Here is a 107,975-nt window from a genome sequence, read left to right as displayed (position 1 = left end):
CATCAACGGCAAGGAAAGCCGCGCCAAGGATGTGCAGCTGCTGTTTGCCGACGCCTCCACCGGCGCGCGTTCGCCCTCGATGGTCGGGCAGGGGCGCATCGGCGAGCTGATCCAGGCCAAGCCGCAGGCCCGCCGCCAGCTGCTGGAAGAGGCGGCCGGCATATCGGGCCTGCATTCCCGCCGCCACGAGGCCGAACTGCGGCTGCGCGCCGCCGAAGGCAATCTCGAGCGCCTCGACGATGTCACCTCGCAGCTCGAAAGCCAGATCGAGAGCCTGAAGCGCCAGGCCCGTCAGGCAAACCGCTTCAAGACGCTGTCTGCCGATATCCGCGCCCGCGAGGCGATGCTCTTGCATATCCGCTGGGTGCAGGCGAAGGAAGCCGAAGCCGAGGCCGACAGCGCGCTGAACCAGGCGACATCAGTCGTCGCCGAAAAGGCGCAGCTGCAGATGGAGGCGGCGAAGAACCAGGGCATCGCCAGCCTGAAGCTGCCGGAGCTGCGCGAGGGCGAGGCCCGTGCTGCCGCCGCGCTGCAGCGCCTGCAGATCGCCAGAAGCCAGCTCGAGGAAGATGCCGGCCGTATCCTGCGCCGCCGCGACGAGCTGACCCGCCGTCTTGCCCAGCTTGCCGAAGATATTCGCCGCGAGGAGCGGCTGGTGGCCGACAATGCCGTCATCCTGGCCAAGCTCGACGCCGAAGAGGCGGAGATTGCGGAAATCCTCGCCGATTCTGGCCGTTATGCCGAGGAGACCCGCGAAGCATTCGAGGGCGCGGCGGCCAAACTGGCCGATAGCGAGCGCATCTTCACCCAGCTGACGGCCGAGCGCGCGGAAGCCGCTGCCGGCCGCAACCAGCTGGAACGCGCCATCCGCGATCTCACCGACCGGCGGATGCGTCTCGAACGGCAGATGGACGAGGCAAGCCACGAACTCTCCGCCATCGGCGAGAAGATATCAGGCCTGCCCGACCCGGACGAAAAACGCGCCATCGTCGAGGCCGGCGAAATTGCCGTCGCCGACGCCGAAGCCGCCGTCCAGGTGGTCGAACAGGCGCTGGCATCAGCCCGCCAGACCGAGGCGCTGTCGCGCGCGCCGGTCGAGCAGGCCCGCTCGGCGCTGAATGCGCTGGAGACCGAGGCGCGGACCATTTCCCGCATGCTCGCCGCTGGTGCGGCCGCCGGCAAATTTCCGCCGGTTGCCGATGAGCTGAAGGTCGATCGCGGCTTCGAAACGGCGCTGGGTGCTGCGCTTGGCGACGATCTGGAATCGCCGCTCGATGCCGAGGCCCCGGCCCATTGGTCGGTCAATGGCGACGGCGCCGCCGATCCCGCGCTTCCCACCGGCGTAACACCGCTGCTCGACCATGTCCGCGCGCCCGCGGCACTCACCCGCCGCCTGCGCCAGATCGGTCTTGTCGCGGGAGCGGAAGCGCAGTCGCTGATGGCGGCGCTGAAAACAGGCCAGCGGCTGGTAACCAAAGAGGGCGCCGTCTATCGTTGGGATGGCCATGTCACCGGCGCCGATGCCCCGAGTGCCGCCGCCCTTCGCCTTGCCCAGAAGAACCGCCTGGCCGAACTCGAAGGCGAAGCGACCCTTGCCCGTGACGTGCTTGCCGAAGCCGAGGAGCGGCAGGCGGCGGCCGCTGAGGCGATCCGCGCCGAGGAGCGCCGGCTTGCCGAGGCCCGCGACATGAGCCGTCTGTCGGCGCGCCATCTCGCCGAAGCCCGCGATGCGCTTGCCGCCGCCGAGCGTGCCTCCGGCGATCTCATCCGCCGCCGCGACGTCGTCAGCGAGGCCGCCAGCCAGCTTCGCGCGCAGCTGGAGGAGATCGCCGTCCAGGAAGAGAATGCCCGCATCGAGCTGGAGGACGCGCCTGATCTCACCGCGATTGACGAGCGGCTGCGCTTCCAGCAGGCCGAAGTTGCGACCGATCGCGGCGCGCTCGCCGAAAGCCGCGCCCGCCATGAAAGCCTGGCTAGGGAAAACGAGGCCCGCCAGCGCCGCATCATGGCGATCGGCCAGGAGCGCGAGACCTGGCGCCAGCGGGCGGCAAGCGGCGAAGACCATGTCGCCACGCTGCGCGAGCGCGAGGAAGAGGCGCGCGAAGAGGCAGCCGAGCTGGAATTGGCGCCGGACGAATTCGACGACAAGCGCCGCGCTCTGCTCAGCGAATTGCAGAAGGCCGAGGAGGCGCGCCGCCAGGCCAGCGACCTGCTGGCTGAGGCAGAACGCATCCAGCGCGAGGCTGATCAAAAGGCGACGACGGCATTGTCGGAACTTGCCGAATGCCGTGAACGCCGCGGCCGCGCCGAGGAGCGCCTCGTCTCTGCCCGCGAGAAGCGGCAGGAAAGCGAAGGCCGCATCCGCGAGGTCCTGAACGTCGCCCCCCACGAGGCGCTGCAGCTGACCGGCCGCCCGGCCATGCAGGCACTTCCCGATCCGCGCGAGGTCGAGCGCGAGCTGGAGCGTCTGAGGATCGAGCGCGAGCGGCTCGGCGCCGTCAACCTGCGCGCCGACGAGGAGCAGAAGGAACTGAGCGAGAAGCTCGAAGCGCTGATCAAGGAGCGCGACGACGTCATCGATGCGATCCGCAAGCTGCGCGGCGCCATCCAGAGCCTCAACCGCGAGGGCCGCGAGCGGCTGATCGCCGCCTTCGACATCGTCAACGCCCAGTTCCAGCGGCTGTTCACCCATCTGTTCGGCGGCGGCACCGCAGAGCTGCAGCTGATCGAATCCGACGATCCGCTCGAAGCCGGCCTGGAAATCCTCGCCCGACCGCCCGGCAAGAAGCCGCAGACCATGACGCTGCTATCGGGCGGCGAACAGGCGCTGACGGCGATGGCGCTGATCTTCGCCGTCTTCCTCACCAATCCGGCGCCGATCTGCGTGCTCGACGAAGTGGACGCGCCGCTCGACGACCACAATGTCGAGCGCTACTGCAACCTGATGGACGAAATGGCGGCCTCCACCGAGACCCGCTTCGTCATCATCACCCACAACCCGATCACCATGGCCCGCATGAACCGCCTCTTCGGCGTCACCATGGCCGAGCAGGGCGTCTCCCAGCTCGTCTCCGTCGACCTGCAGACGGCCGAGCGCCTGCGCGAGATCGCCTGAGGGTTTGTCAGGAGAGCCTTTGCGGTGTCTGTGGCCTTGGGGAAGGGCGACATTTCTTATTTTCACAGGCGGGCAGTGCTTGCGGTGTGGATCCTCGGGTCAAGCCCTGGGATGACGAAGTGTGGGGTTGGACCAAGACCATGCTCCGGTCGTCTCCTCTCTTGCCGTCGCGTCCTCCGTCTCCGTCATGCTCGGGCTTGACCCGAGCATCCATGCAGCCGCCGGCCCAGACGCAATTTCAGCAAAGGTATGGTGCGGTTTTGCGCCCAGAAATTGCGTAAAATCAAATGGAAGGAAATAAACACCAAAAAAGGTCGGCTTCCCAGCGTCCCGTACCCCATTTGGGTGATGCTCTTTTCGCTGACTTGCATTAGAAGTTGTTTCAACGCAACCTAATTACTTTGCTGCAAAGCGAGCGATCAAAGGTTGTGAGTTGTCGAATTTACGTGCGGTTTTCCGGGCGAGGGCAAGAACCGGAAACCGTTGGAGCAATTCCAGGAGAAGCAGCGATCTGTTTTCCCCGGAATTGCGTAAAACGAAGGTCAGAACGGTTCTCTTTACAAAAAGTTGAACCGTTCCTGGGTTGAGGGACCCCCCGTCCGGTTTTCCTGGCCGGACGGAAACAAGGCTTTGCGGGACATTGTTGCAGTCCCGCAAAGCTTTTTTTATGCCTTCTCTTATGTCCGGGGCGATGTTTCAATCGTTTCGCCTCTGGCGGCAGCCAAGATTTATTGTGCAACGCAACATTTTGCCGCATTTGTCGATTTTCATTTCAACTCCAAGGCATTAAGCTGATAACTCAGACTGATGACACTGCCTGCCTGCTTCTCTTTCGTCACGCTCGGGCTCGTGCCCCGGCATCTGCAACCGATCTACGCAGCAGATCCTCGGCACAAGGCCTGGGATGACGCCGAGAAAAGAGCGAGCTTTGTCAACAAACTGAGGGATTGAGCTGATCCCGGTTTGGTGTTGGGGGGAAGATGACCAAGTGGGTCTATAGGTTCGGCGACGGGCAGGCTGAGGGCCGGGCGCGCGATCACGAGATTCTGGGCGGCAAGGGCGCCAATCTCGCGGAGATGTGCAGCCTCGGGCTGCCGGTGCCGCCGGGGCTGACGATCGTCAGCGATGCCTGCAACACCTATTACAAGAACGGCCGCCGCATCGAGGAGGCCGTGAAGGCCGAGGTCCGCGCCGGCATTGCCGAGATAGAGGCGATCACCGGCCGCCATTTCGGTTCCGTCAGCCAGCCGCTGCTCTTGTCGGTGCGCTCCGGCGCCCGCGTCTCGATGCCGGGCATGATGGACACGGTGCTCAATCTCGGCCTCAACGACGAGACGGTGCAGGCGCTCGGCCATGATGCCGGCGATGCGCGTTTTGCCTGGGACAGCTACCGCCGCTTCATCCAGATGTATGCCGATGTCGTCATGGGTCTCGGCAACGACGCCTTCGAGGAGATCCTGGAAGACGAGAAGGCCAAGCTCGGCCATGAATTCGATACCGAACTCAGCGCCTCGGAATGGCAGCATATCGTCTCGCTCTACAAGAAGCTGATCGAGGAGGAGCTGCAGCAGGAATTCCCGCAGGATCCCGAAGTCCAGCTCTGGGGTGCGGTCGGCGCGGTCTTTTCCAGCTGGATGAGTGCGCGCGCCGTCACCTACCGCCAGCTTCACAATATTCCGGAAGGCTGGGGCACGGCGATCAACATCCAGGCGATGGTCTTCGGCAATCTCGGCAATTCTTCCGCCACCGGCGTTGCCTTCACCCGCAATCCCTCGACCGGCGAGAAGGCGCTTTACGGCGAATTCCTGGTCAATGCCCAGGGCGAGGATGTCGTGGCCGGCATCCGCACGCCGCAAAGCATCACCGAGGAGGGGCGGATTTCCTCCGGCTCCGAAAAGCCCTCGATGGAAAAGCTGATGCCGGAGGCTTTTCGCGAGCTCTGCCGTATCTGCACCGAGCTCGAGATCCATTACCGCGACATGCAGGATATCGAATTCACCATCGAGCGCGGCAGGCTGTGGATGCTGCAGACCCGTTCGGGCAAACGCTCGACGCGGGCGGCGATGAAGATCGCCGTCGACATGGTCGATGAGGGCGTGATCACCGAGGACGAAGCGGTGCTGCGCATCGAGCCATCCAGCCTCGACCAGCTGCTGCATCCGACGATCGATCCGCGCGTCACCCGCCAGGTGATCGGTACCGGGCTGCCGGCCTCGCCCGGCGCTGCCACCGGCGCCATCGTCTTCACCGCCGAAGAGGCCGTCGAGGCGGACGCCGAAGGCCGCAAGGTCATCCTGCTCAGGGTCGAGACCAGCCCCGAGGATATTCACGGCATGCATGCCGCCGAAGGCATCCTGACGACGCGCGGCGGCATGACCAGCCATGCGGCGGTGGTTGCCCGCGGCATGGGCATCCCCTGCGTCGTCGGCGCCGGCACCATGCGCATCGATCAGCGCAACGAGCGGCTGCTCGGCGTCGGCGTGACGCTGAAGAAGGGCGACATCATCACCATCGACGGTTCGGCCGGCCAAGTGCTGAAGGGCGAGGTGCCGATGACCCAGCCGGAACTGTCGGGCGATTTCGGCCGCATCATGGGCTGGGCCGACCGCGCCCGGCGCATGACGGTGCGCACCAATGCCGATACGCCGGCCGATGCGCGCGCCGCCCGCTCCTTCGGCGCCGAAGGCATCGGCCTTTGCCGCACCGAGCACATGTTCTTCGAGGGCGAGCGCATCCATGTGATGCGCGAGATGATCCTGGCCGTCGATGAGAAGGGCAGGCGGGTGGCGCTCGACAAGCTCTTGCCGATGCAGCGGCTGGATTTCACCGGCCTGTTCACCGTCATGCACGGCCTGCCGGTGACGATCCGCCTGCTCGATCCGCCGCTGCACGAATTCCTGCCGAAGACCGATGACGAGGTCGCCGAAGTCGCCTTCGCCATGGGCATGGAGGCGACCGTGCTGCGCCAGCGCGTCGATGCGCTGCACGAATTCAACCCGATGCTCGGCCATCGCGGCTGCCGGCTGGCGATCTCCTATCCCGAAATCGTCGAGATGCAGGCCCGCGCCATCTTCGAGGCGGCGATTGCCGCAGCCCAGGAGACGGGGGCCGCCGTCGTGCCGGAGATCATGGTGCCGCTGGTCGGCCTGCGCTCCGAACTCGATTACGTCAAGGCGTGTATCGACGCGGTGGCCGGCAATGTGATGAGCGAGGCCGGCATGAAGATCGATTATCTCGTCGGCACGATGATCGAGCTGCCGCGTGCGGCCCTTCGCGCCCATGTGATTGCCGAAGCCGCCGAATTCTTCTCCTTCGGCACCAACGACCTGACGCAGACCACCTTCGGCATCTCGCGCGACGACGCCTCGGCCTTCATCCCCACCTATCAGCGCAAGGGCATCATCGAGCACGATCCCTTCATCTCGCTCGATTTCGACGGGGTCGGCGAATTGATCAGCATCGCCGCCGAACGCGGTCGGCGCACCCGCAACGACATGAAGCTCGGCATCTGCGGCGAACATGGTGGCGACCCGGCCTCGATTCGCTTCTGCGAAACGATCGGCCTCGATTATGTCTCCTGCTCGCCGTTCCGCGTGCCGATCGCCAGACTGGCGGCGGCGCAGGCGGTGATCTCAGGTGGTCTGGAAGAGATCCGGCGGGGTCCGAAAGACCTGCGGGGAAGCTTGTAAGACAGTCGGTGGCGCGTAAAAAAAGATAGTGCGGTTCTGCGCTTCCGTTAAAAGCGGAACCGCGGGGCAGGGGTGTCCGCGGCATTCAGTGATGATGCCGCCAGTGATCGCGGTAGATATACGGCCCGTTCAGATCCCAGGCCATGCTCTGCATCAGCTCGGCGCTCTGCGCCCGCGATTCGGCCCGCCGGTCGAGTTCGATGCGCTGCAGGCAGGTGGCAAAACCATCCGTGCCGCGCCGGAAGCCGTAGCCGAGGCAGCGCTGCTCATCCGCCGCCCGCCGCTCCTCCGGCGTCATCGTCTGGCAGGCGGAGAGCCCGGCGATGATGGTGGCCAGGGCGGTGATGAGAAGGGGATAGCGCATGGGTTTATTCCTTGGAATGCATTTCCCAGAGGAAAGTCCTTTCAGCCGATGCCGTCAAGCCGCCCTTCATCCGCCTGCCGGCACCGACCGGGGTCGAGACGAGTGGCTCGGCGATGTCTACGCCGCCCCGGCCGGATCCCCGATCGGCAGCAGCGCCGGATTGAGCGGCGGATCCTGCGGGTTCTTCGTATCGGCCGGGTCCTGCGCCGGCGTCAGCGGCGGTTTTTGCTGGATGGGGTCGGGAATGCCGGGGGTCGGCGTCGGGCCGCGCGGCGTATCGGCATTGGGTGTCGGGATCGGGTCTTTGTTGGGCATGAGTGCCTCCTTTTCGAAAAAGGAACGGCATCGTCCGCATATGGTTCCACTTTCGCCACCGGACATTCCTCTGTATGAGGGGACTGGAAAACACTGGAACGAGCATGGCCATTCGCGATCGATTTTCGAAAAAACTGAGCTGCCCGCAATGCGGCAATGAGGGCTTTGCCGAGGCCTCGGAAGTTGATGATCCCAAGCGCAAGCACCCGGATTTCAAGGTCGATCAGCTACCGCGCGGTTTTGGCGTGCAACGGCCTGCCAATCAGCAGGAAAATTTCGTGATCAAGTGCGAATGCGGGCGCAAGTTTCCCTTCCGCAGCGTTGCGGAAGCCGCGGCCGAGCGTCGCTAAAATGTTGATCTAGAACCTAGATCCGCTCCAGCAGTTCGATGAAGGCATCGGCGAAACGCACCAGCGGCGCGGTGTCTTCATCCGGCGCCTGCATGCGGATCTCCGTGCCGTGATCATCGAGTAGCGCCAGCACGACACGCATCGCCTGGCCGTCGCCTGGAATGCGCAGCACGGCGATGCGGCGGCAATCCTGCACGAGGCCTGCGGCCGGCAGGTCGAACAGCAGTTCGCCGCCGGAGCGTTCGGCTGCCCGGCGCACCGCCTCGCAGAAGCCAGCCTCGCCGCCGGTATAACCTTCGAGCGAAAGTTCGAGCTCGAGCAGCTCCATCGGCAGCGTCGGCTCGGACTGGTGGTCGATCCCGCCAAGCGCAGACGCCTGCGGCCTTGCTGCTATCTCGGGTGAAATCATCCCGTCTCTCCTGTCTCTCTATCGGAGATGAAACCGCGGCAGAATGGCCTTTTTTTGGCATATCAGCAAGGGCTTATGAAGCGGCCCCCGTTTCGTCATGGCCTTCGCCGTGGATTCAAACGCAATGCTTCAGACAATGGTTTCAATTTAGCCGAATCTTGCCCCAGATCCGGATGATTTTAGGCCGGGCCGGCCAAAAATCTGAATCCGGATCTAAATCAAAGAATAGAGCATGATGTCGTCCGAAAACCGCTTCACACTTTTCGGCATCTTGCTCTAAACAGGGGTGAGGCGATTTGCGTGGTCGAACCCGCGGGCGCTGACGAGCAACCGGTAAGTTTGATGGCCATCCGCTTCGACCGTCCCGTTTCCAGCGCCGCCCGCTTTTCGCGGCTGCTCGGGGCGTTTTCCCTGGTGCTGGCGCTGGCGGTGATCATCGCCCACCGCTTCGGCGGTCTGGCCACACCCTATCTGGTGCTGCTCTTGATTGCCGCCGCCGGCTGCGCGCTGCTCGCCGCGCTGCTCGCCGCCCTCGGGCTGCGCAGCCTCTGGATGACGGGGGCCGAAGGCGGGCTGGCGGCGCTGGCAGCACTGATCTATGCCGCCTTTCCATTGGGCCTCGGCGCCTTTGCCACCGAGCACTATCTGACGCTGCCTGATATTTACGACGTCTCCACCGATCCGGTCTCCGCACCCGACTGGCTGTCGCCGCCGCACTCCGACCAGATCTGGCTGAAGCGCAATCCGGAGGTGACGCCGGACGATCGCGAAAAGCAGCTCACCGCCTATCCCGAACTCACCGGCCGGCGTTATGAGGGCGCACTCGACCGCGTGCTGGAAGCGGTGCGCAAGGTCGCCAAGATGAGCGGCATTACCATCACCAGGAGCAATGGCGACACCGAGCCGGGCCGCGATCCCGAGGACATGCCGGTCAAGCCGCCGCAGCCGAACGACGATGCCGTGGCCGATGCGCCCGATATCATCCCCGTGCCGACGCCGCGCCCCTATGACGACGATGTCGCCAAGCTGATCCGCGGCGCCAACGGCGTGACGCTGCAGGGCACCACCCGCACGCTGATCCTCGGCCTGCGCTTCGATATTCTCATTCGGCTGCGCGAAGAGGCCGAAACCACCTTCGTCGACATCCGCGTCGCCTCCCGCTACGGCCAACACGACCTCGGCTTCAGCGCCGAAATCGCCGGCGATTATCTGAAGGCGCTGGATGCCGAGCTCTTGGGGATTGCGGGTGGGTGAGCAACGGTGGCGCAAAGCGCCAGCAATCGATCCAGTGAATCGATTGCAGTTGCGAACGCCCTGAGCCCAAGCGAAGGGCCGGGATAGGGTGCGGCGGACTCGACGCCCTGCGAGCCGCAGCCTCTCGATTCCCTCTTCTCCCCGAGAGGAGAAGAGATTTGCGGCAATCTCTCCGTTCCTCGCTCGCTCTCGCAGGGTTCGACCTCACTAAGGTTAGGGTGAGGGGCAGCTATCCGCGCAAACCGACAGGCACATCACCGTCACCCCTCCACCACCAACCACCCGGTATACCGCACCACCAACCCCGTCAGCCGCCCACCGATCTCCACATGAAAGTGGAACCGCCCATCCCGCTCCTCCTCATAGGTATCCCCACCCGGCGCCAGAAACAGCGGCAGCGGAATCCCGCAAAACCGCCAGCCGCGCACCACGAGCCGCAGCTTCTCCCCATCCGGCACCGGCGCCATCAGCACCCGGAACGGCCCGAACACCTCGGCGAGCAGATGCCGGTCGCGGCCCTTGCCTTCGGCCTGCCAGCTGCGGAACACCTTGCCGCCGAAATCCCGCGTCCAGATCTCCCTGTCGCCATCACTTGCGAACCGCACCGTGACCGGCACATCCTCGCCCGCTGGGGGAAAGCCGATGACGCCTGCGACGATCCGCGCCAGCAGCCCGCCGCCGCGTTCGATCCGCGCCCGGCCGGAGGCGACGCGGGCGCCGCCGGCATGCAGGGCTGATAGGGCGGGCGGCAGCCGCTCCCAGGCGCTGCCGAGAATCCTGTGGTAGAGCGGCAGGGGTGCGGCCTCGTTTTCCATCCGGATGCCGGATGTGATCTGAAAACGCCGGAAGGCCGCTTCGAAATCCGCCAGCTGCAATTCCCCCGCCGCCGGCCGGGCGCCATTCTCCGGCCGCACGCCGGTCAGCAGCCGGCGCACCAGCGCGTCGACGCCGATGATCGGAATGAACGGCCCGTCATCACCCTCGGCAATCAGATGCCAGCCTGATGTCAGCCGCTTTCCCGCATGATCGACGCCGCCGACGCGGACGAACATGCCGCCACGATGTTCGCCGATCGCGAAAGCATGGCTGGCGCGCTGCAGCAGCCGAGCAAACGGCAGCAGCGATGGCAGCAGCCGGAGGTGGACGAGCCGTGCCGCAAGGCTGAGCAAGTGCTGCAGTGGTTGCGGCTCTGTTCCGACCCCGGTGAAGCTGGATTTGAGATCGGCAAAGCGCCCCGGCAGCAGCGCCAGGTCAGGCGCATCCACCAGCAGGAATTTCCGGCTGCGCAGCGGCGGAACCCCCGGCGGCGCCACCGTCACCCGCATCGCATCGATCAGCCCGCGCCCGGCGGCCGGCCGCCCATGGCGCAGCACCGTGACCTTCCTGCCGGCATAGGTGGCGATTGCTCTCACGACATTGAGCCCGATCCGCACATGCGGCGAGGGGGCAATGCCGGCGGCGACACTGTCGATCCGCGAGAAATGCGGCGCCATCGCATCGAGTGCCGCGAAGGAGAGGGCGGGCAGGCTGCTGAGCCCCGAGAGCGCGAAGGTGCCCTTGGCCCTGGCCGCCGCATCGAGCCCATCGATGCCGGCGACGAAACCGGTGCTGTCGGCGATATCGGCATAATCGATGCTCAGATCGATGCAGGCCTCGACCACCTTATAGGCATCCTTCCCGAAGGTCTGGAACGGCCCCGAGGCATCGACGACGAGATGCGGCCTTAGCCGCGTCAGCTGTTCGGCGAGATCGCCGTCGCGGTCGAAGCTGACGGCCTGCACCATCGCACCGAGATTGTTGCTTCCCAGGCCCTCGGCTCCATCTTTCGGCGTCCGCAGATCTGCAACGAAATCGTCAGCCTTTTCAAGCGAGCGCCCGGCAACCAAGAGCCTCAGCCTGGGTTGGTCGCCAAGCAGCCGGGCAAGCCGCCCGCCGAAAGTGCCGTAACCGCCGATGATGAGCAGCGAAAACCGGTCCTCGCTCATGTGATGAAGCGGCTTCGCTGCTCCGGCGTCGGCACCATGCAGCTCTGCCGGCCGGCAATCTTCAGCCTGTTGCGGGCGATGAATTCATAGAGCGCATCGGCCGCCGGCCGCGGCAGCAGCCGGAAGATCTTGACCAGCGAATAGGGAAAGCCGAGGCCCGCCACCATACGGATCGAGCCGTCGGACTTGAAGAAGGCGCGGCCGTTTTCGATCAGGATATTGGTCTCATAATCGCGCGCGTGGAGCCCGTAATGCCGGTAGAGCGCCTCGCCGAGCGGCGTCTGTGCCGCGAGGAAACGGTATCGCCGCTGCTTGTCATGTTTCAGCGCGAATTTCACCCAGCCGGAGCAGAACACGCATTCGCCGTCGAAGACGATCAACGGCCGGTCATCGGCAAAGGCGGGCACGTCGGCATCGTCGCGATAGCTGTAATCGGCTCGGGGCGTCATCCCTATCTCCCTGTTGCCGGCCGGTAGGTAGCGGCAAGCGAAGGCGGCCCATCCGCCGCAATCTCGCCGCGCTCCAAAAGGTCCTCGATATGGGCGAGCACGGAAAGGGCGGCTGCCCCATGCAGCTTCGCATCGGTGTCGCGATAGATCACCTTCACCATCTCGGATATCCGCCCGTCGCCCGCCTGGACGCGCGCCAGCACCGCCTGCTCGCGCTTCAGCCGGTGCGCCTTCAGCGCCCGCAGGAATCCGGCCGGCTCCGTCACCGGCCCGCCATGGCCGGGCAGCAGCAGTCGGTCGTCGCGCGCAATCAGCCGGTCGAGCGAAGCCATGTAATCCGCCATCGAACCATCCGGGGGTGCGACGATCGAGGTCGACCAGGCCATGACATGATCGCCGGAGAAGAGGATGTCACGGCCCTCAAGCGCGAAGGCGGCATGATTGGCCGTGTGCCCCGGCGTCAGCACCGCAGTCAGCGCCCAGCCATCGCCCGATAGGGTCTGACCGTCACCGAGCACTATATCGGGCACGAATGATAGATCCGAGCTTTCGGAAAAGGGATTGATCTCGCCCTCGCGCAACGGCCGCGCCGGCCGGTGCGGCCCTTGCCCCACCGTCACCGCCCCCGTTGCCGCCTGCAGGCGCTTGGCCAGCGGCGAGTGGTCGCGGTGCGTGTGGCTGACGAAGATATGCGTCACCTCGCGGCCGGCAAGGGCTGCCATCAGCGCTTGATAATGCGCCTCGTCCTCCGGGCCGGGATCGATGACCGCGACGGAGGCCGCGCCGACGATATAGCTGTTGGTGCCGAAAAAGGTGAAAGGGCCGGGATTGTTCGCTGTAACCCGCTCGACACCTGAAACAACCGGCACGGCCTGGCCATAGGCCGGCTCGAAAGCGAGGTCGAATGCGGGACTGTCCATGAAGGAATGATCTCGGGCCGATGACGTCGCCAATTCCTAGCACGACGGCGGGTGCTGCGCAGCGCATAAATCTGCGCCGGGTTAAACTTAGTCATTGTGACAGGCGAAGAGCTTTGCTAATCAGGCGTCGATTTGAGCAAGCGGTTTCCGCTCAAGCTCTGGTGGGGCGTCGCCAAGCGGTAAGGCAACGGTTTTTGGTACCGTCATCCCTGGTTCGAATCCAGGCGCCCCAGCCATTTTTATTATGTCGATAAAACAATTACTTGGCGACATGTTGCCGCGGCGGTACACCTAGCCGGTACATCGTCAATGGACAACTGAAGCTTGCCTTTCGTCCTTTACACAGCCTGCTTCGCTGCTATCGTCGGCGCGATTATTGGGAGTGTACGCGTGGCAAAAGAGAATAATGGTGACCTCGGCTTCACGGCCGAGCTTTTTAAGGCTGCGGATAAGCTTAGGGGCAATCTGGAGCCCTCGGAATACAAGCATGTGGCGCTCGGCCTCATCTTCTTGAAATACATTTCCGATGCTTTCGAGGGACTACACGCTAAGCTGAAGGCGGACGAATATGCCGATGCGGAAGACCCGGAGGAATACCTCGCCGAAAACGTCTTCTGGGTGCCGACGGAGGCGCGGTGGCCCTATCTGCAGGCCAATGCCAAGCGGCCCGAGATCGGCAAGCTGATCGATGAGGCGATGGAATCGATCGAGCGCTTCCCGTCGAACGAGGGCTTGAAGGGGGTTCTACCGAAGAACTATGCCCGCCCCACGCTGAACAAGACCATGCTCGGCGAGTTGATCGACCTGTTCTCCAACATCGGCCTGCATGATAGCAAGGACACAGCAAAGGATCTGCTTGGCCGCGTCTACGAGTACTTCCTTTCCGGCTTCGCCGGCTCTGAAGGCAAGCGCGGTGGCGAATTCTTCACACCGCGTTCGGTGGTGCGCACCCTGGTCGAGATGCTGGAGCCCTATAAGGGCCGCGTCTACGATCCCTGCTGCGGTTCGGGCGGCATGTTCGTGCAGTCGGAAAAGTTCATCGAGGAGCATGGCGGTCGGCGCAACGACATCGCCGTCTATGGCCAGGAGATCAACCACACGACCTGGCGTCTGGCCAAGATGAACCTTGCTGTCCAGGGCATTGATGCCGATATCCGCTGGAACAACGAGGGTAGTTTCCACCGCGATGAGTTGCCAGACCTGAAGGCCGATTTCATCCTCGCCAACCCGCCCTTCAACATTTCCGATTGGGGCGGCGAGCGGCTAGCGGAAGACACTCGCTGGAAGTTCGGCAAGCCGCCGAATGGCAATGCTAACTTCGGCTGGCTGCAGCACATCATCCACCACCTTGCCCCGCGCGGCACGGCAGGCGTGGTGCTGGCCAATGGCTCCATGTCGTCCCAGCAGTCCGGCGAAGGCGAGATCCGCGAGGCGATGATCGAAGCGGACCAGATTGATTGCATGGTCGCCCTGCCGGGCCAGCTCTTCTATTCCACCCAGATTCCCGCCTGCCTCTGGATCTTGGCACGCGATAAAAGCGCCAATGGCCACCGTGACCGGCGTGGGGAAATCCTCTTCATAGATGCCCGCAAGCTCGGCTTCATGGTGGACCGTGTGCGCCGCGAGTTCACGGCAGAGGACATCGAGAGGATCAGCGGTGCCTATCACCGCTGGCGCTCAAAACCGGAAACACGGGCGAAGAACGGCTGGGCGGAGTATGCGGACGAGCCGGGCTTCTGCAAATCGGCCAGTCTCGTCGAGGTGCGGAGCCATGGCCATGTGCTGACGCCGGGCCGTTATGTTGGCGCGGCAGACATTGAAGACGATGGGGTGTCGTTCGCGGAGAAGTTTGAAGGCCTGAGGGACACGTTACTCGCGCAGTTTACAGAAGCTAACGACTTACAACATCGAATAGCCAATGTACTGCAGGGGATCGAGAATCGATGAAGCGGCGCTTCAGAGTGAAGGAACTGCTTGATAAAGGCGTTCTCTGGGTAGAAGACGGAAATCACGGCGAAAACAGGCCACTTCAGAACGAGTTTTCTAGCGTCGGGACTCCCTTCATTCGTCCACCTGATTTGATAGGTGGCTTTGTAAACTTTGTTGATTGCGACCGGATCAATGAGAAAGCACGGTCTCGGGTGCGGAAGGGCATGGGGAGGGCTGGAGACATTCTTTTCACCCATCGCGCGACAGTTGGGCGAATAGCCCTAGCTCCAAAAAACGCCCCAGAGTTTGTAGCGAATCCGGGTGTAACCGTTTGGCGCTCCCTGAATCATGATGTCTTGGATACCCGCTATCTTTACTACTGGATGCAGACATCGCACTTCATGGACCAAGTTTGGTCGGTTGCAGGCAGCACCGATACATTTCCCTACATCAGTCTTACGCAGCAACGGGAACTTCAGCTCGAGGTTCCGTTAATCGAAGATCAACGAAGTATCGGGAGAATACTAGGTTCCCTCGACGAAAATATCGAACTAAACCGACGGATGAACGAGACGCTGGAGGCAATGGCGCAAGCGATCTTCCGCGATTGGTTCGTGGATTTCGGCCCCACCCGCCGCAAGCTGGAGGGCGCAACCGACCCAGTGGAGATCATGGGCGGCCTCGTGCAGGATGCCGAGCGGGCACAAGCCATAGCAGATCTCTCTCCCGCCGTGTTCGGTGACAACGGGCTGCCGGAGGGGTGGAAAAGCAAATCGCTTTTGGATCAGGCGAATTGGATCAATGGTGCCGCGTACAAGAACATGCATTTCAGCGATGCTCCGGACGCGCTTCCGGTCGTGAAGATCGCCGAACTCAAAAATGGTGTCACGAGCAATACTAAGCGTACGAACACAGCATTGGGGGAGAGGTATCGGATCTCTGACGGGGAGCTACTGTTTTCGTGGTCGGGCAATCCAGATACATCTATTGATGCTTTCGTTTGGATTGGTGGAGACGCGTGGCTCAACCAACATATTTTCGCGGTGCGTGAAAATGGCGTCCGCTCAAAAGCAGCGCTTTATGTTCTGCTCAAAGCTCTGATGCCGCAATTTGCCGAACTGGCCCGTAACAAGCAGACCACTGGGCTCGGGCACGTCACTAAAGAAGATATGAGGCGCCTGGAAATAGCTGTTGCGCCGAAGCCTGTGGAGGCGGCCTTCGAGGCACTTGTCACCCCAATTATAGATCTGCTCGTGAGCAAACTCGTCGAAAACCGTACCCTCGCCGCCACTCGTGACCTCCTCCTGCCCAAACTCATGTCAGGCGAAATCCGCTTGGCCGAGGGAGATGAATTGATGGAGGCGAGCCAATGATGCCTTCGCAGCAAAGAGACCCAGACGCTCTCCGTCGGCATTTGGATTTCCTACCTCTGTGGCCTCATTTTCAGCAAGACACGTCGAGCATTGATGGACTGGTTCCCTCTTGCCGGGTTGAAAGCTGGGAAAAGTTTATCGAGGTAATGCGCGATCCCGATCATCGTCGGGCATCAAGGGAAATGATTTATCGTGGTCAACGCGGTTGTGACTGGCCGTTAGCGTCCACCCTTGCTCGCCAGTTTAATGGTGGTGCAATTCCGGTGGCGAAACGCCAATGGTTGCTCGAACAGTTCGAGTTGTCGATGCGCGGGCGCGGATATGACCTCAGCATCTTTGGCGACGAACACGCGGAAATCGAAAAATGGGCCATTGGACAGCATTATGGGCTATATACCCCTCTGCTAGACTGGACGCGATCGCCGTTTGTAGCCCTGTATTTTGCCTTCAATCGCGTTGACGATCCAGATATTAATCCATCCCGAGCAGTCTTCTGCCTCAACATGACAGCTCTGAAAGATGAGTTTGCGGATGACAGGCTATTCCGTGAGCCACGGGGGCATAACAACACACGCTTGGTGAACCAGGCTGGGCTATTCACTCTGACGCCAAGAGGCGAGGACAATCTCGCTGCCTTCATCATTGATCGTCTTATGGATGAAGAGATCATTGTGTCGGAGCCTGTTACTCGCACTCTCGAAGGAGTTGATGCCTCAACCGAGGAAAAGGTGCGGGAATACGAGGTGTCGGATGATCTCGCTAATCAGATCAAGCAATACATTTGCAAGATTCACATCCCAAACGTCGACCGCTTGGGATGCCTGGATATGCTGCGCAAGATGAACATTCACAACGGCAGCCTCTTTCCCGACGCTCAGGGGGCATCGCTTTACTGCAATGACTGGCTGGAAAGGCTACTGGAGGAAGAGAAACGAGAGAGCCGGGAGCGAGAGCAGCACAAAACGGCGTATGTAATCGCGCCAATCAATCCGACTCCAGTCGAGAGCGACGCCGACCGTGTTAGCCGCGTCAAGAATATCTTGGATCAGCTTTTGCCAGAATATGATGACACCATGCGGCAGAACGCGGCAGAAAAACTCGATTATCGCTTTGAGAATGAAGCCTCAATAGACTGGCAAAAGTCTCCATCGAGAAGCGCCAGGGTTCGAACGAGGCTTCGCCAAATCATGGCAGCAATTGAGATTCCTGAGGACCGGCGTGATCAGGTGCTGAGGGAGCTTATGAATTTCTATTCCTCAATTTAGCGTTGGAGGGTTGGATGTTTGATATTAGGGGTCGAGGGAATGGGCGACTACGATTTTGTGCAGAATGTCAGTAGTGGCGGCTTCTCCGAAGGGCTGGTTGAAGAGGTCGTTCTCGCGACCTTTCAGGAACTCGGCTACCTTTATCAGCCTTCGCAGGTCATCTCGCCGGACGGCAGCACTCCAGCCCGTCTAGCTTATGGCGACGTTCTTCTGTCCGGCATTCTCGCGGCAGCCGTTGACCGTCTGAACCCGTTGATCCCAGCGGATGCTCGTGAACAGGCGATCCGCCAGCTTTCCATCACCGAAACCCCGTCTCTGGTCGAGGAGAACCGCCGCATCCACCGGCTTATCACCGAAGGCGTCGATGTGGAATTCGGCATTGGCGCTGGTGAGGTGAAAGGCGATAAGGTCTGGCTGATCGATTTCGAGCATCCGGAGAATAACGAATTTCTCGTCACCAACCAGTTCATCGTTGCCGAAGGCAAGCATACGCGGCGGCCTGACGTGATGGTTTTCGTCAACGGTTTGCCGCTCGGCATCATCGAGCTGAAGAATGCGGCAAGCAAGAACGCCACCATCGATCAGGCTTACCAGCAACTTCAGACCTACAAGGAGCAGGTCCCCTCGCTCTTCCGTGCCAATGCCGTCATGGTCGCCTCTGACGGAATGCTGGCGCGGATCGGTTCGCTGACGGCAGATGAGGAGCGCTTCATGCCCTGGCGTTCTGTGACAGGAGCCGACGGCGATTTCACGCCGCATGGTCCCTATGAGATGGATACGCTGCTGCGCGGCGTGTTCGATAAGGAGCGCCTTCTTGCCCTGATCCGGGACTTCACGGTGTTTGGCGATCGCGGCGAAGGCCCGCTCAAGATCATTGCCGGTTACCATCAGTTCCACGGTGCCCGCAAAGCCATCACCAGCGCCATCGAGGCGGTGAAGCCGGATGGTGATCGGAAGATCGGCGTCATCTGGCACACGCAGGGTTCGGGCAAGAGCCTGCTCATGGCCTTCCTCGGCGGGCTGATCGTGCGATCCCGTGAGCTGGAAAACCCCACCCTGATCGTGTTGACCGACCGCAACGATCTGGACGACCAGCTCTTCGGCACCTTCAGCCTGTGCAAGGACCTCATCCGCCAGACGCCGGAGCAGGCCGAGAGTCGCGAAGATCTGCGCAAGCTGCTGAATCGCGCTTCCGGTGGCGTCATCTTTACAACGGTGCAGAAGTTCACGCCCGAAAAGGGCGAGGAGGTGTTTCCCGTTCTGACCGAGCGCCGAAACGTCATCGTCATGGCGGATGAAGCGCACCGCAGCCAATACGGCTTTGACGCCAAGCTGAACCAGGAGACCGGTGAGCGCCGTTATGGCTATGCCCACTATATCCGTCAGGCGCTGCCGAATGCCTCCTTCATGGGTTTCACGGGTACCCCCATCGAGGCGACCGATGTGAACACGCCGGCCATTTTCGGCGAATACATCGACATCTATGATATCAGCCGGGCAGTGGAAGACGGCGCGACGGTGCCGATCTATTATGAGAGCCGCCTTGCCCGGATAGAGCTGGATGAGGATGAAAAGCCGAAGATTGACGCCGCAATTGAGGCGATGCTTGAAGATGAGACGCTGACCGAGCAGGAAAAGCAGAAGTCTCAGTGGACCACGGTTGAACGGCTGGTGGGCGCGGAAAAACGCCTCAAGCAGATTGCCGCCGATCTTGTTGCACATCTGGAAAAGCGGATCGAAGGCCTGCCGGGCAAGGCCATGGCCGTTTGCATGAGCCGCCGCATATGCGTTGATCTCTACAAGGAAATCGTCGCCCTTCGTCCAGAATGGCATTCCGATGATGATGACAAAGGCGCCATCAAGATCGTCATGACCGGCTCGGCCTCCGATCCTCTCGAATGGCAGCCGCATATCGGAAACAAAAGGCGGCGCGACGAACTCGCCAAGCGCGCCAGGAAAGTCGAGGATCCGTTGAAACTCGTCATCGTGCGCGACATGTGGCTGACTGGGTTCGATGCGCCCTGTATGCACACCATGTATATCGACAAGCCGATGCGCGGCCACGGGCTCATGCAGGCGATCGCCCGCGTCAATCGCGTGTTCAAGGAGAAGCCCGGCGGCCTCGTCGTGGATTACATCGGTATCGCCACCAACCTGAAAAAGGCACTCGCCCAGTATTCCCAGTCCGACCGCGAAAAGACAGGGATCGATGAGGAAGAGGCTGTCGCACTCCTTCTGGAAAAATACGAGATCGTACGGAGCATGTTTGCCGGTCACGACTACAGTCTCGGCATATCGGGTAAGCCCTTCGAGCGCCTCAGAGCACTCGCAGATGGAATTGACTGGATTCTGAAGTGGCAGCAGGCGGAAGCCGCGAAGGTCGAAGGTCAGGACGCCAAGAAACAGGCCCACCGTCGATATCAGGATGCCGTTCTGGAACTCAGCAAGGCCTATGCCCTTGCCTCTGCCAGCGATGATGCCGCCGAGATCAGGGATGAAGTGGGGTTTTTCCAAGCCGTCAGGGCAGCACTCGTCAAGACGACGGCCACTGGCAAGATCTCTGACAGGGCGAAATCGCTGGCCGTTGAGCAGCTTCTCAATCAGGCTGTGGCCAATGCAGAGATTGTCGATATACTGAAAGCTGCGGGCCTCGACAGTCCAGATATCTCCGTCCTTTCCGACCAATTTCTCGCCGACGTCCAGAAGATGGACAAGAAGAACCTTGCTCTGGAAGCGCTGAAAAAACTGCTGAATGGCGAGATCAAGAGCCGCTCGAAATCCAACGTGGTCGAGGCGAAAACCTTCTCTCGGAGACTTGAGGAAGCCGTTGCCCGGTACCATGCCAATGCCATCTCCACTGTGGAGATGATCCAGGAATTGATCGCCTTGGCAAAGGAGATGCAGGCCGCCTCTGCCCGTGGCGAAGAGCTTGGACTGACACCGGAGGAGATCGCCTTTTATGACGCGCTAGCGGGCAACGAGAGCGCTGTTGAAGCGATGGGCATCGAGCAACTCCGCGTGATTGCCCATGAGCTCGTTGAGCAGATGCGCGGCTCGGTCACGGTCGACTGGCAGCACAAGGCAAGTGCCAGAGCGAAGATGCGTATTCTGGTGAAGCGTATTCTGAAGCGGTTCGGCTATCCGCCGGACTTGGAACAGGAGGCCGTGCAGACCGTTCTGGCTCAGGCCGAACTGCTGCTAAGGGAAATTGCTTTTCATTGAAGTCCGCGGCTTCGACAACCTAAAACGGCGGCCGCCAATATCTGATGGTGTCCACGCAAACCAGACTGGTGCCCATACTGAGGTCGAGGCGCACAAATAGTTATGCAGCTTCAGTTGTTTGACATTCCGCCAATGGCTCCCGCTGTAGTAGTGTGCAGTAGCACTTGCTAGCCCGGTCGACACAAGAGCCATGCCATCATAGCGCTACCCTCATCAATGATGAAGGGCGTAATTTGTCCTAATATCCGTAACGAGAGGCTGTAAATCGGCCATAGTGTAGAAGTGGACTTTGTGCTGCTCCATTTGAGAACTAAGGAGCGATATAAAACTCTCGTCATGGACCTCGGCATCGTCGGCCACTACTACGAGACGTTTCTCTTGCAGCGTCTGACTGAATAGCAAACTCCCCTCAATCATTGCTGGGCTTGCTTTGCTAAGCGCCTTGTCTGGATCGTCACCCAGCGATAGACCTTGGAGGAGATTGAATGACCCGTTCTGGTAACCGAACGGCGCTTCAATTTTGATCCCTCCTTCTAGGAATACAGGTTCTGGCCTTTCAAGAAGGGCATCGACACCAAACTCTTTCAGTTTGCTAGCGAGCTTGGCGTTCGCGCGCTGCTTGCGAGGCTTAGAAGATATATCGCCTACAAGTTCGGAAAATATCCTGTTCAAGTCAACTCTGGCATCGCTGACGAGAACCGAGCGCAACGGAAACAGTCTTATTTTGCCAGACCGTTGCGAGATGAACCTCTCGATATCTTCTCTTCTCCAGCCATTTCCAAATTCAGAAAAAAGCCTGCTATACAGCGAGTTCTGAAGAAGCTCGAAATGAACACCGGGGTTTACGTTGAACGCCGATTTGATCCGCTTTGGACGCTCACCGAACTTGCAAAAAACACACGGTGCCTCTGCCGCGAACAAGACCACACCAATGTTGATGTATTCTGCGCGTTCAGGATGCTCCGAATACTGGATAATTGAGAAGTATCCTTGCTTTTCTTTCATCGCTCAAAATCCCGGCAACGGCGGTTCGTCTATCAGTTTTGGCGCCAAGGTGTCTACAACGAACGTGGCGCGGGCGCAGATGAAGTCGATCAATCCCACACGAGCTAACGGCCCCAACTCCCAAGCTAGTGGCACAGAGTTAACAACTTCAGCCACGAAGTTTCGATCCAACGTCTTCAGCTTGTCGAGCGTTCCCGTAATGCCATCGGCGGTGATAAAGTCATCAAACTCGGGAAACTTGCCATAGACGCCGGCGTCTTCAATCCAATGGTTTGGCGCGGGACCATCGGGAAATGTTGGATCGCCGCCGATAAAGCAGTTCGAATGGTCGATCGGCACCAGATCATACTTATGCACGGAGGCCTGCGAGTACAACAGGTTATCCGAATTTGCGTCCTCGCCGTAGTAACGGTCCCAGTTTCTAATCCAAGTATCGAAAACGATGAGTCTTGATACGCTGTCCTTATCTCGAAGACGTCGCAGGAACACATCAGTTCCATCCCTTGGTGTCCCCTCAACTGCTGAGGAGAAAAACAGCGGGGCGACCATCGGCCTCCCGTTCTTGCGCATAATGATCTCGATATCGCATTGATGAACAACCGCGAATGGAGGTACGGCTAGTCCAAACCAAACTGCCAACTCTGCCGCGACCAACTCCGAGATCAGAGCAGCATTTCCCATAGGGTTTCCCAGCGATTTGATGAACCCATCGCCTACGTCTGTGGCAACACGCGCAGGGCTGGTACTTGAGGTGAAATGTTGTATTTCTCGCGTGATCTCTGTTGGGCAGACTAGATTGCCGCAGGCTAGCACTTATTACCCCGATTTTCGATCTTTGATTTCGATCACTTTACCGTTGCAAGCGGCGAGTGCAACCATGCTGAAGAGAATTGAAAGCTGCCTTCTGCTTGAGCCGCTTCTCGTCCTCGGGACGCCCTTATAGCGGTCATTGGCCTTGGCCACGTAGTTTGTGTTCACTCAGTTGCCAAACTTCGAGCGGGAACGCGGAAACGCCCACTAACCCGGTCTGCACCTTACCCGCCCTTTGCGAACAGGCGGACACCACTCAACTCCATCAGCCTCCCCACTAGCGCATCCTGAAACCCACGATCGGTAACATCCCGCGAAGCCTCCCGCCGTTGCCGATGGTACCAGTACCCACCGCTGACCTTCGCAGCCCCACCATCGCCTGCCGCAAGCCATGTCTGCGTAAGATGCCCCATCTCCAGGTCATCCGGCGCGCCGGCGCCGCCCATCTTCGTCGGCACCCAGCCGGGATCCACCGCGTTGCTGAGCACATCCGGCCAGTGGCGGGCGACGGCGGCGGCGAGGGTGGCGATGTAGAGCTTGCTTTCCGAATAGGCCTGGCTGGCGTTCCACGGCCGCTTCTTCCAGTCGATATCGTCAAGGGCGCTGCTGCCGCTGCGGTGCATGCCGCTGGTGAGGTAGACCAGGCGACCGGGGTGGGTGATCCATGCGGTGAGCAGATAGGGGGCAAGCACATTCACCGCCAGCGTCTTGGCGTGACCATCCGGCGTTTCGCCGCGGCTCCGCTCGAGGTAGATGCCGGCATTGTGGATGACGGCGTCCATGCGGCCGATGGCGTTGACCTGCTTTGCGATTGACCGCGTTTCGGTGGCGCTGGCGAGATCGCCGATGACGATGCCGAGGGCGGCGGGCGAAATCTCGGCGAGGGCGGCGGCGCGCTCGCGGGAGCGGGCGTGCAGCACGACCTCGTGACCCTCCTTCATCAGGGTGCGGGCGGCGGCGAGGCCGAGGCCATCGGTGGAACCGGTGATGAAGATGCGGCTCATGGGGTTTCCCTTCGCGGTGGCGTGGAGGGCAGAGAGTGCTTGGGTAGGGGTGCTTGGGTCAAGGTGGGATGGTGGACAAGTCCGCCAGCGAGTGGGTGCGGTTTTGCAGATTGGTTCCCACCTATTCCGTCATCCTCGGGCTTGACCCGAGGATCCATACGCAGCACTCGACATACATGAGTTCACGCATAGGATGCCCCTGCCGCTCCGTCTGTCGACGGCGAGCACAATGCTCGGGGCATGGATCCTCGGGTCAAGCCCGAGGATGACGGAGGAGGTGGTGGGGCTCGTCGAAAAACGGCGGCGCCATGGATCCCAGGCTCAAGGCCTGGGATGACGGAGTGTGTGGTGATGCGGCGGCCAAACCACGGTTTGTTGCCTCCGCCCCTCACTCCGCCCAACGCCACCTCACATACTCTCCCGCCGCCGCTCCGCTCCCGCCGCAATCGTCTGCACCAGCTCATCCACCTCCCGCGCCAGCCGCTCCAGCGGCAGGCCGACGAAGCGGCCTTCGAGGCTGATGCTGACGACGCCGTGGACGGCGCCGAAGAGGGTGCGGGCGCGGATGGCGCGGTCTTCGGGGGGCATGTCGGGTTGGAGTTCGGCCAGCGGTTCGGCGATCACGTCCATCAGGAAGAGGTGTTCGTCGAGATGCCATTGCGGCGTCGGGCTCGATTCCGGCGGGAAGTGGTCGAACAGCGCCTTCCAGAGGTTCCGGTGCTCGACGGCGAAGTTCAAGTAGCCCTGCGCCAGGTTGCGCAGCCGGTCGGTCGGCGGCCGGTCCTTGGTTTCATCAAGGGTGAGCCTTGCCTCCAGCGCCTTCAGCGTTCCCGAATTGACGTGGATGACGAGTTCGGCGAGGTCTGAAAAGACCGTGTAGAGGCCGCCGAGCGCGCAGCCGGCATCCTGGGTGATGTCGCGGGCCCGGAGATTGGTGAGCCCGTCCCTGGCGATCCGCTCGCGCGCCGCCTCGATCAGCCGGGCCTTCAGGTCTTCGCGTTTTTCTTCTCGTCTGCCGGCCATTAACCATTCCACTTCGATTTTTTGAACGACGTTCAAAATTTATCTTGAACGACGTTCATGATTCTGGCATAACGCCTCTTGTGAACAACGTTCATAAACCGGAGGAAGCAAATGTTCAAACTGATTTCCATTTTGTTGCGGGGCAGGGCGCATGATGCCGAACAGGCTTTCGCCGACTGCCACGCCGTGCCGCTGCTTTCCCAGCAGATCCGCGATGCCGCCCAATCGATCCAGTCGGCCCGCCGCAGCGTCGCGGTCGCCATCGCCCAGAACGAGCAGGAGAGGGGGCAGCACGCAACGATCGTTGCCCGCATCGCCGATCTGGAGACCCGCGCCACCGCGGCCCTTGCCAAGGGCAATGAGGGCCTGGCCCGCGAGGCGGCCGAGGCGATCGCCTATCTCGACGCCGAGCGCGATGCATCTGAGAAGGCGCAAGCCCAGTTCACCCAGGCGATCGACAAGCTGAAGGGCATCGTGCGCGCCTCCGAGGCGCGGCTGCAGGAGCTGCAGCGCGGCGAGCGGTTGGCGCGGGCGACGCAGGAGGCGCAGAAGCTCGATGTCGCGGTCGCCGGTCCGGGCTTTGCCACGCTTGACGATGCCGAGGAGACCCTGGCGCGGCTTCGCCTGCGCCAGAGCCAGAATGAGCTGACGGCCGCGGCGCTGAAGGACATGGAAGGCGCCATCCGCCCGGCCGGCATCATCGAAAAGCTTGCCAATGCCGGCTTCGGCGCGCCGCTGCGCTCATCCGCCGATGATGTGCTGGCGCGGCTGAAGAGCCGCATCACGCCTGCTGCCTGAAATTGCATCCATCCAATCATTCATCCATCGAACCATAGGGACCACTGATATGAACGACAGTTTCCAGAAACATTCCGCCAGCTGGGTCAGCTTCTCCTACATCTCCTTCGGCTCGGCCGCCTTCATGCTGGCGCTCGGCCTCTACATGATGCCGCTCGATCTCTGGGGCAAAGGCTATCTCGCCATGGGCATTCTGATGCTGGTACAGACCACGGTGAATATCACCAAGACGCTGCGCGACAATGCCGAATCCGAGAAGCTGATCCGCAAGGTCGAGGACGCCCGCACCGAGAAACTCCTGGTCAAGTTCAATCGTAACGATGAAGATTGATCTTGGTTAACCACAGCGCAGAGTTGTTATCGCATTCAACTTTTGCGTAACAACTCTGTGGCCTTCTCTGCCAGTCGAAAGAGGGACCCGCCGTGCAACACAATCTGATGACCTCCAGGAAATTCGCGCCGCTGTTCTGGACCCAGTTCCTGACGGCTTTCAACGACAATTTCCTCAAGAACACCCTGGTGTTCCTCATTCTCTTCAAGATGTCGGCCAGCGAAGGCGCTGCCCTGGTGACGCTTGCCGGCGTCATCCTCATCGTGCCCTTCCTGCTGCTCTCGGCACTCGGCGGCGAACTGGCCGACAAACACGACAAGGCCAAAATCGCCGAGCTGCTGAAACGCTGCGAGATCGCGGTCGCCGCCCTGGCCGTCGTTGGCCTCGCCTTTTCCTCCATCTTCGTGCTGATGGCGGCGCTGTTCGGCTTCGGCATCGTTTCGGCGCTGTTCGGGCCGATCAAATACGGCATCCTGCCTGATCACCTCGAACGCCGCGACCTGCCGAAGGCCAATGCCTGGATCGAAGGCGGCACCTTCATCGCCATCCTCGCCGGCACGATCATCGCCGCGCTCGCCTTCTCCGGCGGTGAAAACGTGCTGATCTTCGGCACGATGATGATGGGGCTTTCGGTGCTCTGCTGGCTGGCCAGCCGGATGATCCCGCCGACCGGCTCCAAGGCGCCGGATCTCGAAATCGACCGCAATGTCATCCGCTCCAGCTACACCCTCGTCAAGGAAATCCGCGAGGATAAACGGCTGTGGCGTTCGGCGCTGATGAACTGCTGGTTCTGGCTGGTCGGCGCCTTCGTGCTCTCCATCCTGCCGACCATGGTGACCGAGCTGCTCGGCGGCTCCGAGCTCGTCGTGCCGGCCTATCTCACCGTCTTTGCCATCGCCGTCGCCGTCGGCTCGGCCATTGCCGCCTGGATGTCGTCCGGCCGCATCGTGCTGCTGCCGGCCCCGGTCGGCACCGCGCTGCTTGGCCTCTTCAGCCTCGATCTCGCCTGGAACCTCTGGGGCCTGGTTTCCACAAGCCACGCGACGACGATCGTCGGTTTCTTTGCCGGCCAGAATACCATCCGCGTCGCCATCGATCTCGCCGGCATGGCCATATCAGGCGCCTTCATCGCCGTGCCCACCTTCGCCGCCCTGCAGACCTGGGCGCATGAGGACCGCCGCGCCCGCGTCATCGGCGCCGCCAATGTGCTCTCGGCCCTGTTCATCACCGTCGGCCTCGGCCTGGTTGCCGCCATCCAGGCGCTCGGCGCCTCCATTCCTGAGATCCTGATCGGCCTCGGCATCATCAATTTCGCCGTCGCCTGGCTGATGCTGAAGACGCTGCCGACCAATCCCTTCCGCGATTTCATCTCGATCCTGTTCCGCGCCTTCATGCGGCTGGAGGTCGAAGGCCTTGAAAATATCAAGAAGGCCGGCCGCGCGCCGATCATTGCGCTCAACCATGTCAGCCTGCTCGATGGCGCCCTGGCGCTTGCGATCACCGAGGAAGAGCCCACCTTTGCCGTCGATTACAAGATCGCCCAGGCCTGGTGGGTGCGCCCCTTCCTGAAGATGTGCAAATTCCTGCCGCTCGACCCGACCAAGCCGATGGCGACGCGGTCGCTAATCAAGGTGGTGCAGGATGGCAACCCGATCGGCATCTTCCCCGAAGGCCGCCTGACGGTGACCGGCACGCTGATGAAGGTCTATGATGGCGCCGCCATGGTCGCCGACAAAACAGGCTCGATGGTCGTGCCGGTGAAGATCGACGGGCTGGAGAAGAGCTATCTCTCCTATCTCGACAACGGCAAGATCCGCCGCCGGCTGTTCCCCAAGGTCAAGGTCACCATTCTCGAACCGGTGAAGCTGGAAGTGCCGCCGGAGCTGAAGGGCCGCAAGCGCCGCACGGCGGCCGGCGCCGCCCTCTATCAGGTGATGTCGAACCTGTTGTTCCAGACCGCCGATACCTCGTCGACCGTGCTCGACCGCGTCATTCAGGCAGGTGGCGAATTCGGCATGGGCAAGCTCGCCGTCGAGGATCCGGTCACCGGCCGGCTGACCTATGGCAAGCTCTTGACCGGGGCTGCCGTGCTCGGCGCCAAGTTCCGCGCCCGTTTCCCGGAAACCAATCTCGGCGTCATGCTGCCGAATGCCAATGGCGCCGCCGCCACCCTGCTCGGCGTGATGACGGCGGGCAAGGTGCCGGCGATGCTGAACTTTACCGCGGGTGCTGCCAATATCCTCTCCGCCTGCAAGGCCGCCGAAGTCAGGCATGTGCTGACCTCGCGCGCCTTCGTCACCCAGGCCAAGCTCGGACCTGTCATCGAGGAGATGGAAAAGCAGGTGACGATCGTCTGGCTCGATGATCTCCGGGCGGAAATCGGCCTCAAGGACAAGATCCTGGGGTATCTGCGCAAGGCGCGGCCGCTGGTGAAGCGCAAGGCGGATGATCCGGCCGTCATCCTCTTCACCTCCGGCTCCGAAGGCACGCCGAAGGGCGTGGTGCTGACCCACCGCAACATCCTGTCGAATGCCGCCCAGGCCGCCGCCCGCATCGATTTCCACAGCGGCGACAAGGTGTTCAACATCCTGCCGGTGTTCCACTCCTTCGGGCTGACGGCCGGCACGGTGCTGCCGCTGATTTCGGGCGTGCCGGTCTATTTCTATCCGTCGCCGCTGCATTACCGCATCGTGCCGGAGCTGATCTATGTCTCCAACGCCACGATCATCTTCGGCACCGATACCTTCCTCAACGGCTATTCCAGGACGGCGCATCCCTACGATTTCCGCTCGATCCGCTATATCTTCTCCGGCGCCGAACCGGTGAAGGCCGCAACCCGCCAGACCTATATGGAAAAATTCGGCCTGCGCATCCTGGAAGGCTACGGCGTCACCGAGACGGCGCCGGTCATTTCCATCAACACGCCGATGTACAACAAGTCGGGCACGGTCGGCAAAATCCTGCCGGGCATGGAATGGAAGCTCGAACCGGTGCCCGGCATCGATGAGGGCGGCCGGCTGCATGTGCGCGGCGCCAATGTCATGGCCGGCTACCTCCGTGCCGAAAAGCCCGGCGTGCTCGAGCCGCTCGCCGACGGCTGGCACGACACCGGCGACATCGTCACCATCGACGAGGACGGTTTCGTCAAGATCCGCGGCCGCGCCAAACGCTTCGCCAAGATCGGCGGCGAAATGATCTCGCTCGCCGCCGTCGAGACGCTGGCCGCCGAGCTCTGGCCCGGCGCGCTGTCGGTCGTCTCCTCGCTGCCCGACGCCAAGAAAGGCGAGCGCCTGGTGCTCCTCACCGACGCCCCCACCGCCACCCGCGCCGAATTCCTCGCCTTCGCCAAATCCAAGGGCGCCATGGACATGATGGTCCCGGCCGAGGTCAATATCGGCAAGGTGCCGGTGCTCGGCTCCGGCAAGGTGGATTTCGTCGCGGCGCGGAAGCTGGCGGAAAGCGCGGTGCAGGCGGGGGAGGCGGCGTGAGGGTGTAGGGTTCGGGGGTCTCGCGTGGCCCCCGCTGGCCTGCCGGCCCCCGTGGCTCGACCCTGGGCTTGGCAGGGCAGAGGGGTATTCAAGCACCGCCTCCCTCCGTCCTCCCAGGGCTTGACCCTGGGATCCATGCGGCACGCGGCGCGGGCGGTGGCCTATGGCGTCGGCCCGCTTGCCGCGGTCGGCGTCGGATTCTTCAGCCTGAGAGCAAGAATGAGCGGCACGGCCAGCGCATAGACGGCGACGACCGAGAGCCAGATCGCGCCCGGCCATGCCTGGCGGACGAGGAAATAGACGCTGGAGAAGCCAAGCGGCGCCACGATCGAGGCGAGGCTGACGACCGAGGCCAGCACGCCCTGGAACTGCCCCTGCCGGTTTTCATCGACCTGCCGGGTGGCGAGCGACTGCAGCGCCGGCACGCCGATGCCGCCGAGCGTGAAGACCGGCATGATCGAAAAGATCATCCAGCCCTGGCCGGCAAAGGCCATGACGGTCAGCGCCATCGCGGCGCCGGCGATGCCGGTCAGGATTGCCCCGCGTTCGCCGAGCAATTTGACTGCCGGTCCCGGAAGGAGGGCCTGGGTCAGCGTCTGGCAGATGCCGAAGGCGCCGAGGGAAAGGCCGATCGAAAGCCCGCTCCAATGGAAGGCGTCGCTGCCCCAGAGCGCCCAGCAGGTGCCGTAGGCCTCGCCGGTGGCGCTGAAGATGAAGAAGAGGATGACGACAGGCAGCAGGCTTTTGACCTCCAGCACCGCGTGCAGCGGCTTCAGCGGATTGAGCGCCGAAAGCGCGATCTTCTCCCGGCTGCCGGGGCGCGATTCCGGCAGGACGAAGAAGGCGAGCAGCAGGTTCAAGCCATTGAGCACGGCGGCCGCCATGAAGGGCAACCGCAGCCAATGATCACCGAGGACGCCGCCGGCGACCGGGCCGATGATGAAGCCGAGGCCGAACATGGCGTTGAAAAGTCCGAAGCGGCGGGCGCGCTTCGCCTCGGGCGAAATGTCGGTGATATAGGCGGTTGCCACCGACACGTTGGCGCTCGTCAGGCCGGCGATGGCGCGGCCGAGAAACAGCATCGGCAGATTGGCCGCAAAGGCGAGGAAGAGATAGTTGACGGCAGCGCCGGCGAGCGAAATCAACAGCACCGGCCGGCGGCCGATCCGGTCGCTGAGGGCCCCGAGCACCGGCGCGAAAATGAACTGCATGACCGCATAGAGCGCGGTCAGCGTGCCGATATAGGCTGCGACGTTTTCGGCATGGGTGATATGGCGCAGCAGCGCGGGGAGGATGGGGAAGATCAGGCCGATGCCGACGGCATCGAGGACAATGGCGGTGAAAATGACGATAAGGGATCTGGTCATGGCGCGTTCCGGGTCGACGCAAGCGCACGAGCGCCGTTCGAGCGCCAATGGACTCACGATGAGGCCTGAGCTGATCAGGCGTTTGGTTTCTGGGAGGTGCTGGCCGATCCATGCTGCAAAGGCATGAATGGCGTGTGCTCGACCACCTGGACGACCATTCGTCCACCTGTTTACTCCGCCACTGAGCGGATCAAGGGAGGCAGCCGCTTTTCGCGACGGGCAATAGATACGCCGGAGGGCTGAATGCGACAAGCCCCTTTTTGCGCCGGATTTGGTTGCGGGCTGTCGGGATATTGAGAGCGGGGTCGATGGGCCATCCGCTGCAACGGCGGACCTGGCGGAATCTGCTCTTCGTGCAGAAGCCGGCTTGCGGCGGAAGCAGCAGCCGCGAACGAAAACAGGCGGCACTCGGGCCGCCTGTGAGCTGCTTCGGACGAAGCGTCCGTTACTTCTGTTCGGGCGCCAGGAACTCGGCGCAATAGGACGGGCCGTTGACGCCAGGGATGTCGGCGACGGTGCGGATGTCGCGGATGGTGTAATCGGAGCTGGTGGTGATTTCCGCCTGGCAGCGCAGATAGGCGGTGCGGGCGGACGAAATCTGCTTGCCGCGCTTGCCGTCGGCGCCTTCGGCGTATTTCGCCGGAATGCGCACGGTCTTGTAGCCGCCACGCCAGGTATAGACGGTGGTCGAGCCTTGCTCGCTGTCACTGATCGGCGGCCCGTAGGCGGCAAAGAAGATGCCGGCCGATTTGCCGACCCAGCGGGCCTCGATCGGATTGCCGGCGGAAGGAATGGTCGTGCATCCGGCAAGCGCAATTGCAAGCCCGGCCGCGGTCATGGTGCGGAAATTCATCGTGTCGTCCTGATCTCTAGCGCATTGGCTGCGAAGCCCGCCCTCGTGAGCGGTTTCGCCTGTCCCGTCTGCCCTTTAGCGCGGAACCCGGCAAAAGAAAATTGCCCGTTTGAGACTTCCGTTCGATTTGCGGGAAGTGTGGCTTTTTGCTGCAGCCGCCTGCGCCCACGCCTGTTGCAACCCCGTCAAAAATTCCGCCGGTTTTTTGGAATTTGGTGCTTGTGCAACCAGATAGGCTGTTCTATAGAAGCGCCGCTGGTCACGGAGTGTAGCGCAGTCTGGTAGCGCACCACGTTCGGGACGTGGGGGTCGAGTGTTCGAATCACTCCACTCCGACCAGCTAGAAACCCCGCTTCGGCGGGGTTTTTCGTTTGTACGAATCTCAGCCAAAATTCCCCCGGATTCACCGGAGCGAGTTCAATCGCCCGAAATCCCGTCCTTCTCCGGTTATAATCTGCAGGAAAGGTATAACCGAAGCGCGGCTGGCGGAAGCTCGGTGCATCGGCAACGCAAGAATCGAAGTTCGAGCCGATCCCAGGTTTTGAGCTGCGTCTCCATCCAGGTGCCCCAAGCGCAATTTGCGGGCCGCACGAGCGCCGCTCTGGATTTCGGACTCATCTATGCTAGCATCGAGGTCTGCGTGACTGGCGATGAAGGTGGATACCACCGGGGAGCGTGGGAATTTGGCCGCTCGCCTGGGCATCTGGATCATTTTTGCGAAGGTGCCCCATGTCGTCCCGCATCGAAAGTGAACGGCTTGCGAATTGTCTAGCCGAACTTGATCAACTCACGAATTGGGAACGCCGCCCGCGCGGCGATATGCGGGTCGATCTGGAGCCGATGCGCGATCTCGCTCACCGGCTTGGCGATCCCCAGAACAGCTTCCGTATCGTCCATGTGGCCGGCACCAAGGGCAAAGGCTCGACTTGCGCCCTGGTCGAGGCGGGTCTTGCGCAGGCGGGCTTCTCCGTCGGGCGGTATGCCTCGCCGCATGTCATGCACATCACCGAGCGCGTCAGCATTGATGGCCGTCCGGTCGGCGAGGAGCGCCTGGCGGACGCGCTTGGGGCAGCGCTGGCGGCATTCAAAGACGCAAGGCGAGAGGCGACAGCCGCGCAGGGAGCAACCTGGTTCGATATCCTGACGGTTTCGGCCTTGCTGATCTTCAGCATGGAAGGCGTGGAGTGGGCCGTTCTCGAAACCGGACTTGGAGGGCGGTGGGACTCGACCAATATCGTTCAAAGCGATGTCGCCGTTATCACCAACATCGATCTCGAGCACACCGAAATCCTCGGCAAAACCCGCGCGGCCATTGCCTTCGAGAAGGCGGGAATCATAAAGCCCGGCACAACGGTCGTCACACTCCTGCCGGAGGCGGATGAGGCAGGCGCCGTCGTATCCGCCCGGGCAGCAGAACTCGGCTGTGCCGTGCGACGCCCCATGGTGCCGGCCGACGCAACGATTGAGCAGCGGAATGTTGCCGTGGCGGGAGCGGTTCTGGATGTCCTCGGAAAAATGGGCGTCATGACAAAGGGCGCAAGCGCGATGTCGGAGCCTCTTGGAGAACAGCTCCTCGATCCCTCGACGATCGAAGCTGCCCGCCTGCCGGGACGGCTCGAAAAAATCGCCGTCGTCACCAGCCACGGCGATAAGGTCAACGTGGTGCTGGACGGCGCGCATGTTCCCTTCAACCTTGCTGCGGTTCTGAGCGACCTCTCGCAGGAAGAAAAGTACCGCGCTCAGTGCATTGCCGTCGTGTCAATCGCGGAAGACAAGGACGCGGCAGGCTTGCTATCGACGATGACGCGCCACGACATGTCGATCATCTTCACCACCGTCGGCGCCAGATCGCGTTCGCCGGAACAGCTGAAGACGATTGCAGACAGCCTCGGGCTGCTGAGCATCGTCGTGCCGGACCCGCTCGAGGCCTATCAGGAGGCACTGGCCGGCGCCGCGGAATCGGGCGCATGGGTTCTCGTCACGGGATCGCTCTATCTCGTCGGCATTATCCGTGCGGCGTGAGCCCGAGCGGGTGTGAATGACTCCGACCGGAACGCGGTGGAGAAGAAGCCGCCGCCGCTGGAACGTGCGGCGCTGTGCTGCGATCTCAGCCGCCGACTGTGATTTCACCATCCGCAACACGTTTGACAAATATCTTCAAACCTTCATGCCTCAGTTTCTTCCAACCGCCGTCGGAAACCATTGATTTAGCCAGATCGGCAAACCCGGTCGTGAGGTAGGGAACCTGCGATGCCGGTCGTTTGCCGAGCGCTTGAATCAAGCAGTCAGTTCTTGGTGGGGACGAGAATGAGTTTCCTGAACGTTTCATGCCGATCTCCAAATGATCTGTGCCGTCTGGAAATCTGATCGTCCCATAGCCGCACTTGGCCGCGGCATTCACTTCGGCCTTGGAGAGATTGTCTTGGAGAAGAAATGACAGCTGGCTGAAAGTGTTGTCGGTGTAGTCGAACTGACCCAGTACGATGAAGTCCAGCTCGTTCTGCCCCTTCTTGGCGCCTTTGATCTTGCCATAGAAGTTGGAATTCACCTTGGTGTCCTTGCCTGTCTTCATGGCAAGCATTTCGCCCAGCTTGATATAGGTCCTCGGTTTTGACGAAACGTTTTCGGTACCAGCCGCGGCGTTGCCTGAAGGCAGACTGGCGGTCTCCGGCTTGGCATAGGCGTCAGCGAAGGCTCGCAGTGTCGTGAGATTGAGCGCTTGGGGAAGCGAACCGCTCTCGAACTTGCGGCAAGAGAGAGCGGCTTGCCGTGTTGCCTTGTCAGGCTTGCCCTCAACATTCCCTGGCTTGCAGCCCAAATGAGCCAGTTGCTGCTGCAACGTCTTGAGCAAAACTGCTTGTTCGGCGGAATAGGCGCTGACGCCGCGGGTCACACTGACATTGCGGACATCGATGCCGATACCATCCGGCTGCACCACGTCAAACTGGGACGTATGATGGTCATAGTTCTTCCATTCATTGCCCCAACCCATCATCACCGGGCCGAGAATGAAGTTGAATGATTTTGGGTCGCGGTTTGATTGCGGCTCGCACTCGTTCGATTCCCAGCAATGCGGAGCCTGGTTGGTTGCTTCGCCTTCGGCGGCGTAGATCACCTTGTTGTCGCAGCTTGCCGTAGCCCATCCGCTGTCATCGTTTGCCCATCGGATTTTCAGCGAGAATGTCGCCCATTTGCCGAAATCTTCCGGTTTTTGGCACTGGCGGGCGAGAAAGTTCACGCCGTTGCGCGTGTCGGCCTTCAGCATGTAGATGAAATTGTGGATTGCCGGTCCTTCCCAGGACGCGAAACGCAAATGGCTGTCCCAGCCATCGGGATAAAAGCCATTTGCGGAGTTGTTGTGCCAGCCTTTGTAGGCAAAAGTCGGATCGAGCCGGAAATCAAACTTGTATTCGACGCTTTCGCCAACCCTCATGTCTCGCGTATAGCGAATCGTGGAGCGGACGTTGCCATTGCGGCAATCATTTTCGCCGCGTCCATTTCCATAGTCGACATTGGAACGCTGACGGTCGAATATCTCAAACCGGGTCACGCCGTCCTTGACCTCCGGTCTGACCGATCCGTTGAACTTGTGGCGCTCAAAACCTTTGGGGAGCGGATCGGCAGTCGCTGCCGCGTGGGTCGCAAAAACCATGAGCGCGCCAACCACCAGTCCAACGATAGGATTTTTCAGCATAGCCCCCTCTCCAAATTGGACTCCAACCATATCACGATCTCTTTTGGAGGGTCGGGTTTAGATCAGGTTCAGATCGGTGCGTGAGGTGCTGCGGCCATGAGCAGGCGCCGCGGTCAAAGCTGTGCTTCCAAGCAGCTGCGGCGGGCGTTTATAACGGCAGCCAGAGCGAGCGACATCAAGTGACGGCTCGTCATCGGCGATGGTGCCGATCATTCCGACCGGAACGCGGCGGGAAGATCGACGGCGACGTCAAGCGGCTGGAAATGCCGCAGGTTTTCCGTAATGACGGTGAGGTCATAGGCGTGCGCGGTCGCAGCGATGATGAGGTCGCCAAGCCCCGGATGACAGCCGTGGCTTGCGGCTTCATCCTCCAGAGCGCCAACGATGCGCGCGACAACGGTATCCATGGGCAAGATCCGATCCCCGAAACTGTCGGTGATGGAGTCCAGCCATGTCGAAAGGCGCTTTGCCCGCTCGATGCCGCCGCGCCGGTGAAGGCTGCGCATTCCCTTCTCGATCTCCGCGACCGATAGAGCCGACAGAAAGAGAGCATCGGCTTCGCCTTGCTCATGAAACCATGCCCGCACCGGATCGGACGGCGGCGCCTTGCCCGGCGCGAACTTCGAAATGATGTTCGTGTCGAGAAGGTAGGCGGTCAAAGATCGATATCCCGCATTTTCGATGGGTTCCGCTCCAGCTCGACCCCCCCGGGAAACGTCAACAGGAAATCCCCGAAATTCGGCCGTGGCTTCTGCAAAGCCCTTTTCGCCGCCTCGGCCGCCTCGACCGACACAAGCACGGCAGCCGGCTTTCCGTGCCGCGTGATCGTCACAAATTCCCCGTTTGCCGCTTCATCGACCAGACCTGCGAAACCCGCCTTCGCCTCTGCCACGCTGATTGTCGACATTGCGGCCTCCTGTCTTAAATGACCATATATGGTCAAAATAGGCATTAGCGCCGACGGAATCAAGCGGAGGAATTTTCCGAGGGTGCATCGTAACCGGTGTTCCGATCCCACATTGTCCTCGCCGCCCTGATCTGTGATCGCCTTTCCATGGACGAGCAACGGGAGTTTCTCCATGGAGAATACATTGGAGGTTCTCACGACCAGGAAGTCTGGACGTGAGGTTCACCGGCAGTGGCCGGACGAGGTCAAGGCTCAGATCGTTTCGGAGAGCCTTCGGCCCGGCGCGATGGTGAATGAGGTCGCAGAGCGCCATGGCTTGAAGCCGAACCACCTTTCCACCTGGCGGACGATGGCGCGGCAGGGGAAATTGGTTCTGCCTGCACCTGAGGATGCGGTGGAATTCGCAGCAGTGATCGTCGATCCGCCCGTATCGGAACCGCCGACCAAAACGGTCAGTCGCCCCGAGGTCATCGTTGGCTCCGTCACTATCCGTCTGGAAGAGGGAGCGTCTGTTGACCGCATCGCCGCTGTCGCGCGTGCCTGCGCGGTTCCGGCATGATCTTTCCATCGAACCGAGTACGGATAATGGTGGCGACCAAGCCTGTCGACTTCCGCAAGGGCCACGATGGGTTGGCGGCGCTAGTCAAAAACGAGCTGCACAAGGACCCTTTTACAGGGACGGTCTTCGTCTTCCGGTCCCGGAAAACAGATCGATTAAAGCTGATCTACTGGGACGGCAGCGGTCTGGTGATGGCCTACAAGCGGCTGGAGGAACACACGTTCACCTGGCCGGGCATCAATGATGGTCTAATGACACTGGGCCACGCACAGTTCGAAGCGCTGTTTGCGGGCCTCGACTGGCGTCGGGTCCGTTCCGTGGAGACGAGAGCGCCGGATGCCATCGAATAGATGCGGCACGATGACTCGGGTGGCAAATTCCAACGGCGAAGCGACGTCGGTTTTGATAGACTTTCACCATGTTGGACGCCGCCGATCTTCCCGACGATATTGCTGCTCTGAAGGCGATGCTGATCGCGGCGCAAGCGCGTGAAGTTCGCAAGGATGAGCGGATCGAGCGGCTGGAGAAGTTGGTCGCTGCTTTCAAGCAGGCAGCCTTCGGTCGTAAATCCGAGAAGTCCGATCCCGAGCAATTCGATCTCGCGCTGGAAGACCTGGAAACGGCCATCGCCGCCGTCCATGCCGAAGACGAGGCCGATAGCCCTTCGGGTGAACCGTACCCCAAACCACGCGCTACCAATCGCGGCTCTCTTCCCGCCCACCTTCCTCGCGTCGAGGAGATCATCGAGCCGGAAAGCCTAATCTGCGCCTGCGGCGGAGGCCTGCATTGCATCGGCGAGGACGTATCCGAGCGGCTGGATGTCATTCCTGCACAGTTCCGTGTCATCGTCACCTGACGTCCCAAATATGCCTGCCGTGCCTGCACTGACTGCGTATCTCAGGCTCCAGCACCCGCCCGGCTGATCCACGCCGGGTTGCCGACAGAGGCGGCCATCGCTCATGTGCTGGTATCCAAGTATGCCGATCACCTACCGCTCTATCGGCAGGCCCAGATTATGAGCCGCCAGGGTATCGATCTCGACCGCTCAACACTCGCCGATTGGGTTGGCCGGGCGGCATTCGAGTTGCGCCCGGTCTTCAACGCTTTGATTGCCGATCTAAAGCGGTCGACAAAACTGTTCATGGACGAGACCCGTGCGCCGGTCCTCGATCCTGGCTCCCGCAAAACCAAGACCGGATACTTCTGGGCGCTGGCGCGTGATGACCGACCTTGGGGAGGAGGTGCGCCACCAGGTGTCACCTTCACCTATGCTCCCGGTCGCGGCGGCTTACATGCCGAGCGGATACTGCAAGGATTCACCGGCATCCTGCAGGTGGACGGCTATGCCGGATATAATCGGCTGATCGCACCGGATCGTGTCGGCCCGAACATTCAGCTCGCCTATTGTTGGGCCCATGCTCGACGCAAGCTGGTCGAGATCACCCGCACTGGCTCAGCGCCTATTGCTGAGGAAGGCGTGAATCGGATCGGTGAACTCTATCGCATCGAGGCTGAGTTACGTGGTCTTTCCGCTGAAGCTCGCTTCGCCGGGCGGCAGGAACGATCAGCGCCGTTGATTGCGGACATGCGAACCTGGCTCACTCAGCATCGTGCCCGTGTCGCTGGCAAATCGCCGCTCGGCGAAGCGCTCGCTTACATCGCCAAATATTGGGAGGGCCTCTGCATCTTCCTGACCGACGGTCGGATCGAGATCGACAACAACAGCGTCGAGAGAACTATTCGGCCGATAGCACTTAATCGAAAGAATGCTCTTTTCGCCGGGCATGACGTGGGCGCGGAGAATTGGGCTACCATTGCCTCGCTGATCGAGACCTGCAAGCTCAATGCCATCGATCCATTCGCATATCTGGCCAGCACACTCACCGCCATCGTCAACGGTCACAAACAGCGCCGGATCAATGAGCTCTTGCCTTGGAGCTTCAGTAGCAAGCACACCCCGTGATGCTCAGGGGCCATTGCGAAAGCCCGTCATGCGTGCCAGATATTTTCCCATGTGTTCAGTCGTATTGATTTGAGATTGGTACCATGATCGTTACGGAAGAGGTGTTTTCGCGCTTTCGCGATAAAGGAAGGGTGCCGGTACGCAGTCTGCCGTCGAGCCTCTTTTCGCAGACAGGCGATCTCTTTTTCAAGAATGACGCCGCCCCGCTGTCCCAATTTCCGAGCGAGGTCCGCGAGGTTATACACGTGGTGCCCGTCTTAGCATTCTTGCAGACCGTCCCTCCACTTTCGGATGAACGTGAATGGATCGCGTTGCACCATCAATGTGGCGGATATCACTGTTTGGAGGTCGCGATGGTTGCGACAATTCTCACACCGAATGTGACGATCAAAGACAAGCTCGACCAAATCGGAAAGCAGTTCTACTTCGCACAACACGGAAACCTTGAGCCAGGCAACATGTTGGCGTCCTCTATTTCAGCATATTCGACAGCACTAAGCGCAATCGGCCTTGATTGCGAGTGCACATGGCGAAGGCTTTCAGAAGGGCTCTACCCTATCGATTGCACTCAGGAAAATCTCAACAAGGTCGCTTCCGATGCGCCCTCCCTAGATATGCTGGCAGATTGGCAGGGATTTACCCGGGTGCGGTACAGCACGGACCCAATCATCCTATTGCTGGCAAGCAATAGCGACTGATTGGCCGTCTCACGCGCTAGTGTGAACAGCACACCGCTCACGGTGCATCTGCGTCGCATGACTCAAGTTCGATGCGTTGCCTGTTGGGGTGGGTGAATGGAAGCGGCAGGGCTTCGATCATATGTCACCCAAAGTCGGTCAAATCATATGGGCTCAGATGAAGAGGGTGATGGGAAGCCTGAAGGGCGCTTAGGCTTCCGTCAGTTCTCCACCGGCAGGGGACGATCGCCGGCCGCGGCCGCCCGCTCAACAGTTGAAGCCTACGTACGCCGCGCCAACCGCTTCACCGGTCATGAAAACAAAAGATTCCTATAATTACCAGCGTACCACATTTCGGTTTAACTGGTTTATCAGATCTTCACGAAGCTTTTTGACTTCAGCCTTACCCATTGAGGTCCGCACTACGGCGTGGGAAGTGAAGCCAACCTTGCCATCATCAAGAACAGCCGCTCCGTTCTTCATTAGCCAGTCTACCAAAACTGTAGCGTGGCCAAACACTTCACGAGGTACGCCACTATTTTTCGGGCGCGCTGCTATCTGGCCTATTGTGCTCTTGAGCTCATCTACGGAAGAAATCCCAATAAGCCTTGCTACCGATAGTCCGCTAGAATCTCCGCACAAGTCGACATGAGCTTGAGCTTTGAGCACATCAGTTTTGAGAGCTTCCTTGGTTATCTTTCCCGTAGTCTTGTCGATCAGATCAGGGGAATACAAACCTAGTGCAATGAACTCAGAAGATTGAACTGGCCCAGGAGACAAGGGACAGCGACGTCCATCATCAACCGTTGTCATCCTCGACACCAAGGACTTTAAGAAGCTGATGATTTTTACTGATATCGCTCTTATCGAAAGGCTCGTCAGAAAAAATCTCCTTGTGTGCATCACGATGAAACCAACTGATCATACCGTCTCCGCTGAAGCCGACCTCTGTGAAGCGTTTCGCGGCTCGCCACTCGAAATTGATCTCACCGTCACCTGGCGAATAGGTGCTTTGGGGCAAACAGCCAGAATTACTCAAGAAGGCAAGAAATAACTTTGCCTCCGAGACCGCCTCAGCATTAGGGGCCACCCCATCGTCGCCGTCCCAATCCACGGCACGCTGAGAGAATCGATCGATTTCTTTCACAAGACCCTTGAGCGACCTCAGATGAGCGATGTGCAGTACATTTGCGCGTGTAGGGATGTCTAAAAAATCTTCTATGGAGGACTCCGATAAAGCAGGAGCCGACCAGCCATATCGATCTTCGCGCATAGCCAATGCTGTCGGAGCCTCCGTCAGGAAACCCCAGAACGAGGCGTCATCACCTTGGCTGACTGCGGCTCCAAAATAGTCCGAATGAACGGCGGCAGTTACCGGCTTCATCTTACGAAGTTCTCTGCTGAGAGTTTAATTTCGGATGCGAGTTGCGAATTGATGATATTTCCTAGCATCGCTTTGAGTTCATCATGAGCTAGATCTGCTGCGGCAATACACTCATCTGCTTCCCCGAAATAGGGAGAGGGATGGGCTGTAACCAAGCAAAGAGTATAGATTCGACAAAGAGATTCTACACTTGGCGGGATCAATGGTCCTCCATCATTATTAACGAAGTCTGAAATAGACATAATATCGACGTTAGCGTTCAGCAACATCCTTTTGTTTCCGGAATTCTTGAAGAAGCCAACATGCGAATGCCAAGACCCGTCCGCTCCAGCGAACAGCGGAGGTATAAGGAGGGAGTTACCAGACAGGAAGTCGGAGCCATCCGCTTCTTTCCGAACAAACCGATCCCAATACTCAAATCGAACACCCTGCACGCTCGAAACATCTTCGTGAACGAAGCGGATGGCCTCCTGAAGACAAGTTTTCAGGCGAAGAAATATTTCTGCCCAACTGTCATAAATCCTGACATCGAAAGCTAAGTGGTCAGACGCACAAATTGCTGCATATTCGACACTGCCATTTTCAGAAAGCTTTCTAAAAGATTTGGCGGCATTGGACGGCTGCTCGGGCACAAATTGCGTGCCCCCATCAGGCGTAGCGAGTATCCGAACTTGAGGAGTTTGAATGCTGACGATATCGGTCATGCCGAGGCTCTCGGCTGCCGAGCGGATAATTTCGGAAGCTCGATGATGCGCCTTTGCTGGAAGCGTTTCGAACTCGAATTTGATGTGCGCCCTGTCTATAGCGTGATCTGGATTGGCTGGCGTCCAGGGCATCTAATGGGATCCTGCGAGGGTAGTGCTCATGACTCACCGTAATGTGGTAGTTAGTTGGATCATGTCAACTGGCAAGGTGAATAGCTAGACATCTCAAGTGCTCGCTAGCGTAATGATCGTGACGTTGACGGTAGGCGAGCCAAGATGAGGCTTGATCGCTCGGCTACTTTGCCGGTGAGCAGGTATTCTCTGATCAACAAATAACACGCACGGCATGTCCCTCAACCGGAACGAGTCCCGCGGTGATTCGTTGAGTCGCGTATTTCCAGCGTGAGGGGATGCATCATGAGCAGGCGACGACGGTTCAAGCCGGTGAAGATCACCATCAATGGCAAGGTGAGGACGGTCTATAATGTTGTTCAGGCCGGTAACACCTTGCTGAATGACTGGCCCGAGCAGACGCCGGCGGCGAAGGCGGCCGAACGTCTTGTGCTTGACGTGTTCAACGATGCCGCCGGGCCCGAGCAGGTGCGGCGCGCATTCATTACCGCGGCGAAGGCGAGCGACATCAAGTTCAGCTCCTGACCGGCGGTGTCGGCAAGAGCCCTGGCTCACTTCCATGACACCTGTTCCTGGTATCGCAGATCCCGGGTTTTGAACTGTGTCTCCATCCAGCCGGCCGAGATGATCGCCGCGAGGAAACCGAAGGCGAGGCAGGCGATCGCCTGGGTCCGCCACGAGACGAAGCTGAGCGGCGCCGGGGTGACGGGCTTTTGCGCGCAGTCGCCGGGCGGGCAGGCGCAGCCGGAAAAGGCCTTGATCAGGCAATCGCTCATGATGCGCCGCCTTTCACCGTATCGATGGCGGCGAGGATTTTCTGGTGAAGCGGGCAGCCGTGATCGTCGCTGCCGTCGAAAAAGCGTTCGGCCTCCACCAGCGCCTCCAGGAGATCGGGCGCCCCGGCGGTGAAACGGGCCGTGGCGCCGGTCTTTTCGGTTGCTCCGGCCCGTCGGGCGGCGGGACGGGAAGGGCGCTCGGTCGATGGTTCGGATGTGGGATTGGCGGCAGACATCTCCGTTCCCCTCAGGCGTAAAGCTGATCGGTGTCGGTGATGCCCATGATCTCGCGGGCATAGCGGTAGTGTTCCTCGACGCTGGCCGCAGCGCCGCGCAGCCAGGATGGGCCGCGGATCGAATGTTCGGGACGGCGCAGGAAGGCAAAGCCGAGGGCGCCCATGCGCTGGGCCTCGTTGGCCATATAGGCGCGGCAGTCGCCCATCGTGCGCGCCGCATTCCAGCGGGCGTCCCGCTTGCTTTCCTCGGTCTCGATCTTGCGAATGTGCTGCATCGCCTGTCCTCTCGCGCCTCTGGTCGGCTTCTGAGATTAAGGTATTTATTATACCCGATCGCGTCAACGGAAAAAGGTATAAAAAATACCTATTGGATTGACGAGGTACGAATCGTAGGCGTATGTGTGTCGCCAGTGATTGGGCGACCGGGTGCAACTCCCGAGCTGACGAAGCCCAGCGGCGCGGGAAGCGAAAGTCCTTAAGTGCGCTGTCAGAAAATCAGGACGAGGGCGAAGCGAATGGCCCCTCTGGCACGTGTCCCATCCCGGCTCCGGCCTTCAGGACTTGGCCAATGCTCTCCCGGCTTCATGGGCTTTGCTCATGGGGTAGGGGGAAGCTTTGGCCGGAACCCTCCCTCACCAGCCTTCAGGAACCTTCTCCTCCTAAGCTGAAGAGAGAGGAATGAGAACTGAAGTTGGAGTATGAAGCTACGAGAAAAAAGAGGCGGGCCACGCGCAGCGAAATCGAAATCACCGACGAGGTGATCGAGGCAGGCCTGGCATCACCGAATTCTACGATCCGTGGGAGGAGACGCTGCCGAAGGACATGTTTCCCGCCGCCATCCGGTCCATCCTGGTGGCGGTGTCGCGGGTGGTGCGTAAACGGCATCCGGAGCTTCCGCAATTTGTGCTTTCGGAGGATGCATCGGTCCGATATCCCTCGTGATCACAGCTGGGGATCGGCGGGCTTCGGAGCGAAATCCTACAGGCCGTACATCTCCCGCGCGCGCTGTATGCCAGGAGAAACACCGCCGCCGTGACGATGTAGAACCAGATTCTGCCGGCGCGAGATGAAGGACGGATCGTTCTGTTTTTCCTATTGAATTTGATTGCTTCGCGGCATCGTTTCCGCGCCTTGCGCTCTCATCCCTACATCTCGATGATCGATCGGCGGACGCGGCCGACGATGGTGACGGCGCCCTGGAATTCCGGCGGCGGCACGTCCTCGTAGGAGGCGGGCTGGAAGGGCGGGTTGTCGTTCGGGCGATAGCGCTTGTAGGTCGCGGCGCCCGTTTCGTCGGCGACGACATAAAGCGCGTTCGGCGCCAGGCGCTTGTCGCGCAGATTGACGAAGATGATCGAGCCCGGCGGCGAGATCTTGTTCATCGAATTGCCCTCGACCTCGAGCGCGATCCATTCGCCATCGGGCAGATCGAGGGCGGCGACCGTCGGGAATTCCGAGAAGTCGGTGATCGGCGCCTGCTCGCTGAGCTGGCCGGCGCTGACCCAGGAGATCTTCGGCACATCGGCGACGGAGACCGGCAGCTCATCCGGATCGAGCGCATTGCCGGTGCCGAACTGCAGCCAGTTGAGATTGACCTTGAAAGCGCGGGCATACTTCTTCGCATCGGCGATGCCGAAGCCGTTGCGGCCGGATTCATGCGCCTTGTAGACATTCGCATTCCAGCCGAACCGATCGACGATCGCCTTCGGCCCGGCAAAGCCAGCATTCTTCCTGGCCATGACGAGGCGCTTTGCGCGTTCTTCGCGTTCAAATTGTTCCTGATCTTTCAACATGATATAAAAAATACCCTAAATTAAGGTACATGTCATGCCCTAATGTGCTTGACATATCGGGTATTAATTGTACCCTAATCGCCATGACAAACACCGACATCATCAACAACGTTTCAGCCTTTCGGACTGGAGGGGCGCCATGAGGTTCACCATTTCCTCGGAGGATAGGCTCGCCATGGACGTCGTGCCGACCGGCGTCGTCATTCACCGGCCGCAGGGGCCAAGGGGAGGGCGGATGTCCGCGATACCAGTTCGCAACGAGGATATCCCCTTCCTCGCCAAGGCCCTGCAGCAGGTGCTGAACGCCAACCGGGAGGTGGAGTCGCTGTGACCATCTCCACCCCGCCCGCCCGCTACACCGGCTGCCCGAATTGCGGCAAGGCGCTGTCGATCGCCGAGGTGATCGAGCGCCACTGCGAGACTTGCAGCCGGCCGACCAGCCCGAAAGAGCTGCGGGAGATCGCCCCCGGCGCTCTTCCGATCCCCGATCCCGACAGCCTCACTCCTCCCTGACGGCTATCGGTGGCTGGCGTCGTTGCCCTCCCTCGGCGACGCCGGCATCCCGGGCGCGACGATGTCGTGCCCGCCGGGCGCGCTCGTGCCCGACCCAGGCGGCGGCCTGGCAGACGACCGGAGCTTTTGCTCCGCAACAGAGCCGGGCTCCGGTCGTCATCCGTGAAAAATCAAAGACGTTGGCAGCACCCGCTTCGGCGGGAACGGCGAACCGCGTTCGAAAGAAGGATCAAGCGATGAGCTTCCAGCTCAAGGCCGCCCCGGCGCAGCAAGGCACCCACATGAACGCGCTCGAGCTCTTCCGCTCCGGCCGGGACTATATCGAAATCGCTGCCATCCTCGGCACGGCGGTGCCGTCTGTCGAAACCGAGATCCACACGCTTCGAAGCGCCGAGAAGGGCGACACCACGCAGCAGGACCATGCCGGCGCGGAGATTCGCCGCCTTCCCCGCCGCCCCCTCAAGCCGGGCACGCCGGTCAATTTCGCCGGCGGCCGACGGCGGCTGCGGGTTTGAGGCCGGCCATCTCAATCGGGAAAGGACATCGCATGGCGAAGGACACAATGAACCAGGAGATCATGGACATCCTCAGCCCGGTGCTGGGGGAGGAGCTGGCAGCGGCGATCATCGAGCATCGCAAACGCACGCTGAAGAAGCCGCTGACGGTTTATGCGGCGAGGATGCAGGCGCGGGAATATCTGGCGACCGGCGACCCGGTCGGCGCCGCCGAGATGCAGATCTTCCGCGGCTGGCAGGCGATCAAATGCGACTGGTACCTCAAGGAGAAGGCGAGGGAAGCCGGGTCGATCAACAGCAGTACGAGAAGGACGACAGTGGATGCCGCAAGAGATTTCCTCTCCGGTGAAGATCATAGCTGGGATGCTTTCGGGTTTCCCGGCATCCGCAGGCACTGATCCCGACATGCAGATCCGCGCCTATCTCGTCGCGATCGAGGGCATTCCGCTGGAGGCGGTCTGGCAGGCGGCCAAACTCTTCATCTGCGGAAAGGTCCGGGATCATAACCGCGCCTTCGCTCCGAGCTGCGCCAGTTTCGCCGAGCAATGCCGCCATCAGCAGGCGGCGATCGAGGCGGAGAGCCGCCCGCGCATGGAGGCCGAGCCGGAGAGGCCGCAGCCGAAGGTCGCCGCCTACAAGATGCAGCTGCTGCGCGACGCCGCCAATGGCAGCCGCAACGCCAAGCGGGAGCTCGCCAGGATGTTCCCCGACAACCCGATCATTGCAAGGGCCGCACGACATGAGGAGGCATTGAGGTGACCATCACATTCTGGACGGAAGACAAGATCGTCAAGGCGGAAAAACTCTGGAAGGAAGGGCTGTCGGCCAGAGAAATCGCCGTCATGTTCGGCTCGAAGAAGAACACCGTCATCAACATGGCATCCCGCAACCGCGACAGGTTTCCCTCCCGGCAGGACGCCTGGCATCCGCAGCCGAAGGCGGGCCCGCCCGTCCAGCCGATCCGCCACCCCGACCGCGTGACGCGGGTGACCATATCAGGCGCCCATGTGACGATGCCGCGCGTGCCCTGCATCGATGGCTATGCAGAGCCATGAGCAAGGTCACCCCACGCGAAACCGAAATCATCCGCTGGATGGCGGCGGGCAAGACGGCAGCCGAGATCGGCACCATTCTCGGCATCTCCCACATCACGGTGAATACGCACATATCAAACGCCAAGGCGCGGCTCGGCGTCTTCAAGGATACGGCGCTGGTCGCCGCGGCACTCAGAAACGGCATCATTCGATAGAAGGACGATCAGCATGGGCGGCAAAGCCACCAAGGTGAAGACAGGACGGGTCAACAAGGGCGCCGGCCGGCCGCGCAAGGAGAATGTCGAGCGTTTTCCCTGCGGCAAGATCAAGCCCTTCGAAACCGAGAAGGAGAATATCAGCGTGGCGATATCGGCCCGCCGCCGCATCCACGGCTTTGACAGGACGGTGGCCGACGAGACGGTCAAGAGCCCCTTTGCCGGCTATACCCTCGGCCGCATCTTCCTCGACGGCCTGATCACCGCCGAACAGCGCCAGGCCGGCGACGACTATGCCGAGGCAATCGCCCGCTACCACAAGACCACAGGCATCCCGGCCCCCAGCCCGAGGGCGCAATCGCTCTTTGCCGTCAAGGGCCACGAAGGCGAGGTGACCGACACCCACGCCGACCGCGCCCGCAAGGCCAGCAACCGCATGATGGCCCTGCAGGGCATCCTGCTGCGCTGCCCTGATGGACCGCAGGTCAGGAGCACGGTCTATAATGTCACGGTGATGGACTACGACCATTTGCGGCAGATGCCGCCGCAGCAGCTGCTGTGGTTGCGGCGGGGGTTGACGGCGTTGCGCGGGGCGAGGGTTATGTGAGCTAGGAATTTACCGGGTACCGTGTGATATTTGGCAAATGGCTAGCAGGGACGAATTCGAGATAAAACTGACTTGTCCTCAATGCGGAAATTCCGGAACTGCGCTCGTTTCCGAGAACGACTACGCATTCATGCGCCATCCCGGCTTCATGATCGATAGTTTTCCAGAGGGAATGTCGCTAGAAAAATATTCAAATTATCGGCAGGAAACGCTCGTCAGATGCAAATGCGGCGAGGTGTTTCATGCCTAGCCATCCTAAACGCCCTCGCGACCCGAACCAGTTAGCCAAGGTCATTGTGGATTTGGCAACGGGAGAAGCCCAAGATAAGGAGCCACTTGCCAGCGCGAGAAAACGTGGCTTGAAGGGCGGGGCGTCGCGGGCGAAATCTCTAACGCCTGTGCAAAGGTCAGAAATCGCTCGAATAGCAGCATCCGCTAGATGGAAGAAGAGCTAAGCGACTTTCTTTTCATCCCAATTGCGACGCTCTTCTACGTCATCCCGGAAATCAAGCAGCATCGGAATTGGGGGCTGATCAGCCTTCATCGCATTATATGCCTCGACGTCCGTGGCCAATTGCACGCAGTCACCGACGATTTGCTCGCGTCTTTGTATGAACGCTTTCTGCATGTGCCCGCGTGGGGCATCTGTCATCATCGCCCAGAACGTGTATTGAACTCCTGCCTTGGAGACACGCACCGCGTGATTTACGCGGAAGCGCCGGCCCTCGGCATCGGTTGCATACTCTTCGCGAAGGGCATCCGCCATATCAGCAGACAATTTTGCAAACGGGTCCACTTCAGGCATGGAGATCATTCCCCGCTCCACGCCCCACTGTACGGCCTCCCTGGTCGTGGCAGGGAGCGAGCCGTGCTCCTTCTCATACGCATGCCATGCTTTTTGCAGCTGTTCTTTGTAACTGGCCATAGTGCCTTCCTCAAAGTGATACGCTTGCGGGAACACCCCAGCCGTCTGTGACGGCGCTATCCATGATGTGATGACGGACCTTCACTTTATACTTGGTGAGCCAGTCATACCGATTCATTTTGCGTTGTAGATGGCCAACGACGATCCCAGGATGTCGCTGTATTCGCCTTGCAAATCCCAACATGTCTTTTTCGGAGATGTAGGGGAACTTTCTAATATAGAACGACTCAAGCTGGTCTTGTGGAACGCAGGTCTCGGCGGCTGCTATATTGGCAACCCGCTCGACCTTTGGTAGGTCATCGCCAGTGCCACCTTTTTCACCATCGAGATCATCAACACTTTGATCTTCCAGATTTCCTTGGCCGTCTCGGTTTAATACGTGTTCACATTCATGCCGCAAGACGAACCAAAAATTATCAATTCTATCATGTCTGATCGTCATCCCTATCGTAGGAGACTTCTCGTCCAACCAGAAACAAACCCCATCGATGTTTGCCTTTGGGAGGGTTTCGACCACCGCAAATCGGATTCCACAATCTGCCAAAAGCCTAGGCACATGTCGGGCCTCTTCAGGATCGACCATTAGGCGCGGCATGAGAGCAACAAAGTCGCGAAGCTTATTCTCGGAGTAAGATGCTACAATCATTTCCGACGCAATCTGACGGACCCGAAATAGCCACGCGATCTGTTCCGGTGTAGTGGTCGTATAGTCAGTATTCTTTCTCGCCGCATGCGCCATATAGGGAACGTCAGACAGGGAATTCTTGCCAAAGAACCGCAGCATCTGGGCTTCTAGAAGCCCAATGTCAGTATCAGCCAGCCAACCTCTCTTTATCATTTCGCGCACAGGGTAAGAGCTTTGCAGAAGGGCTCTCTTCTCGATGGCCGGGTCAGGTTCACGTGCGTTCGACATTTCAAACGCCTTCTGCAAATTAGCGAAGTACTCGGCAGAAACATCGAATGCCTTCCCCAGCGCTTTCGCCATTTCAGGGCTAATCCCGCGCTTTCCAGACGTGATCAGATTTACGGCCTGTTCATGAATGCCCAAAATATATGCCAGATCGCGCTGCGACCAGCTACGCGCCTCTAGCTCTTCGCGAATGAACTCTCCGGGATGGGGCACATCGGATAGACTTGAAGCAAAATTCATGTGTCGTGCCCTCCTTTAATGGGTGTCGCCGATTTCAGTGATAGTAATGACTGGAGGCTTCTCATCCCCCGACAAGCTGAAGACGATCCGGTACTGATCGTTGATACGGATCTGCCTCAAATCTTCTTTGTCACCTTGCAGTTTCTTGTAGTTCAAGCTCTTGAGGTTCCTCAGATCGCGTTCGTCAGTTGCGGCTTCCAATTGAATAATCCTGTTCCTTGCCGTCTTTATCACGGCAAATGGAAGCCCTAGCTTGTGGGCTTCATCTGTGCAGATGCGCATGAGGCTTTTGTCCGCGAACTCTATCTTCATGCGGAATCATACTAAATCACCTCCCAGATGATGTAAATAGTCGACTGAACGCAATGCGTTAAACTGACACTTATGCTTGGATAAAATCAGGAGTTTGATATATTCAGGTCATGAACAAGCTCGATAAGAAAACCCGCTCTCAAATCCTTGACATGCTGTGTGAAGGGCAGTCGATCCGCGGGATCACACGTGTCATGGGGATGAGTAAAAATACGATTGCCAAGCTCTTGGTTGATGCAGGCAAAGTGTGTGCTGAGTACCACGATCAGACTATACGAGGTATCCATACGAGCCGCATTCAATGCGATGAAATCTGGTCGTTCGCTTACAGCAAGGAAAAGAATGTGAAGGATGCCGAGTCGGCGCTGGAATGGGCTGGCGACACATGGACTTGGACGGCGCTTGATGTTGATAGCAAGCTGATCGTGTCCTATCTCGTCGGTGGCCGCGATGCTGAGTATGGCGCGGCTTTCATGGAAGATCTTGTTTCCCGCATCGCCAATCGAATCCAACTTACGACCGATGGCCACAAGGCCTATCTTGAAGCTGTCGAAGCAGCCTTTGGCGCCGATATCGACTACACGATGTTGGTCAAGATTTATGGCCCGCCCCCGAAGCATGGCGTGAGCGTTCGTCCATCCTTCGATGAATGCATTGGCGCAAAGAAGATACTGATCATCGGCAATCCCGACCAGACGTTTGCAAACAAGTCTTCCGTCGAGCGCCAGAGCCTAACCATGCATATGCGTCGGTCAAAGCGCTTCCCCAATGCCTTTTCAAAGAAAGTTGAAAACCACGCCTATGCGGTCGCTTTGCATTTCATGCATTACAATTTCGTCCGCATTCATAAATCGCTGCGGATGACGCCTGCGATGGCCGCCGGTATTACTGACAAGCTATGGGAAGTTAGCGACATTGTTGCGCTGATCGAAGCAAATGAAGCGCGGCGCGCGACCCTCTCAAGAAGTGGAGCGCCTAATGCCATGTGAAGCGGCCCCTGTGGCCGCAGTCGGCGGGTCGGCTGCGCGTCGATCCCCGCTTCCGCAGAAAAGTCGGGCTAATCCGTTGAAGCCACCATATCCCATCCGCCATCGCTGTTTTTGCTCCAAAGCTCACCCCACCCTCCGTCGTCCTCGGGCTTGACCCGAGGATCCACGCTCGGCCTCCATCAGCAGCGGCGTGGAGACACGGATGGGAGCGGGGCGGGGGGCATGCTGCGACATCTCGATTCCCTCTTCTCCCCAGCGGGGGTCCGAAGGACGAGTTGAGACCGGTGGCTCGACCCAGGCAAAGGTGCCCGTAGGGCGGATGAGGGGACCGGCGAAGCCGGTCTTTCAACAACGTCCATGCGGGCTTCGGCCGCGACGGCATTGTCTCGACCGTGTTCAGGGTGCTGGGGCACGGCGTCGCAGGACAGGTTGTTTTGGGAGGGTGTGCTATGTGGCCCCCTCATCCGCCTGCCGGCACCTTCTCCCCGAGGGGAGAAGAGACTTGCGGCAGCCTCTCCGTTCCCATCGGCCTCACGACGGTAGAGACCAGTGGCTCGATCCCGGTAAGGCTAGAGCAGATCCTGCGATCGATGAATCGATTGTGAGTGACAGCGCTGATTCAAGATCCACTTTGGAGAGATGGATGATGGCACGCGTCTTGAGCGATGATCTTTGATTGCGGGTGTTGAAACATGGGAGCCAGGTACCTCGACGTGACCTTCCGCGTCCGACGCCAATGCGTGGTGTCGGGCCCCACGGAGGGTGATTACAGCCGTCTGCCTTGATGGGAAGGCTTCACGAGGCTGAGAATGTCACCATGACACCGCGCTGCCGAAAGTAGGCCTGCATTCGCTTCCTGCCAGACCGGTTATTCTGCACGAGCCTGGCCGGGTCGAATACGGCCTCTTTTAAACCCGCCCGCGTCAACGCCGCCTTGAGAGTGGCGATATGCGCGTCGATTTCGGCGTTATCAGCCTGGAGCGACTCATAAATGCGGTTTGTTGCATCGGCTACGGTCGGTTCGCTCACTTTGCACTCCTGTTGTCTGTCTGGCTGGCCTGACCGTATTGGGGTGAAACCGGTTCACGTCAATGGGTGATAGTGAATTGGAAGATCTCGTCCGCTTTCGAAGATGAAGCACAGAAGCAGCCCTGCCATCGGGGTTTGCCGTCGAAGCGTCACGGCAACAAAGCGCCAAAAGCCGCCATTCCGCCCCAGCGGGTGATCAGATCACGAATTCCTCCTGGTACGTCTGTGGCTCGGGAACGACCGTAACCTCCACCGGAATGATCCAATTGGCCGCGTAGCTCTCGCAGTCGGAACGCTGGAGCTCGGGCTGCACGCTCCCCGCCCCATCGACAGCGCGACATCGCAGTGTATATCGCCCCACTTCTTCAGGGGTCCACATGTACTCCCACAAGCGCCATGCAAAGGGACGTTCTGTTTCGAGGAGCCTTCCCTCGCGCCAGCCCCTGCCATCTCCGGTGCAGACCTGCACCTGCCGGATAGGAGCCTCTCCGCTCCAGGCGGCTCCAAAAATCCGGTACGGTTGGCCGGCGATGAGCTGCGCCCCCTGGACCGGACGCGCGATCTGCGCTTTGACCTCCATCTCCGCAAGGGGGACCAGCCTGGGTTCCCCGAGGTTGCGCTCCCAGCGGAAATAGTCGCGCGCCTGCCAGTAGCCAAGGAACGGTTGCTCCACAACCGTGATATCCGTGATCCACTTGACCCAAGCCATGCCGAACCAGCCACCCGCGACCGCGCGCAGCGGGTAGCCGTGATCGCGCGTCAACGGCGCCTCGTTCATCGAATAGGCAAGGATCGTGCTGTCAGCGATGGCCTTCTCAAGCGGTAAACTGCGCGCAAAAGCGATGGGGCCGGGAGAAGCCGTTTTCTTGTTCGTGTCGACGACGCCGCTGTCGGCGCCTGCGAGCAGAACCTCACATGCGGTTGGCTTAACGCCCGCCATTTCCAAAATCTCGCGCAGAAGAACACCTGTCCACGCGGCATTGCCGACGGCTCCGTTCTGCCACTGCAACCCCTCCTTCGGCGGCTCATAATAGACGCGCCCGTTCCCTGCACACTCGACGACGGCTGATAAAGTCGTGCTCCGCATCGCCTTGATGCTGTCGAGGTCAAGTTCGATCGGCCGCTCCACCGCCCCGCCAACGCGCAATCTCCAGTCTCGCGCATCGAGGTCCGGCGACGGGAAATGGTTTCGCACGAAGAACTGCTCGGTCGGGATCAGCCAATCGGAGAGCGACGCAAACGGAAACTCGATATTCGGTGGGGATTTCTGTCGAACTATCAGACTGGGTTGCTGTGGTGTCGGCATCGTCCTCGTCTCCCCTTTGAACGTCGGCTCTCGGTCGCGCAAATTCGGGTGCGATCACACCGCCCCTCGCAGTGCGTCTGTCGCATTCCGCCTTCGGGCCGCATCCTAACACATAGCACGTTCCTTGGATCGACCTCGAACGGCAGCAAAGGGCGGTAAAGCAGCCTTATCCTTCGATACGCAAGCCGCCGTCTGGCGGTGCTATTTCAAAGGCAGGGATAGCTCCGCGACCTCGGAACACCACGCCCGAGAGAGTCAACAGACCCCGGTACCAGCGCCCGTCGTCACGCTTTCACCACCGAGAAGAACAGGAACCGCGGCTTGGTCGTCAGGCTCTGGTAGGCCTGCGGAAAAAGCGTGCGGGCTTGCGGGTCGGGCTGGGGCTCGCTGACGATGTCGATCTGAAATCCGGCCGACTTCAGCGCCTCGAACATGGCGTGCAGCGGCCGATGCCAGAAGCGCATGGCGATCTCCCTTCCGCCGCGCTGCCAGGTCTCATCGAAGCTGTAGGTCTCGAAATAATTGTCGCGGCCGGTCGAGGCGTGATCCATGAAGGGATGGTGCGTGGAAAAAACCAGGCGACCGCCTGCCGCGAGCAGCCGGTTGAATTCCGAAAGCGGCCTCGACCAGTCGGGCAGATAATGCAGGACGAGCGAGGCAAGGATCAGGTCGAAAGCCTTGTCCCCGAATGGCAAGGGCTCGTTGAGATCAGCGGTCAGCAGGCGCGCGCGCCCTTCCAGGCGACGTTGCGCGATATCAAGCATGCCGGCACTTGCGTCGATCCCGGTCACAACAGCCCCGCGTTCGATCAGCGCTGCCGCATGCGCCCCGCCGCCGCATCCGGCATCGAGCACGGAAAGCCCGGCGACGTCGCCAACCAGGGCAAGAATAGCCGGCCGCTCGTAATAGGCATTCCAGGCATTGACCTCGTTATCGGCGTCATAAGCCGCCGCGAACGCATCATAATCATTCTCGGCCAAGATTTTCCCCTTTTCAGAGACTGTTCGAGGATGCCTGAGGGGCAGGAGTTTGCCCGATCGAGCTGTATAGTCAGAGTTCGCTGCGTCGGCAAAGTTTGAACTCAGGTCTCGGCCTCGGTGCATTAGCCTGGGAGCGCCACCGGCCTGCCATGAGGCGTGCTGAGATAGGCTTGACGCCATGCGCTCTCGCGCCGATCCACTTCCGAATAAGACGCTATTCCGGTACGATCGAGAACAAGTTCGAGGGCCGCCTTGAACGCCCCGTAATAGGTCGCATCGTCGTCGGTCTCGCCAGCGCGTGCGCGCTTTTCGAGCTCCGCGCCCAGGGTTTGCGACCAGTCCTCCGGGTCCAGTTTTCCCGAAGCGAGCAGCAGTTCGACAATCGCGACGACTTGCGCATGCCATTGCTCCTGGAAGGCGGGATTTCGGTCGCGAGATCGAAGAGAAGCACGGGAAATCTCAGGCCGGGTCAAGGTAGCTCTCCCACATGTCGATCAGCAGCACGTCGCGGCTGTCAGCCGCTTCGGGCCAAAGCTCCTTCATATCGAAGCGAACCGCGTAGGTCTGCTCGATGGAAATTCTGCCGGTCGCGGAAAGATCCGGCAGAGGCTGCGGCCCTGTCACGCTTTCGACGATACCGCGGCGCCCTCGCACGTAGGATGGCAAACGGGTGTGCATCGAACCGCTGTCTCGCTTGGCGAGGACCTTGTCGCCGGGTTTGAAGGAATCAATGGTTTTCGCGCTCTCTGCCTGCGGCGGCATATGGCGCAACTGCATCGTCGCAGACCTTGCATGCCCGTCCACGAATTCCTGGACATCTGCAATGCCTTCATCGATCGCCGTGACCATCATTGCCAGCATCCACTTTTCGAAATAGTCGAAGCGGAGATAGAGGTCGGGCGGCAACCGTTCCAGAACGTGGCGATACCAGTCGAGCGTCCATCCGGTTTCTTCCTGGCTGAGTTTCGACATCGACATCATCGCAATCGCCCAGACACGTGCTTTCCATTCTTCAGGAAACATGCGCTGGTCATCATCGAACTGGTGTAAAACCGGCCCAAATCCCTGTCTGCCGCCGAGATCGTGGATAGTATCCATCAACTGGCCCTCGGTGCGAGATCCCTGGCCGTGCCGATCATCGAGTTGCGGGTGACGAGCGTGGCAAGCTGCTGTTCCGACCAGCCTTCGGTCCCGTCGGGCCGCTGCGGAATGACCATGTAACGACGATCGGATGTTGAATCCCATACCCTGATTTCTACGGATTCCGGCAACACGATGCCGAACTCCTGCAGGACGCCACGAGGATTGCGGACGGCACGCGCCCTGTACTCGGTCGATTTATACCAGGAAGGCGACATGCCGAGGATGCCGAGCGGATAGCAGGAGCACAGGGTGCAGACGATCAGGTTGTGAACATCCGGCGTGTTGAAGACTGCGCGCAGATTGTAGTCCGGCTCGACGCTTGGCACCACCTCTGCAAAAGCAGAGATCGCATTCCCCGCCAGCCGATCGGCGAAGGCTTGATCCGTCCAGGCATGTGCAATCACCTTGGCGCCGTTCATCGGCCCGACATTCTCTGAATAGTTGTCGAGCCACATGTCGACAGCATCGGCACCGAGAAAGCCCTTTTCGGTCAGAACCGTTTCCAGGGCCTTCAGACGCAACGCCGGTGCCGGCGGAAGGTGGCTATGCAATTCGCGATGAAGTTTGGCGGCCTTGTCAGAGTCATACGAGGTCATGGCGCTCCCCCTGGCTGACAATCATTTCCGGCGTCAAGTAGTAGCGCAAAAAGCGCGTTTTGTCATGTCTGCGGCAGGCCGTCCGCCATCAGAGGCCTGCAAATCGGACGGGCCGCGCCAAGAGGGAATCGCTATGCCGGCGAATGAGGCGGGAGCGGTTCCTTCATCGTCCGGCGCTGGCCTTTCCTGCGGTTCGCTGCTCGGCGGCGAGAGCTGTTCGCCGCCGAGCGGGCAGTCGCACGCCCTACGGCGTAACCGTCAGCCTGGCTTGCATCCCGGCTTCGTAGTGGCCCTTCATGTTGCAGAAGAGCAGGTAGGTCCCCGGCGTCAGCCTGGCGTTCAGCTTGCCGCTGGCGCCTGGTTTCAGATCGGAAACCTCGCCCAGGCTTTTCAGCTTCGATTCATCGATGCGATTCTTGGTGGCGTTGACCGGGATGGGCAGGTCCGGAGATTTCAGGCGAACGACGACCATTTCATGCTGCTCGGTCATCGCATCGTTGTGGACTGCGAAGGTCGCGGGGCCGGCTTTCACCGTTGGCGGGTCGAGCTTCAGCGACATCGCCCCGCCGCCCTCTCCATCTTCCGTGACATTGATCACGGTGGCGGCAAAGCTTGTTCCGGCCGAGCAGGCGAGAATGGCAGCTCCGGCAAGCAGGGGCAGCAATCTGGCACGTGGTTTCATCGTTGGTCTCCGTCTGTGGTGGGTGAGGGCGCTGAGCGGCGTGCTCAAGCCAAGGATCATCCGGTGCGGCACGCAGTGGGTCGCTATCGTCATCGAAGGCGCGTTGGTTGCATTCTGATCGGGGGAAGGGAAGGGCCCGCTGCGTGTCGCAAGAGAGCTGGTAGCGCGGCATTCTTACGCGTCCTTTGCCGGGACTATACCAATCCGTAAGAATGCAGGCCTGGGCACTCTGCCGGCCACTTTACGAAAATGTATAGCTGGGGCGAGGTCCCCGTGAGGATTGGAGCGCAGCTTGGCGCCGTCATTGCCAAGTCGAGGTAGCTCTCTCATGAATATGCGCGCCGCACCTGCCGCCCTTATGCCGGCCATTCATCCGGTCAGCCTGCGGGTCAACACCTACCTGATCAATCTCGACCGTGCGCCATTGCGCAGATTTCGAATGGAGCGCCTGCTGGCAAGCGTCGGCCTTGCCTTCGAGCGCGTGGCCGCGGTCGATGGCGCGGGCCTAAGCCTGCCGCATCCGGGCTTCGACGAAGCGGCCTATCTCAGCCGGCACGGCCGCCGGCCGAACCCTTTCGAGATCGGCTGCTATCTCAGCCATGTCGAATGCGCCAGGCGCTTCCTCGCCAGCAATGCCGAGTTCGCGCTCATTCTGGAAGACGATCTCGATTTCGATGACGATCTGGCCGAGCTGCTCGATGCCGCCCTCGAGCACCAGGCGCGCTGGGACATCCTGCGTCTGTCCACCGTCAGCTCCGGGAAAAAGCACAAGGTGGAGCCGCTGACCGCGTCGCGCTCGCTTGCCATCGCGCTCACCCGCGAGAAGGGGTCCGGCGCCTATCTGATCAATCGCAACGCGGCCGGGTGGATTGCTGGCGCGCTTCTGCCCATGTGCCTGCCCTATGATCTCGCCTTCGATCTGGAGTTCGATGAGGGGCTGAGCGCCTGCTTCGTTGAGCCGGCGCCGGTGAGCCAAAGGGCGGATCCCTGTTCCCAGATACAGGCAGGGCTTTCGGCATACCGGCTTGGCCGCCGCCGGCCATGGAGCGTCCTGCCCTATCGCACGGCCGCTGAGGTGCGCCGGTTTGCGCGCCGCTTGCGCCGTCTCGCGGCTTGGAGGGTGAGCGGCTAGAACCGCTCCCCTGGGGATGAGCGGCTAGAACCGCTCCCCCGGGGATGAGCGGCTAGAACCGCTCCCCTGGGGATGAGCGGCTAGAACCGCTCCCCTGGGGATGAGCGGTTAGAACCGCTCCCCCGGGGATGAGCGGTTAGAACCGCTCCCCCGGCATCAGCGGGAAGCTGACCGAAACGATGAGACCGGGATGATTGTCCGCCATGGTGATGTCAGCCGAATGCAGCTCGGCGATGGCCTTGACGAGGCTGAGTCCGAGGCCGCTTCCCGGTGTCGTGCGGCTCTTGTCGAGCCGGTAGAGACGCCGGAAGACCTTGTCCCTTTCGCCGGCGGGAATGCCGGGGCCGCTATCGGCGACCGAGAGGACGGCGCGGCCGCCCTGGCGGCGGAGCGAAACCGTGATGTCGGTTCCGGCCGGGCAGTGGTTGATCGCGTTTTCCACCAGGTTGGCGATCATCTGCGTCAACAGATCGCGGTCGCCCCAAATGAGCGCGGGACAGCGCTCCGCGATCGTCAAGGACTGGCGCGCATCTTCCGCGACATCGACATAGACTTCGGAAATCACGGCCAGCACGGCATCGATGTCGGTCGCCTGGAAACGCTCCTTGCGGGCGCCGGCCTCGATCTGGGAAATGCGCAGCAGCGCCTCGAAGGTGGCGTTGATCCGGTCGCTCTCGTGTCTCGCATCGTCCAGCAGAGCCGAAACATCCGCCTGCCGGTCATTTCCAGCCACCGCGGCATCCAGCGTCAGGCGCAGCCGGTTGAGAGGCGTCTTCAGATCGTGGGCGATGTCGGCGCTCACCTGCCGCATGCTCTCGACCAGTCTCTGCAGCCGCTCCAGCGCCGCATTGATCTGGAGCGCCACCATATCGAGATCGTCGCCGTTGCCGCTGATGGCAATGCGGGCGTCGAGCGCGCCGTGCGAGACGTCGTTCATCGTGTGGGCGACGCTGTCCAGCCGCGCCTGGGCACGAACGGCAAGAAAGACGCCGCCGCCGATCGCCGTCGCCACGACGATCGCGGCGGCCCATTCGAAGCTCACCAGCACGATCCTCAGCATCTCGTCGACATCGTTGAAGTTTTCCGCCACCACCAGGCTGTAGGGGCCGACGGTCGACACCTGCATCCGATAGCGTTCATGCCCTTTCAGCCCGACATCGCCTGAGGTGACGGTATAGACGCCGTTCGGGATGCGGGGTGCGGCGAAATTGCCGGCAAGTTTGCGCCCGCCTGCATCGGTCAGCGAATAAAGCCCGTCGGAGGTCGATTGGAAGCTCGCATAATTGTTCAGCGTGTTGACCAGATCCTCGGTGTCATTGGGTTCGTAGGTCGAGACGATCAGCGAATTCATCTCGCCCAGCGACTGTTCGAGATCGCGCGCAAGGCCGAGGCGCAGCATGTGATAGATGATCGTGCCGCTCAAGATGAAGGCGACGACGAAGAGCACGCCGAAGGTGACGGCAAGCCGGAACGGCGTGCTCCTGCGCAGGCTGGAGCATGATGCCGAAAAGTGTGCGCGGTTTTCGGACGACATCATGCTCTTGCTCTTTAGATTGCGAACAGGATTTGAGATTTTCACGCCGATGGGCCTGAAATCATCCTGTTCGAGGCGCATGCAGGCTGTATCCGGTGTTGCGGACGGTGTGCAGAAGCTGGGCCTCGAACGGCTTGTCGACCTTGGCTCTCAGCCGGCTGATATGGGTCTCGACGACGCTGGTCTTCGGATCGAAGTGGAAATCCCAGACCCGTTCCAGCAGCATCGTCTTGGTGATGACCCGGCCTTCGCCGCGCATCAGCACCTCGAGCAGGGTGAATTCGCGCGGCTGCAGCTCGATCATCTGCCCGGCGCGGCGGGCCTCCCGGCGGATCAGATCGAGCTCGAGATCGGCAACCTTCAACACCGTCCTCTGCTCCTGCACCGGCGGGCGGCGGCCAAGTGCATTGACGCGCGCCAGGAGCTCGGAGAAGGCGAAGGGTTTGACCAGATAATCGTCGCCGCCCGCCTCCAGCCCCTCGACCCGATCGTCGACGCCGCCGATCGACGTCAGGAACAGCGCCGGTGTGCCGACCTTGGCAGCCCTAAGTGAACGCACGATCGCCAACCCGTCGAGGCCCGGAAGCATGCGATCGACGACGATAACGTCATAGGCCTCGCGCTGCGCCTGAAACAGCCCGTCGCGGCCGTCGTCGAAGACGTCACAGACATGCCCTGCCTCGGAGAAGCCCTTGGCGATATAATCGGACGTCTTCGTATCGTCCTCGATAAGCAGGATTCGCATCAGCCCGATCCCCGGCATGCCTGGATGGCGAGATTTAGCCGAGAGCACGGCTTGGCCACAACTTACCGATTGGTAAGGTGATGGGGGAGGAGCGGCTACAGGCGCACCGGGCGCCAATGGTTTCCCGCCTTTCTCTGGACGACGGCGACAAGCCGCGCCACGGGCCGAAGCGTCCGCAAGAAAGCGGGATGAATGACGATCGTCGACGCCGCCGATCGATGTCAGGAACAGCGGCGATGTGCAACGAAACGCCAGGCGGAAGCCGCCGCCCGGCTATCAACGGCGGTGGGAACTGTCGGACAGAGGAGGAGAAGGTCATGAGCAAAAATAACTGGAAAGTCGGGCTTCGCGCCAAGCTGGCGCATCTCGTCGACGACTGCGTTGAGGCCGGGGCCAGGCAGCAGGACGTCTTCGATGCGATCATCAAGGAGATCGGCAATCTGCGCGCAGCCCTTGAGCGCGACCTCGATCCCGTGGACGACGAGGTGATAGAGGAACCTTCCAACGATTGGCCCGCGGCCGACAAATGACGGATCAGATCGCGAGGCGCACATGACCGCTGGGGGCGGGGGCTTATGGAACCAACTGGCGCCGCCGAAGGTTATAGTCTTGTCGCTTGGTAATCGGTTTAGCTCGACCTGCGAGACGCGATAGCCGGCGTATTTCACAATGGGGAATTGCTATGGAAAATGCAGGTATCGGCTGGATCGCCGCAATCATCATCGGCGGCATTGCCGGCTGGCTCGCCGAATTGCTGATGAAGAGCAACATGGGCGTGCTCATGAACATCATTCTCGGTATTGTCGGCGCCATCGTCGCCAACTTTATCCTGTCGCTCTTCGGCGTCGTCCTGGGCGGCTGGCTGGGTTATCTGATCGCGGGCTTCATCGGAGCCTGCATCCTGATCGCCGTTGCCAGAATGGTCAGACGTACGGCCTGATGGAGCCGAGGCGGCCCGCCCGGCCGCCTTCAGCAAGCTCTCGGGTCGCGCTCACGCGCGGCTTGAGGCGCGGCAGTTCCGTGTCATAGCGCGCGCCGCGAATTGCGTCGTAGCGACCAGCCGTGACTGAATTCAGAAGAGACGATCGACAAATTGCTCGGTCTCCCACGTCCTGAGGAAATTCCTGAGGAAATGCGCTTCCCCCGGCCAAAGGATATATGCGCCCACAAAAACACCGACAGGTCGTGGGCGAGAGCTACGATCGACTTTGCGGTTCGCGCGGTGATGTTTTCAACATCGCTGCGGACTTCGGCGTCTTCGACAACGCGCCCACAATGGCTTGTGGGGGAGAAAACACTTAATTTATCCACTCATCATTCCCGATCGACAGCAGATGGGCCATTGCGTCGGTAATCACGTGGTTGTCGTAGGGTTTGGAGAAAAACCGGCTGCCGGTGGGGAGACTGCTCTCTTCGAGGATGGCTTCGCCGGATGCAACAATCAACCTGACGGGCGGCCACCGATCCCTGATGTAATGAGATAGCTTGATGCCATCCATCGTGCCGGGCATCTGAACATCGGTGAAGACCAGATCGACATCGTCTCGCGACTCAAGAATGCGAATTGCCTCGTCCGCATCACACGCCTCCAGCGCTTCGTATCCCGCAGAGAGCACCAGATCGACGGCACCCATCCGAATGATCGTGCTGTCTTCGACGACCAGGACGACGGCCTTGCCATTTTTCATCGCTCACTCGGCCAAATTGGAGTGTGAACCTCATGGGGCTCCGCTAGTGTAGCGCTTGGGAAGCCAATCGGTTCCTACGCGGCCGCAGAAATGTCGGTTTGCAAACCGGCGCTTTCCCGGTGGCTGATTGTGACGGCCGTGCCGGGGACGGTCCCGAGGCCAGCCTTTGGGGTCTGGCAAAGCTGAGCGAAGCCGGTACGAAGTTTGACTTTACCGCCGTAGGAGGTCGAGAGTTGCCGTTGCAGGCCCGCAATCGACATGACCCGGTGATGGGTGCCTGCGCGCTTCCGCCGACTGGATCCGGCGGTGATGATGACGAATGCTCATTGTCTCGGAGCCAGGCCGTCGAGCAGGAAATCGAGGCCTTTGCGGAAGGCGCCGTCCCAATCATTGTCGAGCAGCAGGCGGGAACGTTCGATTGTCGGATAGTGTTGACTGAGATCCGTCAGGCGCTTCTGCGCGGCGGCCCTGTCGTCGTCCGAGAGCTCGAAGTTCGCCCGGGTGATGGTGGCGCCGATCACATAGTTCCAGAGCGACCATATCGCGACGTTCAAATCCGCGTCGGCGACACCGGCTTTGGACAGGGTCTTGCCCAGCAGTTCCAGGCGGCTGAGGATGTTCGGGCCGAGCGCCCGGCGTGGCAACAGCGATGCCGACCAGGGATGGCGCAGCATGCCGGCGCGCCAGTCTTCGAGCATATGGATGATTTCCCCGCGCCAGTCCTGGGGCGCGACGATCTCAGGCGGCCGGCGATATTCGAGCACCGCGTCGAGCGCCAGATCGAAGACCGCCTCCTTGTTGCCGACGTGCCAATAGAGGCTCATCGCGCCCGCGCCGAGGCGATCGGCGAGCCGGCGCATCTTCAAGCCGTCGAGGCCTTCGGCATCCAGCAGTTCCACCGCGCTCGCCACGATCCGTTCCAGCGAGAGGGGCGCTTCGCCGCGCGGCGCCTGCCCGGGCCGGGGTGAGGCGACCGTCCGTCGAGACTGTTTGCTCTCAGCGCCGCTGCGTTTGGCTGCCATCCGTGTTCCCTAGTGATCAGAACGCCGATCTAAACCGACAATGCCAGGAATGTCGATCCTGACCGATTGACTCGTACAGCGTACGATGACATTGGATCGTACATTGTACGAGTCATTCAATCCTGCCGGCCGCGAGGGTCGTTCCTCGCAATCCCCAGATCCCGAAAGAAAAATCATGTCACGCGCAATCAATCATCTGCTTATCGGAGGGCTCATCATCATGACCATGGCAATTCCCACTGCGACGACAGCCAATGCGAAGGATCTCAAGCTTGAGATCGTCAATCCGAAAAACCTCTACGACCCGACGCCGAATGGCTACAGCACGGCGGTGATCGTGCCCCGCGAGGCCAGGCTCGCTTATATCTCCGGGCAGGGCGGCCAGGACGGGACGGGGGCCTTATCGCCCGACTTCGCCGTCCAGGTGAAGCAGGCTTACGCAAATCTGCGCACCGCTCTCGAGGGGCTCGGCGCCAGGCCGGATCAGGTCGCCAAGCTCACGGTTTTCGTGGTCGATCACGACATGTCCAAGCTTGAGGTGTTGACCAGGAACGTCAAGGACATGTTCGGCGAAACCCTGCCGGCGCAAACGCTGATCCCCGTTCCCAAGCTGGCGATCGACCCCATGCTCTTCGAGGTTGAAGCCGTCGTCATTCTGGAATAGCGGCGGGGCGCAGGTGTGAACGACACGGACGTTCACCCCGCGCTCTGTCTTCCCAGGGCCTGTCCCGAGGATGGACTCTGGCCGCCATCGGCCGCGGGCATGACGGCTCAGGCCCGCTTCCGCCGCATCTGCGTGACGCTCCGCCAGACGGCCGAAACCAGGAAGTAGAAGGCGCCGAGGCCGGCATATCCGGCGATATTGGCAATGGACGGCGGTTCCGGCATGCGTGCCTGGGCGATGAAGAAGGCCCCCGCCACCGCGGATTGACCGCCGCTGAGGACCATGGCCCACTGGCCGCCATCGGTCTTCCAGCGCCGGATCGCGGTTGTAAGCTGCAGCAGCCCGGAAAAGATGGCCCACAGGCCAAAGACGCCGAGAACCCAGTTCATGCTCATCGTCAGCGCGACGATCACGGCAGCTGTCGTCACCGCGCTGACGATGACGTTGACCGCCTGGCTGCGGTTGTTTGCCAGGCCGCCATTGCGGGCTGCGTCGACCAGGTTGGCGGCGGCATCCCAGGCCGGATAGAGGATCAGCAAACCCGCCGCGAGGGCAGGCGACTGGCGCCCGACCGTCAAAGCCGCCGCCACCCAGATTGCGGAAAAGGCTGCGCGCGAGACATAGTAGCGCGTCAGCCACTGTTCCCGATCGCCAGATGCGATGGTGGTTTGATCATTGGCGGGGAGAATAGCTCTGGTCATTTTGTCTTCCTACTAGTTGGTAGTTTCACTGGTCATAGGAGTCGCTCCGGGCTTATGTCGCCGGAGATCTTATCGAGTGGCGGTCGGAGACAGGCGCTGCAAGGTGGGCGCCAGAATGGTGGCGAAGATCTCCGGAGCCCCATAAGCCCGGGCTGACAGCATGGCGCCATGGACGGAGGCCATGAAGGCCTCAGCCTCGACGCGCGGTTCGCTCGACAGTCTCAAGCTCCCGTCCTTCAAACCTCGTTCCATCACCGAGGTCAGCCATGTCGAAGCAAAGCGGAAAAACGCCTTGACCTCGGCCGCGACCTCCGGCGGCAGCGCCGGCAGTTCGCTCGCCAGCAGGGCGCAGACGCAAAAAGGCCTGCTGGCGTCCTCGATGCACTGGGCCCAGTGGCCGGCATAGGCCTGGAGAAGCGCCAGCGGATCCCGCACCTGCTGCTCGAGGCCGGCGATACCCGCTTCGGCATCTTCGCGATATCGCACGACAAGCGTGCGCACCAGGTCGGTTTTGCTCGGAAAATGGTGATGGATGCTGGCCTTGCGAATCCCGACGACGGCAGCGATATCGGCATAGCTGAAGCCGTTATAGCCTCCGGTCATGATCAGTGCGCGGGCGGAAGCCAGGATCTCGTCGGACGTCGTCAAAAGGTTGCTCATGGCTTTTGATCTACCTTCCAGTAGGAAGGCTGTCAAGCCAAATGCGGAATTTCTCCATCCCCTTGGTCGGAGCTTGACGGACTTCGCCTTGATACGGGCGAAAAGCGTTGGCGGCGTCGGTTGTAGCGACCGGCCTTGACTCGCCTCCAATACCCAGAACATAATCAGAACATCTAATATGCGGAATGGAGTTCTGGATGTGCGGCCGCGTCTACATCAAGACATCGCTTGAGGAACTGGTGCGCAATTTCGCCTTCGCAGAGCGCGGCGCGATCGATGCGCTCGGGAACCGATTTCCGCGCTATAACGGCGCGCCGACGCTGGATTATCCGATCATCATTCGCGACATGGTCCGCGAGCCGGATGTCATGGGGCCGGTGTTCGCCTCGGCACGCTGGGGGCTGATGCCGGCATGGATGAAGCCGGGTGGCCGGCCGCCGCCGATCAATGCGCGCTGCGAGGGCATTGCCACCAATGGCCTGTTCCGCTCGGCTTACAGATCGCGGCGATGTCTGGTGCCGATCAACGGTTTCTTCGAATGGAAGGATATCTTCGGCACGGGCAAGAACAAGCAGCCCTATGCGATCGCCATGGCCGACGGCTCGCCCTTCGCGCTCGCCGGCATCTGGGAGATATGGAAAGATCCTGCCGGCATCGAGATCCGGAACTTTGCGATCGTGACCTGTGAGCCGAATGCGATGATGGCGCAGATCCATGACCGCATGCCGGTCGTCCTGCACCGCGAGGATTACGAGCGCTGGCTGTCGCCGGAGCCTGACCCGAACGACCTGATGAAACCGTTCCCGGCGGAGCTGATGACCATGTGGCCGATCGGCCGCAATGTGGGTTCGCCCAAGAATGACACGGCTGACATCATCGATCCGATCGACCCCGATCCGGAACCGACGCTGATCTGAATTCACCGGCTCGGGCGGGAGCCATCCATCAACGATGCGGTCAAAGAGATACCTCGCGAGAGGACAGGACGACGCATGCCAGAACAAATCACATGGAAATCGTGGGAACATGTCAGTGGCCGAGAAATCAAGTACAAATGGCGGCACGCCTGGAAGGAGAAAGCCGGCGACGATTACGTCGCTTTTGACGGCGATACCCAGATCGGAAGGATATTCCGGTCACAGGCAGGCGGAGGGATCGATAATCGCTGGTTCTGGATCGTGGCGGCTGACGGCAGCCATCGATTGGATTGGCCATCGGCCGGATACGAGGACAGCGCCTATGTCGCCTCGAGGCGGCTGGAAATGATCTATGAGAGCATCAAGAGCGGGAAATCAAGGATGGCGCAGCCATGAGCATTGAAGGCCATTCGAGCGCGCCCGGCGCCAATGTGATCGTCGAGCATTATTGCGAGCACCGGCTTGCCGACGGCACACGCTGCAAGGAATGGGGAGGCTGGGGCCACAGCCCATCCCCGGCCGTGCCGACGCGCTGGTGGTGTTGGGAACACTTCCCGCACAAGACATTCGAACAGGAACAGGCGTTCAGGCGGAAGCTGGAGGCGGCCGGGAAAATCATCCACTGAAGCTGGCTGATGATCCCGCGTTGAAGCGGAAAGCAAAGCCTCTGCCCTCAGCCGTCGGTCGAGACGGTGACGGATTTCCACGCCTCGATCTCCTGCTGCAGGCGAGCGATCCTGTCCGACACGTGGCTGAGGGCGTCGCTGCCGAGCAGAAGCTGCGGCGGCGGATTATCGGATTCGACCAGCTCCAGCACCGCCGCCGCCAGTTTGGCGGGGTCGCCGAGCTGCTTGCCGCTGACGGCCTGTCGCGCCTGGCGTATCGGATCGAAAAGGGCGTCATAGTCGGCGATGGACCGCGCTGTGCGCACCATCGATCGTCCGGCCCAGTCCGTCCGGAAGGAGCCGGGGCAAAGGGTCGTCACATGGACGCCGAACGGAGCCATTTCCGCACGCATCACCTCCGATATGCCTTGAAGCGCAAATTTGCTGCCGCAATAATAAGCGATGCCGGGCATGGTGATCATGCCGCCCATCGAGGTGACGTTGACGATGAACCCGCGGCGTCGCGCGCGAAACCGTGGCAGAAATGCCTTGGCAACGGCGACGGCGCCGAACACGTTCACGTCGAACTGCCGCCGCATCTCTTCGATCGGCGACTCCTCGAGCACGCCCTCATGGCCGTAGCCGGCATTGTTGATCAGCACGTCGACGGGCCCATGCTCCTCCTCCGCCTGCCGGACGACATCATCGATACGGTCGAACGCGGTGACGTCGCAGAGGACCGGCCGCAGGCCAGGCAGGGTTTTGGCGAGCGCTGTGCGCGAGGCTTGCGAGCGCATGGTGCCGATCACCCTGTGGCCGGCCTGGACTGCCGCAGACGCGATGGCCAGCCCGAAGCCGGAATTCGATCCGGTGATGAAAAAGGTCTTTCGTGACATCGGCAAACATTCCTTGATTGAGGATGGGATTTGACAAATAGTATGAAGAACCCGGTGCTTCGATGGCGGATTCTCTGAATATGTTGCCAAATTCTATGTCAGGCGATCGCGACCGGTCGAAGCGGCGAGAGATCGTCGCGTTGGCCGGAGGCCTCGCGCCGCGTCACGGATACAATCCGACCGCGCTCAATTCCGTCCGCATCTTGCGCACCGAAGCCGTGCTCCACGACATCCCGGTGCTCTATAAGCCCGGCGCGGTTTTCGTCTTGCAGGGCAGCAAGCAAGGCATCCTCGAAGGCGAGGTCTTCCTCTATGACGAGGAGCATTATCTGGCGGTGTCGCTGCCTGTCCCATTTCGGATGACGTCGACGGCCAGTCCCGAGCGGCCATTGCTGGCGGTCTATGTCGAGTTCGATATGCAGATGGCAGCCGAGATCGCGCTGCAGGTGGAACAGCATGCCGAACTGCCGGGCGACGAGCCGAGAAGCCTCGTGTCGAGCAGGATGGATGGCGATATCGAGGATGTCCTGCTGCGCCTGCTGACGGCGCTACGCAGCAGCGTTGAGATTGCCGTGCTTGGCGCCGGCCTTCTGCGCGAACTGCATTATCGGGTCCTGGTCGGTCCGCAAGGCGGCGCAATGATCGCCGCCCTCCAGCAGAAAGGCAGATCCGGAAAGATCATCCGGAGCCTGGCCTGGTTGCGGGAAAACTATGGCCTGGAGATTGCCGTCACCGATCTGGCAAGAGAGGTGGGCATGAGCGTTCCCTCCTATCATGTCCATTTCAAGGATCTGACCGGCAACAGCCCAATGCAATATGTCAAAGCGATGCGGCTTCACGAAGCAAGATTGATGATCGCGCGCCGGACGAGAACGATCGCCGAGGTCGCGGCTTCGGTCGGCTACGCCAGCCCGGCGCAGTTCAGCCGCGACTTCAAACGGCATTTCGGGCGCACCGCCTCGGAAGAGATCAAGTGGGTCCAGCGCCACCTCGGCGAGCCGGGTGACGATCGCGGCTAGCTCGTTTGGTCGGCCGCCTGCGCAGCGGCGGTCAGCCGGCAGGCGGGATACTGGCGCCGCCGATGGCGATGTGAGGATTTCACGTGCCCGACGGAGCAACGGCCCGCAACGCGGTCTTGACGATCGCATCGCCGAACTCCGGCGAGACCGGGCGATGGCCGACCAGCAGCCGGAAGAAGACCGGTCCGTAGATCATGTCGAGCAGCGCCTCCATATCAGGCGGCGCCACGATCTCTCCGCGAGCCAGAGCCTGCTCCAGGATGACACGACCGGCGTTGCGGCTCGACAGGATCACCTGATTGCGGAAGGCCTTGGTGAATTCGCTTTCCGGATCGGCGGCCGCAAGTGCCATGGTGATCTGCCGCCCGCGCGTGCTCGCAAAGGCCGTCACCAGTCCGCTCATCTGCGCGCCGAGAGCCACCTGTGCCGTGGCCCCGCCAACCTCGGCTTCCGGGAGCCGGTTGACCAGAAGTGCGGCCATCGCCAGTTCCTGCGCATTGGCCCAGGAGCGATAGATCGTCGGCTTGCCGACACCGGACCGCGCCGCCACGGCTTCGATCGTCATGCGGCCGAAACCTTCGGCCATCAGGATTTCATGGGCGGCCTCCAGGGCGCGCCTCTGCGCGGCAGCGCTTGGCGGCCGCCCTCTTTTCCTAGGTGTTGCACTACGCTCTTGACTCATATCATTACGATACGTAACGTTATTAAAGAAACCAGTCAAGGAGGATCATCCATGCCGAGTTTTGCCCGAAAAGTGAGCGCCTACTTCATCGTCAAGGATGCGGCACGCGCCATCGACTTCTACAAGGAGGCTTTCGGCGCCACGGAGGTCTTCCGCATGACCGATCCCTCGGACGGGCGGATCGGCCATGCCGAGCTGCGTTTCGGAGAGACGCTGATGATGTTGGCGGACGAATATCCGGACTTCGGCGCCCTGTCTCCCGATACCGTCGGAGGCTCGCCGGTGACTTTCCACATGGACACGATGTCGACCGACGCCGCACTGGCGCAGGCGCTGTCGGCCGGGGCGACGATGTTGCGCCCGGCGACCGACCAGAGTTTTGGCGAGCGGGTGGCGCAGGTGCTTGATCCCTTCGGTCATCGCTGGATGTTGTCGCAAACCATCGAGCAGGTCACGCCCGAGGAGATGCAACGCCGCTGGAGCGAGGACATGTCGGCGTGAGCGCCGCCGCGACGAGATGAGAGAAAATGACGGTTGTGGCTAGAGATCGCCAACTTGAATCTGATTTGCGGCCTTGGAAATCCCACCGATTCAAGACAAGATCATCTCGCTCTAGCGGGGGGACCCTGATGGAAAACCACGAGCCGTATTTACGCGAGGCGATCGCGCTCTCGAAATCCGCGATGGAAGGCGGCGACGAACCATTTGGCTCGGTGCTGGTGAAGGACGGCGAAGTCATCCTGCGCGCCGAAAACAGCGTCTTCACCGGCCACGATATGACGAACCATGCCGAGATGAACCTGGTTAAACTGGCCGCACAGCACTACGACACGGCGTTTCTCGCTGACTGCACGCTCTACACCAGCACCGAGCCCTGCGCGATGTGCTCCGGGGCGATTTACTGGTCGGGCATCGGGCGCATGGTGTTTGCCTGCTCGGAAACACGGCTTGGCGAGATCGCCGGGATCGGCTTGAACGTGCCGAGCCGGGCGGTGCTGCAAACCGGCGCGCGCAACGTCACCGTGGTTGGCCCGACGAACCTCGAAAACGAAGCCGCCGAAGTCCATCAGCAATTCTGGCCGAAGCATCTGGGCAAGGCTTAGAGCGCTTGCGTCCTTTGACGCGCTCTCTCGGTCACAATCATGGGCACAATTGAAGCCCAGATAGCAGTGATCTGCATGCTCGCCATTGATAGTCGAGCGCTGGCGCTGTAGCGTCCGCTTCGCAATCCGGACGAACGAAACAGGAGGCTCTTATGCCAACGGGTACGGTTAAATTCTTCAACGACGACAAGGGCTTCGGCTTCATCACGCCTGAGGGTGGCGGACAGGATGTGTTTGTTCACGTCTCTGCCCTGCAACGCGGCGGTTCGCTCCGCGAAGGCGATAAGGTCAGCTTCGAGGTCGGACAGGACCGCAAGACCGGCAAGTCCAAGGCTGAGAACGTCTCGGTCCTCTGACCGGGCGGCAATGCCGACTATTGAGGGGGCGTTCGCCCCTTCAACTGCCCGGGAAACTGGCCGTAAGCGGTCAGAATGGCCTTGATCAGGCCCGGGAAGCGTTCGTCGAGCTCCGCGCAGCGGGTTTGATTGAGCATCTCCACACCCTGGCGCTCGCTGACGATCAGCCCCGACTCCCGCAATACCTTGAAATGATTCGACAGCGACGACTTCGGGATGACGCGCTCCCCGAACTCCGCGAGGGCAGAACACGTCCTGCCGCAGGCAGCACCGGCAAGCTGCGCGAAAATTGCGGCGCGCTCCGGATCGGCAAGCGCATAGAGAATCGCTTCGGGCCGGATGTCCTCTAATGCTGGGTGAAAGAGCGGTCGCATAAATTTTATATAGCCGCACTTGACATCAAGATCAATAGTTCCGAATTTCTGAACTACGGAACAAGGCCGCCACTCCCGACGGCCGTCCGAGTCAAAAGGAATTCGATATGGCTAAGCTCACGGGAAAGGTTGCCGTGGTCACCGGCGCCTCCAAAGGGATCGGCGCTGCGATTGCCAAGGCTTTTGCGGCAGAGGGTGCACAGGTGGTGGTGAATTACGCTTCGAGCAAGGCCGGAGCGGACGCCGTGGTTGAGGCGATCCACGCGGCCGGCGGCAAGGCCATCGCGGTCCAGGGCGATGTTTCGAAAGCCGAACAGGCACAGGGACTGGTCGATGCTGCGGTCAAGCAGTTCGGCAAGCTCGACGTGCTGGTCAACAACTCCGGCGTCTATGAATTCGCGCCGATCGAAGAGGTGACCGAGGAGCAGTATCGGCGCATCTTCGACGTGAATGTTCTGGGCGTTCTGCTGACCTCCCAGGCCGCGGCCAAGCATCTCGGCGAGGGCGGCAGCATCATCAACATCTCGTCGGTGGTCACCAGCCTGGCGCCGCCGGCCTCTTCGGTCTACACGGGCACGAAGGGCGCCGTGGAGGGCATCAACAGCGTGCTTGCCAAGGAGCTCGGCCCGCGCAAGATCCGGGTCAACGCCATCCTGCCCGGGATCGTGGAGACCGAAGGTACGCACACCGCCGGCGTCATCGGCTCGGATTTCGAGCAGACCTTGGTGGCCCAGACGCCGCTCGGCCGTACCGGCCAGCCGGACGATATCGCCGGCGTCGCGGTCTTCCTCGCTTCCGACGATGCCCGCTGGCTGACCGGCGAGCGCTTGGCCGCCAGCGGCGGTTTTCGCTGATCGTCCAATGCCCGCGTGCGCAGTGATGGCGCACGCCGACACCAATGCAGAAAGGAAACGCCAGAGCATCGCTCTGGCGTTTCGGTTCAGGCCACCAGGCCCTTGGTCAGTTCCAGCGCCTGCCGCTCGAACAGCCGGCGATAGATGCCGTCCTTGAGCCGGATCAGCGCCTGATGGTCGCCCTCTTCGACAATCTTGCCCTTGTCGAAGACCAGCAGCCGGTCCAGCGCCCTGACCGTCGACAGCCGGTGGGCGATGACAAGCGTGGTGCGGCCGTGCATCAGCCGTTCCATGGCCTGCTGGATCTGCACTTCGCTTTCGCTGTCGAGGCTCGAGGTCGCCTCGTCCAGGATCAGCACCGGTGCATCGGCCAGGAAGGCCCGGGCAATGGCGACACGCTGCCGTTCGCCGCCCGACAGTTTGACGCCGCGTTCCCCCACCATCGTCTCATAGCCCTTGGGCAGGTCCATGATGAAGTCGTGGGCGCTCGCCTGTTTCGCCGCCTGCTCGATCTCGCGCCGCGAGGCGTTCGGCCTGGAATAGGCGATGTTTTCCGCCAGCGTGCGGTGGAACAGGATGGGCTCCTGCTGCACGATGGCGATCTGGCCGCGCAGGCTGGATTGCCTGACCCCTGATATATCCTGCCCGTCGATGCGGATCGCACCCGACTTCACGTCGAAGAGGCGCTGGATGAGCTTGACGAAGGTCGTCTTGCCCGAGCCCGAATGCCCCACCAGACCGACGCGCTCACCCGGCTTGATGGTGACCGAAAAGTCCTCATAAAGCGGAGTGGGATGCGCGCCATACTGGAAGGTGACGCGATCGAAGACGATCTCGCCCTCGCCAATCCTGATCGGCGTGGCGTTCGGCCTGTCCTCGATGCCAAGCGGCATCTTGTCGAGCAGCACCAGCTCTTCCATATCGTTGACGGCACGCTGCAGGTTGCGGATGTCCTGGCCGACATTGCGCAGATAGCCTTGCAGAACGAAGAACATCGCCAGCACGAAGGTGATGTCGCCTGGTGTCGCCAGCCCCTTTTGCCACATCACCAGGCCCGTTCCCAAAATGCCGGCCTGCATGGAAACCATCATGAAGCCCTGGATCGTGCCGCTCAATGTGCCGCGCTTCCATGTCCGCCGCGTGCGGCTGTCCCATCTGGCGAGCACATGGCTCAGCCGCCGCTCTTCGCGGCTCTCGGCGCCGAAGGCCTTGACCACCGCATTGCAGCTGATGGCATCGGCCAGCGCACCGCCGAGCTTGGTGTCCCAGGCATTGGCAAGCCTTGCCGCCGGCGACACGAAACCCATGGAAAGCGCCACGGTCACGCCGATATAGACGAGCGACCCGACAGCGACGATCAGGCCCATGACCGGCCAATAGCTGCCGAGCACGATGCTGGCGCCGACCAGCATGACGATGGACGGCAGCAGGGCGACCAGCAGCAGGTCGTTGAGCGCGTCGAGCGCCCACATGCCGCGGGTGATCTTGCGCACCGTCGAACCGGCAAAGCTGTTGGCGTGCCAGTCGGTGGAGAACCGCTGCACCTTGTGGAAGCCGTCATTGACCACATCCGCCATGGTGCGCAGCGTCAGCCGGATGATGCCGTTGAAGATGAACCAGCGCAGCGCCACGCTGGTCAGGCCGAGCGCCACGACGATGACGAAGGCGCTGAGCGCACCATCCGCCGCATTGCCGCCGGCAATGGCATCGACGATCCGGCCGGAGAAAACCGGCACCATGACTTCGGCCAGCGTGCTTGCAATCACCAGCACGATGATCGCGCCCACCAGGACAGGCCGGTGGCGCCAATGATGGAAAACAAAGCCGAGCACATGGCGATAAGCATCGGCGCGGAAATCGAGCTTCTTGCGAGTCATTTTAATCGCTCGGCCCCGTTTCGGCGGCCGGTCCTCAAAATAGAGAGTTGGATGGCACAGCCCAAACGGGAGACAAACTGATCCCGTCAGATCAAATTGGGCTGTGAGGGAAGTGAAACCGCATGGCGCGCGCTTAAGGCGGGCCGCGAATGGAAATGACCTACTGTCGGGACATTCCGCACGGGAAGACTTCGATGATTGCTAGTGTCATGCAACGCCTCCCTTGTGTTCGATCTGAAACGGTGACCATTTTGTAGCGAATGAGATTGCCGTTGCCAAGCGGGTTTTTACAACCTTACGGAAAGTGATGCGCAAACGACACAATTGGGGGACTGGGAAAAGGTCATAGATACGCGCAACGATCACTGCGCCCCACGGGATTTCCGCATTTCGGCATCGCGCCACTGCTGCCATTGCTGCCTCAGCTTGCTCCGGGACATGCCGATGGCTTCATTGAGAATCTCGACTTTGAGAATCCGTTCGGTGCGGAAATGGCGGAAGGCTTGTTTCGATTGGCACCACGCGATCAACAGGCTGTGCGTGTTGTCATAGCCGAGAAGCACAGGCCAGACGATGCGGCGGGTGATCGTTCCATCCGCCGCGCGATAGTCGAGTTCGAGCTTGCGGCCCTCCCTGATCGCCAACCTCAGCGGACGCGTATCGCGTGTCGCATCGCCGCCGACGACATCATCCGGTTTGATGCCGACGGCAGGTTGGTCAATATAGGGAAGAAGATCCTGCGGCATGACCGATGTGATCTTCGCCATCACATCGCCGGCGGCATTCCGCATGGCCGCGTCATTCAACCTTGCCACCATTTGAACGCCGAGCACGACGGCCTCGATCTCGTCGGGCGTCAGCATCAGGGGCGGCATGTCATATCGGCGATCGAGGACGTAGCCGAACCCCGCTTCGCCCTCGATCGGAACAAGCTGGGCCATCAGGTGTGCGATATCGCGGTAGACGGTTCGCCGCGCGACCTCGAGTTCCCCCGCAAGCTCGGACGAGGTCACCGGGCGGCTCGACCGTCGAAGAATCTGGATGATCTGAAAAAGCCGATCCGCTTTTCGCATGCCTGATGACTCCTGCTGCCACAACGCTGTCAGCACGGCTATGGCACAAAAGCAAGGAAAGAGACGCCGCACAGCCAAGGAGAAGATCATGAAGTTCGCATCCACCCGCCTTATTGCCGCGGATATCACAGGCATGGTGGCCTTTTATGAGCTGGTGACGGGCTGCCGCGCCGACTGGCTTGCACCCGTCTTCGCCGAGATCGTCACCCCCGGCGCGAGCCTCGCAATCGGCAGCGCGCAAACCGTGGCCTTGTTCAGCGAGGGCAGTGCGGAGCCCGGCGCCAACAGGACAGCCATTCTCGAGTTCATGGTCTCGGACGTCGATGCGGAATTCGCGCGGCTCAAGGACCAGGTCACGGTCGTGCACGCACCCAAGGATTTGCCATGGGGCAACCGGACGATGCAGATTTCCGATCCCGAGGGCACACGCGTCGCCCTCTATACACCCGTCACCGACGCCGTGAGACGCCGTTTCGCCGGCCGTTGATCGGCCGACGCTGATGGGGCCGGAGCTTTTGTTTGAGGAAGTTCCGCCCGCAGACGACCGCAACCAGCGCGGCGCGTCGGCTGCTTCCGGCCCGAACCGGTCATGGGCCGTCGCAAAAATCCGCCGCGAAACTCCAACTTTTAGAGTTTTGCGGCGAGCATCCTTGAACGCGGGAAAGACCGGAGTATCGCATAAGCCAGGATTTGTGCGGCGAACCATCCCGTGGAAGGGCAACTCCGGCCTATAGTGGCTTTCGGAAGAACACGACGCGCTGTGTCTCCTCAAATCCTAATGCGGTATGGAGCGCATGGCTGGCGGAATTCTCTATCGGCGCGTCAGAGCCAAACTCAACACACCCAAGCGACTTACCCCAATCGGCAACGGCATTGCAAAGCAGCCGTGCGATACCCTTTCGCCTGTCAACGGGCCTGATATAAATCCCTTCGAGGAATAGAACGGGCGAACTGCTGCATCCATTCACATAATCACGTCGCAAAGTGGCCTCAGCAAACCCGACAGCTTCATTCGCAGCATTTCGAGCGATGAACGCGACGGCGTCTCCACTTTCTGAAAGAAACGCCAGGCCCAACTCAGCGCGATGATATTCGAGCGAGTGATGCGGCCACAGCGCAACGCGAAGTTCCGCCCACGGCTCAACATCTTTTATGGTCCCAATCGCGATAATCGATTCCATAGTGAGGTTCTCTTTTGTCGCGAAATTCCCGATTAAAGCGACAGTTGTTTTCCTGACTTTTGCAACGTCGCAGAATAGACGGTTTTGCAATGCCGGCAATGTCCGGCATTGGCGCATTCCGGCCGGGACGAAGCTCTTGCATAAAAGCACAGCTACGCAGTCATTGATGATCGCGGGGCCGCTATCGGCCCCGAAGCGGTCATCAGTCGCAACCGAAAGTTAAGGTTCAACCGACAAGTTCGGGCACGGGGCGCTGAGTATGTGATATCGATCGCGTCCGGTGTCCGTCGAGAGTCGACATGAAATTTCGGTTGATTGCAGTATTTCTGATTATCTTGCCAACTGTTTCGACCGCGCAAGAACACAAGCGTCGTTTTCCCAAATATCAATTCTTCTATTGTACGGCCGTCCATATGAAGCTGGCCGAAACCTACGGGAAAACAGGTGATACGGTCGCCGAAGCCCTTCACACCCTAGAGGCGGACTTTCTGTACCAAAAAGGAAAGAATGACCTTGTTGAGATTGGAAAGTCTCCGGAGGACGCCGATAGGCGAGTCCAAAAACGGGATGGCATTGATAATGAATTGCAGAGTACGCCAAACAGGACTCGGATTATGCTGCGCCTCTGTAACTCATTCTTTCCAGAGCGAGCGAACCGGCCCAGAAATCGGGCGTAGAAATCTCTGCGTGAGAGACCCTGGTGGCGGGCCGTCCCTAAAGCATCGAAAGGTCAGGCGGAGCATGATCACATCGATGATAACACCACTATTGTGGCATCGATTATGATGGTTGGTGTCTATGGGCATCGAACGGAGGGCCAGTTGGTCGATACCATTCGCCTCAGGGCGCGTTGTAAACCGTGATTCACTTGCGGCTTCGACGGCAGGGCGGCTGACCGGCCTGCAAACAGACCGTTATCGTTATTGGAATTTTCGAATTTTGTACCGAGGTTCATGAATGCAACTTCTCTCTTTGCTAATCCTTTTCCGTGACGGCTTTGACGATTTGACTGCGCTACAAGCCGCGCTTGCCCAGTACCGTGAACCCCTTAGGCAGGTCGCTCCGGACCACTTGAAATTCGGTGCACCGGTTGAACTGGACGTTCAATTGGCCAGCGAGAGCGACGTGCTGATTGAATCCCAAGAGATTGCGGAATTTTTCCCTCATAAGGACAGCAGCGAAATTGCACTCTGCAATCAGCGTATCGAACTGTCATGGGAGATGAAAGCCGATCCTGGCTTGATCACAAATCTCATCGGTTTTGTGCAGCCTGAGGTACGTCGCCTGGTCGGCAAGTGTTGGACTTTCGACCCCGCCGGGGGCGCGTGGTTTTAACTGCCCCGCAAAATTGACGACGGCTCGAAGCAGTCACGGGCATAGTCCGACTGACTCAGAAAGGTTTTAGGCTCTCGCTGTTCCGATCCATATCGAGGCGACCGGTGTTGCGCTAGCCGGGTGGCCAAGGCCCGCGAGTGCTTCGCGCAATTTGGGTTCAGCCGCCAACTTGATCGCGGGGTTCTCACGAGCAATTTCCAAGCGGGCCAATGCTCAGTAACACGCGCGTCATTGCGTCAACGTCGCCGCTCCTTCGTCGTAAGGCACAACTGCAAACCCGCCGCGATGCTTCAGCGGTTCCCGACCCTGGGCATAGCCGTCCTGAGAGCGAGGCGAGCGTTCGTGCGGATCGCAAACCAATTGCAATTTGAAATCAGTCGAGCTATTTTACCGCATGCGCGGATGTGCCCTTTAAGGAAAGGAAGTGGCATGGCTAAGCTCGTGTTCGGAATGAACCAGTCGCTGGACGGCTACGTCGATCATACGGAATTTGGGCCAAGCCCGACGCTCTTTCGCCACTTCATCGAGGGGACCGAGCGGCTGGCGGGCAGTGTCTATGGCCGCCGAATGTATGAGATCATGCGTTACTGGGACGACGATCAGCCTGAATGGGGTGCAGACGAACAAGCCTTCGCGCAAGCGTGGCGGAAGCAGCCAAAATGGGTGGTCTCACGCTCGCTGACGCCTGTCGGCCCCAACGCCACGCTTGTTACGGGTGATCTCGAGACCGCGATCCGCAAGTTGAAGGCCGAGCGCGACGGGGAGATCGAAGTTGCCGGCCCGAACCTGGCGCGAAGCCTGACCGAACTCGGCTTGATCGATGAGTATCAGATCTACCTGCACCCCGTCGTGCTTGGTCACGGTACGCCCTATTTCGCCGCACCGCGGCCGCCGCTTCGCCTTGTAGCCCATGATCGGATCGACGAGAATGTGATCCGCTTGACCTACGCCTGCCTGATCGCCCGGCTTGCCGGATGGAAATCCGATCGGGTCAGGGGTGGACCCAGCGCGAGGAGGTGAGGGCGCCGAGATTGTCATAGGCAAAGACCGCGCGCCGGTTGTCGGCATGGCGCAGCTGGAACCAGTCGAGCGTCTCGGCCCGGAATATCAGCACGCCGAAGAAGGCCCGTCCGTCGGCGTCTGCGACCGTACCCTCGCTCGCAGGCCACTCCTCGATGTCGTCGCCCGGCGGCCCGCCCATATAGGTCCTGCGTGTCGATGGCGGCAGCAGGCTCCAGGCCTCGGCCGCGCGTTGGCTTGCCGGTCCATAGAGTTCGGCCGATCCCTGAAGGCGAAGCTGCACCCTTGGCTGCGGGCCGAAGCCGAGGATGGCGACCGAAGGGTTGGCCGATATTTCCTGCCATTTCGGGCTTCTGACATCCGTATGGATTTCCAGGCTGCGCCGCGCCGCATCCGCGCGCCGCAGCACGACCATGCGGGCCTGCGGCCGGCCGCCGGCATCGACCGAACACAGGTTCAGGTAGCGGAAGGCCGACTGCGGATCGGCAGTCGCGCCTTCGAGTTCGGCCCAGGCCGATGCATCGACCTCGGCGAGGGTCACCGTGCCGCCTCCGCCTTGGCATTCCTTGTCTCGCCGTCTTTGACGATCCAGCAGCACATCGCTGTTCTCCCCCAGCGTTGAAAGCGATCCCGATCAGACAGACCGGGTCAGGCCGCCGTCAATCTTGAGGCTCTGGCCGGTGATATAACCCGCCCCTTCGGAAACGAGGAAGGAAATCGTCGCGGCCACTTCGGCGCTGGTGCCGTAGCGCTTCATCGGCACGCTGTCGCGGCGCTCCTCCGTCGCCGGCAGGCTGTCGATCCAGCCCGGCAGCACGTTGTTGATACGAATGCCGTCGCCCGCAAAAGTATCGGCGTAAATCTTGGTGTAGGCGGCAAGTCCGGCGCGGAAGACGGCCGAGGTCGGGAACATTGCCGACGGTTCGGCCACCCAGGCGGTGGAGATGTTGACGATCGCGCCCGACTTCTGCGCCTGCATGATCGGCGTGACCAGGCGAACCGAACGGATGACGTTCATCAGATAGATGTCGAGGCCGGTATGCCACTGTTCGTCGGTGATCTCGGTGATCGGTGCACGGGGCCCGTGACCGGCGCTGTTGACGAGGGCGTCGATCCGGCCCCACTTTTCCATGCAGGCGTCGACCAGGCGCTTGAGGTCGTCGTTGGACTGGTTCGAGCCGGTCACGCCGATGCCGCCCAGTTCGTTGGCCAGCGCCTCGCCCTTGCCCGACGAGGACAGGATGGCCACCTTGAAGCCGTCGGCCGCCAGCCGCCTTGCCGCCTCCGCACCCATGCCGCTGCCGCCAGCCGTAATGATCGCTACCTTTTCTACTGCCATCGTCGCCATCCCTGCTCGATTTTACGCCCATTGCCGGGCCTTGATCCTTCGAATACCATGCGCCTTCAATGAGAGCGAACCAGTTTTCCTGAAATATCCCTGTAGAAAAACTATCGAATGTCCATCGGCAATCTCCCATCCCTCAACGCTCTCAGGGCCTTCGATGTGGCGGCGCGGCATCTGAACTTCCGGCTCGCCGCCGAAGAACTCGGCGTGACGCAGGGCGCGGTCGCCCAGCATGTGCGCGGGCTGGAGGCGGAACTCGGGGTGACCTTGTTCGAGCGCCTGCCGAAATCCTTGGCGCTGACGGGCGAGGGGCGCAGCTATGTCGCCGACGTCAGGCGCGCCTTCGAACTGCTTGCCAATGCCACCGCCAACCTGAAGCCGCAGCCGGTGAAACTGACCGTCAGCACGACGCCGACCTTCGCCTCGAAATGGCTGATACCGCGCCTGCCGGACTTTACCGCCAAACATCCCGGCCACGACCTGCACATCCTCGCCACCGATCGAATCTCCAGCTTCCAGACGGATGGCGTCGATCTCGCTGTCCGCTACGGCACGCCGCCCTTCGGTCCCGGCCTTGCCGCCGAGCTGCTGTTCGAGCAGGACATCATTGCGGTCTGCAATCCGGGCCTCGTCCCGGCAGGCCGCGAGCCGCACAATGCCGGTGAACTCACGCGCCACACCCTGCTGCACGACGTGCACAATTTCTGGCCGGAATATATCGACCGCTTCCTCGGCGGCGGCGATCCCACGCTGTTTCGCGGCATCAGCTTCTCGCAGACATCGCACGCGATCGAAGCCGCGATCGCCGGACAAGGCATCGCCATGGCGACCCGGGCTTTCGTCTCGACCGATATCGAGGCAGGCAGGCTGCGGCAGGTCTTCGATGGCGTGCTCAGAGCGCGGGCGGGCTTCTATCTGGTGAAGCCGCGCTACCGGAAGTCGGAAGCGGTGGACAAGCTTCAGGATTGGCTATGGTCGGAGGTGCAGGGCTGACTGTCTGCTCATCTTCCGTCAGTCGCCACATGTTCGGGAAGCGGCCGCATGGGGAAGGCAACACACCAGGCGACAGGCACCAACCCCGTCATTTCTTTTCCTCCCAGTATCTTTGCCAGAGGTCGAGCCTGGGTTTCAGCGTATCGGCTCCGAACGTCGCGCCGCGATTGGTGAAGTCGAAGACCCTGCCGACGGATGGGTCGTGGTGAGGCCATCTTGGCCATGAGCCGCCATTGGGGTCACCGCTCGTTGCAAATTGAACCCAGTAGGCACTCGCCAATGTGGCCATGGCCCAGTCGGCCGGTGTAACCTTGTCTTTCACCAGGGCGTTTGGGATGTTGAGCGTATAGGGAATTTCGAAGCCGTGCAGAGTGCCTTTCCATGTCGGATCGTTGCGGAGAGCCTCGGCGACATAGGAGAAACGATACCACCACGTCAGTTGACCCGCGCGGATCATCTCGTCAGCGAGATGGCGAGACGGTTCGACAAGCGTTTTGTCGGCCAGAACCTGCTGCGTCAACTCATCGAGGGCCTCTTGGCCTGTGGGATCATAGAGCGTCCGGGCTTCGGCCGCATGGTTGCCGAACAGGGCGAAGAGATCGTCTTTCGTCGCGGCCTCACCGATACCGAGATCACGACTATTTGCCCCGACGATGACCGGAACCGGCGCTTGACGGCCTGCCGCAAAAGCCGCTTCCGGCGTTTCGAGCAAAAACCGTCCGTCAAGAATCGAGCCGGAGATGCCGATGACCGGCTTGCCTGTCGACATTCCCGCCATCACCTCTGGTGCCGATGCGCCTTCGGTCAGTTTTTCCGCAGGCAGCGCCCGAAGGGCCTTGAGAGCGTCGGCATCGCGACCATTGATGCCAAGAGAAGCCGCATAGTCCAAGGCGGTTTTCTCTGCTTCTTTCAACGGTGACAAGGGAGTGCTCTGCGCACGCGCGGTCGGGAGACCCGGTGACTGGAGAATGGCGCCGCGGAAAAGCCCCCGTGATAACGGCGATATCATGTGCGCCGTCACTGAGCCGCCACCGGCCGACTCGCCGAAGATCGTCACTTTCTTCGGATCGCCGCCGAAGGCTTCGATATTTTGCTGGACCCATTTCAAGGCTGCAAGCTGATCCATGTAGCCATAGTTGCCGACGGGCTCGTCGGGGGATTCCTTTATCAGCGCCGGATGGGCAAAATAGCCGAGCCGCCCCATGCGGTAGTTCATGCTGACGAACACGACTCTGCGGGCGGCCAGCTGACCACCGGGATATTGAGGGGTGTTTCCATGAACAAGAGCGCCGCCGTAAATCCAGACCATCACCGGGAGCGGTGTTTTGGAGCGCTTGGCGGGTGTCCAGACATTGAGCGTCAAACAATCCTCCGACTTCGGCAGGTCGTCGGTCTGCATGCAGGACGGACCGAAATCGCGGGCATCCCTGGTCCCGCTCCAGGGCTTCATCGGTCGGGGATTTCGCCATCTCAGATCACCGACCGGTGGCGCCGCATAAGGAATGCCTTTGAAGCTGACGACTGAGCCCGACCTCTCACCCTTCAGAGTTCCGCTGTCGATTGTAACGGTGTCGTCCGCCGCACCCAAGCGTGGCGCGAAAGTCATCTGACAGGATGCGACCGCGAAAAAGAGCAGAAACTTGTGACTGCGTTTCACAAACACTGCACCCTCCAACCGCCAGGTTCAGGGTAAAATACTCCGATAGAACGGCATCGAACAGCGTCCATCCGACGTCGACCAAAGTCCGGGAGCGGCAGGCATCGTCGGTATCGCCTTCAGCCCTGAAGGCTCGCGCCACGCTTCATTCGCCGATACCCCCGACAAGCTCCCATATATCGACCTTCTCGGCCCGTCCCTTGATCTGCACCAGGCCGAGCGGGCGAAGCTCGAAGCGATCGGCCACAGTGTCGTGTATGGCTGCACTCACCAGGATCGAGGTGTTGAAGTCCTTGTTCAATCCTTCCAGGCGTGAGGCGACATTGATCGTATCGCCCATGGCCGTGTACTGCTGACGCGAGATCGCGCCGAAGCTGCCGACGACCGCCGGGCCGGTGTGCAAGCCAAAGCGGGTGAAGAGTTCGGGGCGGCCGTTCAAGCGATTGGCTTCGTTCAGGCCGTCCACCGCCGCTTTCATGGCAAGCGCGCATCGGCAGCCGTTTTCGGCATGTCCGGCATCTGGAACAGGGGCGTTCCACATGACGAAAATGGAATCGCCGAGATATTGCACGACGGTGCCGCCATGGCGCTCGGCGATGGTGTTCAGGAGTTCGAAATAGGCCGACAGCGTATCGACCACATCCTCGGGTGAGTTGAGCTCGGAGATGGTGGTGAAGTCTCTGATGTCGGTGAACAGCACCGTCACATCCTGCCGCTTCGCCTTGACGAGCGTTCTTGCCTCGGGATCGATGATCCGCCGGACGACTTCACGCGGAACATAGAGGGCAAACTGGCTGATGGCATGACGGCTGGCCGCCAGCGCGCTCGCCAGCGTGTTGATCTCCGATATCCAGGAATGCGACATGGGCTTTTCGCCGATGTCGAGATCGCCGATCCTGCGCGCCTCGTCGGCGAGACGATAGAGGGAGCGGCTGACCATGCGCGACAGCAGCACCGATGCGGCGACACCTGCTATCACGAAGGCGCTGGCGATGAGGAGATTGTGCAGGAGCAGCCGATTGGCCTCGGCCACCAGGTCCTCCAGCGGCACGACGATTGCGGCCACGCTTCCCTGGAACAGGCCGGAGACGCTGACGGGGGCGAGCTGCACGAGATGGCTTTCGCCATCGAAATCGACCCGCGCCAGGCCGCCGGCGGCAAAGGCCGGATCCTGCCGCAACCTCGCCACGGTTTTAAGGCTCGCGTCGAAGCTGTTTGCACTCGCGGCAAAGCCCCCCGATGTCCTCGACCACAATCCGATGATCCTTTTCATGATATCGGGGTCGGAATGCGCGACGAGATCACCGCTGCCATCGATGATGTAAGCACGGGCATGCGGCGAAATCTCGCGCGTGTCCAGCAGGCGGCTGATGGTCTGCAGGTGAATGTTGATGCCGACGACCACCTGACCATCGTTCCGCATCGGCGCGGCGATCGTCAGCGTCGGAACATTGAGCGTGCCGGTGATATAGGGGCCGACGGAGACAGGCAAACCGTCCTGGACGACGGATTGATACCACGGGCGTTGCCGAGGATCGAAGGATGCAACTTCGACGTCGCGCTCGCCGATCTCTCTTGCCTGGCTGTCGAGAAAGCGAAGCGTCGAGATGACGTCGGCGCTCTGTCTCCCGGCGATCGTCCGGATCGCGAAAGCCGTGCCATCCGGGGTTGCGAGGGTCCGGCGGACGTCCTGCCTTTCGGTGTTGATGACCTGCAGGTATGAGCCGTCGGCATAGCCGGTGTAGATGCTCGTCGCGTTGGGGACGTTTCGCAGGACCTCCAGAAAGAATTGCTGTTTCGCGTCGATATCCCGAGGCGGCGGGGAGGCGAGCTGCGGCAGGGTCGATGCGAGTGCGACCGCCTCGATGCCTCCCTGCAGCGTATTGCGATATCCCTCGATCAGCCGCAGGCTCATCTCGCGCATCTGCTTCGCGCCGGCGCTGACCGCAGCGTCGCTTCCGTGGCTGAATGCCATCCAGATGATCGGCGTCGACGTGCACAGCAGCGATGCGACGACCAGGACGCCGAGATGCAGTCTTAAGGGTTTGGACCAGCCCACGGGATTTCCCTCGAATGCTCTCCTGCCTTGCCGGGCAGGAACGAGCACTCCCAACGATTTCAAGCTAACTGCTTTTTGAAAGCTTGCACAAGGCGGTGAAGTCAGTGCCGAAAACGATTGGGATCAGCGGGGTTGCGCGGGCGGTGTCAGCGCTTGTATTCGGGCTCGCTGCGATCGAGCGCGCGCTTGACCGACTCCAGATGCAGCCTGGCCGATTCCGGGTCGCCTTCGCGCATCTGCCGATACGCCGCTTGCGCGATCTCCGGCGCGACGGCAAGGACCTGGCGCCCGGTCGAGAGCGCAAGCGTCTGCACCTCGCAGGCGCGCTCGAGATAATAGAGGTCGTCCCAGGCCTCGGCGATATTCGGTGCGCAGACCATCACCCCGTGATGCTTCATGAAGACGATGTCGGCATCGCCGATCGCAGCCGCGATCCGGTCGCCCTCGCGCGCGTCGAGCGCCAGGCCGTTATAGTTGCGGTCGACGGCCGTGCGCCCGTAGAATTTCAAGGCGGTCTGCCCGGCAAAGATCAGCGGATCGCCCTCCGTCATCGAAAGGGCGGTGGCATAAGGCATATGGGTGTGGAACGCCGCCCTGGCACGGGGAACGTTCTTGTGAATCCGGGCGTGGATGTAAAAGGCGGTGGCCTCGGGCTGGCCGCTGCCCGACACGACGTTGCCGTGAAAATCGCAGATCAGCAGCATCGAGGCCGTCAGCTCGGCAAACGCGTAGCCGTAAGGGTTGACGATGAACAGGTCGTCGTAACCGGGAACGACGGCCGAGAAGTGGTTGCAGATCCCTTCCTCCATGCCGAGCTGCGCCGCCATCCGGAAACAGGCGGCAAGATCGACGCGAGCCTGCCAGATGTCATCCGTATCGAGTTTCGGCTGATTGGGGCCGCCGGCGGGCGATGGGGCTGTGTTGAGGGAGTGCGCCATGGGGTCGTCTCGGATTGGTGTCGGAAGGAGAGGGGCTGTGTTCTGGATTACGCCCGGATTGGTCTGGCATCAAGCCGGCTGGGCGCAAAGATGGTTCGCTTCATATCCTGTGGCAGGGCGGGCATATTTTCATTCAGCCAATTCGCGCATGACCTTGATCAGCTCCGACTTGCCTTCGAAGCCGATACCCGGCAGCTCGGGCATCAGGATATGGCCATCGATCACCTCGACGCCATCGGGGAAGCCGCCATAGGGCTGGAACAGATCGGGATAGCTTTCGTTGCCGCCGAGGCCGAGCCCGGCGGCAATGTTGAGCGACATCTGGTGGCCGCCATGCGGGATGCAGCGCGACGGCGACCAGCCGAACTGACGCAGCACGTCGAGTGTGCGCAAATATTCGACCAAGCCGTAGGAAAGGGCGCAGTCGAACTGCAGGTAATCGCGGTCCGGCCGCATGCCGCCGTAACGCAGCAGGTTGCGGGCATCCTGATGGGAGAACAGGTTCTCGCCGGTCGCCATCGGTGCGTCGTAAAATTCGGAGATGGCGGCCTGCAGAGCGTAGTCCAGCGGATCGCCGATCTCCTCGTACCAGAACAGCGGATAGTCGCGCAGCACCTTCGCATAGGCGATGCCGGTCTCCAGATCGAAGCGCCCGTTGGCGTCGACCGCAAGCTGCGCCTGCGAACCGATCTCCTCCAGCACGGCTTCGATGCGGCCCCGGTCCTCGTCGATCGACGCGCCGCCGATCTTCATCTTGACGACGGTATAGCCGCGGTCGAGGTAGCTCCGCATCTCCGCCCGCAGAGCGCTGTTGTCCTTGCCGGGGTAGTAGTATCCGCCGGCGGCATAGACGAAGACCTTCGGGTTGGCCTCCCGGCCTTTCATCTCGGCGAGAAGACGAAACAGCGGCTTGCCCTCGATCTTGGCCACCGCGTCCCAGACCGCCATGTCGATGGTGCCGACGGCGACCGAGCGCTCGCCATGACCGCCGGGCTTCTCGTTGGCCATCATCCTCGCCCAGACCCTGTGCGGATCGAGATTGCTGCCGGCCTCGTTCATCAGGCTTTCCGGCGCCGCTTCGAGGATGCGGTCCCTGAAGCGCTCGCGGATCAAGCCGCCCTGGCCGTAGCGGCCGTTGGAGTTGAAGCCATAACCGACGACGCGGCGCCCATCCCTGACGACATCGGTGACGACGGCAACCAGGCTGGCGGTCATCTTGCTGAAATCGATATAGGCGTTGCGGATCGGTGAAGCGATCGGCTTCGTGACCTCGCAGATGTCGATGATGCGCATGGCAGGTTCCATTCCCTTCGCCGAAGGTGGCTGATGACGATGGTTTCATTTTGATGCGCGGCGGTCGGCGCGTCCAATGCCGATGCGGGTTCTATCAGTGCCGTTTCGGCATCATCACTTTGCGCAAACAGGCAGGGAACCGCAAAGAAACATTGATTTGTCAGGCGCCATGCCGTCTTTTCAGTGTTGACATGGCACTGCAACCGTCAAAGGAAACCTTCCGTGGAGACCGCATGGCTCGCCGACCTCCAGGCTCTTGCCGAAACGCTGAACTTCTCGAGAGCGGCGGAACGGCGCAACATCACCCAGCCCGCCTTCGGACGTCGCATCAAGGCGCTGGAAGAATGGTGCGGGTGGGAATTGGTCGATCGCTCGACACACCGGCTGAAGCTGACGCCGGCGGGAGAGCTGATGCTGGAGGCGGCGAGCGATATTGCCGCAAGGCTTGAACGCGCCGCCCGCGATCTCGCGCAGATCAAGGCGGCGACATCGACCGTCACCTTCGCGGCCACCCACGCGCTCTCCTTCATCTTTTTCCCCTCCTGGATTCAAGGGTTGGGGCACAGCGCCGCCGCCATGCCCATCCGGCTGCTCTCGGACAATATGAACGAATGCGAGAAGATCATGCTGGAAGGGCGGGCCCAGTTCCTGCTGTGTCATTACCAGGAACACAGCGGCATCCGGCTGGACATGCAAAATTATCGCCATGTCGTGCTCGATGCCGACCGGCTCGTCCCGGTCTGCGCCCGAAAGAAGGACGGAGAGCCGCTTTACAGCCTCTCCGGGACGACGGGCGTTCCGCTTCTCGCCTTCGAAGAAAAGTCCGGCATGGGGCGCATCCTGGCTGCAAACCTTGCGTCGCGCATGCAGTCGCTGCGTCTCGACACGGTGTTCACCTCACACCTCGCCATGGCGCTGAAGGCGCTGGCGATCGAGGCAAAGGGCGTTGCCTGGATTCCGCTGAGCCTTGCAAGCGACGAGACAGGCCCCGGCGGCAGGCTCGCCTTCGCCGGGTCTGAGGAGTTGGCCGTCGATGTGCAGATCGTCCTGATGAGGCCGCGGGCGCGCATGACCGAAATCGCAGAGAGCTTCTGGACCCTGGTGTGCACCAGGGATTGACCTGACGGCGCATGGTGCAATGATCCGTGTGGATCAGCAACGAGAGGTTGGCATGTCGATCGCTACCTTGCCCGCGCCACCCTATTACGTCGTCTGCTTCTCATCGCAACGAACCGAGGTCGAAGACGGCTATGGCGACGTCGGCGCTGCGATGGTGGAGCTGGCGAAGCAGCAACCCGGCTTCCTGGGTTTCGAAAGCGCCCGCCGTGCCGACGGTTTCGGCATCATCAACTCTTATTGGCGGGACGAGGAAAGCATCCGGGCCTGGAAAGCGGTTATCGATCACGTCGAGGCGCAACGCCGGGCCCGGACTGACTGGTATAGGCGCTATGAAATCCGCGTCGCCCTCGTTCAAAGAGCTTATGGATTCGAAGCGGATGCCGCCAAGCTGCGATGATCCTTGCCCTGCCATCGGCCGCTGGTATGGATCCCAGGCTCGAGGCCTGGGATGACGGAGGGTGGGGGCGCGAAGGGGCCTGTTGCCTGTATTGCCAACACAGGGTTGTATCGAGTGTCGACGCAGGAGGCACGGGCGCGGATGAACTTCGTGAGGCTTATTGGATTATTAGGTTCGATGGCATGGATTGTTTACGGGCCGTGGGCCAATGCCGGCTCCTTGGGTGATGCGACTTTTAGGAACATCAATTGGCCAAGCAGCGAAGTTGTCGGATCTATCGTCCTTTGATGCTCAGGCGGTTTGCCTGCTTCAGCCTTACCAAGACCGACTGTCTTCCAAAGACGCGTTCGCCGCCAGAGTGAACATGTATCTCGTCGCGAACAACTACGTTGCGGATGAGGGCCATTTTGCATTCGTGCTCGTTGGGAAGGAAACAATCGAGTTCGCCCCGTTCAAACGGTCCCAAAAGCTTGACGTCTTGGCAAGGCACGAGATTTCCTCATCGGCCGAGGAGATGTTGCCGAAGGGTTTTGCGCCGCACGCCTGCGCCAGCGGTCAATCTGCAGGCTTTGTGAAGATCGGACTGCGCGCAAGAACCTATGTCGTGCTTGGTGAACTGCCCTAGGCACGCAATCGCTGACGCGATCCGGTATTTTGATCCGATGGGGATGTGACTGAGATGGCCGGCGAGGATCTCCGCGGGAGGCGGGTCGGGGGGCAGGGTCTCGACTTCACCCTGCGTCTTCATCGGGCTTGAGCCGAGGATCCAAGCTGGGCTCCATCAGCCACGGGCATTGTACCGGAAGGTAGCTCATAGGAACGAGGCGGCTATGCAGATTGGGGCCATCTGGTTGCCCAGGATCATAGAAGATGCCGTTATCGGCGTCATAGAGGATGAAGTGGTCTCCTTCGACATGGACTACCGCTACCCCGCAAACATCGTCCCAACTCTCGGCTTTGCGTAATCCGCCAGTCCGCCAGCCCAACGCGCTCAGGACGCCGCGCAGTTCTTTCCATGTTGTGTAATGATTGGTCTGAACGCCCCAATCGATCATGCTGGCAATTTGGTCGTAGGGTTTGCCCGTCAACATCTGCAAGACGAAAACGCCGCAGCCATCATCCCTTGGACATTGCGTAACAAATTCGAAGCGGACCTTATCGGTTGCGGGTTGTGTCAATGTTCAGTTCCTGCGGTTAGGTGTCGGACGGCGCCTTGAGTATCGACTCCCATGACACCCACGTAGCTGGTTGCTTCGAATTGCCTTCCGTGGACATTCAACTAAACGTTTGACGGGGCGGTCTCGATGCTGTTGCCAAGTGACTTTAGAGCGTGCTGCCAAATTGCGGCTGCACTCTCTGGCGGCGGCGTGGATGTGACGTCCAAGACCAGGGTGTTGGGATGCTTCGGATCAAAAACCTTGTCCCGCCGGCTTCTCTCCCTGGAGGCTTGCGCATCGGTCGCTTTCAGATCGTTGCGGCGCGCGGGCATGGAGATACGGCGTGCCAGCTCATCTTCGTCGCAGAGCAGTCTCACGGGTACCAGGACAGCCCCGCAGCGTTGAGCGGCATCGTCGAACTGCTGGTAGGTGCGAAGACTGCGCTGATCACCATCCCGGCCGGCATGCGTGAAGATGAAGTTAGCGGAAGGGCCGGTGTATTCGGCAATTGCATCCAACACGGTTTGCCGAATTCGTCCCGTATAATCCCATATTCCTTCAGGAAGGTGGCCCGTTCCATCATCGTCCAGGAGACGCAGAACCGGGTTGTTGAACCAGTGATTGTCGATGACTTTCGCCGAGGACAGGCTTTGCAACTCCCTTGCGATCGTCAGTTTTCCAACGCCCGGAAAACCGATCAGCAAAATAAAGATACGCATCATCCTATGCCTTCAGATGCCGAGGGATCACGTGGGGCGCAGAATAGGCGATATACCGAATGCTGCAATGAGCACTTATGGCGCAGTGCTGAAGAGTCCGCCTTTCCCAATGGTGAGCAGAGACTGACGCCGGCCCTTGCCTTGCTTTCTCTCGCATCTGAACTACGGTGCCGACAGGGTTGAAGGCGTTGATTGGGGGAGTAGTCGCGTGCGTTTGCAGAGCCCAAGCGCCTGGATGACGGTGGTGGTCGCAGATGGCGGCACGCATAAAGGCCTGTTGAATGTATGGGTCGAGACGTCAGTCCTCAAGCGGCCGTAGGGTATGCCGTGGGAGCAGAAGGCCCAAAGGCGACCATGAGAAACCGTAGCAAACCGCGCTTGGGAAAACGCAGCGCCGACACTCCACCGGTCGACGCGTTCACACGCAATGCACTTGCATCAGATCAGACCTGGCTGCCGGATATGATGGCTGACGGAAAGCCACCCCTTACCGCTGAAGCCTTTGTAGAGGGCTATCTCGCGAATCCTGGCGAATGGTATTGGTCGACGATTTTGCTGCACGATCCGAAAGAGATCGTGCTGAAGCGGGTTCTCGCCATTGTCGATCAAGCCGAATTGCCCGGCCACGAGCAAGCGCTCGGCCAGTTGGGCGCCGGTCCGCTCGAAGACATGATGTCGGATGAATTGCTGGATCATCTACAACATCGGCTGCCGTTCACGCCTGCCATGCGATATGCGCTCAGCCAGGTTCGAATGTCCGGCGAACCTCCTGTCTTGCAACAGCGTCTCAATGCCATGTTTTTACGGTAGCGCCTCGACGATAGCGCGCATGGATCCGAGGCGCGCGGCCTGGGGTGGATGCTACAGCAGACAGACTTCCGGCTTTAGTTCGTCAGGTAGGTTTGAAGGAATGTGCGAACGCTGCGGATGGATTTTCCTGCGGCGTCCGGATTGTATTTTTCGATGTGACCCAACACCCTTTTTCCCACCTTGAACTCCGGGGCGTCAAAATCATGGTAGGTGCCCTTGTAGATATTGAGCTCGATGGGCAGGCTATCGTCACTCATCTTGGCAAGCCTCTTCCGGCATCGCTCGGCCGGGCTCCAATTGTCTCGATCGCCGGTTAAAATCAAGATCGGCACCGTCGCATCGCCCTGCGTTGCCGCACAGAGGGGATAGTAGGCAACCGCCGCGGTGAATTTGCGGTCCATCAGCTGTTCGTTGCCTTCGATTTTCGTTCCCTCCAGCGTCGCCGTGCCGCCAGTTGAAAAGCCCATCAAGGCAACGCGCCTGATATCGACAAAGCTTTGTTTCGATAAAAAATTCAAAGCGCCGTAGGCGTCGAAGACACGATCGGGGAGATGGCTTTGACACGGATCGCTGATATTGCGGGTGGTGAAGCTATCGACAACGAGCACGACGTAGCCCCATGAGACCAGTCGTTTCGGCCAAAGCTCCTTGATGCTCAGACGCATACCCTCGCATCCATGCAGGACGACGACCGCCGGGAAAGGGCCATCACCGCCGGGGCGGGACAGATATCCCCGCAGGGGCGTACCTTGCGGTTGCGAAAGAATTTCTCCCTGTTCTCGCGCCTTGCTTATTCGAAAGGGGCTTAGCTTGACGGGCGCGCTTTCGAAGTGAACCAGTTCGTCGGCATCAGCCGGGTTTGCGGCGAACGTGACGCCGAGAAAAGCGGCAAGGCAAAGAAAAAGTCTCGTGGTTTTCACTGAGCTTCTCCAACGTTGGATCAGCAGCCTGCAGATTATACGCCGGACCTGAAGGCGCGCAAAGCGGGTGGCGTTCGGCTGCCGATTGGGTTGGATTGGCTGGATTAAATTACCGCGCGTGGCGGCCAGAAGCGCTTGATCACCCCCTGGCAGGTCGTTTATGACTACCGTAAATCCAGGCTGCGAGATTTGAATCCAGGGGGATGTCCACCAAATCGGCAACGCTCTCCTGTCGTATGCGCCTGGCTAAGGCTTGCGGACCGGTCATTTTTGAAGTCCGGACAGCTTCCTCAGATCATCGTTGATCCTGCTCTGCCATCCTCTTCCGCCTGACCGGTAGTGTGCGATCACATCAGGATCGAGCCGGATGGTGATGGTCTGCTTCGTCTGTTCGAGCGTCGGTCGGCCTCTGCCTCTGCGTATCTCGTCGACATGGTCGAAAAACGCATCCGGAAGGATCTCTACCGCCGGCCGGGTCGATGCAAGCTCCTCATCGGTGAGTTCGGGACCATCGACTGCATCCCAATCCTCTTTCGAGTAGCCATGGCCGGGCTGAAATTCCTTCTTGACGGGATATTTAGCGGTCACGAAAGCACCTTGCTTTCCTTGTTGCTGGCTGGGCGAAAGCTGATGAGCGAAACGGCCTCGCTGCCAAGCAGCGCATAGACGACGACGGCGGTTCCGTCCTCAATAGCCGATGGCGTTGAAGCGGCCGCCGTGGCTGGCGTAATCACTGCATCTTCCAGTCGAAGAAATACACGTCTCCGAAATCGAGGCCAAGCTTCTGAAGATTGGCGATCCTCTTTGCTTCGTCCCAGGTGATTTTCACCACTTGTATGTACATTAATTCGCGACGTCATGAGAACAGCAATGTTCGCCTCGATTGCTCCGGCCTCGCGGGCCGCCGTGGTGACGCCGAACGATACCGCCATCGTCGGTGCGCGTGCGCTTGATATCGGCACGGCGGGCGACGTTGCCATTGCGTCGTGGCGCTGACCGGGACCACGGCATCCAATATCGTCGCGCTTTTTTAGAGAATTCGGCGGCAGCGCCTCATGGGAAGACCGATCATTCAGTCAGGCGATCGCCGAGAAGATCTGCGAGCGCATCGCCGACAGAGAAAGCCTGCGGTCGATCTGCCGTGACGAGGACATGCCGGCGAAATCGACCGTGCTGTCCTGGCTGGCGGACGAGGAGAAGGCGGCGTTTCGGGCACGCTACGCCCTGGCGCGCGAGCTCCTGGCCGACGATTTCGTCGACGAGATGGTCGAGATCGCCGACGATCGCAGCAATGACTGGATCGAGAAGAAGAATGCCGCCGGCGAGACCACCGGCTGGCAGGAGAATGGCGAGGCGATACGGCGGTCGCAGCTGCGCATCGCCACCCGCCAATGGGTCGCCGAGACGCTGAAGCCGAAGAAATATGGGGCCAAGGTCGAGCTCGATCATGGCGTGACCGGAACATGTCGAAGGGATATCGATGGCGATGGCTGTCTTGCGCGGCACGGCCGCGCCTTGACGGGCTAGAACGTGGTTTCTTGTACTAGCCACCAGACGGGAAAAAATGCCAGTGAGATAGCAGCCAGCCAGACCGAGGCGAACTTGATCAGATACAGTCGTCTCGCTTTGGCTTCGTTCCACTCGTAGTACATCGCCAACTCCAAACTTTAGGCGTCGCTACTGAAACACCGCTCCAGCGATGAGTCGAGTGCGGAACTGCAACACTTGGCAACGGCTCGCTTCGGCGCGCGTTTTTCTTTTCCATCACGATCTGGAGCTTCCCATGCAACTCGTCTCCGACTGGAAGCGGGTGCTTCGCCATGCCCGCTCCGTCCAGTTATGGGCGGCGGCATTCCGGCGTCAAGATCGTTGCCTTCCGCTGCTCGGCCGCACTGTCTCCACCCGCACAGTCCCGCTGACATCAGTCGGCACCGTTGGCCACCGCAACGATCGCCTCCGGCATCAATGGGTTGGCGACGGGGCAGACGGTTTCGATCTCCGGCGCCACGCAGACAGAATGTAACGGCAATGTGATCATCACGGTCACCGGGCCGAACAGTTTCACTTACAATTTCGCGGGATCTGCCACCATGCCGGCAACAGGCACGGTCAGCGCCAACGACCTCTATCTCCGGGCGGAGTATCAAAACTTTCGGCCAACAATACGTGGCCGGCAGATGGCACGGATGCTTCCGGCAAATGGCGCCTTCGTAGCGACATTCTCGCGAAAACGAATGCTTGCTGCGACGAGGCGATCGACACCTACGCGGCATGGGTTTCCGGCTTCCGGGATGGCGTCTGGCCGGGCATGCTGGAGCTGCCGAGCACCGTGGTGACGGTGCAGTCGGGAACGGACGGGGTTGTGACCTACACGACTATCGAAGTGGCGGATGCCAGCATTTTCGCGCCGGAGCAGGAGATCAACACCTATGCCGGGCCGGATGGCATTGCCCGCCTGTCGACCACCTCGATCGGCAGCATCTCCGGCAATGCGATTACCATCTCGATCCCGCGCGCCACGGTGCTACCGGTCGGCTCCATCGTGCGCCCGAGCGTCACGCCGGATGGCGTTCATCCCTACGGCGCTGTGATCGACGGTGTCGCCAATGGCATTCCCCAGTCCGAAAAGCTGAAATTTTATCCCTAGGTGAGCACCGAGAGCGATGACATCCAATGACGATATCCTCCGCGCGCTCGGGCGTGTCGAGGGCAGGCTGACAGGCATCGAGGACAATGTCGCGCTTCTGCGCAGGGAGGTCAGCGACGAAAAGACCAACGCGCACGACAGCCGCGCCGTGATCCACGCGCGGCTCGATGAGCAAGCCAGACAGATCGCCCATCTCGATACCAGCGTGGCGATCAGCGGCGGCGCGGATGCGCAGATCCGCCAGGAGATCAAGAGCCTTAAAGAGACCGTCGAGAAGAACCAGGAGACGGTCGCGCCGGCGCTTGAAGAGTGGAAACGGATGAAATCGATCGGTTACGGCTTATCCGGGCTGATCGCCTTTGCCGGGCTGACGATCGGCGGCATTATTGCCTATGCGAGCGATGGCGCGGTGGCGGCGTTGCGACATTGGTTGAAGATCAGTTGAGTTGAGGGCGCCGATTGTCCGCGGCTTCGCACTCCATCGCACTCGCAGCACGCCTCAAGCAGCCGTTTTTTGGTCGGCGGAGCTACGTTGCCAAATCGAACCAAGCAAAACCCTTAATTTTAGACATCACTAACGAACAAATCGGCGGCCTGTTGGTTTTCCTCTCAGGAGGAAACGGCCATGAAAACCATGAGCAATCGCCAAGTTCGCATTCCCGGCCCGCGAGAGCACGATGTTGCCGAGCATTGCCGCAAGTTTGGGATCGGCCCGGCGGAGGAGAAGAAGCTGAAGAAACTTCTCGGGTCTCGGGCGCCGCTCCATGAAATCCAGGCCAATGCTCCGCCACGGCAGCCAAGGTGGCGTTAGAGAATTTCGGGAAAACTGCGAAGCGGTTTCCGTCGGGAAGTGCGTAAAACAAAGGTTGGAGCGGTTCGGCTTTCATCAAGGCTGAGCCGCTTTAACGTGAGAAGGGGACGGCGCATCTGATTGTTTCACGCGGCATTACAGCAATGATTCAAAGATTGAGCGGAACAGAGCAGTGCCGCAAACGCTCGCGAAAGAGGTATTGTTGCCTGGGTTTGAAATGGGCGATCTTGCTTGCACATGAGCCGGTTGTTCGGCTCGTTCCGCTTCGCTCCGCTGAAAGCCCCGCTCCGGCGGGGTTTTTGTTGGCGCGGGATGTGGCCGTCGATTTTCGCCCGGCCGGAGCCTGTCCGTATGACGGCTGCCGTCTTGCCCGGACAGGTTGTCTATTATCCCTCTGTCGGTTTTCCCGGGGGGTGTGGTGTCGGATCTCTGCCGGGAACTTCCACCAATATCGGGGGTTTTGCCCGCGGATCGCGCGGTAGGTTTCGTCTCCTGTACCCACTGCTACCCCTGCAGTTGCTGCGCGGTCCACTGATATCAACGGGATGACGGATGAGGCTTTGCATCTCGGCGATCGCCAGCGGGCGAATCCGTCTGTCGTTCGTCATCGGCGTCTGGAGATTCAGCCCTTCGAAGACGCAGGTGTGTGTGTTTGTGTCGACGTCCGCATGTGAAATGGCTCACGACGGCACAGCTGCGCGGGGGTCGCCTATCAGTGCCGCAGTTGGCGCGACAGCATCAGGATGTAATCGTCGGCGATATCGGCAACCACCATGGCGGCTTCCGCGGCCGTGTATCCCCTGCCGACGGCGTCGCTGACGATCTTCATGACGGCGGGTTCAAGTGCTTCCCGGCAGTCGGAAAGGCTTTCGGCATGCGGGCATTTGGCACGAAATTCCAATACGTTGTTCATGGCATACCCTCCATTTGATGTTGCTGCGCCCTATGCGTCAGTTGCCCGATCCCCGGAAGAACCAAGCCTTGGTCCCGGTGGAGCGTCGCTCGCGGGGACCAGAATGACTATCGTAAGAATACGATGGCATAGGCCGCCACGTATTCAAGCGCGCGCTGATATTAAGGTAAGCCAGTAGGGTTAATTCGTCCGCTGATGTTGCATCGTGGCATCGGAGGCTGCCGCAGGCCGGATTGCGATAAGAGGTGGCGCCTCCGAGGTTGTCTTTGGTCAGACGCTGATGCGGCGGCCGGCCTTGTCTGCTTCTTTGCGATTGGCGCCGTGTTTTTCGATGATGGTCCTGGCATCCTCGTTGGAAATGCGGTGTTTTTTCGCGAAGTAGATGACATCGTAGGGGCCGTCAGTCGTAGCCGCTTTGGCGGGCTGGACCTTATTCGCTTTGTCATTGGTCATGATTTTTCCTTCCTTGGAAATGTTGGGCTGGCCATCAGTCCATGTCGGCGCAGACCAGCACCTATCGTCTCCGGATCGGGGATCGGAGAACCGGCAATCTCAACTCGGTGTCCGTCGAAGACTTGGCTTCGTCCGCCCTATCGATGCGCCCGGGCCGTCATATGTTTTTCCCAGATCTGCGTCGCCTGCGCTGCCGTGCCGGTCTTGTGGAAGCGCAGCAGGTGCAGTCCTTCCGCCCGTCGTTTCTCGTTGAAGGCGCTGTTTTCGTAGTCGGTGCCTTCGACAATGCTCTCGCTTTGAAGAACGGCCTTCAATTCCTGCACATAGTGTCCGGTGATGTTGAAAAGCGCTTCATTCTCGGGTGCGTCTGTCATCGTTTTCCCTATGGGTGGTCGCGTGGCATTCAACGCGGTGCCGGTTCAGCAGGCCACGTCGGTAAGATGCATCAAGCAATCCGCGCCCCTATGGGAAAGGCTGGTATCGGACAGCGTTTAGCTGGGGTGTCTGTCTGGAGTTCCATATATCATGCAGCAGCGCCGCCTTACGAATCAAGGATCAAGGCGCGGCGGGTCTGAACGGCCGCATGTTAAACCACTTGCCGCCCCGATACCATCTCAATCGGAATGCCGAAGGATATCGGGGAGAGAGCCGTCTTCAGGCACAACGGCGTGTCTGTCCGTCATTGGTCGTTCCGGTGCCTACAGGAAGACGCCCTTGAAAACGATATAAACGATAAAGGCCAGGCTGATTGCCGGCGTCAATTTCACCAGAAAGTCGAGATATCTGAACTCGCCGATATGCCGGGCCAGGCTTTTCCAGGAATGAATGTTTACCGTGGAAGGCATCATGCCCTCCCTTGGTTGGGGCTGGGGAACTCTGACGACCCCTGGTGGCAGCGCCCGTTCACAAACTGCCGCCATAGCAGATATGGGCTCCAATCGTCGGCGCTACAAGTCGTGGCGAAGTGGCGGTCCGGCTGAGATCGCAAAGAGGCGCACGATCGCACAGCGCGGCGCGGGCATGTCCGGGCGGCTGGGCGCCTCCGGACAGGATTGCGCTTTTACCTCAACCATCGCTTCGATCAGTTTCAGCCGATCGAATTTCCGCCGTTGATCGTCATAGAGCCTGCCCAACAGCGCGTAGGCCGGTCCCGCGGGACTGCCCTTGAGCGACAGTCTCCTGACCACCGTTTCCTGATCGGCAACGCGGCGCGCGGCCTTCACGACATGGCGACGTGCCAGCTTCAGGTCTTTCGGGCGGTATCGGGTCGAGACCATGAGTTTTGCTTCCCCAGTCATCCGGCAACACCAGGACGATGGCCGTTTCAGCTTGCCGGCGCGATGCTTTCCAGCGATTAGCGAAAATCTTCGGCCCTGAGCGTGAAGTTGTTGCCACGCCGATGCTGATAGACTCTCGATGCGGCTTCCTGAATCGAGGAGCGCGCGGCATCGAAGGCATTGAGGTAGGCGGCCTCGGAGGAGTCTCGCGTGATCGCGCTGCCGAGGGCCGCGTCTTCGACCAGAAATCTGACCTCGAACATGCCGTCATAGCCGGTGAAGCGGACACCTTTTCTGGCTTCGTCGAAGCTACGGCTTCTGTTGGGAAAAATAAGTGCCATTGCGGTTGTCCTTGGAAGTGGGCACGAGCCGATGTGAGGACCTCGGGCCTGGCGATGATAATGGATGCACGATGGCGATCAGCCTGCCGGCCTGTCCGGCCGTCTGCAGGTCTTAATGGATGGTCTGCACGATGACCCGGCTTTCAAGCAAGGCTTCCGATGTCTTGATCAAGCGCATCGTGCCCGTGATGACCTCATCCGAATAGAGAGAATCGGCACGGGAGATTTCGTCCGTCATATCGTGGAGAACTTTGTTGATCTCCAGCAGAGGCGGCACGAATTCGACCAAACCTGCTGCTGCCAGCCCGTGCGTTAGGCGCGCGATCGCTTCTCTCAGGTGATTGACGAGCGCACGTCTTTCCACCGCCATTGCTGACGGCTTTGTGAGGGTCGCTTCATCGTTGAACTGCATGATGCGTATCCTCCTCTATCTAAAATGGGTTCCGCCACGGCTTTATCAATGGCTACATCAATGGCTATTGGCGAATGAGGTTGCGGTCAGGTGGCAAAGAGCGCAAGCTGATCCATCGGCGGGCACGATACGGGCACCGCTGCTTGGGGCGCGCCAGTGAATACTAGCGCCAGTAAACCCTAGCCCCAACGAAGGAGGACGCCATGTCTTCCACATCTGATCAATTCTTCGATATCGACAATTTGAGGATGCTCGATCGCATTCTGCGAAAGGCCGGCTTTCGCGGCGGCGAAACTTACGCGGCCGATGATGCTGAGATCAGCGCGACGAGTTTTCTCATTCATTGTTTCCAGACGGGCATCGTCGATGAGGCCGCGCTGAAATCGGCTCTGAAAATGTATCTGGCAACGCAGCTGAGTTCCGGTCCGCTTCCTCAGGCGATGGAGGATGGCTCTTTTGCAAGATGGCAGGATGACGGCGGCGCCCCGACGAAAGCCTATCGGATCGCGCGCTATACGGCGCCTGGGCCCACGACCGCATCGCTACGGCCATTGGGCTACCGTTTTCCCAAGACCAGACTGCCTGAACGCGTGTTCGAGATCCCCTGAACGGATCTTGCCGCGACGTCCCCCGGCTAGCCCGGTCGATCGTCGCGATGACATGACGAACAAGGAAGAAGACATGCCTCGCAATCACGCCGATCAAAGGGACGGGATCGGGAAACGCAAGATCACCGCCGTGCGCAAAAGCGCATCGGTCAGCCCGACTGCCGACGATCTGATAAGCCAGGCCCGTCACGCCCGGTCACCGTCGGCGGAGCAGGGGATTGATAGCCCTGATGACCAGGCCTATGGCGTGGCCCGCACGCATAAGGGTCCCTTCGACAACGCGACGGCATTCAGCGCTCCCACTTACGAGCATGATCTGCCGACGCGGCAGCAATTGGAGGCCGCGCAACGCAGCCAATCCGATGCGATCAAGCAGCAAGAGGCAAACCGCCAAAAAGGCAAATCCCGCATTCGCGCCAAGGCGACGAAGCTGAAATCTCCCTGAGCGGAAATGGAACGGAGCGGGCTGCCGGTCCGTCGAAAAGCCCGCTCCAGGCAGGCTTCTCATTTCATGGCACAGCTCAGGCGACCTCACGCAGCCCCAAACGGCACGGCGACGAAGGTCTTGTTGCCGTCGCGGCCATCTTAGGCCGCGGTAAAGGGCACGGCGACAAAGGTTTTGTCGCCGTCGCGTTCGACGAGCAGCAGCACCGATTTGCGGCCTGATTTGCCGGCCTCCGCAATCGCGGTCTTGACGTCGCGGGCATTGTGGACCGGTCTGTCGTTCACCGAGACGATGACATCGCCGGACTGAATGCCGGCGGCGGCGGCCGATTTGTCCGGGTTGACGTTGGCGACCACCGCGCCGCTGATCGAGCGCGGCAGGTTGAGCTTCTGGCGCACGTCGGGCGTGAGGTCGGCAAGGCCGATGCCGAGGCTCGGCTGGCCGCTGCTCTGGCCTTGAGTGTCGGGGCTTTCGGCTGCGGCTTGTTTCTGGCCGGCCTCATTGGTGCCGACGGTGACGTCGAGATTGATCGTCTTGCCGTCGCGCCAGATGCTGAGGGCTTCCTTGGCGCCCGGCGAAAGGTCGGCCACCAGCCGCGACAGGTCCTTCGGGGTCTTGACGGTCTCGCTGCCGACCGAAGTGACGATATCGCCGGGCTTCACGCCCGCACGTGCTGCGGGCGTATCGGCGGTGACGGCGGCAACCAGCGCGCCGCCTGCCTTATCGAGGCCGACGGCATCGGCGACATCCTTGGTGACCGGCTGGATCTGCACGCCGAGATAGCCGTGATCGATTGAGCCGTCCTTCTGCAGCTTGGCGACGATTGCCTTGGCCTCGTCGGAAGGAATGGCGAAGCCGACGCCGACGCTGCCGCCGTTCGGCGAATAGATGGCGGTATTGATGCCGACGACATTGCCGCTGCGGTCGACCAGCGGCCCGCCTGAGTTGCCGTGGTTGATCGGCGCGTCGATCTGGATGAAATCGTCATAAGGCCCGCTGTGCAGGTCGCGGCCACGCGCCGAGACGATGCCCGCCGTCACCGTCGTGCCGATGCCGAAGGGGTTGCCGATCGCCAGGATCTGGTCGCCGAGCTTCAACCTGTCGGAATCACCCCAGGCAATGGTCTGCAGCGGCTTGCCCGCCTCTATCTTCAACACGGCGACATCGGATTTCGGGTCGGTGCCGATCAGCTTGGCCGGCAGTTCCGTGCCGTCATCGAGCGTCACCTTGATGTCGACGGCATTGTCGATGACATGGTTGTTGGTGACGATCACGCCGTCGGGGCTGATGATGAAGCCCGAGCCGAGCGCCATCGCCTGCTGCGAGGGCCGGTTTTTCGGCGCCTGGCGCGGCAGCGGGATGCCCTGATCCTCGAAGAACTGACGGAACTGCTCGTCCATCGGCGACTCCTGCTGATCGGCGCTGACATTGGTCGCCTTCATTGTCGTGGTGATGGTGACGACGGCAGGCTTGTCGGCATCGACGATGGAGGCGAAGGAACCGCTGGGGGCGAGAACGCCGCCGGCATCCGAAGGCGCGGCAAAGGCGCTGGACGAATTGATCGTAAAGGGCAGGCATGCGGCGCCAGCGATGATGGCGGCCCCGACAAGAGCTGCGGTGCGATGTTTGTGGAGGATAGGTGACATGGCGGTGATCCCTTGGACGGTGGTCCCTTGCGAGAGCGTTGGTTTTGGATGGCGTCGTGGTTCCATGTCCTGGGACCTGGCGTCGGATGGCGTTTGGCGCCAATTGCTTTCATCGCAGCGCAGTCGTCGGGGGGACGGCGACCGGGCGAATGGAAGAATTCGCGCTCGGGATTCATATGATCGCGGCCAGCGGATTTACAAATTAAATATTGATCATGTTTATATTGCCGATTTGTAAGATATGACGGGGATTTAATCTTCGCTCCGATGCTTTCGGGCTGGCTGACGCTTCCGGAAATTCCGGCCGGTTTTGCCGCGCCCGAGTATCCTCCGCGACATTTTCATTCGAAAATAAATGGACTTATTCCAGGGAGTGGTGATCCGATCGCCGCAGATGCCCGTAATTTGCCGACGGACAATCCTGCTGCTGTTTCTGGACGTTGTTTCCCCGGAACCTGTTGCTCATACAAAATGTTAGTAGACTCTAAATTATTTCTTCTTCAGAAAGTGAAAATCGCGAATCGAAGGCAGGTGAGTCTCGCGTGCAGCATATGAGGGATGATGGGCAAGTCAGTGGGGCCGGGGCGGAAGGCCAGGCGCGGCGCGCATGTGAAGTTGAGCGATGTGGCGAAAAAGGTGGGGGTCAGCCCCATCACCATTTCGCGCGCGCTTCGCAATCCTGAAATCGTCTCGGAGGATCTGCGCGAGACCATCCTGCGTACGGTGAGCGAGATGGGTTATATCCCCAATCTCGCCGCTCGCGCGCTCGCCGGCCGCCATAACGGCGTCGTCGGCGTCATCACGCCCGCTTTGCACCAATACGGCTTCGCCGACCTGATGATCGGTATCGAGACTCGCTTCCGCGACGCCGAGTTCACCGTTCAATATTCCAGTACGCTGCACCATGCCAAGGGCGAGGCCGGCCTGCTGAAATCCTTCCTGACACAGAAGCCGGCCGGGGTGATCATTGCCGGCGCCGAATCCTATAGTGATCTTCTGCCGCTGATCGGCAATGCTGCCTGTCCGATCGCCCATATCACCGATCTCAGCCAGGAGCCGGAAAAGCTGGTCGTCGGCCTCGATCATCATGCCGCCGGCGCCGAACCCACCCGCTTCCTGTTGTCGAGGGGCTATGAAAGGATCGGCTTCATCGGCCGCGGCGGGGATGTCCGCTCGCGCCGCCGCATACAGGGTTATGAGGCTGCGATGCGGGAAGCCGGGCGTTTCAACCCGGATCTCGTCATCGGCGGGGATGCGGCAAGCCGCATCGGCCTCGGCAGGGAGTTGTTTTCCCGGCTGTTGCAGCGCGTGCCCGATATTGATGCCGCCTTTGCCCAGAGCGACGAACTGGCGCTTGGCGTCCTCATCGAATGCAAAGCGCGCGGTATCCGCGTGCCGGAGGATGTCGGCATCTGCGGTTTCAACGATTTGGAATTCTCTTCCTTCACCGAGCCGACGCTGACGACGGTGCACTTACCGCGTTACGATATCGGCTATCGCGTCGCCGACATGCTGCTGCGCGCCATCCGCGACGAACCGCCAGGCGAAGACAAGGTCAACTGCGGCTTCTCGATCATCCCGCGCGGCTCGACGCGCTAAGCCGGTCCGATCTGCCGAATGAAATGCGACGGACCTGTCGTAGGCGCGAACTAGGCACAGATCAGATTATTCCCTATACGGATGGAATGATGATCACTGTGCTGAAAAATGGATAACACAGGACTGTCTCTCGACAGAATGCGCACATTTGTCCGCGTCGCCGAACGCGGCAACCTGTCGATGGTCGCAAGAGAGCTAGGTATCGGTCAATCCACCGTGACGCGACACCTCAATGAACTTGAGGAGGCTGTTGGCGTCCCGCTTCTCAGCCGAACCACGCGTCGCGTGACCCTTACGGACGAAGGTAGTCGCTATTATGCGAACTGCCTTCAGATACTGCGCCTGGTCGAACAGGCCGCTGAAGAAGCGAGAGATGCCCGTCAGGCGCCTGCCGGTGCTGTTCGACTTTCTTGTACGGCTGCGCTCGGTGTGATGCACGTCACGCGCCTCATCTTTGAATTCCAGGACAAGCATCCGGACATCAGAGTCGACCTCAACCTGACGGACGAGCGCATCGACCTGGTTCGCGAAGGTGTTGACGTGGCACTTCGTCTTGGACCTCTCGCGGACAGCGCGATGAAACTTCATGCGCTCGGAGAAAGCCATCGGCTGCTGGTGGGCGCTCCGACTTATTTGTCCGTTCACGGACGGCCGCAGCACCCTGCCGATCTGTCACGCTACGAAACCGTCGTGATGTCCAATGTGGCGGGGAGCGATCGGGTCGTTCTTTCCTCTCCCGATGGCACGAGCCTGATAATCCCGGTCAGTGGAAAGCTGCGCGTCGATCACGGGCTTGCGGCGCGCGAAGCCCTTGCCGCCGGACGCGGCATTGGTCCTACACACCTCTGGCTGGTCCACGATCTTCTGGATGACGGCAGGCTCGAGGTCGTGCTTGGCGACTATCGTCCTTCGCCGGTTCCTCTTAGCTTGCTGATCGTTCCGGAGCGTGCGGCCATTGCCCGTGTCCGTCTTCTCGTCGACTTTCTTGTCGCCGAGCTTTCCAAATTGCCGGGAATCAGGCCCTCGTAAGTCTTTGTTTTTAAAGATGTCGTTATCGCAAAACCGCTGCACTGCTTTGCGCGACATGCCTCAAAGTCCGAAAGTCCGCTTATCGCCACGCCACCCCGTCGTCCTGAGATATTGTTCCCAGTTGAGCGTGTCGGGGTTCAGGCGACGGCTCCAATCGAGGTTGTGCTCCTTGCCGAAATAGCCATATTCGACAGCATATTCGACCATTCCCAGAAGCTCTCGAACGAGAAGTTCGTTGGCCGCAAACTCTGGAAAATAGTGCAGCAGGCCATCCCGGGTGAAAGCGTTTCGATATTCGGCCTTGAGGCCGGTCACGCGCTGAAAGGTTTCGACCATCTCGCGCGGAGAAATGATGTCGCCAACGATCGGCAGCGTTTTGCCGTTATAGCGCTCGGGGTTTGAGAAAATTTCGAGGACGACCGGCCCGGTCGCCGTCAGCGGATCGACAAAGGGCGCTCGGAAATCTTCAGGCAGATAAACCGGCAGGAGCAGCGTATCGCCCTCCATGCGCGGCACGTAATATTCGAGAAGATTCGTGTAAAAGAATGCCAGCATGACGAAGGAATGAGAGATCGGCAGGCTGCGAATATAATCTGCGACGCGCGCTTTGTCGGTAAAATGCGGCGCATACTTCGTCCCACCGGTGATCTTGTCGACATCCTCAAGCGTGCTGAAAATAATATGCCCGACGCCGGCCTCGACGGCGGCATCCGCCAGTTGCCGGCCGAGAGCGGCCTCGATGGTTGCTGGCGGGACGATCGGCGGCGTCATCAGAAATGCGCCATCGGCGCCTTGGAAGGCAGCGACGAGGTTCTTTTGACGGCCAAGTTCGAGAGGGACGGCTACGATCTCGGCGCCGCCTTCTTCCAGACGTAACGCTTCGGGCGAATCCTTCGTCCGGGTCAAAGCACGCACCCGGAAACGCTGGCTCTGAAGGAGTGTCGCGGCGACGCTGCGCCCCTGTTTGCTCGTTGCGCCGGCAATCGCGATAAGTGGCTTTTCATGTGCGGACATAGAGCTTCAAACCTTTCCCTGTCATTTGACGCCGACTGCGGTGCAAGGCGTCATTTTGCGGGAGGGCGGTCGGCCTGTGCCGAGAGCCCACCTCAATGGCGGGCACCCTATCTCAACAGGTTCTATGGCTGTAGATATCTGAAATACATAACATAATGCCATTTTATGGATAAATGGTGCCGTCCAAGCGTCGTCGAAACCCGCCCCGAGGACGGAAGCGCCGACAGCGATCCATAGACTCTGCCGGCGCTCTTTCTCTGAGCAATCAAGGTATCAGCAGAATACTGCCCGCCGAGCGTCCCGATTCCATCTCTTCGTGGGCCTTGGCAACATCGGCCAAACAATACTCAGCACCGATCTGCGAAACGATCCCTGTTTCCATCGCCCCGACGGCAGCCAGAGCCGCCTCGCGATATTGTCCGACATCGGTGCACCAGGCCATGATGCTCGGATGGCAGAGCGCCTTGCCCGGACGAAGTTCCTCGACAGGTACCGGTGGAATAGCTCCGGCCGCCTGACCGATGGTGACGGCCATGCCGAATGGCCGGACAGAGCGTATGCTTTTGAGAAGTGTGTCGCCGCCGATCCCGTCATAGGCGACGTCGACCCCGAGTCCGTTCGTGAGCCGCTTCACCTCGGCGACGATATCGGCGCCTCGTCCAACAATAAGGTGATCGGCCCCATAAGATGCGGCGAGTGCGGCCTTTTCCGAAGAGCTGACCGTCCCGATCACGGTGGCATCGAGCGATCTCGCCCAGCGAACGAGGATGCTCCCAAGCCCACCCGCAGCCGCATGGATCAGAACCTGAGTGCCTGCGCGCACATTGTAGGTCTTTTTCAACAGCATGTAGGCGGTCATGCCTTTGAGCAGCGAACTCGCTGCCGTTTTCGCTGAAACGGCATCAGGAAGTTTTATCGCCCTTTCAGCAGCAATATTCCTGGTAGAGCGATAGGCGCCAACCGGAGGCCCTGCATAGGCAACGCGGTCACCTTTTTGGAAGATGGAGACGCCAGGACCGACATCGTCGACGATGCCTGCCGCCTCGGCACCGATCACCGCGGGGTAGGAGGGCATGGGGTAGATGCCCTTGCGGTGATAGACGTCGAGAAAGTTGGTTCCGATCGCCTGATGACGGATCGTTATCTCGCCATCACCGGGAGGCTGACAACGGTGATGCTCAACGCGGAACTGGGTGACGTCACCGGGGGCGTCCAGCCATATGATTTGGTCAGTCATCTCGTGCTCCTTCATGGGCACAAATTATCCGGTGGCCTGATGTGTGAAAATTCCCTATTGTTTCACAATGATTGGGAGAGAATTCACAAGGATCGATTGGGACGACCTTCGGCATTTCCTGGCGCTCGCGCAGTCGGGAACGTTGCTTGGCGCCGCAAAGCAGCTCGGCGTCGAACATGCCACGATCAGTCGGCGGGTTTCGTCGCTGGAAGCCAGCCTGGGGCGCAAGCTCGTAGACCGCCGCGGGCGGCGCATCATTTTGACCTCGGACGGAGAGCAGGTCGCCAGGCACGCAGCTCTTGTCGCGGTACAGACTGCGGCAATCGAGCAGCTTGGTCGCAGCAGCGCCACGGAATTGCATGGCCAGGTGAGGATCAGCGCGCCTCCCGCTCTCTCAAGCGTGCTCCTGGCAAAGCCGATCGCGGCCGTCAGGCGAGACCATCCGGGTGTTCAGATCACGCTCGTCGGAGAAAAGCGCCTGGCGTCCCTGAACCGACGAGAGGCGGATATCGCCGTGCGCATGTCGCGTCCCGAGGACGGCGATTACGCCATCGTCAAGCTCGGCGAGACAAGCTTCCATCTCTACGCAGCAAAGACCTATCTCGAAACGGTTCCACCGTCGGACTGGACCTTCATCGGTTACGACGAAACCATGAACGCCTCGCCGCAACAGTTGCGGCTGATCGAACTGGCCGCCGGCCGGCCGATCGCTGTGAGGTCATCTGTTCTGGAGTTTCAGGCCGCAACCGCAAGACTTGGCGCCGGTGTCGTCATGCTCCCCGATTTCGCCGTCCCGGAGTCCAGCGGTCTCCAGCGCATTGAGAACGAACAGGCTTTGACTCGAGAGGTCTGGCTGGTTGTCCATTCTGACATCAAAGACGTCCCCTCCGTCCGCGTCGTCGTCGATGCGCTGAAAACCGCTCTCGGGAAATAGTCAGGTCAGTTGGCTGGGTCGCAAAGCGCCAGAAGCGATGGCTGCCCTCTTACGGTCTCACGGGACCGATCAGCCCTCATCCCCGAGGTGCGGAGGCCAAGGGCCGAAGCCTCGAAGGACGGGGGCGGGTGCTGAGCAGCCACCGTCATACTGCCGGAGCACATACGTCGTTTTATCAATAGGTTACGGTGTGCCTGGACACCAGATGGTAACGCGAAATCATTAGGTTTTCTTGAAAAGTGTCCAGACCTATTTAACTCGCTCAGACAGCCCGGCCTAACCCCTTTTGCGATATTGACTCCGATCTGCATCCTGCCAATCTGCATCCATACGTTGGAACCAATGGGAGGTTCTTGTCTTGGATGCAGTATACCCTGGGCATGAAGCAAGCGCTCACGATATTCTGGAACTGGCATCGTATTACCGAACGGCCGCGACTTTGCTTGGGGAATGCTCCCCTCGGGGCAAATCGCTGTCGCACGCTCCGCGCCGGTTTCTGGCCCTCCACTCGATCGAGCTCTACCTGAATGCGTTTCTGCTCGCCAAAGGGCGTGACCCTAAGATGATCCGCGGCCTTCACCACGACATTGGCGAGCGATCGCGATGGGCGAAGGAAGCGGGCTTAATCTTCCGAAAGCGAACGGAGGAACACTTGGCGACGCTGTCCTCCAACAGGGAATATCTCGTCACAAGATACGATCCGGCCGCCACGCTATCGCAGGTCAACCGGGTGATGGCGACGCTCGAAGAGTTATCGCAGAAGGTGAGGAAGGTCATCGACGTGGATAAGTCGAACAACGGGAGAACTGCCCGTCCAAACCTGTGAGCATCGGCGATTCGTGCGATGACGCCTTGATGGAACCGGGCGATTCCAACGCTTGAAGCGAACGGCGCAGGGCACCACCCATTACCCCGGAAGAGATGCCGGCGACCGTGTATTGGTCTCCGCGTCGATCAGGATGAAGGAGCCGTAATTGCGGTTCTGCTCATAGGGGTCGATGATCGCCGCTTCGTCGAAGACGAGCCGGACTTTGCCGATGGCGTTCATGTAGAGCCGCTGGGCGGCGTTCCAGCTGCCGGTCTTCAGCTCCAGATCGTTGTCAATGCACGACTTGGGAAGCTGCCGACATCAATTCCTGGGAATTCAGTGCCTTGAATGTCTGGAGCCCAGCCTCCAGGACTTCAGTGAAGCTCCAGCGTACGATGCCCTCCCGGTCGATGAGGAACTGACCGACAAGCTGCCCGTGGTCGGCAGTCATCATCTGCTGATCGGCTTCCGTAATTTGATATCCTTCCTTCTCGTTGATGAATTCGTCCATTGCCATCACGCTCATAGGCTCGGGCAACTCGCCCGGCAGGTCGATCCGTATTGCCATGACCGTGTCGATCCCGACCTCGCGTAGGCCGAAGGCTTGGTGCGAAGCCCTTATCGGGTCGGAAGCGGCAAGAAGATCGGGTATCGGATGGTAGCGGAAATAGAGCCGCGCGCGTTCGACCGGGGTGTTTACCACCGCCAGGGATTGGACGCCTTTTTCACGCAGCATCGGGTTGAGATATGCCATGGCCGCGACATGGCGCCGGCAGAACGGGCAATGCAGGCCCCGAAACAAACCGATCAGCAATGG

At 60.5% G+C, this 107,975-nt stretch carries 121 protein-coding genes, 2 tRNA genes, 6 pseudogenes and 1 riboswitch (2 of these 130 running past the window's edge); of the genes and pseudogenes, 61 read left to right on the top strand and 68 right to left on the bottom strand.

Annotated elements, in window-relative coordinates:
- The 3 genes from smc to ppdK all read left to right on the top strand — a co-directional run.
- A protein-coding gene (gene smc / locus FHT69_RS19205) for a chromosome segregation protein SMC (RefSeq protein WP_183905824.1) crosses the window boundary here: on the top strand, window positions 1-3,115 show its 3' portion. 347 nt of this gene lie to the left of the window's left edge; the window shows 3,115 of its 3,462 coding nt (coding positions 348-3,462); its start codon lies off the left edge, out of view; it ends in the stop codon at window positions 3,113-3,115.
- Window positions 3,116-3,745: 630 nt separating this feature from the next.
- On the top strand, window positions 3,746-3,910 hold the full coding sequence (locus FHT69_RS19200; RefSeq protein ID WP_183905823.1) for a hypothetical protein: 165 nt from the start codon (window positions 3,746-3,748) through the stop codon (window positions 3,908-3,910).
- Between the two features lie 185 nt (window positions 3,911-4,095).
- Window positions 4,096-6,804: a pyruvate, phosphate dikinase gene (gene ppdK, locus FHT69_RS19195; protein ID WP_183905822.1), complete on the top strand. Its 2,709-nt coding sequence runs from the start codon at window positions 4,096-4,098 to the stop codon at window positions 6,802-6,804.
- Between the two features lie 85 nt (window positions 6,805-6,889).
- Here the strand turns inward: ppdK and FHT69_RS19190 are convergent, their stop codons facing one another.
- Both FHT69_RS19190 and FHT69_RS19185 read right to left on the bottom strand, forming a co-directional pair.
- Complete coding sequence (locus FHT69_RS19190) at window positions 6,890-7,168, bottom strand: hypothetical protein (protein ID WP_047613992.1); 279 nt, start codon at window positions 7,166-7,168, stop codon at window positions 6,890-6,892.
- A gap of 117 nt (window positions 7,169-7,285) precedes the next feature.
- A complete protein-coding gene (locus FHT69_RS19185) occupies window positions 7,286-7,483 on the bottom strand; it encodes a hypothetical protein (RefSeq protein WP_012756389.1) in 198 nt (65 codons plus the stop codon).
- A gap of 104 nt (window positions 7,484-7,587) precedes the next feature.
- On the opposite strand from FHT69_RS19185, the gene FHT69_RS19180 reads away from it, so the two are divergent.
- Window positions 7,588-7,833: a hypothetical protein gene (locus FHT69_RS19180; protein WP_028757164.1), complete on the top strand. Its 246-nt coding sequence runs from the start codon at window positions 7,588-7,590 to the stop codon at window positions 7,831-7,833.
- A 16-nt stretch (window positions 7,834-7,849) separates the two neighbouring features.
- Here the strand turns inward: FHT69_RS19180 and FHT69_RS19175 are convergent, their stop codons facing one another.
- Complete coding sequence (locus FHT69_RS19175) at window positions 7,850-8,242, bottom strand: hypothetical protein (protein WP_047615461.1); 393 nt, start codon at window positions 8,240-8,242, stop codon at window positions 7,850-7,852.
- Between the two features lie 342 nt (window positions 8,243-8,584).
- On the opposite strand from FHT69_RS19175, the gene FHT69_RS19170 reads away from it, so the two are divergent.
- The gene (locus FHT69_RS19170) at window positions 8,585-9,496 is read left to right on the top strand and encodes a DUF1499 domain-containing protein (RefSeq protein ID WP_183905877.1); all 912 of its coding nucleotides are present in this window, start codon (window positions 8,585-8,587) and stop codon (window positions 9,494-9,496) included.
- A gap of 260 nt (window positions 9,497-9,756) precedes the next feature.
- Here the strand turns inward: FHT69_RS19170 and FHT69_RS19165 are convergent, their stop codons facing one another.
- Genes FHT69_RS19165 through FHT69_RS19155 form a run of 3 tightly spaced genes read right to left on the bottom strand, consistent with a single transcriptional unit; the run spans window position 9,757 to window position 12,850 of the window.
- Entirely contained in the window at window positions 9,757-11,481 is a 1,725-nt protein-coding gene (locus FHT69_RS19165; protein WP_183905821.1) for an SDR family oxidoreductase, read from the bottom strand.
- Window positions 11,478-11,930 (bottom strand): thiol-disulfide oxidoreductase DCC family protein, encoded by a 453-nt coding sequence (locus FHT69_RS19160; protein ID WP_183905820.1) that lies wholly within the window; start codon window positions 11,928-11,930, stop codon window positions 11,478-11,480. The genes FHT69_RS19165 and FHT69_RS19160 overlap by 4 nt, the downstream gene beginning before the upstream one ends.
- A 2-nt stretch (window positions 11,931-11,932) precedes the next feature.
- Window positions 11,933-12,850 carry an MBL fold metallo-hydrolase gene (locus FHT69_RS19155; RefSeq protein WP_183905819.1) on the bottom strand — a complete coding sequence of 306 codons (918 nt, stop codon included), beginning with the start codon at window positions 12,848-12,850 and terminating at the stop codon, window positions 11,933-11,935.
- A 162-nt stretch (window positions 12,851-13,012) separates the two neighbouring features.
- Between FHT69_RS19155 and FHT69_RS19150 the strand changes: the two genes are divergently transcribed.
- From FHT69_RS19150 to FHT69_RS19130, 5 genes are all read left to right on the top strand, one after another.
- Window positions 13,013-13,086: transfer RNA gene (locus FHT69_RS19150), tRNA-Gln, on the top strand.
- 88 nt (window positions 13,087-13,174) lie between these two features.
- Window positions 13,175-14,797 carry a type I restriction-modification system subunit M gene (locus FHT69_RS19145; RefSeq protein WP_246780741.1) on the top strand — a complete coding sequence of 541 codons (1,623 nt, stop codon included), beginning with the start codon at window positions 13,175-13,177 and terminating at the stop codon, window positions 14,795-14,797.
- Window positions 14,794-16,152: a restriction endonuclease subunit S gene (locus FHT69_RS19140; protein WP_183905818.1), complete on the top strand. Its 1,359-nt coding sequence runs from the start codon at window positions 14,794-14,796 to the stop codon at window positions 16,150-16,152. Before FHT69_RS19145 ends, FHT69_RS19140 begins: the two co-directional genes overlap by 4 nt.
- The gene (locus FHT69_RS19135) at window positions 16,149-17,417 is read left to right on the top strand and encodes an FRG domain-containing protein (RefSeq protein WP_183905817.1); all 1,269 of its coding nucleotides are present in this window, start codon (window positions 16,149-16,151) and stop codon (window positions 17,415-17,417) included. The genes FHT69_RS19140 and FHT69_RS19135 overlap by 4 nt, the downstream gene beginning before the upstream one ends.
- 39 nt (window positions 17,418-17,456) lie before the next feature.
- Window positions 17,457-20,639: a type I restriction endonuclease subunit R gene (locus FHT69_RS19130; RefSeq protein WP_183905816.1), complete on the top strand. Its 3,183-nt coding sequence runs from the start codon at window positions 17,457-17,459 to the stop codon at window positions 20,637-20,639.
- Between the two features lie 213 nt (window positions 20,640-20,852).
- On the opposite strand, the gene FHT69_RS19125 is transcribed toward FHT69_RS19130, so the two are convergent.
- From FHT69_RS19125 to FHT69_RS19110, 4 genes are all read right to left on the bottom strand, one after another.
- Window positions 20,853-21,644 carry a DUF3037 domain-containing protein gene (locus tag FHT69_RS19125; RefSeq protein WP_183905815.1) on the bottom strand — a complete coding sequence of 264 codons (792 nt, stop codon included), beginning with the start codon at window positions 21,642-21,644 and terminating at the stop codon, window positions 20,853-20,855.
- Between the two features lie 3 nt (window positions 21,645-21,647).
- The gene (locus FHT69_RS19120) at window positions 21,648-22,457 is read right to left on the bottom strand and encodes a HipA family kinase (protein WP_312865561.1); all 810 of its coding nucleotides are present in this window, start codon (window positions 22,455-22,457) and stop codon (window positions 21,648-21,650) included.
- 221 nt (window positions 22,458-22,678) lie between these two features.
- On the bottom strand, window positions 22,679-23,458 hold the full coding sequence (locus tag FHT69_RS19115; RefSeq protein WP_183905813.1) for an SDR family NAD(P)-dependent oxidoreductase: 780 nt from the start codon (window positions 23,456-23,458) through the stop codon (window positions 22,679-22,681).
- Between the two features lie 408 nt (window positions 23,459-23,866).
- Window positions 23,867-24,481 (bottom strand): TetR/AcrR family transcriptional regulator, encoded by a 615-nt coding sequence (locus tag FHT69_RS19110; protein WP_183905812.1) that lies wholly within the window; start codon window positions 24,479-24,481, stop codon window positions 23,867-23,869.
- Window positions 24,482-24,592: 111 nt separating this feature from the next.
- Here FHT69_RS19110 and FHT69_RS19105 point away from each other — a divergent pair, with 111 nt between their 5' ends.
- The 3 genes from FHT69_RS19105 to FHT69_RS19095 all read left to right on the top strand — a co-directional run bounded on the left by FHT69_RS19105 (window position 24,593) and on the right by FHT69_RS19095 (window position 29,098).
- Window positions 24,593-25,279, top strand: a complete 687-nt coding sequence (locus FHT69_RS19105; RefSeq protein WP_183905811.1) for a PspA/IM30 family protein — start codon at window positions 24,593-24,595, stop codon at window positions 25,277-25,279.
- Window positions 25,280-25,328: 49 nt separating this feature from the next.
- Window positions 25,329-25,610: a YiaA/YiaB family inner membrane protein gene (locus tag FHT69_RS19100; protein ID WP_003546080.1), complete on the top strand. Its 282-nt coding sequence runs from the start codon at window positions 25,329-25,331 to the stop codon at window positions 25,608-25,610.
- A 92-nt stretch (window positions 25,611-25,702) separates the two neighbouring features.
- Window positions 25,703-29,098 (top strand): acyl-[ACP]--phospholipid O-acyltransferase, encoded by a 3,396-nt coding sequence (locus FHT69_RS19095; protein WP_183905810.1) that lies wholly within the window; start codon window positions 25,703-25,705, stop codon window positions 29,096-29,098.
- A 161-nt stretch (window positions 29,099-29,259) separates the two neighbouring features.
- On the opposite strand, the gene FHT69_RS19090 is transcribed toward FHT69_RS19095, so the two are convergent.
- Window positions 29,260-30,465, bottom strand: a complete 1,206-nt coding sequence (locus FHT69_RS19090) for a TCR/Tet family MFS transporter (protein ID WP_183905809.1) — start codon at window positions 30,463-30,465, stop codon at window positions 29,260-29,262.
- Between the two features lie 445 nt (window positions 30,466-30,910).
- A complete protein-coding gene (locus tag FHT69_RS19085) occupies window positions 30,911-31,318 on the bottom strand; it encodes a hypothetical protein (protein WP_024323212.1) in 408 nt (135 codons plus the stop codon).
- A 262-nt stretch (window positions 31,319-31,580) separates the two neighbouring features.
- Between FHT69_RS19085 and FHT69_RS19080 the strand changes: the two genes are divergently transcribed.
- A tRNA-Pro gene (locus FHT69_RS19080) sits at window positions 31,581-31,657 on the top strand.
- Window positions 31,658-31,948: 291 nt separating this feature from the next.
- Window positions 31,949-32,026, top strand: a riboswitch (ZMP/ZTP riboswitch).
- Window positions 32,027-32,047: 21 nt separating this feature from the next.
- The gene (locus FHT69_RS19075; protein WP_183905808.1) at window positions 32,048-33,340 is read left to right on the top strand and encodes a bifunctional folylpolyglutamate synthase/dihydrofolate synthase; all 1,293 of its coding nucleotides are present in this window, start codon (window positions 32,048-32,050) and stop codon (window positions 33,338-33,340) included.
- An 85-nt stretch (window positions 33,341-33,425) separates the two neighbouring features.
- On the opposite strand, the gene FHT69_RS19070 is transcribed toward FHT69_RS19075, so the two are convergent.
- From FHT69_RS19070 to FHT69_RS19060, 3 genes are all read right to left on the bottom strand, one after another.
- Complete coding sequence (locus FHT69_RS19070; RefSeq protein ID WP_183905807.1) at window positions 33,426-35,012, bottom strand: hypothetical protein; 1,587 nt, start codon at window positions 35,010-35,012, stop codon at window positions 33,426-33,428.
- Window positions 35,013-35,221: 209 nt separating this feature from the next.
- Complete coding sequence (locus tag FHT69_RS19065) at window positions 35,222-35,671, bottom strand: type II toxin-antitoxin system VapC family toxin (RefSeq protein ID WP_168334164.1); 450 nt, start codon at window positions 35,669-35,671, stop codon at window positions 35,222-35,224.
- Window positions 35,668-35,919, bottom strand: coding sequence for a type II toxin-antitoxin system Phd/YefM family antitoxin (locus FHT69_RS19060; RefSeq protein ID WP_127430464.1), 252 nt, complete (start codon window positions 35,917-35,919; stop codon window positions 35,668-35,670). Before FHT69_RS19060 ends, FHT69_RS19065 begins: the two co-directional genes overlap by 4 nt.
- A 172-nt stretch (window positions 35,920-36,091) precedes the next feature.
- Here FHT69_RS19060 and tnpA point away from each other — a divergent pair, with 172 nt between their 5' ends.
- The 4 genes and pseudogenes from tnpA to FHT69_RS19040 all read left to right on the top strand — a co-directional run bounded on the left by tnpA (window position 36,092) and on the right by FHT69_RS19040 (window position 39,139).
- Complete coding sequence (gene tnpA, locus FHT69_RS19055; RefSeq protein ID WP_097630274.1) at window positions 36,092-36,478, top strand: IS66-like element accessory protein TnpA; 387 nt, start codon at window positions 36,092-36,094, stop codon at window positions 36,476-36,478.
- Window positions 36,475-36,828 carry an IS66 family insertion sequence element accessory protein TnpB gene (gene tnpB / locus FHT69_RS19050; protein WP_183905806.1) on the top strand — a complete coding sequence of 118 codons (354 nt, stop codon included), beginning with the start codon at window positions 36,475-36,477 and terminating at the stop codon, window positions 36,826-36,828. The genes tnpA and tnpB overlap by 4 nt, the downstream gene beginning before the upstream one ends.
- Before the next feature lie 68 nt (window positions 36,829-36,896).
- A pseudogene (gene tnpC / locus FHT69_RS19045) lies at window positions 36,897-38,441 on the top strand (IS66 family transposase).
- An 83-nt stretch (window positions 38,442-38,524) separates the two neighbouring features.
- On the top strand, window positions 38,525-39,139 hold the full coding sequence (locus tag FHT69_RS19040) for a hypothetical protein (protein ID WP_097630270.1): 615 nt from the start codon (window positions 38,525-38,527) through the stop codon (window positions 39,137-39,139).
- 315 nt (window positions 39,140-39,454) lie between these two features.
- Here FHT69_RS19040 and FHT69_RS19035 read toward each other — a convergent pair whose 3' ends face one another.
- From FHT69_RS19035 to FHT69_RS19025, 3 genes are read right to left on the bottom strand one after another with little or no spacing between them, the layout of a single operon-like run.
- Complete coding sequence (locus tag FHT69_RS19035; protein WP_183905805.1) at window positions 39,455-39,931, bottom strand: hypothetical protein; 477 nt, start codon at window positions 39,929-39,931, stop codon at window positions 39,455-39,457.
- Window positions 39,918-40,502, bottom strand: a complete 585-nt coding sequence (locus FHT69_RS19030; protein ID WP_183905804.1) for a hypothetical protein — start codon at window positions 40,500-40,502, stop codon at window positions 39,918-39,920. The genes FHT69_RS19035 and FHT69_RS19030 overlap by 14 nt, the downstream gene beginning before the upstream one ends.
- On the bottom strand, window positions 40,499-41,338 hold the full coding sequence (locus tag FHT69_RS19025) for a hypothetical protein (RefSeq protein WP_183905803.1): 840 nt from the start codon (window positions 41,336-41,338) through the stop codon (window positions 40,499-40,501). Before FHT69_RS19025 ends, FHT69_RS19030 begins: the two co-directional genes overlap by 4 nt.
- A gap of 285 nt (window positions 41,339-41,623) precedes the next feature.
- Between FHT69_RS19025 and FHT69_RS19020 the strand changes: the two genes are divergently transcribed.
- Window positions 41,624-41,863, top strand: a complete 240-nt coding sequence (locus FHT69_RS19020; protein WP_018069182.1) for a DUF982 domain-containing protein — start codon at window positions 41,624-41,626, stop codon at window positions 41,861-41,863.
- A 26-nt stretch (window positions 41,864-41,889) separates the two neighbouring features.
- On the opposite strand, the gene FHT69_RS19015 is transcribed toward FHT69_RS19020, so the two are convergent.
- From FHT69_RS19015 to FHT69_RS19000, 4 genes are all read right to left on the bottom strand, one after another.
- The gene (locus FHT69_RS19015; RefSeq protein ID WP_183905802.1) at window positions 41,890-42,114 is read right to left on the bottom strand and encodes a hypothetical protein; all 225 of its coding nucleotides are present in this window, start codon (window positions 42,112-42,114) and stop codon (window positions 41,890-41,892) included.
- Window positions 42,111-42,350, bottom strand: coding sequence for a hypothetical protein (locus FHT69_RS19010; protein ID WP_047614030.1), 240 nt, complete (start codon window positions 42,348-42,350; stop codon window positions 42,111-42,113). Before FHT69_RS19010 ends, FHT69_RS19015 begins: the two co-directional genes overlap by 4 nt.
- An 11-nt stretch (window positions 42,351-42,361) precedes the next feature.
- On the bottom strand, window positions 42,362-42,625 hold the full coding sequence (locus FHT69_RS19005) for a hypothetical protein (RefSeq protein ID WP_097542798.1): 264 nt from the start codon (window positions 42,623-42,625) through the stop codon (window positions 42,362-42,364).
- A gap of 870 nt (window positions 42,626-43,495) precedes the next feature.
- Window positions 43,496-44,143: a S24 family peptidase gene (locus FHT69_RS19000; protein WP_007627142.1), complete on the bottom strand. Its 648-nt coding sequence runs from the start codon at window positions 44,141-44,143 to the stop codon at window positions 43,496-43,498.
- Window positions 44,144-44,282: 139 nt separating this feature from the next.
- On the opposite strand from FHT69_RS19000, the gene FHT69_RS18995 reads away from it, so the two are divergent.
- The 8 genes from FHT69_RS18995 to FHT69_RS18960 all read left to right on the top strand — a co-directional run bounded on the left by FHT69_RS18995 (window position 44,283) and on the right by FHT69_RS18960 (window position 47,027).
- A complete protein-coding gene (locus FHT69_RS18995; protein ID WP_047614454.1) occupies window positions 44,283-44,474 on the top strand; it encodes a hypothetical protein in 192 nt (63 codons plus the stop codon).
- Window positions 44,471-44,656 (top strand): hypothetical protein, encoded by a 186-nt coding sequence (locus tag FHT69_RS18990; protein ID WP_047614037.1) that lies wholly within the window; start codon window positions 44,471-44,473, stop codon window positions 44,654-44,656. Before FHT69_RS18995 ends, FHT69_RS18990 begins: the two co-directional genes overlap by 4 nt.
- A gap of 236 nt (window positions 44,657-44,892) precedes the next feature.
- Window positions 44,893-45,171, top strand: a complete 279-nt coding sequence (locus FHT69_RS18985) for a sigma-70 family RNA polymerase sigma factor (protein ID WP_183905801.1) — start codon at window positions 44,893-44,895, stop codon at window positions 45,169-45,171.
- A 32-nt stretch (window positions 45,172-45,203) separates the two neighbouring features.
- Window positions 45,204-45,569: a hypothetical protein gene (locus tag FHT69_RS18980; protein ID WP_097623288.1), complete on the top strand. Its 366-nt coding sequence runs from the start codon at window positions 45,204-45,206 to the stop codon at window positions 45,567-45,569.
- Window positions 45,535-45,930, top strand: a complete 396-nt coding sequence (locus FHT69_RS18975) for a hypothetical protein (protein WP_183905875.1) — start codon at window positions 45,535-45,537, stop codon at window positions 45,928-45,930. Before FHT69_RS18980 ends, FHT69_RS18975 begins: the two co-directional genes overlap by 35 nt.
- The gene (locus tag FHT69_RS18970) at window positions 45,927-46,226 is read left to right on the top strand and encodes a GcrA cell cycle regulator (RefSeq protein WP_097623287.1); all 300 of its coding nucleotides are present in this window, start codon (window positions 45,927-45,929) and stop codon (window positions 46,224-46,226) included. The genes FHT69_RS18975 and FHT69_RS18970 overlap by 4 nt, the downstream gene beginning before the upstream one ends.
- Window positions 46,223-46,420 carry a response regulator transcription factor gene (locus FHT69_RS18965; protein ID WP_063476536.1) on the top strand — a complete coding sequence of 66 codons (198 nt, stop codon included), beginning with the start codon at window positions 46,223-46,225 and terminating at the stop codon, window positions 46,418-46,420. The genes FHT69_RS18970 and FHT69_RS18965 overlap by 4 nt, the downstream gene beginning before the upstream one ends.
- Window positions 46,421-46,433: 13 nt before the next feature.
- Window positions 46,434-47,027: a hypothetical protein gene (locus FHT69_RS18960; RefSeq protein ID WP_183905800.1), complete on the top strand. Its 594-nt coding sequence runs from the start codon at window positions 46,434-46,436 to the stop codon at window positions 47,025-47,027.
- Between the two features lie 451 nt (window positions 47,028-47,478).
- Here FHT69_RS18960 and FHT69_RS18955 read toward each other — a convergent pair whose 3' ends face one another.
- From FHT69_RS18955 to FHT69_RS18945, 3 genes are read right to left on the bottom strand one after another with little or no spacing between them, the layout of a single operon-like run.
- Window positions 47,479-47,952, bottom strand: coding sequence for a hypothetical protein (locus FHT69_RS18955; RefSeq protein WP_183905799.1), 474 nt, complete (start codon window positions 47,950-47,952; stop codon window positions 47,479-47,481).
- A 10-nt stretch (window positions 47,953-47,962) separates the two neighbouring features.
- The gene (locus FHT69_RS18950) at window positions 47,963-49,102 is read right to left on the bottom strand and encodes a HigA family addiction module antitoxin (protein ID WP_183905798.1); all 1,140 of its coding nucleotides are present in this window, start codon (window positions 49,100-49,102) and stop codon (window positions 47,963-47,965) included.
- Window positions 49,103-49,117: 15 nt separating this feature from the next.
- Window positions 49,118-49,414: a type II toxin-antitoxin system RelE/ParE family toxin gene (locus tag FHT69_RS18945; protein WP_183905797.1), complete on the bottom strand. Its 297-nt coding sequence runs from the start codon at window positions 49,412-49,414 to the stop codon at window positions 49,118-49,120.
- A 110-nt stretch (window positions 49,415-49,524) separates the two neighbouring features.
- On the opposite strand from FHT69_RS18945, the gene FHT69_RS18940 reads away from it, so the two are divergent.
- Window positions 49,525-50,403 (top strand): helix-turn-helix domain-containing protein, encoded by an 879-nt coding sequence (locus FHT69_RS18940; RefSeq protein ID WP_183905796.1) that lies wholly within the window; start codon window positions 49,525-49,527, stop codon window positions 50,401-50,403.
- A gap of 795 nt (window positions 50,404-51,198) precedes the next feature.
- Here FHT69_RS18940 and FHT69_RS18935 read toward each other — a convergent pair.
- The 7 genes from FHT69_RS18935 to FHT69_RS18905 all read right to left on the bottom strand — a co-directional run bounded on the left by FHT69_RS18935 (window position 51,199) and on the right by FHT69_RS18905 (window position 56,139).
- Complete coding sequence (locus FHT69_RS18935) at window positions 51,199-51,432, bottom strand: hypothetical protein (RefSeq protein ID WP_063476538.1); 234 nt, start codon at window positions 51,430-51,432, stop codon at window positions 51,199-51,201.
- Between the two features lie 196 nt (window positions 51,433-51,628).
- Complete coding sequence (locus FHT69_RS18930) at window positions 51,629-52,738, bottom strand: sulfite oxidase (protein WP_183905795.1); 1,110 nt, start codon at window positions 52,736-52,738, stop codon at window positions 51,629-51,631.
- Between the two features lie 284 nt (window positions 52,739-53,022).
- Window positions 53,023-53,718 carry a class I SAM-dependent methyltransferase gene (locus FHT69_RS18925; protein ID WP_132574062.1) on the bottom strand — a complete coding sequence of 232 codons (696 nt, stop codon included), beginning with the start codon at window positions 53,716-53,718 and terminating at the stop codon, window positions 53,023-53,025.
- Window positions 53,719-53,840: 122 nt separating this feature from the next.
- Complete coding sequence (locus FHT69_RS18920; protein ID WP_097595201.1) at window positions 53,841-54,191, bottom strand: hypothetical protein; 351 nt, start codon at window positions 54,189-54,191, stop codon at window positions 53,841-53,843.
- Window positions 54,178-54,816, bottom strand: coding sequence for a nitrile hydratase subunit beta (gene nthB / locus FHT69_RS18915; protein ID WP_047614055.1), 639 nt, complete (start codon window positions 54,814-54,816; stop codon window positions 54,178-54,180). Before nthB ends, FHT69_RS18920 begins: the two co-directional genes overlap by 14 nt.
- On the bottom strand, window positions 54,816-55,457 hold the full coding sequence (gene nthA / locus FHT69_RS18910; RefSeq protein WP_047614057.1) for a nitrile hydratase subunit alpha: 642 nt from the start codon (window positions 55,455-55,457) through the stop codon (window positions 54,816-54,818). The genes nthB and nthA overlap by 1 nt, the downstream gene beginning before the upstream one ends.
- 244 nt (window positions 55,458-55,701) lie before the next feature.
- The gene (locus FHT69_RS18905) at window positions 55,702-56,139 is read right to left on the bottom strand and encodes a copper resistance protein (protein ID WP_047614059.1); all 438 of its coding nucleotides are present in this window, start codon (window positions 56,137-56,139) and stop codon (window positions 55,702-55,704) included.
- 328 nt (window positions 56,140-56,467) lie between these two features.
- Between FHT69_RS18905 and FHT69_RS18900 the strand changes: the two genes are divergently transcribed.
- On the top strand, window positions 56,468-57,271 hold the full coding sequence (locus tag FHT69_RS18900; RefSeq protein ID WP_097542787.1) for a glycosyltransferase family 25 protein: 804 nt from the start codon (window positions 56,468-56,470) through the stop codon (window positions 57,269-57,271).
- 136 nt (window positions 57,272-57,407) lie between these two features.
- Here FHT69_RS18900 and FHT69_RS18895 read toward each other — a convergent pair whose 3' ends face one another.
- Together FHT69_RS18895 and FHT69_RS18890 are read right to left on the bottom strand one after the other, a co-directional pair.
- The gene (locus FHT69_RS18895) at window positions 57,408-58,808 is read right to left on the bottom strand and encodes a sensor histidine kinase (RefSeq protein ID WP_097542921.1); all 1,401 of its coding nucleotides are present in this window, start codon (window positions 58,806-58,808) and stop codon (window positions 57,408-57,410) included.
- Between the two features lie 58 nt (window positions 58,809-58,866).
- Window positions 58,867-59,550 (bottom strand): winged helix-turn-helix domain-containing protein, encoded by a 684-nt coding sequence (locus tag FHT69_RS18890; protein ID WP_097542920.1) that lies wholly within the window; start codon window positions 59,548-59,550, stop codon window positions 58,867-58,869.
- Window positions 59,551-59,867: 317 nt separating this feature from the next.
- Between FHT69_RS18890 and FHT69_RS18885 the strand changes: the two genes are divergently transcribed.
- Entirely contained in the window at window positions 59,868-60,080 is a 213-nt protein-coding gene (locus FHT69_RS18885) for a hypothetical protein (RefSeq protein WP_183904302.1), read from the top strand.
- A gap of 152 nt (window positions 60,081-60,232) precedes the next feature.
- On the top strand, window positions 60,233-60,490 hold the full coding sequence (locus FHT69_RS18880; protein ID WP_183904303.1) for a GlsB/YeaQ/YmgE family stress response membrane protein: 258 nt from the start codon (window positions 60,233-60,235) through the stop codon (window positions 60,488-60,490).
- Between the two features lie 358 nt (window positions 60,491-60,848).
- Here the strand turns inward: FHT69_RS18880 and FHT69_RS18875 are convergent, their stop codons facing one another.
- From FHT69_RS18875 to FHT69_RS18870, 3 genes and pseudogenes are all read right to left on the bottom strand, one after another.
- On the bottom strand, window positions 60,849-61,238 hold the full coding sequence (locus tag FHT69_RS18875) for a response regulator (RefSeq protein WP_183905794.1): 390 nt from the start codon (window positions 61,236-61,238) through the stop codon (window positions 60,849-60,851).
- Window positions 61,239-61,404: 166 nt separating this feature from the next.
- Window positions 61,405-61,544: pseudogene (locus FHT69_RS34825) on the bottom strand (histidine kinase); the annotation flags it as partial.
- Window positions 61,545-61,561: 17 nt separating this feature from the next.
- Window positions 61,562-62,260, bottom strand: a complete 699-nt coding sequence (locus FHT69_RS18870; protein WP_183905793.1) for a TetR/AcrR family transcriptional regulator — start codon at window positions 62,258-62,260, stop codon at window positions 61,562-61,564.
- Between the two features lie 175 nt (window positions 62,261-62,435).
- On the opposite strand from FHT69_RS18870, the gene FHT69_RS18865 reads away from it, so the two are divergent.
- A complete protein-coding gene (locus FHT69_RS18865) occupies window positions 62,436-62,924 on the top strand; it encodes a RidA family protein (RefSeq protein ID WP_183905792.1) in 489 nt (162 codons plus the stop codon).
- Window positions 62,925-63,031: 107 nt separating this feature from the next.
- On the opposite strand, the gene FHT69_RS18860 is transcribed toward FHT69_RS18865, so the two are convergent.
- Together FHT69_RS18860 and FHT69_RS18855 are read right to left on the bottom strand one after the other, a co-directional pair.
- Window positions 63,032-63,625 carry a DUF308 domain-containing protein gene (locus FHT69_RS18860; RefSeq protein ID WP_063476548.1) on the bottom strand — a complete coding sequence of 198 codons (594 nt, stop codon included), beginning with the start codon at window positions 63,623-63,625 and terminating at the stop codon, window positions 63,032-63,034.
- A gap of 69 nt (window positions 63,626-63,694) precedes the next feature.
- A complete protein-coding gene (locus FHT69_RS18855; RefSeq protein ID WP_047614076.1) occupies window positions 63,695-64,285 on the bottom strand; it encodes a TetR/AcrR family transcriptional regulator in 591 nt (196 codons plus the stop codon).
- Between the two features lie 197 nt (window positions 64,286-64,482).
- Between FHT69_RS18855 and FHT69_RS18850 the strand changes: the two genes are divergently transcribed.
- From FHT69_RS18850 to FHT69_RS18840, 3 genes are all read left to right on the top strand, one after another.
- Window positions 64,483-65,202 (top strand): SOS response-associated peptidase, encoded by a 720-nt coding sequence (locus FHT69_RS18850; protein ID WP_047614460.1) that lies wholly within the window; start codon window positions 64,483-64,485, stop codon window positions 65,200-65,202.
- Window positions 65,203-65,277: 75 nt separating this feature from the next.
- A complete protein-coding gene (locus tag FHT69_RS18845; protein WP_097542782.1) occupies window positions 65,278-65,598 on the top strand; it encodes a hypothetical protein in 321 nt (106 codons plus the stop codon).
- Window positions 65,595-65,828 carry a hypothetical protein gene (locus FHT69_RS18840; RefSeq protein ID WP_183905791.1) on the top strand — a complete coding sequence of 78 codons (234 nt, stop codon included), beginning with the start codon at window positions 65,595-65,597 and terminating at the stop codon, window positions 65,826-65,828. The genes FHT69_RS18845 and FHT69_RS18840 overlap by 4 nt, the downstream gene beginning before the upstream one ends.
- A 47-nt stretch (window positions 65,829-65,875) precedes the next feature.
- Here the strand turns inward: FHT69_RS18840 and FHT69_RS18835 are convergent, their stop codons facing one another.
- On the bottom strand, window positions 65,876-66,703 hold the full coding sequence (locus tag FHT69_RS18835) for an oxidoreductase (RefSeq protein WP_183905790.1): 828 nt from the start codon (window positions 66,701-66,703) through the stop codon (window positions 65,876-65,878).
- 80 nt (window positions 66,704-66,783) lie between these two features.
- Between FHT69_RS18835 and FHT69_RS18830 the strand changes: the two genes are divergently transcribed.
- Window positions 66,784-67,722 (top strand): AraC family transcriptional regulator, encoded by a 939-nt coding sequence (locus tag FHT69_RS18830; protein WP_183905789.1) that lies wholly within the window; start codon window positions 66,784-66,786, stop codon window positions 67,720-67,722.
- Between the two features lie 79 nt (window positions 67,723-67,801).
- On the opposite strand, the gene FHT69_RS18825 is transcribed toward FHT69_RS18830, so the two are convergent.
- Window positions 67,802-68,404: a TetR/AcrR family transcriptional regulator gene (locus FHT69_RS18825; protein ID WP_183905788.1), complete on the bottom strand. Its 603-nt coding sequence runs from the start codon at window positions 68,402-68,404 to the stop codon at window positions 67,802-67,804.
- A 51-nt stretch (window positions 68,405-68,455) separates the two neighbouring features.
- Here FHT69_RS18825 and FHT69_RS18820 point away from each other — a divergent pair, with 51 nt between their 5' ends.
- From FHT69_RS18820 to FHT69_RS18810, 3 genes are all read left to right on the top strand, one after another.
- On the top strand, window positions 68,456-68,905 hold the full coding sequence (locus tag FHT69_RS18820; protein WP_183905787.1) for a VOC family protein: 450 nt from the start codon (window positions 68,456-68,458) through the stop codon (window positions 68,903-68,905).
- Between the two features lie 128 nt (window positions 68,906-69,033).
- Window positions 69,034-69,507 (top strand): nucleoside deaminase, encoded by a 474-nt coding sequence (locus tag FHT69_RS18815; protein WP_183905786.1) that lies wholly within the window; start codon window positions 69,034-69,036, stop codon window positions 69,505-69,507.
- A gap of 152 nt (window positions 69,508-69,659) precedes the next feature.
- Window positions 69,660-69,863, top strand: a complete 204-nt coding sequence (locus FHT69_RS18810; RefSeq protein WP_047614086.1) for a cold-shock protein — start codon at window positions 69,660-69,662, stop codon at window positions 69,861-69,863.
- Between the two features lie 17 nt (window positions 69,864-69,880).
- On the opposite strand, the gene FHT69_RS18805 is transcribed toward FHT69_RS18810, so the two are convergent.
- The gene (locus FHT69_RS18805) at window positions 69,881-70,237 is read right to left on the bottom strand and encodes an ArsR/SmtB family transcription factor (protein ID WP_047614087.1); all 357 of its coding nucleotides are present in this window, start codon (window positions 70,235-70,237) and stop codon (window positions 69,881-69,883) included.
- Window positions 70,238-70,344: 107 nt separating this feature from the next.
- Between FHT69_RS18805 and FHT69_RS18800 the strand changes: the two genes are divergently transcribed.
- Window positions 70,345-71,091 carry a glucose 1-dehydrogenase gene (locus tag FHT69_RS18800; RefSeq protein WP_047614089.1) on the top strand — a complete coding sequence of 249 codons (747 nt, stop codon included), beginning with the start codon at window positions 70,345-70,347 and terminating at the stop codon, window positions 71,089-71,091.
- Between the two features lie 86 nt (window positions 71,092-71,177).
- On the opposite strand, the gene FHT69_RS18795 is transcribed toward FHT69_RS18800, so the two are convergent.
- Both FHT69_RS18795 and FHT69_RS18790 read right to left on the bottom strand, forming a co-directional pair.
- On the bottom strand, window positions 71,178-72,968 hold the full coding sequence (locus tag FHT69_RS18795) for an ABC transporter ATP-binding protein (protein ID WP_183905785.1): 1,791 nt from the start codon (window positions 72,966-72,968) through the stop codon (window positions 71,178-71,180).
- A 362-nt stretch (window positions 72,969-73,330) separates the two neighbouring features.
- Entirely contained in the window at window positions 73,331-74,041 is a 711-nt protein-coding gene (locus FHT69_RS18790; RefSeq protein ID WP_183905784.1) for a helix-turn-helix transcriptional regulator, read from the bottom strand.
- A gap of 88 nt (window positions 74,042-74,129) precedes the next feature.
- Here FHT69_RS18790 and FHT69_RS18785 point away from each other — a divergent pair, with 88 nt between their 5' ends.
- Window positions 74,130-74,528, top strand: coding sequence for a VOC family protein (locus FHT69_RS18785; RefSeq protein ID WP_183905783.1), 399 nt, complete (start codon window positions 74,130-74,132; stop codon window positions 74,526-74,528).
- 241 nt (window positions 74,529-74,769) lie between these two features.
- Here FHT69_RS18785 and aac(6') read toward each other — a convergent pair whose 3' ends face one another.
- A complete protein-coding gene (gene aac(6'), locus FHT69_RS18780) occupies window positions 74,770-75,222 on the bottom strand; it encodes an aminoglycoside 6'-N-acetyltransferase (RefSeq protein WP_047614093.1) in 453 nt (150 codons plus the stop codon).
- 299 nt (window positions 75,223-75,521) lie between these two features.
- On the opposite strand from aac(6'), the gene FHT69_RS18775 reads away from it, so the two are divergent.
- The 3 genes and pseudogenes from FHT69_RS18775 to FHT69_RS18765 all read left to right on the top strand — a co-directional run.
- Window positions 75,522-75,899, top strand: coding sequence for a hypothetical protein (locus FHT69_RS18775; protein ID WP_183905782.1), 378 nt, complete (start codon window positions 75,522-75,524; stop codon window positions 75,897-75,899).
- A 280-nt stretch (window positions 75,900-76,179) separates the two neighbouring features.
- Window positions 76,180-76,557 (top strand): hypothetical protein, encoded by a 378-nt coding sequence (locus FHT69_RS18770; protein ID WP_097623269.1) that lies wholly within the window; start codon window positions 76,180-76,182, stop codon window positions 76,555-76,557.
- 429 nt (window positions 76,558-76,986) lie between these two features.
- Window positions 76,987-77,505: pseudogene (locus FHT69_RS18765) on the top strand (dihydrofolate reductase family protein); the annotation flags it as partial.
- A gap of 43 nt (window positions 77,506-77,548) precedes the next feature.
- Here the strand turns inward: FHT69_RS18765 and FHT69_RS18760 are convergent.
- Window positions 77,549-78,118: a pyridoxamine 5'-phosphate oxidase family protein gene (locus FHT69_RS18760; protein WP_183905780.1), complete on the bottom strand. Its 570-nt coding sequence runs from the start codon at window positions 78,116-78,118 to the stop codon at window positions 77,549-77,551.
- A gap of 93 nt (window positions 78,119-78,211) precedes the next feature.
- Window positions 78,212-78,916, bottom strand: a complete 705-nt coding sequence (locus tag FHT69_RS18755) for an SDR family oxidoreductase (RefSeq protein WP_063476699.1) — start codon at window positions 78,914-78,916, stop codon at window positions 78,212-78,214.
- A gap of 117 nt (window positions 78,917-79,033) precedes the next feature.
- Here FHT69_RS18755 and FHT69_RS18750 point away from each other — a divergent pair, with 117 nt between their 5' ends.
- Window positions 79,034-79,915, top strand: coding sequence for a LysR substrate-binding domain-containing protein (locus FHT69_RS18750; protein ID WP_183904558.1), 882 nt, complete (start codon window positions 79,034-79,036; stop codon window positions 79,913-79,915).
- 88 nt (window positions 79,916-80,003) lie between these two features.
- Here FHT69_RS18750 and FHT69_RS18745 read toward each other — a convergent pair whose 3' ends face one another.
- From FHT69_RS18745 to FHT69_RS18730, 4 genes are all read right to left on the bottom strand, one after another.
- On the bottom strand, window positions 80,004-81,578 hold the full coding sequence (locus FHT69_RS18745; protein ID WP_183905779.1) for a carboxylesterase/lipase family protein: 1,575 nt from the start codon (window positions 81,576-81,578) through the stop codon (window positions 80,004-80,006).
- A gap of 139 nt (window positions 81,579-81,717) precedes the next feature.
- On the bottom strand, window positions 81,718-83,631 hold the full coding sequence (locus tag FHT69_RS18740) for an adenylate/guanylate cyclase domain-containing protein (protein ID WP_028757031.1): 1,914 nt from the start codon (window positions 83,629-83,631) through the stop codon (window positions 81,718-81,720).
- A 146-nt stretch (window positions 83,632-83,777) separates the two neighbouring features.
- Window positions 83,778-84,569: an aldolase gene (locus tag FHT69_RS18735; RefSeq protein ID WP_028757030.1), complete on the bottom strand. Its 792-nt coding sequence runs from the start codon at window positions 84,567-84,569 to the stop codon at window positions 83,778-83,780.
- A gap of 129 nt (window positions 84,570-84,698) precedes the next feature.
- Complete coding sequence (locus FHT69_RS18730) at window positions 84,699-85,862, bottom strand: mandelate racemase/muconate lactonizing enzyme family protein (protein ID WP_028757029.1); 1,164 nt, start codon at window positions 85,860-85,862, stop codon at window positions 84,699-84,701.
- Window positions 85,863-86,084: 222 nt separating this feature from the next.
- Between FHT69_RS18730 and FHT69_RS18725 the strand changes: the two genes are divergently transcribed.
- From FHT69_RS18725 to FHT69_RS34290, 3 genes are all read left to right on the top strand, one after another.
- Window positions 86,085-86,981, top strand: coding sequence for a LysR family transcriptional regulator (locus tag FHT69_RS18725; RefSeq protein ID WP_028757028.1), 897 nt, complete (start codon window positions 86,085-86,087; stop codon window positions 86,979-86,981).
- A gap of 52 nt (window positions 86,982-87,033) precedes the next feature.
- Window positions 87,034-87,378, top strand: a complete 345-nt coding sequence (locus FHT69_RS18720; RefSeq protein ID WP_028757027.1) for an antibiotic biosynthesis monooxygenase family protein — start codon at window positions 87,034-87,036, stop codon at window positions 87,376-87,378.
- Window positions 87,379-87,742: 364 nt separating this feature from the next.
- A complete protein-coding gene (locus FHT69_RS34290) occupies window positions 87,743-88,003 on the top strand; it encodes a hypothetical protein (protein ID WP_246780740.1) in 261 nt (86 codons plus the stop codon).
- Window positions 88,004-88,109: 106 nt separating this feature from the next.
- On the opposite strand, the gene FHT69_RS18710 is transcribed toward FHT69_RS34290, so the two are convergent.
- A complete protein-coding gene (locus tag FHT69_RS18710) occupies window positions 88,110-88,556 on the bottom strand; it encodes a hypothetical protein (RefSeq protein WP_245433268.1) in 447 nt (148 codons plus the stop codon).
- Between the two features lie 101 nt (window positions 88,557-88,657).
- Window positions 88,658-89,254: an AAA family ATPase gene (locus FHT69_RS18705; RefSeq protein WP_028757026.1), complete on the bottom strand. Its 597-nt coding sequence runs from the start codon at window positions 89,252-89,254 to the stop codon at window positions 88,658-88,660.
- Between the two features lie 354 nt (window positions 89,255-89,608).
- Here FHT69_RS18705 and FHT69_RS18700 point away from each other — a divergent pair, with 354 nt between their 5' ends.
- Entirely contained in the window at window positions 89,609-90,064 is a 456-nt protein-coding gene (locus tag FHT69_RS18700) for a hypothetical protein (RefSeq protein WP_028757025.1), read from the top strand.
- A 74-nt stretch (window positions 90,065-90,138) separates the two neighbouring features.
- Here FHT69_RS18700 and FHT69_RS18695 read toward each other — a convergent pair whose 3' ends face one another.
- From FHT69_RS18695 to FHT69_RS34685, 3 genes are all read right to left on the bottom strand, one after another.
- A complete protein-coding gene (locus tag FHT69_RS18695) occupies window positions 90,139-90,984 on the bottom strand; it encodes a dienelactone hydrolase family protein (protein ID WP_028757024.1) in 846 nt (281 codons plus the stop codon).
- Window positions 90,985-91,248: 264 nt separating this feature from the next.
- Window positions 91,249-91,572, bottom strand: a complete 324-nt coding sequence (locus FHT69_RS18690; protein ID WP_028757023.1) for a BrnA antitoxin family protein — start codon at window positions 91,570-91,572, stop codon at window positions 91,249-91,251.
- Window positions 91,569-91,718, bottom strand: coding sequence for a hypothetical protein (locus FHT69_RS34685; protein ID WP_245433267.1), 150 nt, complete (start codon window positions 91,716-91,718; stop codon window positions 91,569-91,571). Before FHT69_RS34685 ends, FHT69_RS18690 begins: the two co-directional genes overlap by 4 nt.
- A gap of 136 nt (window positions 91,719-91,854) precedes the next feature.
- Between FHT69_RS34685 and FHT69_RS34575 the strand changes: the two genes are divergently transcribed.
- The 5 genes and pseudogenes from FHT69_RS34575 (at window position 91,855) to FHT69_RS18665 (ending at window position 94,442) form a co-directional block, all read left to right on the top strand.
- Window positions 91,855-91,980, top strand: a complete 126-nt coding sequence (locus FHT69_RS34575; protein WP_280952222.1) for a hypothetical protein — start codon at window positions 91,855-91,857, stop codon at window positions 91,978-91,980.
- A 59-nt stretch (window positions 91,981-92,039) separates the two neighbouring features.
- Window positions 92,040-92,511 (top strand): annotated as a pseudogene (locus tag FHT69_RS18680) (terminase small subunit protein).
- Window positions 92,512-92,834: 323 nt separating this feature from the next.
- A pseudogene (locus tag FHT69_RS18675) lies at window positions 92,835-93,631 on the top strand (hypothetical protein); the annotation flags it as partial.
- A 16-nt stretch (window positions 93,632-93,647) separates the two neighbouring features.
- A complete protein-coding gene (locus FHT69_RS18670; protein WP_028757021.1) occupies window positions 93,648-94,076 on the top strand; it encodes a hypothetical protein in 429 nt (142 codons plus the stop codon).
- A 180-nt stretch (window positions 94,077-94,256) separates the two neighbouring features.
- On the top strand, window positions 94,257-94,442 hold the full coding sequence (locus FHT69_RS18665) for a hypothetical protein (protein ID WP_018241117.1): 186 nt from the start codon (window positions 94,257-94,259) through the stop codon (window positions 94,440-94,442).
- A gap of 712 nt (window positions 94,443-95,154) precedes the next feature.
- Here the strand turns inward: FHT69_RS18665 and FHT69_RS18660 are convergent.
- From FHT69_RS18660 to FHT69_RS18630, 7 genes are all read right to left on the bottom strand, one after another.
- Complete coding sequence (locus FHT69_RS18660; protein WP_047614138.1) at window positions 95,155-95,355, bottom strand: hypothetical protein; 201 nt, start codon at window positions 95,353-95,355, stop codon at window positions 95,155-95,157.
- 270 nt (window positions 95,356-95,625) lie between these two features.
- Complete coding sequence (locus FHT69_RS18655; protein ID WP_047614140.1) at window positions 95,626-95,808, bottom strand: hypothetical protein; 183 nt, start codon at window positions 95,806-95,808, stop codon at window positions 95,626-95,628.
- Between the two features lie 137 nt (window positions 95,809-95,945).
- Entirely contained in the window at window positions 95,946-96,182 is a 237-nt protein-coding gene (locus tag FHT69_RS18650) for a hypothetical protein (protein ID WP_018241121.1), read from the bottom strand.
- A gap of 324 nt (window positions 96,183-96,506) precedes the next feature.
- Window positions 96,507-96,653, bottom strand: a complete 147-nt coding sequence (locus FHT69_RS18645; protein ID WP_183905778.1) for a hypothetical protein — start codon at window positions 96,651-96,653, stop codon at window positions 96,507-96,509.
- A 102-nt stretch (window positions 96,654-96,755) separates the two neighbouring features.
- A complete protein-coding gene (locus tag FHT69_RS18640; RefSeq protein ID WP_244604793.1) occupies window positions 96,756-97,085 on the bottom strand; it encodes a hypothetical protein in 330 nt (109 codons plus the stop codon).
- A gap of 77 nt (window positions 97,086-97,162) precedes the next feature.
- Window positions 97,163-97,426, bottom strand: a complete 264-nt coding sequence (locus FHT69_RS18635) for a DUF1488 domain-containing protein (RefSeq protein ID WP_047614145.1) — start codon at window positions 97,424-97,426, stop codon at window positions 97,163-97,165.
- A gap of 112 nt (window positions 97,427-97,538) precedes the next feature.
- The gene (locus FHT69_RS18630) at window positions 97,539-97,838 is read right to left on the bottom strand and encodes a hypothetical protein (protein WP_028757657.1); all 300 of its coding nucleotides are present in this window, start codon (window positions 97,836-97,838) and stop codon (window positions 97,539-97,541) included.
- A gap of 203 nt (window positions 97,839-98,041) precedes the next feature.
- Between FHT69_RS18630 and FHT69_RS18625 the strand changes: the two genes are divergently transcribed.
- Both FHT69_RS18625 and FHT69_RS18620 read left to right on the top strand, forming a co-directional pair.
- Window positions 98,042-98,446, top strand: a complete 405-nt coding sequence (locus FHT69_RS18625; RefSeq protein WP_028757658.1) for a hypothetical protein — start codon at window positions 98,042-98,044, stop codon at window positions 98,444-98,446.
- A gap of 52 nt (window positions 98,447-98,498) precedes the next feature.
- The gene (locus FHT69_RS18620) at window positions 98,499-98,891 is read left to right on the top strand and encodes a hypothetical protein (protein ID WP_097630590.1); all 393 of its coding nucleotides are present in this window, start codon (window positions 98,499-98,501) and stop codon (window positions 98,889-98,891) included.
- Between the two features lie 140 nt (window positions 98,892-99,031).
- Here FHT69_RS18620 and FHT69_RS18615 read toward each other — a convergent pair whose 3' ends face one another.
- Window positions 99,032-100,537, bottom strand: coding sequence for a DegQ family serine endoprotease (locus FHT69_RS18615; RefSeq protein ID WP_183905777.1), 1,506 nt, complete (start codon window positions 100,535-100,537; stop codon window positions 99,032-99,034).
- Between the two features lie 561 nt (window positions 100,538-101,098).
- Between FHT69_RS18615 and FHT69_RS18610 the strand changes: the two genes are divergently transcribed.
- Both FHT69_RS18610 and FHT69_RS18605 read left to right on the top strand, forming a co-directional pair.
- On the top strand, window positions 101,099-102,136 hold the full coding sequence (locus FHT69_RS18610) for a LacI family DNA-binding transcriptional regulator (RefSeq protein ID WP_048338313.1): 1,038 nt from the start codon (window positions 101,099-101,101) through the stop codon (window positions 102,134-102,136).
- Between the two features lie 108 nt (window positions 102,137-102,244).
- Window positions 102,245-103,165: a LysR family transcriptional regulator gene (locus tag FHT69_RS18605; RefSeq protein ID WP_183905776.1), complete on the top strand. Its 921-nt coding sequence runs from the start codon at window positions 102,245-102,247 to the stop codon at window positions 103,163-103,165.
- Window positions 103,166-103,225: 60 nt separating this feature from the next.
- Here the strand turns inward: FHT69_RS18605 and FHT69_RS18600 are convergent, their stop codons facing one another.
- Window positions 103,226-104,179, bottom strand: coding sequence for an NmrA/HSCARG family protein (locus FHT69_RS18600; RefSeq protein ID WP_183905775.1), 954 nt, complete (start codon window positions 104,177-104,179; stop codon window positions 103,226-103,228).
- 265 nt (window positions 104,180-104,444) lie between these two features.
- Window positions 104,445-105,416, bottom strand: a complete 972-nt coding sequence (locus tag FHT69_RS18595; protein ID WP_047614487.1) for a quinone oxidoreductase family protein — start codon at window positions 105,414-105,416, stop codon at window positions 104,445-104,447.
- A 67-nt stretch (window positions 105,417-105,483) separates the two neighbouring features.
- Here FHT69_RS18595 and FHT69_RS18590 point away from each other — a divergent pair, with 67 nt between their 5' ends.
- Window positions 105,484-106,350 (top strand): LysR family transcriptional regulator, encoded by an 867-nt coding sequence (locus FHT69_RS18590; RefSeq protein ID WP_183905774.1) that lies wholly within the window; start codon window positions 105,484-105,486, stop codon window positions 106,348-106,350.
- Between the two features lie 358 nt (window positions 106,351-106,708).
- Window positions 106,709-107,176 (top strand): hypothetical protein, encoded by a 468-nt coding sequence (locus FHT69_RS18585; protein ID WP_183905773.1) that lies wholly within the window; start codon window positions 106,709-106,711, stop codon window positions 107,174-107,176.
- A gap of 111 nt (window positions 107,177-107,287) precedes the next feature.
- Here the strand turns inward: FHT69_RS18585 and FHT69_RS18580 are convergent.
- Window positions 107,288-107,443: pseudogene (locus FHT69_RS18580) on the bottom strand (elongation factor 1-alpha C-terminal domain-related protein); the annotation flags it as partial.
- Between the two features lie 7 nt (window positions 107,444-107,450).
- Window positions 107,451-107,975: the 3' portion of a peroxiredoxin-like family protein gene (locus tag FHT69_RS18575; protein ID WP_063476602.1), read on the bottom strand. The gene runs 117 nt beyond the window's last position; the window shows 525 of its 642 coding nt (coding positions 118-642); its start codon lies beyond the right edge, outside the window — the gene reads right to left on this strand; its stop codon occupies window positions 107,451-107,453.

The sequence above is a fragment of the Rhizobium sp. BK008 genome (genome assembly GCF_014197345.1).
Lineage (GTDB): Bacteria > Pseudomonadota > Alphaproteobacteria > Rhizobiales > Rhizobiaceae > Rhizobium > Rhizobium anhuiense.
The sequence above is the reverse complement of the archived record's forward strand: the minus strand, read 5'-3'. Positions and strand labels throughout refer to the sequence as shown.

What these genes read in the sequence shown, in the direction of transcription:
- ppdK (WP_183905822.1), top strand. Translation starts at nt 4,096, where the DNA reads ATGACCAAGTGGGTCTATAGGTTCGGCGACGGGCAGGCTGAGGGCCGG.
- FHT69_RS19190 (WP_047613992.1), bottom strand. Translation starts at nt 7,168, where the DNA reads ATGCGCTATCCCCTTCTCATCACCGCCCTGGCCACCATCATCGCCGGG.
- FHT69_RS19185 (WP_012756389.1), bottom strand. Translation starts at nt 7,483, where the DNA reads ATGCCCAACAAAGACCCGATCCCGACACCCAATGCCGATACGCCGCGC.
- FHT69_RS19180 (WP_028757164.1), top strand. Translation starts at nt 7,588, where the DNA reads ATGGCCATTCGCGATCGATTTTCGAAAAAACTGAGCTGCCCGCAATGC.
- FHT69_RS19175 (WP_047615461.1), bottom strand. Translation starts at nt 8,242, where the DNA reads ATGATTTCACCCGAGATAGCAGCAAGGCCGCAGGCGTCTGCGCTTGGC.
- FHT69_RS19170 (WP_183905877.1), top strand. Translation starts at nt 8,585, where the DNA reads ATGGCCATCCGCTTCGACCGTCCCGTTTCCAGCGCCGCCCGCTTTTCG.
- FHT69_RS19165 (WP_183905821.1), bottom strand. Translation starts at nt 11,481, where the DNA reads ATGAGCGAGGACCGGTTTTCGCTGCTCATCATCGGCGGTTACGGCACT.
- FHT69_RS19160 (WP_183905820.1), bottom strand. Translation starts at nt 11,930, where the DNA reads ATGACGCCCCGAGCCGATTACAGCTATCGCGACGATGCCGACGTGCCC.
- FHT69_RS19155 (WP_183905819.1), bottom strand. Translation starts at nt 12,850, where the DNA reads ATGGACAGTCCCGCATTCGACCTCGCTTTCGAGCCGGCCTATGGCCAG.
- FHT69_RS19140 (WP_183905818.1), top strand. Translation starts at nt 14,794, where the DNA reads ATGAAGCGGCGCTTCAGAGTGAAGGAACTGCTTGATAAAGGCGTTCTC.
- FHT69_RS19135 (WP_183905817.1), top strand. Translation starts at nt 16,149, where the DNA reads ATGATGCCTTCGCAGCAAAGAGACCCAGACGCTCTCCGTCGGCATTTG.
- FHT69_RS19130 (WP_183905816.1), top strand. Translation starts at nt 17,457, where the DNA reads ATGGGCGACTACGATTTTGTGCAGAATGTCAGTAGTGGCGGCTTCTCC.
- FHT69_RS19125 (WP_183905815.1), bottom strand. Translation starts at nt 21,644, where the DNA reads ATGAAAGAAAAGCAAGGATACTTCTCAATTATCCAGTATTCGGAGCAT.
- FHT69_RS19115 (WP_183905813.1), bottom strand. Translation starts at nt 23,458, where the DNA reads ATGAGCCGCATCTTCATCACCGGTTCCACCGATGGCCTCGGCCTCGCC.
- FHT69_RS19110 (WP_183905812.1), bottom strand. Translation starts at nt 24,481, where the DNA reads ATGGCCGGCAGACGAGAAGAAAAACGCGAAGACCTGAAGGCCCGGCTG.
- FHT69_RS19105 (WP_183905811.1), top strand. Translation starts at nt 24,593, where the DNA reads ATGTTCAAACTGATTTCCATTTTGTTGCGGGGCAGGGCGCATGATGCC.
- FHT69_RS19100 (WP_003546080.1), top strand. Translation starts at nt 25,329, where the DNA reads ATGAACGACAGTTTCCAGAAACATTCCGCCAGCTGGGTCAGCTTCTCC.
- FHT69_RS19090 (WP_183905809.1), bottom strand. Translation starts at nt 30,465, where the DNA reads ATGACCAGATCCCTTATCGTCATTTTCACCGCCATTGTCCTCGATGCC.
- FHT69_RS19085 (WP_024323212.1), bottom strand. Translation starts at nt 31,318, where the DNA reads ATGAATTTCCGCACCATGACCGCGGCCGGGCTTGCAATTGCGCTTGCC.
- FHT69_RS19075 (WP_183905808.1), top strand. Translation starts at nt 32,048, where the DNA reads ATGTCGTCCCGCATCGAAAGTGAACGGCTTGCGAATTGTCTAGCCGAA.
- FHT69_RS19070 (WP_183905807.1), bottom strand. Translation starts at nt 35,012, where the DNA reads ATGCTGAAAAATCCTATCGTTGGACTGGTGGTTGGCGCGCTCATGGTT.
- FHT69_RS19060 (WP_127430464.1), bottom strand. Translation starts at nt 35,919, where the DNA reads ATGTCGACAATCAGCGTGGCAGAGGCGAAGGCGGGTTTCGCAGGTCTG.
- tnpA (WP_097630274.1), top strand. Translation starts at nt 36,092, where the DNA reads ATGGAGAATACATTGGAGGTTCTCACGACCAGGAAGTCTGGACGTGAG.
- tnpB (WP_183905806.1), top strand. Translation starts at nt 36,475, where the DNA reads ATGATCTTTCCATCGAACCGAGTACGGATAATGGTGGCGACCAAGCCT.
- FHT69_RS19040 (WP_097630270.1), top strand. Translation starts at nt 38,525, where the DNA reads ATGATCGTTACGGAAGAGGTGTTTTCGCGCTTTCGCGATAAAGGAAGG.
- FHT69_RS19035 (WP_183905805.1), bottom strand. Translation starts at nt 39,931, where the DNA reads ATGACAACGGTTGATGATGGACGTCGCTGTCCCTTGTCTCCTGGGCCA.
- FHT69_RS19030 (WP_183905804.1), bottom strand. Translation starts at nt 40,502, where the DNA reads ATGAAGCCGGTAACTGCCGCCGTTCATTCGGACTATTTTGGAGCCGCA.
- FHT69_RS19025 (WP_183905803.1), bottom strand. Translation starts at nt 41,338, where the DNA reads ATGCCCTGGACGCCAGCCAATCCAGATCACGCTATAGACAGGGCGCAC.
- FHT69_RS19020 (WP_018069182.1), top strand. Translation starts at nt 41,624, where the DNA reads ATGAGCAGGCGACGACGGTTCAAGCCGGTGAAGATCACCATCAATGGC.
- FHT69_RS19015 (WP_183905802.1), bottom strand. Translation starts at nt 42,114, where the DNA reads ATGAGCGATTGCCTGATCAAGGCCTTTTCCGGCTGCGCCTGCCCGCCC.
- FHT69_RS19010 (WP_047614030.1), bottom strand. Translation starts at nt 42,350, where the DNA reads ATGTCTGCCGCCAATCCCACATCCGAACCATCGACCGAGCGCCCTTCC.
- FHT69_RS19005 (WP_097542798.1), bottom strand. Translation starts at nt 42,625, where the DNA reads ATGCAGCACATTCGCAAGATCGAGACCGAGGAAAGCAAGCGGGACGCC.
- FHT69_RS19000 (WP_007627142.1), bottom strand. Translation starts at nt 44,143, where the DNA reads ATGTTGAAAGATCAGGAACAATTTGAACGCGAAGAACGCGCAAAGCGC.
- FHT69_RS18995 (WP_047614454.1), top strand. Translation starts at nt 44,283, where the DNA reads ATGAGGTTCACCATTTCCTCGGAGGATAGGCTCGCCATGGACGTCGTG.
- FHT69_RS18985 (WP_183905801.1), top strand. Translation starts at nt 44,893, where the DNA reads ATGAGCTTCCAGCTCAAGGCCGCCCCGGCGCAGCAAGGCACCCACATG.
- FHT69_RS18980 (WP_097623288.1), top strand. Translation starts at nt 45,204, where the DNA reads ATGGCGAAGGACACAATGAACCAGGAGATCATGGACATCCTCAGCCCG.
- FHT69_RS18975 (WP_183905875.1), top strand. Translation starts at nt 45,535, where the DNA reads ATGCTTTCGGGTTTCCCGGCATCCGCAGGCACTGATCCCGACATGCAG.
- FHT69_RS18965 (WP_063476536.1), top strand. Translation starts at nt 46,223, where the DNA reads ATGAGCAAGGTCACCCCACGCGAAACCGAAATCATCCGCTGGATGGCG.
- FHT69_RS18960 (WP_183905800.1), top strand. Translation starts at nt 46,434, where the DNA reads ATGGGCGGCAAAGCCACCAAGGTGAAGACAGGACGGGTCAACAAGGGC.
- FHT69_RS18955 (WP_183905799.1), bottom strand. Translation starts at nt 47,952, where the DNA reads ATGGCCAGTTACAAAGAACAGCTGCAAAAAGCATGGCATGCGTATGAG.
- FHT69_RS18950 (WP_183905798.1), bottom strand. Translation starts at nt 49,102, where the DNA reads ATGAATTTTGCTTCAAGTCTATCCGATGTGCCCCATCCCGGAGAGTTC.
- FHT69_RS18945 (WP_183905797.1), bottom strand. Translation starts at nt 49,414, where the DNA reads ATGAAGATAGAGTTCGCGGACAAAAGCCTCATGCGCATCTGCACAGAT.
- FHT69_RS18940 (WP_183905796.1), top strand. Translation starts at nt 49,525, where the DNA reads ATGAACAAGCTCGATAAGAAAACCCGCTCTCAAATCCTTGACATGCTG.
- FHT69_RS18930 (WP_183905795.1), bottom strand. Translation starts at nt 52,738, where the DNA reads ATGCCGACACCACAGCAACCCAGTCTGATAGTTCGACAGAAATCCCCA.
- nthB (WP_047614055.1), bottom strand. Translation starts at nt 54,816, where the DNA reads ATGGATACTATCCACGATCTCGGCGGCAGACAGGGATTTGGGCCGGTT.
- nthA (WP_047614057.1), bottom strand. Translation starts at nt 55,457, where the DNA reads ATGACCTCGTATGACTCTGACAAGGCCGCCAAACTTCATCGCGAATTG.
- FHT69_RS18905 (WP_047614059.1), bottom strand. Translation starts at nt 56,139, where the DNA reads ATGAAACCACGTGCCAGATTGCTGCCCCTGCTTGCCGGAGCTGCCATT.
- FHT69_RS18900 (WP_097542787.1), top strand. Translation starts at nt 56,468, where the DNA reads ATGAATATGCGCGCCGCACCTGCCGCCCTTATGCCGGCCATTCATCCG.
- FHT69_RS18895 (WP_097542921.1), bottom strand. Translation starts at nt 58,808, where the DNA reads ATGATGTCGTCCGAAAACCGCGCACACTTTTCGGCATCATGCTCCAGC.
- FHT69_RS18890 (WP_097542920.1), bottom strand. Translation starts at nt 59,550, where the DNA reads ATGCGAATCCTGCTTATCGAGGACGATACGAAGACGTCCGATTATATC.
- FHT69_RS18885 (WP_183904302.1), top strand. Translation starts at nt 59,868, where the DNA reads ATGAGCAAAAATAACTGGAAAGTCGGGCTTCGCGCCAAGCTGGCGCAT.
- FHT69_RS18880 (WP_183904303.1), top strand. Translation starts at nt 60,233, where the DNA reads ATGGAAAATGCAGGTATCGGCTGGATCGCCGCAATCATCATCGGCGGC.
- FHT69_RS18875 (WP_183905794.1), bottom strand. Translation starts at nt 61,238, where the DNA reads ATGAAAAATGGCAAGGCCGTCGTCCTGGTCGTCGAAGACAGCACGATC.
- FHT69_RS18870 (WP_183905793.1), bottom strand. Translation starts at nt 62,260, where the DNA reads ATGGCAGCCAAACGCAGCGGCGCTGAGAGCAAACAGTCTCGACGGACG.
- FHT69_RS18865 (WP_183905792.1), top strand. Translation starts at nt 62,436, where the DNA reads ATGTCACGCGCAATCAATCATCTGCTTATCGGAGGGCTCATCATCATG.
- FHT69_RS18860 (WP_063476548.1), bottom strand. Translation starts at nt 63,625, where the DNA reads ATGACCAGAGCTATTCTCCCCGCCAATGATCAAACCACCATCGCATCT.
- FHT69_RS18855 (WP_047614076.1), bottom strand. Translation starts at nt 64,285, where the DNA reads ATGAGCAACCTTTTGACGACGTCCGACGAGATCCTGGCTTCCGCCCGC.
- FHT69_RS18850 (WP_047614460.1), top strand. Translation starts at nt 64,483, where the DNA reads ATGTGCGGCCGCGTCTACATCAAGACATCGCTTGAGGAACTGGTGCGC.
- FHT69_RS18845 (WP_097542782.1), top strand. Translation starts at nt 65,278, where the DNA reads ATGCCAGAACAAATCACATGGAAATCGTGGGAACATGTCAGTGGCCGA.
- FHT69_RS18840 (WP_183905791.1), top strand. Translation starts at nt 65,595, where the DNA reads ATGAGCATTGAAGGCCATTCGAGCGCGCCCGGCGCCAATGTGATCGTC.
- FHT69_RS18835 (WP_183905790.1), bottom strand. Translation starts at nt 66,703, where the DNA reads ATGTCACGAAAGACCTTTTTCATCACCGGATCGAATTCCGGCTTCGGG.
- FHT69_RS18830 (WP_183905789.1), top strand. Translation starts at nt 66,784, where the DNA reads ATGTTGCCAAATTCTATGTCAGGCGATCGCGACCGGTCGAAGCGGCGA.
- FHT69_RS18825 (WP_183905788.1), bottom strand. Translation starts at nt 68,404, where the DNA reads ATGAGTCAAGAGCGTAGTGCAACACCTAGGAAAAGAGGGCGGCCGCCA.
- FHT69_RS18820 (WP_183905787.1), top strand. Translation starts at nt 68,456, where the DNA reads ATGCCGAGTTTTGCCCGAAAAGTGAGCGCCTACTTCATCGTCAAGGAT.
- FHT69_RS18815 (WP_183905786.1), top strand. Translation starts at nt 69,034, where the DNA reads ATGGAAAACCACGAGCCGTATTTACGCGAGGCGATCGCGCTCTCGAAA.
- FHT69_RS18810 (WP_047614086.1), top strand. Translation starts at nt 69,660, where the DNA reads ATGCCAACGGGTACGGTTAAATTCTTCAACGACGACAAGGGCTTCGGC.
- FHT69_RS18805 (WP_047614087.1), bottom strand. Translation starts at nt 70,237, where the DNA reads ATGCGACCGCTCTTTCACCCAGCATTAGAGGACATCCGGCCCGAAGCG.
- FHT69_RS18800 (WP_047614089.1), top strand. Translation starts at nt 70,345, where the DNA reads ATGGCTAAGCTCACGGGAAAGGTTGCCGTGGTCACCGGCGCCTCCAAA.
- FHT69_RS18795 (WP_183905785.1), bottom strand. Translation starts at nt 72,968, where the DNA reads ATGACTCGCAAGAAGCTCGATTTCCGCGCCGATGCTTATCGCCATGTG.
- FHT69_RS18790 (WP_183905784.1), bottom strand. Translation starts at nt 74,041, where the DNA reads ATGCGAAAAGCGGATCGGCTTTTTCAGATCATCCAGATTCTTCGACGG.
- FHT69_RS18785 (WP_183905783.1), top strand. Translation starts at nt 74,130, where the DNA reads ATGAAGTTCGCATCCACCCGCCTTATTGCCGCGGATATCACAGGCATG.
- FHT69_RS18775 (WP_183905782.1), top strand. Translation starts at nt 75,522, where the DNA reads ATGAAATTTCGGTTGATTGCAGTATTTCTGATTATCTTGCCAACTGTT.
- FHT69_RS18770 (WP_097623269.1), top strand. Translation starts at nt 76,180, where the DNA reads ATGCAACTTCTCTCTTTGCTAATCCTTTTCCGTGACGGCTTTGACGAT.
- FHT69_RS18755 (WP_063476699.1), bottom strand. Translation starts at nt 78,916, where the DNA reads ATGGCAGTAGAAAAGGTAGCGATCATTACGGCTGGCGGCAGCGGCATG.
- FHT69_RS18750 (WP_183904558.1), top strand. Translation starts at nt 79,034, where the DNA reads ATGTCCATCGGCAATCTCCCATCCCTCAACGCTCTCAGGGCCTTCGAT.
- FHT69_RS18735 (WP_028757030.1), bottom strand. Translation starts at nt 84,569, where the DNA reads ATGGCGCACTCCCTCAACACAGCCCCATCGCCCGCCGGCGGCCCCAAT.
- FHT69_RS18730 (WP_028757029.1), bottom strand. Translation starts at nt 85,862, where the DNA reads ATGCGCATCATCGACATCTGCGAGGTCACGAAGCCGATCGCTTCACCG.
- FHT69_RS18720 (WP_028757027.1), top strand. Translation starts at nt 87,034, where the DNA reads ATGTCGATCGCTACCTTGCCCGCGCCACCCTATTACGTCGTCTGCTTC.
- FHT69_RS34290 (WP_246780740.1), top strand. Translation starts at nt 87,743, where the DNA reads ATGTATCTCGTCGCGAACAACTACGTTGCGGATGAGGGCCATTTTGCA.
- FHT69_RS18705 (WP_028757026.1), bottom strand. Translation starts at nt 89,254, where the DNA reads ATGCGTATCTTTATTTTGCTGATCGGTTTTCCGGGCGTTGGAAAACTG.
- FHT69_RS18700 (WP_028757025.1), top strand. Translation starts at nt 89,609, where the DNA reads ATGAGAAACCGTAGCAAACCGCGCTTGGGAAAACGCAGCGCCGACACT.
- FHT69_RS34575 (WP_280952222.1), top strand. Translation starts at nt 91,855, where the DNA reads ATGTTCGCCTCGATTGCTCCGGCCTCGCGGGCCGCCGTGGTGACGCCG.
- FHT69_RS18670 (WP_028757021.1), top strand. Translation starts at nt 93,648, where the DNA reads ATGACATCCAATGACGATATCCTCCGCGCGCTCGGGCGTGTCGAGGGC.
- FHT69_RS18665 (WP_018241117.1), top strand. Translation starts at nt 94,257, where the DNA reads ATGAAAACCATGAGCAATCGCCAAGTTCGCATTCCCGGCCCGCGAGAG.
- FHT69_RS18660 (WP_047614138.1), bottom strand. Translation starts at nt 95,355, where the DNA reads ATGAACAACGTATTGGAATTTCGTGCCAAATGCCCGCATGCCGAAAGC.
- FHT69_RS18655 (WP_047614140.1), bottom strand. Translation starts at nt 95,808, where the DNA reads ATGACCAATGACAAAGCGAATAAGGTCCAGCCCGCCAAAGCGGCTACG.
- FHT69_RS18650 (WP_018241121.1), bottom strand. Translation starts at nt 96,182, where the DNA reads ATGACAGACGCACCCGAGAATGAAGCGCTTTTCAACATCACCGGACAC.
- FHT69_RS18645 (WP_183905778.1), bottom strand. Translation starts at nt 96,653, where the DNA reads ATGCCTTCCACGGTAAACATTCATTCCTGGAAAAGCCTGGCCCGGCAT.
- FHT69_RS18640 (WP_244604793.1), bottom strand. Translation starts at nt 97,085, where the DNA reads ATGGTCTCGACCCGATACCGCCCGAAAGACCTGAAGCTGGCACGTCGC.
- FHT69_RS18635 (WP_047614145.1), bottom strand. Translation starts at nt 97,426, where the DNA reads ATGGCACTTATTTTTCCCAACAGAAGCCGTAGCTTCGACGAAGCCAGA.
- FHT69_RS18630 (WP_028757657.1), bottom strand. Translation starts at nt 97,838, where the DNA reads ATGCAGTTCAACGATGAAGCGACCCTCACAAAGCCGTCAGCAATGGCG.
- FHT69_RS18625 (WP_028757658.1), top strand. Translation starts at nt 98,042, where the DNA reads ATGTCTTCCACATCTGATCAATTCTTCGATATCGACAATTTGAGGATG.
- FHT69_RS18620 (WP_097630590.1), top strand. Translation starts at nt 98,499, where the DNA reads ATGACGAACAAGGAAGAAGACATGCCTCGCAATCACGCCGATCAAAGG.
- FHT69_RS18615 (WP_183905777.1), bottom strand. Translation starts at nt 100,537, where the DNA reads ATGTCACCTATCCTCCACAAACATCGCACCGCAGCTCTTGTCGGGGCC.
- FHT69_RS18610 (WP_048338313.1), top strand. Translation starts at nt 101,099, where the DNA reads ATGGGCAAGTCAGTGGGGCCGGGGCGGAAGGCCAGGCGCGGCGCGCAT.
- FHT69_RS18605 (WP_183905776.1), top strand. Translation starts at nt 102,245, where the DNA reads ATGGATAACACAGGACTGTCTCTCGACAGAATGCGCACATTTGTCCGC.
- FHT69_RS18600 (WP_183905775.1), bottom strand. Translation starts at nt 104,179, where the DNA reads ATGTCCGCACATGAAAAGCCACTTATCGCGATTGCCGGCGCAACGAGC.
- FHT69_RS18595 (WP_047614487.1), bottom strand. Translation starts at nt 105,416, where the DNA reads ATGACTGACCAAATCATATGGCTGGACGCCCCCGGTGACGTCACCCAG.
- FHT69_RS18590 (WP_183905774.1), top strand. Translation starts at nt 105,484, where the DNA reads ATGATTGGGAGAGAATTCACAAGGATCGATTGGGACGACCTTCGGCAT.